The sequence below is a fragment of the Vibrio sp. QJM3NY_15 genome (genome assembly GCF_057785995.1).
Map to the genome: position 1 here is coordinate 2883111 of NZ_CM173517.1, position 115343 is coordinate 2998453.

Here is a 115343-nt window from a genome sequence, read left to right on the forward strand (position 1 = left end):
TGTCTCTTTGCCGCCGCGTAGGATGCTTGCGTTACCTGTTTTCAAACACAGAGCCGCAATATCGATAGTTACGTTCGGACGCGCTTCATAGATAACACCCACCACGCCAAGTGGTACACGACGACGAGACAATGACATACCGTTTTCCAGTACCTTGCTGTCAATCTCGCTGCCGACTGGATCATTCAGGCTAATCACGTTACGTACATCGTTAGCGATACCCGTTAGACGCTCTTCGTTCAGCAGTAGGCGATCAAGCAGTGCGTCGGTCAGACCGGCTTCACGACCAAGTTCTATATCTTTTGCGTTCGCTTCTAAAATCGTTGCTGCGTTTGCTTCTAACTCATCAGCGATGAGCGCCAATGCCTTGTTCTTTTGCGCCGTTGATGCGGTCGCTAGGTGGAAAGCAGCGTCTTTTGCTGCAATACCCATGTTAGTTAAATCCACGTTTAACTCTCCCTAAATTCTGTCTGTCTTTGGATGTAACAAGGCGATTCGCCTTATCATCACGAGCTATTCTTGGATTACAACCAGGTCGTCACGGTGAATGACTTCTGACCCGTAATCGTAGCCAAGAATGTCGCCAATATCTTTACTGTGCTTGCCTGCTATTTTTGCTAGGTCTTGGCTTGAATAACTGGCGATACCACGCGCCACTACCTTGCCTTTACTGTCTGTGACTTGAGTAACTTCACCACGAGAGAATTCGCCTTTAACTCGAACAACTCCTTTTGCCAACAAGCTGCTGCCTTTGGTGTTAACAGCATTGACTGCACCATCATCGACCACGATGTCACCAGCTGAAGCTGGGCCCGCTAAAATCCAGCGTTTACGGTTTTCAAGCGCTTCCGCTAAAGGCAAGAAACGCGTGCCTTGTGGGTTATCACTCAATGAGTCAAACACCACATTTTCAGCACTGCCTGCTGCAATGATCACTTCAATACCCGCACGACGAGCAATATCAGCTGCCTGCAGTTTTGTCGCCATGCCGCCGGTACCTAACGTAGTACCACTGCCGCCTGCGATCTTACGCAGTGTGTCATCAATGGTTTTTACTTCTTTTATGAGTTCAGCGTTTGGATCTTTGCGAGGGTCAGCCGTAAACAGGCCTTTTTGGTCGGTTAATAGCAAAAGCTTATCAGCGCCGCATAAAATACCAACCAGTGCCGACAAGTTATCGTTGTCGCCCACTTTAATTTCGTTGGTGGCTACTGCGTCGTTTTCGTTTACTACAGGAATAATATCATGTTCAACGAGTGCGTTGATCGTGTCACGTGCATTAAGAAAACGCTCGCGATCATCGAGATCAGCACGAGTCAGTAGCATCTGGCCAATTTTAAGGCCATAGATAGCAAACAAAGACTCCCAAACTTGAATCAACTGACTTTGCCCAACTGCCGCAAGCAACTGTTTGCTCGCCATCGAGTTGGGAAGTGCGGGGTAACCAAGGTGCTCACGTCCGGCTGCAATTGCACCAGACGAAACCATAACCACAGAGTGGCCTTGTTTTTTTAATTCAGCACATTGACGAACCAGCTCAACCATGTGAGCGCGGTCTAATGCCAATGTTCCACCAGTTAAGACACTGGTACCCAGTTTAACAACGACAGTTTTACTCTGTGTTGTTGTCCCGCTTTGATGATTTGTTGTCATGAAGTCTTTTATGAATAAAACAAATAAGAGGTGATGTTTTAGCAATCAACAAGAGAATTCACAAGTAGAAAAGGTGCGAAATCGCACCTTTTTGCTTTATAGAGAAGAGTAACCTTTAAAATCAGACGAATTCGACAGACTCTTCGTCTAACTGAACGCCGATTTCAAATTTCTTTTGAAGTTCGTCAACCAGCTTTTGGTGAAAGGCTTCTTGAGTTCGAGAGACCTCAGCGACCGCCTTTTTAGGTAATGGCAAAGGATCCCAGTTACCATCAATGTTGTATTTACCCGTGTTGTACTTCGCCGAAAATCCTTCTTCCGACTTATCCAACTCTAACCACCACCCCCAGAACTCGCGCTCTTCTGGTGACTTTTTATCGTTCACACACACAGACAAGCAATCAAAGATATAGTGGCCTTCTTCTGATTGCGGCTCCCTCAAATACGGACCAATGGCCTTTAAAACGTTTAACAAGCGATAATGTGTCGGTTGCTGTGTCACTTCTGACATATTGAATCTCCATTTTCAATGTTAAGAATGACTCTACTCAGACTGCAATACGTAGAAAACATGCAGTTGGATTTTATAAATTTTCTCTGAGTATCAGGTACTTACTTTGTACACTTTTCATGCTTAACTAATTTAGGAGAAATGTCATCTAAATAATTCATCCTCAAGCCACTTTATCGCTAATTCGAGGGATTGCTCATACCCCTGTGTAATTGATTTAGTTTTGATTTTCTTCGCTTTGCCGTAATCACTGTAAATAGCAACCAGTTGATTATCCAAATGCGGTGAAACAGGGTCACCTTCCAAAGCCAATGCCAAAATAGGAACACTGGTTTTACTGTTAGCCAGCAAGCCTTGAACCTTCAATGACCAAGCCATCAGTTGCCCAGAAAGGCTATTGATATCCACCGCTCCTTTGCCAAGGCGAGAAGCCAACACATCCAAATGCATCTTGGGCATCTGCTTGAGTTTGTCTGCATGAACAAAGATATCGTGGATCGGAGCGCCAAGAGAGATACAGGCTTTGAGTTTGTGCTGCTCAAGGAAGGATAACCTCACCATCGCGTTACCACCGAATCGGAAACCAAACAGACCGACTTTATGATGGTCCACCCATGGGATATTAGGCAGTTCATTCAACACGGCTTGATGCAGGCAAGAAGAGTCTTCGGTTAGTGGCCAGTGCGAACTGTGCCCTATCGACGGCATATCAATCGTTAGCATCGCAATGTTTTTCGGTGCTAGGTAATCTCTAAACAAACGCCACATGTCAGTTTGCAAGCTATCTAAACCCGCACTCACGATCACGACAGGTTGTGGTTTGTCTGTTTTGGTTAGATGTAAGTTCGCCTTAATCTTTTTGTTTTGATACGGCACTTCGATTTGTTTGACGATCAATTTGGTGTGTTTGATCGCTTCAGAATACGCCGCGTTCGCTAATACCTGCGCCTGAGCAGCAAGGTTGTCATTCTTTAGGTGTGGGTAACCCGCAATACTGAAACACAACGATGCTGAAAACAGCTCTTCAGCCATCTCTTCACCGTTCTTCTCATTAGAACGATTCTGATGCTGCATACCGAGCTTGGTCCATTCGTATGCCCAGTTACCACTGCGGTAGCCCATCACGGTATCTAACCACTCATCGGTGGTACGAGAATTATCGGATGAGGCAATGCGTGCTAATACCGCTTCTTGCTCTATCGGGTTTACGCCTTGCCATACCCACTGAAGACGTCTTAGGTTTCGATACCAAGATGAGTTCTGCTCTTCACGCTTTTTATCCAACAGTTCTTCTGAACTTGGCATATAACGCGTGAGCATTGAGGTCTCTTTAGCCTGCTTGTGCTTTACAAACAAGGTTTCCGAAAGGTTCGAGCTCGTTTCTTCTGATTCAGACATTGGGACACTTAATAAGAAATGGTTGTTACTAATCATATAAAAAAAAATGACCCTATAAAGGGTCATTTCTCAAAAAACTAAGTTTACACTTATTTTGACTTGCGATTTACCGGCTCAACGAAGCTTAGGCTAGTATCCCAAGGTTGCTCAATCCATGTGTCTTGAGCGATATCAACGATGTATTCGTCTAACAAATCTGCGCCAGATGGTTTTGCACATACAGCGATCAATTTCGCTTTAGGGTACATTTCGCGAAGCTTGCGTGCAGTGTCACCACTATCAACAAGGTCTTCAACGATTAGGAAACCTTCGCCGTCACCTTCAGGAGCTTTAACGACTGTCATATCACGTTGGTGATCGTGGTCGTAGCTAGAAATACAAATCGTATCTACGTGACGAATACCTAGTTCACGAGCCAAGATTGCACCAGGAACCAAACCACCACGGCTTACTGCCCAGATACCTTTCCACTGTTCTGCTGGCATTTGCTTTTCAGCTAGTTGACGGCAGTAAGTCTGCATGTTGTCCCAAGTGATAACGAATTTGTTGCTCATAGTATAAAACCTAATAATTTTGTCATGTTATTAGAGGCTATGCCTTACATAGCCTCTTCAGCGATTAAGCAGAAATCTAGACGATTAAGCGAAAATGTATTTAAGAATAAAGATAACCGACATTACCCACACAGCAGGTGAAACGTCGCGACCTTTACCACTTAGCAGCTTAATTGCAGCGTAAGCGATGAAACCTAGTGAGATACCCTCAGCGATAGAGTACGTCAGCGGCATAAGCAGACATGTTACCACGACTGGTGCAGCTTCCGTAAGATCACGCCAATCAATGCCAACTAGGCCAGACATCATCAGAATTGCTACATAGAAAAGTGCACCTGATGTTGCGTAAGCCGGAATCATACCTGCAAGTGGCGAGAAGAAAAGAGCCAGTAGGAATAAGATGCCAACTACAACCGCGGTTAGACCTGTACGACCGCCTTCAGCAACACCCGCAACACTCTCAACGTAAGATGTCGTATTTGATGTACCTAGCAGTGCACCGATAGACGTTGCTGTTGAGTCAGCAAGCAGTGCCTTGTTTAGACGAGGCAGTTTACCGTCTTCTTTGATTAGGTTTGCTTTCGTTGCAACACCAACCAGAGTACCCGCTGTATCGAACAAATCGACGAACAAGAATGCGAATACGACTGAAATCATACCAATTTCAAATACAGCAGAGAAATCAAGCTGCATGAATGTCGGAGCTAGGCTTGGTGGTGTCGACATGATGCCGCCGTACTGAACGTCACCAATTGCAATGCCGATAGCCGTGATTGCTAGAATCGCAATCATTACCGCACCTTTCACACCGCGATGAACAAGAGCAATAGTCAGGAAGAAACCAAGCGCACCTAACATTGGCGCAATCGCAGTGATATCGCCAAGTGAAACCTTAGTCGCTGGGTTAGAAACAACGATGCCTGCATTGCTAAGCGCGATAAACGCAAGGAAAAGGCCGATACCCGCAGAGATACCAACACGCAGAGACATAGGGATCGAGTTGATAATCCATTCACGGATCTTAAAGATACTTAAGAAGATGAAGATTACGCCTGATACGAAAACCGCTGCCAAAGCAACTTGCCACGTATAACCCATACCCATTACAACAGCGTAGGTAAAGAATGCGTTCAGACCCATGCCTGGAGCTTGCGCGATTGGGTAGTTAGCAACAAAACCCATGATGAAACAGCCAATAGCGGCCGCTAAACAGGTTGCTACAAATACAGCGCCATGGTCCATACCAGCATCAGCTAGAATCATTGGGTTTACAAAAATGATGTAAGCCATTGTTAGGAAGGTTGTTAGACCTGCGATGATTTCAGTGCGCACATTGGTGCCATTTTCACTGAGTTTGAATAGCTTTTCGAACATTATCGAATCCTATAAGGGTAAAAAGTAAACGGTTGCGTAATCGATTGGCTGTGGATTATAAAGTTATCAAATAACAAATTCCAGATAGAATTAAGGCTCTAATCGATATTTATCAGAATGCCGTATGAAACAAAGCGATTAAAAACGAAGACTGGAATGAAAAATAGTCATTAAAAACAATAAATTAAGCAAGATAAATACGATGAGATTACTTGGCTATTTTTTAAACCATCAGTTATTTTCATTGAGAATGTAGCCATCAAATTCTCAATTTAAACCCACAAGAGATGTGTATTTTTCAACAGGATCAGTAATAAGGCGCAAATTGATATTTTAGCGTTTAAAAAACAACCGCTGAGAATGGTAGAAAAAGTGGTGAATTGACGCGGTAGGGAAAAAGTAGCAGGCAAAAAAAACGCCACTCAATACTGAGTGGCGGTAGAATCTGTCAACCAAAAGGGTTGTAAAAGAATTCCAATATATAGGGGTGAACAAAACTGTTCGAGTTACATGCTTGTGGTATTAGTAACCAAAGCTTGTAGGGTATGCAAAGTTGCTAGTGTAAACAGAGCTGTTAAGCCAGAACATTGCAGATGGTAAACCTTTCATAACTATCACCTTAATAAATCAATAAAAAACGAATTTGATTTCTCGGTTCCTTGGAGGCGATAAAACGGACTCATCCTTTGAGCATTTACTCTTCACTTCAGAAGTTGGTTATTAATATACCCGAAAGAAAGAAGATTACAAGTATTTTTTGCCATACGTCACACTTTTGACTAATTATGGTTATTTAAGAAACTTTATTTTGTAATTAAATTACAAAACAGACTTAAACAAACGTTTGCTTACACTTTTTATAAGCATCAAAGCGCTTAATAATGATCAGATGGACAAGATCGCTTTCAAAATTTGAGCTATTTGAAGTTTAGAACCGCTACTCGTCAAAACGCTCAAGTGGTATGCTGTTGCCATCAAAACAGACCCATATTTTAGATTTTTATTCTAAGGTTTTACCTATAGAAATCCTAAATATATGGTTACCAAATAAAAAAGGAGTCATCCGTGTCTGAATTCCATTCTGAGATCAGTAAATTATCCCCTGCCCCTATTTGGCAGTTCTTCGATAAGATTTGCTCAATCCCACATCCATCTAAGCATGAGGAAGAGCTAGCTCAATACATTATTGCTTGGGCAACAGAGCAAGGTTTAAATGTACGTCGCGACCCAACGGGTAACGTATTCATTACTAAACCTGCAACGCCAGGCATGGAAAACAAAAAAGGTGTTGTACTACAAGCGCACATCGATATGGTTCCACAAAAGAACGAAGACACGGTTCACGACTTCGCTAAAGATCCTATCCAGCCATATATTGATGGTGAGTGGGTTACAGCAAAAGGCACAACACTGGGTGCTGATAACGGTATGGGTATGGCTTCTTGCCTTGCTGTACTGGCATCAAACGAAATCAAACATGGCCCTATCGAAGTTCTACTAACAGTAGATGAAGAAGCAGGCATGACTGGTGCGTTCGGTCTTGAGGCAGGTTGGTTAGAAGGTGATATCCTTCTTAATACCGATTCAGAGCAAGAAGGCGAAGTGTACATGGGTTGTGCTGGCGGTATCGACGGCGCAATGACATTTGAAATTGCACGTAACGCAATCCCAGCAGATTTCGTAACACGTAAGCTAACGCTAAAAGGCCTAAAAGGCGGTCACTCTGGTTGTGATATCCATACTGGTCGTGCAAACGCGAACAAACTGCTTGCTCGCTTCCTAGCGGGTCACGCAAAAGAGCTAGACCTTCGCATCGTAGAATTCAAAGGTGGTAGCCTTCGTAACGCTATTCCTCGTGAAGGCTTCGTAACGGTTGCGGTTCCAGCAGCAAACCAAGAGAAACTGGCTTCGCTATACAACTACTACACAGAGCTGCTTTCAACAGAGCTAGGTAAAGTAGAAGACAGCATCGTGACTTTCAATGAAGAAGCTTCTGTAGAAATGGGCGCACTTGCGTCAGCAGACCAAGCTCGCTTTATCGCGGCACTTAACGCATGTCCAAACGGCGTGATTCGTATGAGTGACGAGATTGAAGGTGTTGTTGAAACGTCTCTAAACGTAGGTGTTATCACAACAGAAGAGAACTCAATCACAGTGCTTTGCCTGATCCGTTCTCTTATCGATTCAGGTCGTAGCCAAGTAGAAAGCATGCTTCACTCTGTTGCTGAACTAGCAGGCGCTAACATCGCGTTCTCTGGTGCTTATCCAGGTTGGAAACCAGACGCAGATTCAGAAATCATGCATATCTTCCGCGACATGTACGAAGGTATCTACGGTCACAAGCCAAACATCATGGTTATCCATGCTGGTCTTGAATGTGGTCTATTCAAAGAACCTTACCCGAACATGGATATGGTTTCTTTCGGCCCAACCATCAAGTTCCCTCACTCTCCAGATGAGAAAGTGAAGATCGACACGGTTGAGCTATTCTGGAACCAAATGGTTGCGCTACTTGAAGCTATCCCAGAAAAAGCATAATTCGATAAGCTGTGTTTGTTCAATGAATCGTGCTTTTCAATAAATAGTACTTTTCAGTAAACATCGTTTATCCGAGACAAAATAAAACAGGTACTCAATGAGTACCTGTTTTTGTATCTAATCTTTGTAATGACTATTTGTGACTAAAGAAGTAATACCAATCACAGTAAGTAAGTGTTCAGAAATAGCGTAGGAAAAAGGCTTGAGAACAAGGCGTGATTTTCTGATAAGTAGTTATTCTACAATCAAAAATCACAACGCAGTTATCGAGATTTTTAACAAGCTAGGGTGACCAGTTATTTACTACGATTGGTATAACTAAGCGCGTGTAGCCGCGTAGCTCTCTAGCTCATCAATTGAAGTTTGTGCCACAACTGCACCATCGATGAAGTACGTCACCATCTCGCCATCGCGAACACCGATTAACGTCGCACGCTCACCAGATTGGTAAGTAATATCCATTTGGATCGTGTTTTCATCAATCTGTTGCATTTGACCTTTCTCAATCACATCAGCACTCGTAATTGGGCCTACAGGCGCTTCCGTTAGAGACGGATCCAACTGATGGTTGATGTCTAGGTATGTATCAGTCTTTGTATCAAAGATGTGCGGAGAACCAGTTAGTGGGTTGCTACCAGTCCAGAACTCTAGTGAGTTGAATACCAGGTAATCGGCAGCAACTGTTAGGCCGTAAGCAGGCGCTAGTAGCATGTTCAAGCCACCACGTGCGTAACGGTTATCAACAGCCTTAACGTTAAACTTCATTAGGTAACCGGTTACTGCGTTACTACCAACACAGCCAGATAAAGCGACAGAAACCACCGCCAGTGCAACGACTTTTGAAATTGTTTTTTTCATTTTTATCTCGATATATGAATTTGGCCGCCAAAAAATGGCGATGGATAATACCAATCAACCGAGCGAAAAATATCAGAGTTAAATCAATGTATTGTCAGGAAATTCACAATTTAAAACACCCTCTAATTAGCCAAATAAAAAACAGAAACCAATTCAGAAGCCTCTCCATAAAAAACTTTTGTCGTGACCGTAAAGTGATTGATTCGTACTAAAAATCAACGATTGATACATTCCGTGTTAACGAATTATCACTATGTTGAGAACAACCTAAATGGCAAGACTAAAACCTAATCAACCCTTCGAATTACTTGGTTATACTGTTCAGCCAGGGCAACGAATGGAGATTGAACTGCAAGCTGCCCTGCTTTACACGCACTCTCCACTTTCGATCCCGATTGAAATTATTCACGGTCGCCAAGCAGGTCCAACACTGATGGTAAATGCGGCTATCCACGGCGATGAGCTAAACGGTGTTGAGATTGCACGACAACTGACAAACGCGATTGATCCAAAGAAGCTGAAAGGGACATTAATTGTTGTGCCGATCGTTAACGTGTTTGGCTTTATCCATAAATCTCGATACCTACCAGACCGTCGTGATCTAAACCGTTGCTTCCCGGGTAGTGAGAAAGGATCACTGACATCACGCATCGCTCACACCTTCTTCGAAAACGTGGCAAAGCACTGTGATTACATCTTGGATCTACACACGGGTGCGATTCACCGTACTAACTTGCCACAGATCCGTGCAAACCTATCGAACCCTGAAACACTGCGCATCGCAAAAGCATTCGCAACACCAGTGATCATTGATTCTCCATTGCGTGACGGCTCACTACGTAGTGAAGCAGAAAAGTTGGGGATTCCTGTACTAACGTATGAAGGTGGTGAAGCGCTGCGTTTTGATCACCTAGCGATTCGTGCGGGTTACCTTGGCGTGCATCAAGTAATGAAAGAAATCGGCATGCTGCGCCCTAACCGTAAGAAGTTGCCAGAGCCAGTACTGAGTAAATCTACCAGCTGGATCCGTGCTGAGTCAGACGGTATTTTGCGCAACATGGTAAGACTGGGTGAACAAGTTGAAGCAGGACAAACTCTGGCTTACATCAGTTCACCTCTAGGTCACCAAGAAGGCCAAGTGATCACAACTAAAGGCGGTATCGTGATTGGCCAGCAAACGCTGCCTCTAGTGAATGAAGGTGACGCGGTGTTCCACATTGCTTACTTCAAGCAAGATGATGATGAAGTGGGACAGTCTGTTGAGAGTTACATTGAAGAAGTCGCGGAAGATGATTGGTTAACGACTCTGAACAACTAAGTTTGCAGAGTAAGTTAGCGGAATAACGCTCAGAAATGCAAAAGCCCCAATATACTTTTAACTAGAAAGAGAAAAGTTATATTGGGGCTTTTTTCTGCTCTTCTTCAAACAAGAAGAGCATAAATTATTGCGACTTACTCGTCGTCTAGCTCTTCTGCGCGAGCTTTTGCACGTGCTTCACGCGCTTGCTCAGCTTTAAGCTCTTTAGTGTGACGCAATTCATCACGCTCTTTACGTTGCTCTGATTTACGATCGTTACGCTCAGCTTGGTTTGCGATGAAAGATGCTAGTTCTTTCTCAGCCCACTCTTGTGCTAGAGCTTCAGTTTCAAAACCAGATTCACGCTTAGATACTGTTGTGCTGCGAGACGTTACTTGACGAGTAATCTCTGCACACCAACCGTTGCGTTTTTCTGTAATGCGGATATCAAATTTTTTGTTCTTAGACATGTTCTATTTATTCCTAAGGGAGATCATTAAGGGATCGGTCAACTTTGATAACTCCATCTAAGTGAGCATCTTTTAACACCATCCCTTGGTAAGCGCGGTATTAGAGCACAAATCCATGGATATTGCTGCAAATATTTGCAGCGGATCACACTCCATTGCTGCAAATCGTTTGCGGCTCATTTCAATTCTTTCATTAGCCTCTATTCACCAGCAATTTCAGCGCTGTTTTATCGACAGCAATGAAATGAACTATGCTCAAACAGAGAGAAATAAATCGCCTAAAATCTCACATTAATAGGCGTAAGCATCTCACCTACTCCGCCCATAATTAAAATAGCTAAGGAGTTGCTATGGATAGCTTCATCAAAAAATTACCGAAGGTTGAGCTTCATTTACACATAGAAGGCACACTAAACCTGAGTTGATGTTCGAACTCGCCAAGCGCAATAACGTGTCGATTCCCTTTGAGAATCCAGACCAAGTTCGCGAAGCCTATCAATTTCACAACCTGCAATCCTTCCTCGATATCTATTACCAAGGCGCCAACGTGCTGATCCACCAGCAAGATTTCTACGACCTAACTTGGGCTTACCTATTGAAATGCCAGCAAGACAACGTAGTTCATACCGAAATATTTTTTGACCCACAGACTCATACCGAACGTGGGATAGGTTTCGACACAGTTGTTGGCGGTATCACTCAAGCTTTACAGAAAGCAGAACAGGAACTTGGGATAAGCAGCCAACTGATCATGTGCTTTCTGCGCCACCTTGATGAAGACAGCGCGTTCGAGACGCTCAAGCAAGCCCTGCCCTACAAAGATAAAATCATAGCGGTTGGGCTAGATTCATCAGAGCAAGGCAACCCGCCAGAAAAATTTAAACATGTCTTTCAAGAAGCCATCAACCAAGGTTTCCTAACCGTGGCTCATGCAGGAGAAGAAGGCCCAGCACAAAATATTAGTGATGCGTTGAGCTTGTTAGGCATAACCCGAATTGATCATGGCGTTCGCTGTGTTGAAGATGACGACTTGATGGAACAGTTGATAGCAAAGCGCACACCGCTGACCGTATGCCCGCTATCGAATACCAAGCTCAAGGTCTTCGAAACCATGCAACAACACAACATTGTCAAACTGCTGAGGAAAGGGCTGTGCGTCACCATCAATTCCGATGATCCCGCTTACTTTGGTGGTTACATGAATGACAACTTCCTCGCTGTCGCCAATGCTCATCCACTGACGAAAAACGAATTAGCTCAATTCAGCATCAATGCCATTGAAGCGAGCTTCGTTTCCCCTCAGGCTAGACAAGAACTCACCGCGCAAGTCCGCCAATATCTAACAGTGAATGCTTAACAAGCCAATAGATAATACTGAACGAATAGAGAAAGTGCACTTTTCAACACGATCAAAAAAGGGAAGCTCATTGCTTCCCTTTCATTATCTGAAGGCTTAACTCGCAAGCTTAATCAATCCTCTGATTAACCTGGGTGACCATCTACTCGTGGGGTTAATAACATCATGCCAAACTTCCAGATAAACAAACCAAACGCCAACGTCCATAAACCCGCGCTGATGTTGACCATCTCAAATAAGTAAGCAGGGAAGAAAGTGACACCTAAGCTACGAACTAATGCCGCGATAAAGATAGCCGAGAACGCCAACGCCATGCTTGGCCCTTTATAGATAGCACGGCCTGTGTGTCCCATGGTGACACGAGTGATCATCGCAAGAATGAGCCCACTCAAACCGCCAATCGCAAACAGGTGCAGCATGTTATGGCTTGCAAATGGATTATCTAACAACCCTCTTAGCAACAAACTCAAAGGAATACACATATAAGCCGCATGCAGTGACCACACCAAAGGCTCAGACAACGTTGTCCAAGGCTTCCAACGGACAAAGCGCACCAACTGAGTCACACCTGCAAACACCATCAACTCATTGCCCACTTGAGCAAAGGTCAACGGGAAGAAGCTCAGCACAAACAACCCAACCAAAGGCAGGTTCGCTAGCCATTCCAACCAAACCAATGGTTGTGCTTTTTCAAAGTCAAAACGACGGGCCGTGAAGAACGGGATAACTCGTCCACCCATCACGGATAATAGCAAGGTAAACCACCATAACATTGCGTGCCATACTGCAGACGATGGGAATGGAGGCATGCCTTTAATCGTCGCGTAACTAGCAAAGTTGGCGACGATAGCCAATATAAACAGCGGCACAAAAAACAGGTTCTTCCAGCCTTTCGATTTCACGACACGGAAACCAATCTCGTAAGCGGCAAAGATCAAGAACAACGCTTCAACCGATGAGATTAACCACAATGGCGCCGGTGTCCAAAATAGAATACGAGGTGCTAGCCACAAACCAACGAGCGCAGCTAATCGATAATGTTTAGTTCCGTTGACTCCCGTCCACGTTTGCACCGCAGTCAGAACAAAACCAACCACAATCGCCATAGAAAAACCAAACAGCATTTCATGTACGTGCCACCAAAGCGCGGGCACTTTTAACACTTCAGGCTGACCATTTTGGAACATGACAACCCAAGCGACGATAGCAATCACGGCATAGAGGCTGCCTAGAAAGAAGAAAGGTCTAAAACCTAAACGAAGATAAGCTGGAATCGCATCTTCTACGCTTTTATCTGTGATATTTAACAAACTCATTCCTCATTTCAGATAACAAGCCAAATGTGGCTTATATTGAATTGCTACCAATAGCCAAATTCAAGGTGCAGTAATCATCACCGCAATATTGCCTAACACAATGCATGAAACGCGCCAAAGATATAAAACCAATAAAAACAAGCAACAAGGTGTATTTAGAGGTCAAAAAAGTGTCAATTAAACACACCTTAAAAAGTCATTTAGACTCGAGGGTGTGTAAAATAAAAAACTACTGACATTTGATGAAGCCAAACATATAGTAAGACTAGTCTCAAATACAAAAGAACAGACAGGGAACGCGATGTATATTTTTGGTTATGGTAGCTTGATCAACTCCTCTTCTCGTCAACTGACAGGTCAAACAGGACAAGCGATTCCTGCGATAGTGCACGGCCTAGTGCGTCACTGGAGTAAAATCGACGACAGTTATGTTTTGTCACCGTTGATCGTCAATCTTGGTGAGGGACAAGTGAATGGTGTTTTGCTTGAAGTCGATGATGTTGCGTTAGCTGAATTTGATCGTCGTGAGCGTGGTTATCACCGAATTGAGTTAAGAAACGATCAGATAGAGAGCCAAACCGAGTTTAAAGCGGATCAATCGATCTGGGTATACATCAAAGACGAAATCGAAGCGCCTTGTGAAAACAGCCCTATCGTTCAAACCTATGTTGATACTGTCATGGCAGGATGTTTAGAGGTGTCTGAAAGCTTTGCTGCGCACTTTGTGGAACATACACAAGGTTGGCACCATCCATTAGAAAATGATCGCCACCAGCCGAAATACGGCAACCTTGCTGGGGTTTCTGATCACCACCACAGTGTGATTGATGGCTTGATACTGACCGTTCGTAGCTAGTCTTTGAGGGCTTTGGGTATTTTGAAGCTTCGGCAATTTGAAGCTTCGATCATTTGAAGCTTTGCGAGCAGATAAGTCGATGAGCTTATAACGAATAGTCTCACCGATTAATCTAGACAACTTAAACCACTCGAATACCCGCTGGCATCGCACGTTCCGGTGTCAGCAATACACTTTCAGATTCATCATCCGTTTCTGCACATAACAGCATGCATTCAGAAGTGTGGCCTCTCATCTTCGCTTTAGCTAGGTTACACAACACGACAACCTGCTTGCCCATTAACTCTTCCTCGGTGTAGTAAGGGACTAGGCTAGTCACCGTTTGTAGCGTCTTCTCACCGATATCCACTTGCACGATGTACAGCTTGTCTGCGTTTTCATGACGCACAACCTCGATGATCTTACCCACTCGCATTTCTAACTTAGCAAAGTCACCATAAGAGACAGTATCCATTTCTCACTTCCTATATTAATTTATTTTTATCAATTAAATTATTTACTAAAATTAAGTAAAATGTAAATGTTTACACTAGCACTAAGAGCAACAATTACAAGCGGTAAAGATCTCATTACTGGAAGTAAAATGAGAGTTTCATTGCCTTAGTATCATTGTCGGTGTTAAATAGATTCAGCAATATATAGAGGTTAAAAATGGCAACAATTAAAGATGTAGCAAAGGAAGCTGGTGTTTCTGTTGCAACCGTATCTCGAGTAATCAACAAGTCTCCTAAAGCAAGCGCAAGCTCGGTAGAGTCTGTGACTAAAGCGATGGTTAAACTGGGTTACCGCCCTAATGCGAATGCTCGTGCGTTGGTCAGCCAAAGCACCAACACTGTTGGCGTATTAGTCGGTGATATCTCCGACCCCTTTTTCGGCACGCTGGTTAAGGCTGTCGATAATGTCGCTCGTGAGAACGGAAAACATATCCTCGTTGGTAATGGCTCACACGATCGTGAAGAAGAGAGGCAAGCGATCGAGTTGCTGATAAATAGCCGTTGCGATGCCTTGGTGATCCACTCTAAAGGACTCACCGACGAAGAGCTGATTGCCTATGCCAAAGAAGTAAAAGGCTTAGTGCTGATCAATCGTTATATTGCTGAGATTGCCAATCGTTGTATTTTCTTAGACAACAAGAAAGGCGCGTACCTCGCCACTGAATATCTGATTCGTCATGGCCACAAAAACATCGCCTGCATCGCCTCTTCACACAGCATTGAAGATGCCGATGAACGAGTGCAAGGCTATCTAGCAGCACTCTCCGATTACAAAATTGAGTTATCTGATAGCTATATTGAATATTCAGCGCCCACCAGTGATGGTGGCGAATACGCGATGACTAACCTACTAACCAAGTCACTGCCGATCACCGGCCTTGTTGCTTACAACGATTACATGGCAGCAGGCGCACTCTCAGTGCTTGATGAAAACGGTATTCAAGCGCCAGACAAGGTTTCTATTGTTGGTTTTGATGACGGCTTAATTGCTCGCTACGTTCACCCTAAGCTGACGACTATCCGCTACCCTATTCAGATGATGGCAGAAAAAGCCACTCGACTCGCGTTAGTACTGGCTAAAAGTGAAGCTGTTTCCTCTGAGCCAATGATGTTCTCTCCGACTCTGGTTCGTAGAAACTCGGTTGAGAAAGTCGTCTAGCCGCAGAGCTGCCTCTCCTTGCTTTCGCTCGTCTTCTGACCAGCCGTTAGCATCGAATATAGAACACAAAAAAAAGCCCTAACAGAAGCAATTCTGTTAGGGCTTTCTTACCTTACTCTCCCCAACAATAATTCCCTTTGTTAGGCGCCAATTTGGCATAAACCATTTTGAGCTAGAGCAGACTAGTTTGAATAATCCCCCGAAAATTCAAACTGATAACAGGTTCGGTAGCGGTATTCTTGTTCAGGCCTAAGAATACAACTGTCCTGTTTCCACTCTGGATGGTTAGGTGAGTCAGGTAAGAACTGGGTTTCCAATGCAATTCCTGCGTAGTCTTCGTAGCTACCACCATTTCGATTAGGTGTTCCGCCCAACCAATTACCGGTATACAGCTGCATTGCTGGCTTGGTTGAAAAGACTTTCAGAGTGACAAGTGCATCAGGCGAAGTCACTGTAGCCGCACATTGATCGCGTTTACAGTTTTCCGCTAAAAGAAAAGAATGATCATAACCTTTGGCCGCTTTTTGCTGTTCATCACCCAATAAGCGTTCAGAGATCATCATAGGCTGATTGAAATCAAAGCTGGTTGATTTCACCGATTTCAAATTACCTAATGGGATACCCACCTTATTCGTCGGTAGGTATTGCGAGGCATTGATGCTGACAATATGAGACAAACAATCGTGATCGCTGTTTGCGCCAAGTAAATTAAAGTAAGCGTGGTTAGTTAAGTTCACAACCGTTGCTTTATCGGTTGTCGCAAAGTACTCAATAGACACTCGGTTGTCTTCAGTTAACTCGTAACTCACAGACACATTCAGCAACCCAGGGAAACCTTGGTCGCCATCAGCAGACACCAAACTATAAACAACCGACATTGGTGTTTGAGCTGTTAACTGCCAGCGGCGCTTATCAAAGCCATCTGAGCCACCGTGTAAAGTATTACCGGATTGATTCGCATCGAGCTTATAACCCGTGCCATCACATTTAAAACGACCATTGGCAATGCGGTTAGCATAGCGCCCGACCGTCGCACCAAGATAGCTGGCTTGTTTCTGAAAGTTTTCCATTGAATCGACACCCAACAGAACTTCTCGTTGATTTCCCTTTACGGGCAGGATACAGCTCAACCAAGTCGCGCCAATATCCATGAATGTTACTTGCATGCCATGCTTGTTGGACAAGGTAACTAACTGAGCAGGTTGACCATCATAGGCTGCCGTTTGTGTCATGGATTGATGCAAGTTCTGCTCTGATGTCATTCTAAATTCCTTCCTAGTGCCAACAAAAAGCCTCTACATTTAAGCAAAGGCTTTACCATTTGGCCTACCATGATCTTTTTACTTGGTAAGCACTATCTTTCAAGCATGAAATATCGAAACAGCTAGATTACTTCAATTAGGCTAGCGCCGTCTTTCGCTTGGCACACATAAATTGATTCTTTTAGGCCGGTCGCTGCTTGGTATTTCTGTTCTACCGTTGTTTTAATTTCATCAACTAAAGCAGGCGGAACTAATGCCACGATACAGCCACCAAAACCGCCGCCAGTCATGCGCACGCCACCTTGGTCACCAATCACGTCTTTGACCATATCAACCAGAGTGTCGACTTCTTTGACTGTGATTTCAAAATCGTCTCGCATTGAAGCGTGAGATTCTGCCATCAACTCGCCCATACGCTTCATATCATGAGTACGTAAAGCTTGAGCCGCTTCAACCGTACGATCATTTTCCGTGATCACGTGACGAGCGCGCTTAGCGACCATTTCATCAAGCTCAGAGACTTTGGCATTGAACTGTTCAATTGTCACATCTCGCAATGCTGGAACACCAAAGATGCGCGCGGCTTCTTCACACTGTTCACGACGCGTGTTGTATTCACTGTCGACCAAACCACGTTTCTTGTTTGAATTGATAATAACCACTGCCATGTCTTCTGGCATAGAAACCGCTTGAGTTTCTAGGCTACGACAGTCCAACAGCATCGCGTGGTTTGCACGACCTTCAGCTGAAATCATTTGATCCATGATGCCGCAGTTACAGCCTACAAATTCGTTTTCCGCTTGCTGACCATTCAACGCAACTTCAGCTTGGCTGATCTCTAGGTTATAAAGCACCTTAAATGTCTGACCGATGACCACTTCTAGTGCCGCAGAAGAACTTAAACCCGCACCTTGAGGCACGTTGCCAGTTACAGATATGTCTGCACCTTTAAACTCAAAGCCACGACCCATTAGGCATTTCACAACACCACGAATGTAGTTCGCCCACATCTTGTCTTGTTGGAACATGATCTCTTGAGTGATATCGAATTCGTCTACTGCATTATCGTAGTCGACAGACACAACACGAACGATGTTGTCGTCACGCTTAGCCGCTGCAACTACCGTTTGGTAGTTAATGGCACACGGTAGAACAAAACCATCGTTGTAGTCAGTGTGCTCACCAATCAGGTTCACACGACCCGGAGCTTGAACGATGTGAGTCGCTCGGTAACCAAGGACTTGCTCAAAAGATGCTTTCACGTTTTGGATTAGATCAGACATAAGTAAACTCTCTGCTTAAACTCTTTAATCAATTGGTTATGGCCCCTTTACGGCACCACTTTAATTCTTTTAGATCCCCTATCTCGCTCGTCTCTCACGGTAGGGAATGACAACATCAGCGACTAAACTTTTAAGCTTCTAAGCTCTTAAACTTATGGGCTTCTCATCTGCCGTCATTCCAGAATCGAGGGACGAGATATCAGGAATCTCGCTCGTTATCTACGAAGCAACGTATTACTGCTCTTTGTAGTGAACGTCACTCAAATCACGAAGACGTTGCGCAGCTTGCTCTGCGGTTAAGTCACGTTGAGATTCAGCCAGCATTTCATAGCCCACCATGAACTTACGAACCGATGCGCTGCGCAGTAGCGGTGGGTAGAACAAAGCGTGCAGTTGCCAATGATCGATGTCGGTGCCTTCTTCGAAGAACGGCGCATAGTGCCAACCCATCGAGTATGGGAATGAACATTGGAACAAGTTGTCGTAGCGGCTGGTCAGCTTCTTGATCGCAAGTGCCAAGTCATCGCGTTGCTCGTCAGTCAGTTCACTCATACGGCGAATGTGTGTTTTTGGCAGCAACATGGTTTCGAATGGCCACGCAGCCCAGTAAGGCACTACAGCAATCCAATGTTCAGTTTCAACCACTGTGCGAGAGCCGTCTTTCATTTCAGCTTCAACGTAATCGACTAACAAATTCGAACCTTGCTGGTCGAAGTACTCTTTCAGTAGCTTTTCTTTACGTTCAATCTCGTTGGGTAAAAAACTGTTCGCCCAGATTTGACCGTGTGGATGAGGCTGGGAACAGCCCATAGTCTCGCCTTTGTTTTCGAAGGCTTGAACCCATAAGTAATCTTTACCCAGCTCTTCAATTTGCTCGTTCCAGGTATCAATCACACCACGGATTTTATTGACCGGTAACTCTGGCAGCGTTTTGCTGTGGTCCGGAGAGAAACAGATAACACGGCTCAACCCGCGAACACCTTGAGTCTTGAATAGAGGGTTTTCAGACTCTGGAGCGTCAGGTGAATCAGGCATCAACGCCGCGAAATCGTTACTGAATACGTAAGTGCCGTCGTAATCTGGGTTTTCGTCACCCGAGATACGTGTATTAGTTGGGCACAAGAAACACTCTTTCTCATACGCTGGAAGCTGCGCAGTCGATGGCTTTTCATCTTGGCCGCTCCACGGACGTTTTGCGCGGTGCGGTGATACCAAGATCCACTGACCCGTTAATGGGTTATAACGACGATGCGGGTGGTCTACTGGGTTAAATTCAACTTTTGACATGTTTAGATTGCTCTCAAATTTTGTGTCTTGGTCAATTCACCAAGATGAATAATTCTTCTACAAGGAGATTCCCTATCACGCTCGTTCCTCGCTGTAGGGAATGACGTTCAAAGCTTCTTTTTCAGAGCTTCATATTTCAACGCAACGGTTACAAAGCCATTCATTGATTACCTTTAGCTCTTTCGTCATTCCAGAATCGAGGGACGAGATATCTGGAATCTCTTTTTCTCATATCTGCATTCCCCAAAGAAATTGGAGTTGCAGCTAGGCAGCAAGATTTCCAATATCCATGAGCATAGATCTTCTATGTGATTGGAATTGGTAAGCGCAGCTAACAACGCTGCGGCTTCAATTACGAAGGGGAATAGCCGTTCGGGTTATTCGACTGCCAATTCCACGTATCCGCCGTCATCTCCATCACGTTGCGAGTCGCTTTCCAGCCTAACTCGCGCTCTGCTTTTTCAGTGCTTGCCCAACATTCGGCAATATCACCAGCGCGGCGTGGACAAAGTTCATAAGGGACAGGCTTACCTGATGCTTGAGCGAAGGCTTCAACCATCTCAAGTACACTAGAACCTTTACCTGTGCCTAGGTTATAAATATGTAAGCCAGCCTTCTCGCCCACCGCTTTTAGTGCTGCAACGTGGCCGTCTGCTAAGTCCATTACATGAATATAGTCACGAACACCTGTGCCATCGACTGTTGGGTAATCGTTTCCAAACACAGCCAATTTTTCACGGCGACCAACGGCTACTTGAGCAATAAACGGCATTAAATTATTTGGGATACCTTGTGGGTCTTCACCCATGGTGCCTGATGGATGTGCGCCAACAGGGTTAAAGTAGCGCAGTAACGTCACGCTCCAGTCGTTTTCAGCGTTGAACAAATCACTCAAACACTCTTCCACCATGTATTTGCTGCGGCCATAAGGGTTGGTTGTCGCGCCTGTTGGTGAAGTTTCGGTAATTGGCACTACTTCTGGGTCACCGTAAACCGTTGCCGAAGAACTAAATACGACACTTTTCACACCCGCTTTCTTCATGCTTCGAGCTAACACCAACGAACCATTTACGTTGTTATCGTAGTACTCCAAAGGCTTAGTCACCGACTCCCCTACCGCTTTCAGGCCAGCAAAGTGAATCACGGCTTGGATATCGTTTTCTGAAAATACGCTATCTAGAAAAGATTGATCACGAATGTCCCCAAGATAAAACGTTGGTCGCTTTCCGGTTAACAATTCGATTCGTTCTAGCACCAGCTCTTTACTGTTGCAAAGGTTATCAACGATGATTGGCTCCATACCTGCCTGTATCATTTGAATGCATGTATGACTTCCGATGTAACCCATGCCGCCCGTAACCAGTACTTTCACAATCAACCTCTCTTTGTCATCATTCGTGGCTTAATTCGACCTGATATTCAGCTCAATAACGCCCTATACCAGAAATAGTAGCAGCCATTTTGACTATAATTCTGTGATCAAAACCACGAAGTGTAAACGTTTACACTAACTTTCCACACTGTTACTGAACATGGCATGGAGATAATCTATGCTCGATAACATCTAATACATTGAATTTTAATAAGATAATTATTGATAACTAGATTTGAGACATCGTAGAGGAGTTGAACATTTATTTTACTAAAAGTTAATGCAATGACGTCTAGTTTGATTACAATAGGTCTGTAGAATAAAGAGGTGCATTGCTTTTTTACTAAAGATGTATTTTCAAAGCAACGCAATGTTCCAATAACAGGAAGTGAGTATGGCAACGTTAAAAGATATCGCGACTGAAGCAAATGTTTCACTGGCTACAGTTTCACGGGTTCTCAATGAAGATCCTACATTAAGCGTCAAGGAAGAGACCAAAAGGCGTATCTTTGAAATTGCCGAGAAGTTGGAGTACAAAACCAGCAGCTCACGAAAAACCGTTAGCAGTAAAAAACAAAATCATCACTTCCTTGCCTTGTATAACTACAAGCAAGAAGCTGAAGTTAACGACCCTTACTACCTATCCATCCGCCATGGTATTGAAACTCAATGCGAAAAAATGGAAGTTGGACTAACTAATTGTTATGAAAGCAAAATACAGGTTAGCTCTAGCAACATTACCGGTGTTTTATTAGTCGGCCGAATGACACAAGAAGTTATCGAGCAAGCGAAAAAGCTGACCGATAATATTTGCTACGTCGACTTTACGGATCACTCAGAACCTTATGACTCTGTCGATATCGATCTTGCTCGTATCAGCAAAGAGATCACCAACTTCTTCATTAACCAAGGTTATCAACGCATTGGTTTCATTGGTGGGCAAGACGACATCAATACTTCAGACATTCGAGAAGTGGCTTTTGCTGAATACGGTGGCCTTAAAAACGTAGTCAGTGAGCAAGATATCTATCGCGGTGACTTCTCTAGCTCATCGGGCTACGACCTAGCGAAGAAAATGCTAGAGAGCGAGAATTACCCGAAAGCCCTGTTTATTGCATCAGATTCCATCGCTATTGGCGTTTTACGAGCGATTCATGAGCACGGTTTGCGCATTCCTGAAGACATTGCTCTGATCAGTGTAAATGACATCCCAACCGCTAAGTTTACCTTCCCGTCTTTATCAACGGTTCGTATCCATTCTGAACTGATGGGAATTCAAGGTGTTAACCTGCTGATAGAGAAAGCGCGCGACGGAAGAACCATCCCACTTAGAGTCTATGTCCCAAGTAAACTCAAGCTGCGCGACACAACAAAATAATCATATAAATCAAATATATAAAACAAGGTCACCTTTATTGAGGGTGGCCTTTTTTATGTCTTTCATATACGCCAACATACGCATATCTCCCTTCTGAAATACTCACCTAAATCACCAAATGACATTCTTTTAAGTGGATCACACACCATTGTAAAAAGCCCATAAAAAACGTGATGGAGTTAAAGTAAAACGTTTTCACTAATTTCATTTAGTAAAACTTTTACTAATAATTACCTCAGTCCAAAAATACTCGTATTCACTACGACCCAATTACGCATAAGAACGTCGGTCAGCAAATTGCATTTAGGCCGAGAGAGAGGCAACGTGAACAACTGGGAAAACTTCCTGAACTTACATGAGAACCGTATGGCACCGCGTGCATACTTCTTCTCATACGCATCAGAAAAGAATGCAAAAACGTTTCAGCGTGAACTTAGCAGCCACTTCCAACTATTGAGTGGCCAATGGAATTTCAGCTATTTCACTAATCCATTATTGGTTCCTGAAGAGTTCTACTCTCAAGAAATGAAAGACTGGGGCCACATTACGGTTCCAAACATGTGGCAAATGGAAGGCCACGGCGATCTTCAATACACAGATGAAGGTTTCCCATTCCCAATTGATGTGCCTTTCGTACCATCAGACAACCCAACCGGCGCATACCAACGCTCTTTCTTCCTAGGCGAAAGCTGGGACGAGAAACAAACCATCATCAAATTTGATGGTGTAGAGACTTACTTCGAAGTTTACGTAAACGGCGAGTACGTGGGTTTCAGCAAAGGCAGCCGCCTAACCGCTGAATTCGATATCTCTAGCCACGTAAAAGCTGGCAACAACCTACTTTCTATTCGCGTGATGCAATGGGCCGACTCAACCTACATTGAAGACCAAGACATGTGGTGGACGGGCGGTATCTTCCGTGATGTTTACCTAGTAGGTAAAGAACAACTGCACGTTCAAGACGTTACCGTTCGCACTGACTTCGACGACGCTTACCAAAGCGCTACCCTGTCGTGCAAAGTGGAGCTAGAAAACCTAGCAGCAGCAACAAACGCAACCCTTGAGTACGCATTGCTTGATGGCGGCCAAGTTATCTCGCAAGGCTCAGTAGATAACCTAGCCGTTCCTAATAGATTGACTGACGGCAATGCGAATACTCAATTCTCTATTGATGTGGTTAACCCAGTTCAATGGAACGCTGAAAACCCTTACCTGTACCAACTGTTGCTTACGCTGAAAGACGCTGACGGCAAGGTGCTGGAAGTGATTCCACAACGCGTTGGTTTCCGTGATATTAAAGTTCGCGATGGTCTGTTCTACATCAACAACAAGTACGTGATGCTGCACGGTGTAAACCGCCACGACAACGACCACCTGAAAGGTCGTGCTGTCGGCATGGATCGCGTAGAGAAAGACTTGGTACTGATGAAGCAGCACAACATCAACTCAGTACGTACAGCGCACTACCCGAACGACCCACGCTTCTACGAACTGTGTGATATCTACGGCCTATTCGTGATGGGTGAAACCGATGTTGAAACACACGGTTTTGCTAACGTTGGCGATCTAAGCCGCATCACTAACGATGCTGCATGGGAAGCGGTGTTTGTTGAGCGTATCGAACGTCACATTCACGCTCAAAAGAACCACCCTTCTATCATCATGTGGTCGCTAGGTAACGAATCTGGCTACGGTTGCAACATCCGCTCTATGTACGATGCTGCAAAAGCGATTGATGACACGCGTCTGGTTCACTATGAAGAAGACCGTGATGCTGAAGTGGTCGACATCATTTCAACCATGTACTCACGCGCTCAACTGATGAATGCCTTCGGTGAATTCCCACACGAAAAGCCGCGCATCATCTGCGAATACGCACACGCAATGGGGAACGGCCCGGGCGGTTTAACCGAGTACCAAAACGTGTTCTACAAGCACGATGCGATTCAAGGTCACTATGTTTGGGAATGGTGTGATCACGGTATTCTGGCACGTGATGAAGCAGGCACAGAGTTCTACAAGTACGGTGGTGACTACGGTGACTACCCGAACAACTACAACTTCTGCATGGACGGTTTGATCTACCCAGACCAAACACCAGGCCCAGGCTTGAAAGAGTACAAACAAGTGATTGCCCCAGTGAAGCTTCGCGATTTCGATGCACAAACGGGCACCTTCACTGTCGATAACAAACTTTGGTTCTCAAACATTGATGACTACACCATCACTGCGGAAATCCGCGCTGAAGGTGAAACCATTGCTGTGCAACATATCAAGGTTGAAGAGCTGGCTGAAAACTCTAGCCGCGAACTGACACTTAACCTGCCACAGCTTGATGAGCGTGAAGTGTTTGTGAACTTTACTGTTCGCAAAGATTCTCGTACTTCATATAGCGAAGCGAACCACGATATCGCGGTTTACCAATTCCAAGTGAAAGAGAACACTGCACAGCTTGACGCCTTCACCAACAACAATGCAACGGCACTGAGTGTTGAAGAATCTCGCCTCGCTTATGTAATCAAAGGCCACAACTTTGCACTGAACTTCTCGAAAGTGAACGGCAAGCTGACGTCATGGTTAGTCAATGGCGAAGAACTGATTAAGTCTGAGCCTAAACTGAACTTCTTCAAGCCAATGATCGATAACCATAAACAAGAGCACGATGGTTACTGGGAGCCTGCGCATCTACAAATTATGCAAGAGCACTTCCGCACGCTAAACGTGGAAGAGAACAACGGCAAGATTGAGATCACCACCACCAGCATCGTTGCTCCACCGGTATTCGATTTCGGCATGCGTTGTGAATACCGCTACCAAATCAGTGCCGAAGGCCAACTGAACGTTGAACTGAGCGGTGAACGCTACGGTGATTACCCTCACGTGATTCCAGTGATTGGTTTCGACATGGGTATCAACGGTGACTTCGACCAAGTTCAATACTACGGCCGTGGCCCAGAAGAGAACTACCAAGACAGCAAGCAAGCAAACATGATTGATGTGTACCAATCAACCGTGGCTGACATGTTCGAGAACTACCCGTTCCCACAAAACAACGGCAACCGCCAACACGTTCGTTGGGCTGCGCTTTCAAGCCGCGCGGGTAATGGTATTGCAGTAAAGCCACAGCAAGAAATCAACTTCAGCGCATGGTTCTACACCAACCAAAACCTGCACCAAGCACAACACACCATTGAGCTAGAGAAGAGCGGTTACATCACGCTAAACCTAGACCACCAAGTGATGGGCTTAGGCTCGAACTCTTGGGGCAGCGAAGTGCTCGACTCTTACCGAGTTTACATGGACGAGTTCCGCTACGGCTTAACTCTGGTTCCATTCCAAGCAGGCGATTGCGATGCGCAGCACCTAATCAATCACAACTTTGGTAATGAGTTTTTCACGGCGAACGCACCGAAAGCTCAACCACAACAGAACGAGGCATAAGCGATGATCGTTTTAGACAACCTAGAGCAATTTAAAGTCGTTTACCGCGACGGTCGTAAATGGCAACGCTGTGTAGAAGCAATTGAAAACATCGGCAACATCAAAGATGGCGTGATGTATTCAATTGGTGACTCACTGGCTTACATGATTGAAGACGGCGTGGCTCGTAACACCGAAAGCTTTACTGGCAATCGTCGTTACTTCGACGTGCATTACTACCTAGAAGGTCGTGAAACCGTCGAGTTCGCAGCCAAGTCAGAGCTAGAGCAAATCCAAGCTTACAGCGATGAGACTGACCGTGAACACCTAATGGGTAACGGTGAAACTCGTGAACTCATTGAAGGCCAAGTGGCGATATTTGATAACAGCAAAGCTTACCGATTCCATGGTGATCATCGAGTTCGAAAAGTGGTGCTGAAAGTAACTATCGAAGACGGTTACTTCCTTAATAAGTAAGTAACTGAAAGCTAAACAAACGAAAGCAACAACAAGATCTATTCACAGTGTGTACTGAGGCTTGCCGTTCAAGGCTCAGTCACACTGCATAACGCCTTTACGCTTCTTCCCTACAAGGAAGCTTAAAGAAATAACGACTATAATTACGTGACCCTTGGAGGACACTATGTCTGAATCTGTACGCGGTAAGTTAGGTAAATTTGCCTTGCTCTCCATGACATTTGCAGCGGTATTTAACGTTCGCAACATTGTAAATAACAACATCGAATTGGGATTGAGTTCAGCCCCTATCTTTTTGCTTGCCACTCTTATTTACTTCATTCCATTCGTGTTCATTATTGCTGAATTCGTATCAGCAAATAAAAATTCTGAGTCAGGCATGTACGACTGGCTTAAACAACCTTTGGGCTCAAAAGCGGCCTACTTAGGTTCATTCCTCTATTGGTTCGTTAACCTATTCTGGTTTGTATCACTGCTGCCTAACGTTATCGCATACGCATCTTACGCAATGCTTGGCTACGAGTACGCCTTCTCTCCGATTGTGACATCGGCAATCTCAATTGGTCTATTTGCGGCGGCAACGCACATCTCGACTAAAGGCGCGAGCTGGTTAGGTAAGATTGCAGAGATCGTGGCATACGGCGTATTTGCACTGTTCGCGGTTTACGTTATCGGCGCACTAATGGCATTAGGTGGTAACCATGAGCCAGTAGAACCAATCACACTAGAAGCAATGACGCCAACCATCAACTGGGCAACACTAGGTATTATGTGTTGGATCTTCCAAGCAGCCGGTGGTGCAGAAACCGCAGCCGCTTACCTAAACGATGTTAAAGGTGGTCATAAGTCTTTCATCAAGGTGATAATCAGCGCGGGTATCGCTATCGGTATCATGTATGCAGTCGGTTCTCTATTAGTGAACGTATTCGTTGCACGTGATGAACTCACTTATGCTGGCGGCATGGTTGAAATATTCACTGGTATGGCGAACTACTTCGACATTTCACAGTCTCTAACAGGTCGCTTCGTCGGTATCATCCTGTTCGTCGCTATGTTCGGTTCGATGATGATGTGGACAGCAGCTCCAGTAAAAATTCACTTCTCTGAAATCCCTAAAGGTGTTTACGGTGAGAAGACGACTGAGCTAAACGAACATGGCGTGCCAGTACGCGCAGCATGGTGGCAGTTTGCGTTCGTATTCCTAATGCTCGTTATAAACGGCTTCGGTTCTGAGTCTGTACAAGACATGATGAACACAGCGATTAACCTAACAGCAGGTACGGCAATGTTACCGCCTATCTTCATCATGGTGGCGTACTTTGTATTCCGCTTGAAGCATGACGATACGCCACGTGACTTCCGCATGGGTACTCGAGTTCAAGGTATGGCTGTTGTATCTGTACTTATCGGTATCTTCGTTGTGAGCATGACAGCGTCAGCATTCCCGACGGGTGTAGACCTAATGCAAGCGTTCTTCGTCAACGTATTTATGACGGCAGTGTTCTCAGCTATCGCTTGGTGGTGGATCTCTCGCTTTGAAAAGAAGCAAGCAGGTAAAGACGCGAAGTTAGAAGCCGCAAAGCAATCGTAATCCAAAATTAACACCTCTAATTGAAAAGCGCCTTATGGCGCTTTTTTTGTTTTAAATCAGAAGATTAAATACCAATAAACAAGAATAAAAACGTCATTCCGTCAAGGTTTCACTTCACGAAAAACGCTAGTTAAATCGTAATAAAACCCGAACAAAAACAAAGGTAAAATATTAACTAAATTTATTTACTCGATATCACATATTTGATCAATTCCGATTAACTTCCCGCCGCTTAATCTTTAATCTTCTTGCTGAAGAAATAGAAAAGCTCATAGAACAATAAACGACACAAAGCCCCTACAAGCCTGTTACATCGTCGTACATGAGAAAGCCAATTTCTTCGATGAACGCCTTGATGTTGCATTTGAAATTCAAGTAATAAATTTACTGAAATTGAAAAGATAAACGCCAAGGAATTCGTTCGTAAATCAATACAAAAATAATAAATGAGCCAAACCTGACTTCATGAAGCGGGTGTTTGCCAAACCAACATAACAATAAAAACACGGCCTAGATTTCCCTCTCTAGGACCTAGTAATAACGATCATCAACGTGATTCACCGGAGAACATCATGTCCGATAATAAACGCAGTACGATAGGCAAGTTTGCCCTACTGTCTATGACCTTCGCGGCGGTATACAGCTTCAATAACATCATAAACAACAACATCGAGATTGGCCTTTCCTCAGCTCCGATGTTCTTTTTAGCAACCATCTTTTACTTTGTGCCCTTTTGTTTGATCGTGGCTGAGTTTGTATCATTGAATAAAGACTCTGAGGCGGGTGTTTATTCTTGGGTTAAAAGCTCTCTAGGCGGTCGCTGGGCATTTATTTCAGCTTACACCTACTGGTTTGTTAACCTATTCTTCTTCACCTCTTTGCTGCCTAGAATCATCGCTTACGCGTCGTATGCGTTCTTAGGATTCGAATACATATTTACGCCGATAACCACGGCGATCTTGAGCACCATTCTATTTGCGGTTGCTACACACATTTCAAACAACGGCGCGAAGCTACTTGGCCCAATCACCTCACTAACATCATCACTGATGTTGTTGCTGACTCTGTCTTACATCCTGCTTTCAGGCGGTGCTTTGATCGGTGGTATCGAGCCAGCTGACCCAATCACCATTGAAGCGATGACACCAAGCTTTAACTGGGCATTCCTTGGGGTAATCACCTGGATCTTCATGGCGGCTGGCGGTGCTGAATCGGTTGCGGTTTACGTCAACGACATCAAAGGCGGACACAAGTCTTTCGTTAAAGTGATCATCATTGCCGGTATCTTTATCGGTGCGCTTTACTCGGTTGGCTCTGTGCTTGCGAACGTATTCGTTGCTCGCGAAGAACTTAAGTTTACTGGTGGTTCGGTGCAGGTATTCGAAGGGCTAGCAAGACACTTTGGATTGTCTGAAATACTGATGAATCGTTTTGTGGGCGTGGTTTCATTCACTGCGATGTTGGGTTCCCTACTGATGTGGACAGCGACTCCGGTTAAGATTTTCTTCTCTGAAATCCCTAAAGGTATCTTCGGTGAGAAAACCGTCGCACTCAACAAACAAGGCGTGCCAGAGCGTGCGGCTTGGGTTCAATTCTTCATTGTGATTCCACTGATGTTCATCCCAACGTTGGCCTCTGACACAGTACAAGACCTAATGAGCACCATCATCAACATGACAGCAGCAGCCTCTATGTTGCCGCCACTGTTCATCATGATCGCTTACCTTCACTTGCGTGTAAAACTCGACCATCTCCCACGTGATTTCCGCATGGGCTCACGCCGAGTGGGTATCACAGCGGTGTCGATTCTTATCGCTATCTTTACGGTGGGTTTCTTTGCATCAACCTTCCCGACTGGCGCAGACATCATGACCATCATCTTCTACAACGTGGGTGGGATTGTGATCTTCCTTGGCTACGCATGGTGGAAATACGGTCAATACGAGAAAAGCTTATCTCCGGAAGAGAAGAAACTAGAAGCAAAGCCGGAAACTGCTAACGCCTAGTGTTCTCCTTACCTTGGTCTTAATCTTGATTTGAACTCTCTTAGGCACTCACTATTTGGCGAGTGCCTTTTATTCGCTTCCCTTTTTTCTTATCGCTGCGCCTTACATCCTATTTACCGAGTTACTCCTTTCATCAAAATTAGATTCACAACACAAATATATACCTCGCCTGATATTTGTTTATAAATTCAACTAAAACCCAAAATAAATTAAAGGTAAACTTTTACTAAAAATAGATCACACTTTTAAGCTTATTTAATTTTAAACACAAAAATAATCATTAGTATTGGTTTTGCGATCGTAAGTGACCTGACCATATACGCCTTGAAGAGCACCCCATATTAGAAGTCAGAACTGCTTACGAAGCTTCATTTATAACCCCGACACAGAAGTGAACAAAATGAAAAGTAGTTTTACTAAAAAGACTCTTATTACAAGTTGTATTCTTGCTGCCCTTACGGCTAATGCGCACGCTGATGAAACCGCGGCTAACCACGGCGACACTCAGCCCCCTAAAACAGAATCAGAAACGCTGTTTAACTTTTACGGTGAGCTTGGCCTTGGTGGTCATGTGGCACTCGAAGGTGATGATAAAGGTCGCTACGCAGACGGCACTTACATTGAAGCGGGTTTAGCTATCGAGCACGGTAATTGGTTTGGTCTTGCTTATATGGAAGGCTGGACGGTACAAGCCGATGACGAAGGTAACGCTTGGGCGACTGGCCACGGCTGGGGCGGCTTCGAAGGTGGTTTTAACCGCTTTTACGCTGGCTACCGCACCGACGAAAAAACAGAATTTATTGTCGGTCGTATGGACTCGTCACTAGATGACGTCCAATGGTGGGGTGACCCTACGGTTGAATACGGCTATGCGATCTCAAACACGCGAGACGTACATCTTGGTGTGAAGATTCAAAACCTAGAAGGCAAACTTCGCTACAGTGTTTCATTCGCGCCAGAGTCTGACTTCTCTGAAGACGATGCTCTCGTTCACTTCGGTAAATACGACAGCTTCGCCGACCAATGGAAAGATAAGAACGCCATGGTCAATGGCTACCTCCAATACGATCTAACTGACGACCTAACCCTAATGGGTGGCGGTGAAGTTCGTAACAACGATGGTGGTGAACTTCTACTATTAGGTGCTGAATACAAGAACTTCGCCACTCGTGTTTGGCATGATACCGATAAAGGCAACCAAGAATCTTTCGGTAGCGAATCAGGTATTCAAACCAGTGCGTGGTACGAAGCCGCACAAGGGGTTTACCTATCAGCAGCCTACAACTACGCAAACTTTGACGGTGACAATGGCGACAAAGAGATCACCTCTTACATCAATGCTGGCGTTTGGTACGAATACGGAAACGGCGCATTTGCGACTGCTTTCGACAGCCGCTTTGGCGTAGGCAGCGACACTGAAATCGGCGACGCGCAAGTGTTCGCAATGCAATACTTCTACTGGTAATAACAGGAACTCATCATGAAACTGAATAAATCATTCGCAGCTCTCGCTATTGGCGCAGCACTTGTTGTTACTGGCTGTACATCAAACTCCATCTCTGGCTCAAGTTCTGATGTAGAGCAACTGCAAGCAAACGAATTTAAGAACGTTATCGACCGCACTGGCTCGCCAGAATACATGCGAGATTACGACTTCGATGACCACCAGCGCTTCAACCCATTCTTCGACTTAGGTGCATGGCACGGTCACTTGCTGCCAGACACAGCTGAAGGCATGGGCGGCTTCCCAGGAACGGCACTGCTTACTGAAGAATACATTAACTTCATGGCAGATAACTTTGACCGCCTAAGCGTGTTCAAAGATGGCAAAAAAGTCGCATTTACGATGGAAGCTTACAGCCTACCGGGCGCATTGGTTCAGACACTAAAATCTGACGATGTAACGGTAGAAATGACGATGCGTTTTGCTTCAAACCGTACCTCTCTGCTAGAAACCAAAATCACTACCGACTCCCCAGTAGAACTGGTGTGGGATGGTGAACTGCTAGAAAAGACCCATGCGAAAGAAGGCGTGGCACAAACCGACAAAACAATCGCTGAAACTTACCCTGAGTATGACCGTCAAATCGTCGCAACCGACGATGGCCTGAAAGTCACCTTTGGTAAAGTGCGTTCAACTTGGGATCTGCTGACTTCAGGTGAGTCTGAGTACCAAGTTCACAAATCGATTCCAACGCAAACTAAAGTGGATGGCCTAACGTTTACTTCAACGGCAAACATTGAAGCATCGACAACTATCTACACCACATACTCACATGTTCTAACGGCAGAAGAAGCGCAAGCAGAACAGCCTGAAATCAAAAAGATCATGGCAAACCCTACCGACTTCTTAGCGGCATCAGCAGAACGTTGGGAAGGCTATCTTGAGATGGGTTTAACCAACCCGAACGCGACACCAGAACAAGAACGTGTTGCTGTTAAAGCGATGGAAACCCTAAACGGTAACTGGCGTGGCGCTGCAGGTGCGATGGAGTTTGATTCAGTGACACCATCAGTGACCGCACGTTGGTTCTCGGGCAACCAAACTTGGCCGTGGGACACATGGAAACAAGCCTACGCAATGGCTCACTTCAACCCAGACGTAGCGAAAGACAACATCCGCGCGATGTTCGCTTACCAAATTCAGGCTGACGACGCCGTTCGCCCTTGGGATGAAGGCTACGTGCCAGACCTACTTGCTTACAACCTAAGCCCAGAACGTGGCGGCGACGGTGGTAACTGGAATGAACGTAATACCAAACCAAGCCTAGCGGCATGGGCAGTAATGGAAGTCTACAAGACCACCAGCGATGAAGCTTGGCTCGAAGAGATGTATCCAAAGCTCGTGGCTTACCACGATTGGTGGCTACGCAACCGTGACAACAACGGCAACGGTGTACCTGAATATGGCGCAGCACGCGACAAAGCACACAACACACCTGAAGGTGAAATGTACTTCACTGTGGTTCGTGGCGACAAACATGAAACCGTCGTAGGCCAAGCAGCACTGGATAAAGTTGTGGCTGAAGGTAACTACGATTACATCGAAAGCCCAGCTCAAACAGCCGCATCTTGGGAATCAGGTCGTGACGATGCAGCCGCATTCGGTTTCATCGATAAAGATCAGCTAGATGCGTATGTCGCGAACGGCGGCAAGCGCAGCGATTGGGATGTTGAGTTCGCTCAAAACCGCGCTGAAGATGGCACGCTACTGGGCTACTCACTACTGCAAGAATCTGTCGACCAAGCAAGCTACATGTATAGCGACAACAAATACCTAGCAGAAATGGCTGACATTCTTGGTAAAGACGCAGAAGCGAAAGAGTTCCGTGAAAAAGCTGAACATCTGTCGAACTACATCAACACCTGTATGTTCGACGAAGGCACTAACTTCTTCTACGACATTCGCATTGAAGACAAACCACTAGCGAATGGCTGTGCAGGCAAACCAATTGTAGAGCGTGGTAAAGGCCCTGAAGGTTGGTCGCCATTGTTCAATGCTGCTGCCACGCAAGCTAATGCTGATGCAGTTGTCTCGGTAATGAAAGATACAGAAGAGTTTAATACCTACGTTCCACTAGGTACTGCGGCGCTTTCTAGCCCGGCGTTTGGACCAGATATTTACTGGCGTGGACGCGTTTGGGTAGACCAGTTCTACTTCGGTCTAAAAGGCATGGACAGCTACGGCTACCGTGACGATGCGATTGAAATGGCAGGGGCATTCTTTGACCACGCCGATGGATTAGTGCAAGACGGTCCTATCCGTGAGAACTACAATCCACTAACCGGCGAACAACAAGGTGCACCAAACTTCTCTTGGAGTGCTGCTCACCTATACATGCTTTACAACGATTTCTTTACTGACGCAGAATAAATCGAACCTATACCTGTCTTCTGGAATTAAATGAAAAGATAACCTCATAAATTTCAGGCTTTGGCACTCAGTATCTCGCTGAGTGCCTTTTTTACACCTGAAGCCAAATAAGCTAACAAACAAGCACTTAGACTATTTGGCCTACTATGATCCTTTTACTTTATTCGCTGCACGTTAGCCTATATCACCACAATGAAAACGCACCTGATAATGGTAATGCTCTTCCAATAATTTGAATTCATCATGTACGCTTGGCGTCCAAGAATCATCCCCACCAACTCCCATGTGAAAACCATCGATGTACACAAACAATTGCTCTTGCTCAACTAAATCACAGGTGTGTTTCGCCTGCTGCAATTGCTGCTGACCAAATCGACTGACAGAAAAGTGGAAGTTTCCTTTAAGTTCAAACCCACCAATATTTGCCTCACGAACATCACAACGTAAGCCGCTGTCTGACGGGAAAATATAAGGAGTATGCATTTGTTCAATACTCTGCTGATGTAACCCAACATGTGCCGAAAGCTTTCTATCAGAATAATTTTCATGAGGCCCGCGACCGAACCATCTCACGTTATCAGGGATGTTTTTCAATGCGAATGTTAATCCCACTCGTGGTAAAGACGGCAAGCCTTTCGCCGCTTGCACATCCACATCTAGCTTAACCTCACCATCAACAAATAATTGGTATTGCCAAGTCGACAACAAACGAACTTGCCCTTCAACTAAGTGAGCAATTCTTGCCGTCACTGAGACTGAGTTTTGCTGGGTGAAGTGGGAAAATTCAATACACTCAGGGGTAAGCGAATCGAGCCCCATTGCCTGCCAGCGTGCTATCCATGAATTGGGGTCCACTCGATTTGCTTCACTGACACCGATGTCGTTATCGAGAGGTGCTCGATAGAAGTTATCTTTTAAGCCACTGGTTAACTGTTCAACCCCATTCACTAGCCAACGGTCTAAAGCCCCCGTTAACACATCAAACTCAACTTGATAATCATCGCCAATCACAGACAATCGCTTCTCCGTTTCACTGACTTTAGGAGGGTGCGTCGAGACATTCACATCAAGCACAAGTTGCGGCAATGTGGGTAAGCTAAGTTGTTCAATGGCCGTTACATGTCCTTTTTCAGCCCATCGTGTCGCTGTATTCAGCACCACTTCTAGGTTTAAGTAATTAAGGCTATTTGGTTGGCAAACAACGTTGGCTCCATCAAGCTCAAGCAATACGCTCGATTGCGACTTCACAAGTAATTCGACGCTTCCATTACTCTGAATAACGCCATTTTGCGTGATGTTCCAATTCAGCGTTTCGATAAGCTCGGCATCAAACAAATACTCACTGGTTATTTCGATCACCAATGGTGATGCAGAAACCAACTTGAACTGATAAAACTGCTGCGCTTTTTTTACTTCATGTAAGGTTGGATGAACCGTGCGGTCAGGGAAAACCAATCCATTAATACAGAATTGGCGGTCGTTAATCTCATCGCCGAAATCACCGCCATATCCCCAATATTTCTGTCCGTTCGTATCGGTTTTGGTAATCCCCTGATCGACCCAATCCCAGATAAAGCCACCTTGCAGCCTTGGGTTATCACGAAAGGCTTGCCAGTATTTATCAAAGCTACCTAAGCTATTACCCATCGCATGAGCATATTCACACAAGATCAACGGACGCTGTTCGTTAGGCAGAGCAATGGCTTTACGAATACCCACTCTAGGAGTGACTTCAGGTTGGCTCTCGACCACAGGTAGATCCCAGTCAACACGTGCGTACATCGGGCACAAGATATCAGTCGCTGCAGTATCGGCACCGCCGCCTTCATACTGAACAGGTCGGGTTGGATCGGCTTGTTTCACCCATTGATACATCGCATGGTGATTACGCCCAATACCTGATTCATTACCTAACGACCAAATGATTACGCTGGCGTGGTTTTTGTCTCGCTCAACCAGTCGAGTTATACGGCGCATATAAGCATTTAGCCATGAAGCATCATTTGAGAGTCGGCACATAGGAAACTGGCCATGAGTTTCAACATTGGCCTCGTCAACCAAATACAAACCGTATTCGTCACACAGCTCATACCATAATGGGTGATTGGGATAGTGAGCCGTTCTTACTGCATTGAAGTTGTTCTGTTTCAGTAATTTGATGTCTTGAATCATACCTTCACGCGTCATGGTATGACCCAGCTCAGGATGATATTCATGTCGATTAACACCGCGGATCAACAGAGGTTTACCGTTAATTTGCAGTAAGCCACTACTTATCTCGACAGCTCTAAAACCGACATCATAAGCCTCACAATCAATGAGCTCATCTTGTTGATTGAGCAGCGACACCACACAGCGATATAAGTAAGGTGACTCGGCACTCCACTTGTTCGGATTCAGCACTGAAATGCTGTGTTCAGCCATTTCAGACCAAGGCCCTTTCTCATCGACAATTCGCTCACCTAAGCCAACGATTTGAGGCTCAGATATGAGTTGCCCCTGCACATCAAACAGCTCGACTTTAACTCGGTTTATTTGTTGATCTTGGTTAGCTTGGTTATCTTGAGCTGATGAATTTGGTTTCGATATTTGTGTCGACACCTTCAAACACGCATCTCGATAGCAAGCGTCCAGTTGAGTTTCAACCCGAACATCCTCAATGGCGACCTTAGGTTTTCTCAATATGGTAACATCGCGGAAGATACCACTCAGCCACCACATATCCTGATCTTCAAGATAAGAACCATCGGACCAACGCAGCACCATCACCGCTAAGGTGTTGTCTCCCGCCTGAAGGTAATCAGACACATCAAATTCAGCCGGCAATCGGCTATCTTGCGAATACCCAACCCACTTGCCGTTACACCACAAATGGAACGCTGAGTTAACGCCATCAAAGGTAAGCCTATGGGTGTCCAAAAGCGCCTGTTCGGTGCAATTAAAACGCGTTCGGTAGAGACCGGTTGGATTGTCGGTTGGTACAAAAGGCGGTTTGTCATCGAATGGGTATTTCACATTGGTGTATATCGGTTTATCAAAACCCTGCATCTGCCAATTGCTTGGTACTTCTATTTTCTCCCACAGTGAATCATCGAAATGTTCAGACACCGACTCTTCCGACACTAATTCAGGCGCATCGAACAACTGAAATTTCCACTCCCCATTAAGGGAGACCTTGTGTAGTGAATGTTTAGTGAGTGCTTGTATGAGCGAACTGTAAGCATTGAGAGGGCCGTGAGCCTCAATGACATTGTGGTGAGTTATATGTTGGTTTTCCCATTCACGGGCAGAGATGACTTGAGAGAAAGTTCTCATGGAGTGTTCCTTACGATAAACCGTTCAAAGTGAATCATTGCAAGTAGTACTTAGTGTTGAGTGCTGAGTGCTGAGTGCTGAGTGCTGAGTACTTAAAGCGCGCTTAGGACACAACAAACGCCAACGAAATAACACCAGCAATGACAAACTTAGAAAAAGTAGAAGCCGCAGCGAGAACCGCTGCGGCGAATAACACATTACTTAAAGGCGCGCTTACTCACCTTATCGAGTTTCTTCAAGATTTTTTCGATTCGATCAGGGTGAACCATAAACTCTTGGAAGCCCTTCATGCCTTCTTTAGCCATAGCAGGATCGGTATCGCGGTCATAGAACTGGGCCGTACCATCAGTAGAAGCCAACATTGCTACGCCTTTGTCTAAGAATGGATCAGACTTCGCCTTGGCTTTATTGTTAGTTGGGATCTGTAGCAGCATCTCATTGATCAGCTGTTGATTTTCCGCACGCGCAACAAACTCTAGGAACTTACGCGCATCTTCCTTATTTTTCGCTTTAAAAGGAATGTGTAACGTATCCATTGGCGCATCTTCTGACATCGGAACACTTGGATCGATCACAGGGAATTGGAAGAAGTCCATCTTGCCATCTAATTCAGCCGGGAAGTTTGGCGTAATGAAGTTCCCCATGAGGTACATCGCCGCTTTGCCGTTATATAAGAATGGCTGAGCTTCTTGCCAAGAATAAGAGGCGTGATTTTCTAGATAGTAACCAGGCTCAACAAGCTCAGCCCAGTTCGCAAATGTTTTCTTCACTCGCTCGTCAGAGTAAGGCACCTTGCCTTCCATCAACTGAATGTGGAAATCCAAGCCGTTGGTACGCATGTTGATGTAATCGAACCAGCCTGCGGCAGTCCACAAGTACTTAGTACCAATCGCAAACGGTGCCACACCATTTTCTTTAAGCGTTGCCGATGCCGACTTCAAATCTTCCCATGTTTTCGGCTCAGCAATTCCATACTGCTCAAAGATGTCTTTACGGTAGTAGATACCCCATTGGTAATACGTGTATGGCACACCAAATTGCTTGCCTTGCACTGTCATCGCAGGAGCCGCAGCCGCAAAGTCTTGCTTCATGTTGTTGTCAGTCCAAATATCACTCACATCTTCGAACAGGCCACGGTCAACAAAGGCTTTCATTCGGTTACCCGCATACCAAAAAACCACGTCCGGCGGCGAAGTGACCAACCAATTACGAATCGTTGTTTTGTACGACTCGTGATCGTACAAGTTGTACTTCACCGTAATATCTGGGTTTTCTTTTTCAAAGCGATTGATGATCTCACCCCACGCTTCTTTTGGCGCTGGATCGGAAGCATCAGAGTTGATGACTAAGGTTCCTGCAAACGCTGTTGTAGAAACGGAGGCAGCAAGCACTGCCGTAGCAGCGATATGTTTCACGTATTTCATATTAAGGTCCTTGTTATAGAGCTAAGCTCACTAAGTCCAATTTTTATTGTTTTGTCTCGTAGGGTTGTTCGTGTTTTAGTTTCTCTTCAATGATTCATCCATTCGGGATGCCGGTAGCAATAACGACTAAAGCCGTCGCTATTGCTAGATTCGTGTATCTATTCTTATCTCGTTATTTACCCTTTGGTCGCACCTAATGTCAGGCCAGCAATAAAATGTTTTTGCATGGTGAAGAACAACACTACCGGTGGAATGGCAGCCACGACCGCTCCGGCAGACATAAACTGCCAAGACGCCAACCACTGGCCTTGCAGTGAACTAAGCCCCGCAGTTACAGGGCGAACGTCATCACTCTGCACCAATACCAACGCCCAGAAGAAATCGTTCCAAATAAAGGTAAACACCAATACGGCTAACGCCGCTAAAGCAGGGCGAACCAGAGGGAGTACGACATGCCAGAATATTTTCCATTCACTCACCCCTTCAACACGTGCCGCTTCAATTAACGCATCGGGAATGCCAACGATAAAGTTACGCATGAAGAGGGTACAAAAGCCTGCTTGAAAAGCGATATGGAAGAAAATCAGCGCCCAATGGGTATCGTACAAACCGAGTCCAATAGTTAAATCACGCACTGGAATCATCAAAATTTGGAACGGAACAAAGTTGCCAGCGATAAACATCGCAAAGATCCAAACGTTGGCTTTGAAGTTGTATTTCGCCAAGGCATACCCGGCCAAAGTAGAAAGAGCGACAGCCCCTGCGACTGCTGGCAATGTAATGATTAAACTATTGATTAAGTACTGCCCCATTGATGTCGAGGTAAAAACTTGAGTGTAGTTCTCAATGAACTGAATCTCGCTCGGCCAGCCCCAATAATTACCTTTGTTGATGTCATCCATCGAACGAATCGACGTCATCATCACGGCGATAAGCGGTAACAACCACATCACGATCGAGATAGGTAACGCGACTCGGTAACTGATATTAGTAAAGCGACCGGCTTTTTGAATTGGTTGCGGAAACATTATTTTTCACTCCTTAACATGCGCCACAAGAAGTAAGCGATATAGATATCCATAATCAGAAACAGCACCACTGAAACCGCCGCACCGTAACCCATTCGATAGTTAAAAATAGACTCTTCATACATTTGATACGCCAGTACCGTCGAGCTTCCCCAAGGTCCACCAGCCGTCATGGTTGCCACTAAATCGAAAGAACGAAGGGCACCAATTACGGTCACGACCACAGCAATAAACGTCGCAGGTCTTAATTGAGGAAGCACCACATACCAGAGCATGCGCCACTTCTTCGCGCCATCCAGTCGCGCCGCTTCTAATTGCTCTGGGTCGAGGTTATTCAACCCCGTGAGATACAAGATCATGCAGTAAGAGATTTGTGGCCATAGACCAGCGGCAATGATTCCGTAGGTCACATAGTCTTCGTCAGCGAGTATTGATATGGGCTCAAAACCGAACGCACCTAATACCATATTGAAAAGGCCAAATGAGGGGTCATAGAACCAGGAGAACACTAGACCAACCACGACTTGAGAGATGACAAAGGGGAAGAAAAATAAGGATTTAACGACACGAATGCCTTTCACTTGTTGGTTTAAGAAAAGGGCAATCGCCAAGCCACAAGGTGGCGCGAGCATAAAGAAGAGCAACCAAAGGAAGTTATTCGTTAACGATGTGTAGAATGCATCGGAATCAAACAATTCACGATAGTTCTCAAGCCCTACCCACTCTTTCTCACCTAGCCCGTCCCACTCAAAGAAACTGAGCCAAATGCTGTCCAAGATCGGATAAACAACATAGAGAGAAAAGATGGCGATAGCCGGTGCCAAGAACAACCAAGGCGATACCTTAGAACTAATACGTCTTTTCTTTTTAGTCGATGGGATGCGATTTTCTGGGTATATCGTTTTCACAGATTGCTCCATTTCCCGAAATTCCTTGTCTTCAAAGCTTCATTTACTATTTGATAAATTTCCACCTAGATTTCTAAATTTAATCTAGCAACTCAGCATTTATGGTGATTACGTTCAAATATTAGGCTTATTGATAATATTACGCACAGTTATGTTTGAATTTTGTAAACGTTTCCACAAAAATCGGTATGATTTGTAAAATTTATATGACCCCGATCAATAATTCATTCGAGGCATCTAACAAATTTCTGATGAAAGCGTATGTTTTAAAGGCAAAGTGATGTAGTCCAACGAAGCAAGGAGAGAACATGGCTGATATCAGCTTAAAACAGGTCATCAAACGATATGGTGATGTTCAAACGATCCATGGTGTTGATCTTGAAATAAGTAACGGCGAATTCGTAGTATTCGTTGGACCGTCTGGTTGCGGTAAATCAACCCTCTTACGCTTGGTTGCTGGCTTGGAAGAGATTACTGAAGGTGAGATCCATATTGGCGATGATCTGGTTAACGATGTCGATCCTGCCGAACGTGGTGTCGCGATGGTATTCCAGTCCTACGCCCTTTATCCGCATATGACGGTTGAAGAAAACATGGGCTTTGGCCTGAAAATGAACGGTGTAGCTAAAGAAGTCGTCGAGAAACAAGTCACCAGTGCCGCGAAAACGCTTCAACTAGATCCTTTGTTAAAACGTAAACCTAAAGAGCTGTCAGGTGGACAACGTCAGCGTGTTGCTATTGGTCGAGCGATTGTTCGTAACCCAAGAGTATTCTTGTTCGACGAACCTTTATCTAACTTAGATGCTGAACTTCGTGTCGATATGCGCTTACAAATCGCAAAATTGCACCAAGATCTGCAAAATACCATGATTTACGTAACACACGATCAAGTTGAAGCAATGACACTTGCAGACAAAATCGTGGTACTGAGAGATGGTCGAGTTGAGCAAGTGGGTTCACCTCTCGAACTGTATCATTCCCCTCAAAATGAATTTGTGGCAGGCTTTATTGGCTCTCCAAAAATGAACTTCTTGCCGTGTGTGGTCAATAACACCTCTGACACTCATGCCCAACTTACCGTCAATGGCCTCAGTAAAATTACTCTGCCACTACCAAGTGATGGCCTGACCGAAGGGCAAAAGCTTACTCTAGGCATTCGACCAGAACATTTAGAGATCAACGGCGAATCTGATATCACGATTGAGTTCCAAAGCGAGGTCGTAGAAAGGCTTGGCAACAGCACTTATATGTTTGGTCAATCTTGTGGTGTCGATAGCTTCAAGGTTCATCTACCCGGCGATCAGGAAGTCACCCGCTATCAATCGCTCAATTTAAATTTCTCATCAAAAGATTGCCATCTGTTTGATGTTGAAGGTCAGCGAATTAACTAAGTCGTTAAAAACGGTAAAGCTAGATATCGCTAGCTTTACCGTTATTTCAAACCCGCTTTTCATATCATTCCATACAGCCGCAATCCTCGCCCCCCCCCCTTGTTCCTTAATTTATGAAACTGCTTTTAAAATTTCATAACTCGTCCCTAAATGTTGTCTTCTGAAGACTTATTCGAAATTAATTTATCCTTCAGAGTCTTCCGGACATTAATTTGATAGTCGTTTACGCAATAATGGCTAAACTATAGTGTCGCCTACCCCTTTTTTGAGAAAACCTAAATGCCTAATGCTGATTCCACCCTAAATAAACGCATGGGAATCGTTGCGCTCACCTGGCCAATTTTTATCGAAGTTCTTCTAAGAACTGCACTCAACACCAGCGATGTATTCATGTTATCGGGATACTCAGACAAAGCCGTGTCTGCCGTTGGTGTTATCTCTCAGATATCCTTTTTTCTGATCATCGTATCAACCATGGTCAGCAGTGGTACAGGCATCCTAATTGCTCAATACAACGGCGCATCTCGTACTCAAGATAGCGCTCATGTGGGTGTTGCGAGCATTATCTTAGCCATTATTACGGGCGTATTACTCAGTATTATTGCGGTTCTTGGCGCTGAGTATTTTATCCCGCTCTATCAGCTTGAAGCTCAAGTTGAACAGTACGCTCAAGAGTACCTGTTCATCAGTGGCGCACTCACCTTTAATGTCACGATAGGCGTAGTACTCACCACCATTCTACGTAGCCATGGTTATTCAAAATCGCCGATGGTGATCAATTTGATTGCTGGTGTTATCAACGTATTCGGTAACTATTGCGCACTCTATCAGCCTTTTGGACTGCCTGTTTACGGCGTGCAAGGAGTGGCTACCGCAACTGTGATTAGCCAATTAATCGGCATGTTTATCTTGATTGGTGTGGTAAGAAGTAAAGGCATTGATCTGCCGATGAAGCAGTTCAAATCTGTACCGAAAGCTATCTATCAAAAGATCATCAAGATTGGTTCTATGAATGCAGGAGAAGTGCTCTCTTACAACATGGCTCAGATCAGCATTACCTTCTTTGTGGTACAGATGGGAACATCTTCACTGGCTGCGTTTACTTACGCACAAAATATCGCACGTCTCTCTTTTGCCTTTGCCTTAGCCATCGGTCAGGGTAGCCAAATCCAAACCGGATACTACATCGGCAAGGGTTGGATAGATGAGATAGCCAATCGTGTACAACGCTATTTTGTAGTTGGCTTCATCGCCTCTATCAGCATTACCTGCGTGGTCTATATTTTCCGATTCGAGATTTTGGACTTATTCACTCAAGATCCAGAGATCATCGCACTCACCGCAGCACTGATTGCAGGCTCTATCCTGTTAGAAGCTGGTCGCGTATTTAATTTGATTTTCATCTCTTGCTTGAAAGCTGCAGGCGATATTAAGTTCCCGATCAAAATGGGCATTCTCAGCATGTGGGGCATTGGGGTTGCTATGAGCTATTTGCTTGGCGTGCATTGGGGTTATGGCGTATTAGGCGCGTGGATGGCGATCGCGATGGATGAATGGTTCCGCGGAATCATTATGGCGTATCGTTGGAGAACAAAAAAATGGACTCGTTTTTCTTTGTAAGTAGTAAGTAGTAAGTAGTAAGTAGTAAGTAGTAAGTAGTAAGTAGTAAGTAGTAAGTAGTAAGTAGTAAGTAGTAAGTAGTAAGTAGCCAAACAATAACCAACTATAAAAACAATATGTTAGGCATCTCATTCATTACGATTGAGATGCCTTTTTAGTTATTGGCCTACTATGATCCTTTTACTTAGCAAGCTCATTCTAAAAGAACGAATGGCAGGCTCTGTGAAGGTTATGCGGCAGCTTCAAGTGATTTCTTGCGCTTTGCCAACCGTGCTGCGATTCCGAACAACATCACAATGCCACACACACCGTACACTTGCATGATAGTTGGATCATCAGATACAAAACCGACATCAGAGAACATCACGTAAGCACCTAATACCATGTAGAGAATGATAGCCGAAGCTTCGAAACGGAATGCCCAAGGCGTAACATCAATGTTTTCATTCACAGGCATCACATAATCATCTTCACGTGGCATAAAGTAGCCAATGATGAACATCAGCGCTGTACATACAACAAACAGAATCGCCAATTGGTGTAAGAAGTGGATTGGCGTTTTGAACACTAATTGCATTGCGGCGTATGAGCTTACAAACACCACCAACGCAACTTTAGCCGCCACAGCAGGTACACGTTTAGAGACATAACCAACAAACACAATCGTAAAAATTGGCACGCTGAAGAAGCCCGCTACCATCTGTAGGTATTGAAACAGGCCTTCAGGCGCATACATGATGAACGGTGCAATACACACAGAGATAATCGCGATCACAACGCCAAAGATACGGCCTTTACCCACCAGCTCTTCATCCGTTTTACCTTGGCCAAACAAAGGCTTGTAGACATTCAATGCAAACAGAGTGGTCGAGCTGTTAAGCACGCCGTTGAAAGTACTTAGGATGGCACCAAACATAACCGCGACGAAGAAACCGACTAATGGTTTAGGCAATACTTCGTTTACCAAGCGCGTGTACATGGTGTCTGGGTTACCAGCATCTGCACCAAACATGTGGAATGCAATGATGCCAGGAATGATTAGGAACAACGGAGAGATAACCTTAATTGCACCCGCAAGGATTACCCCTTTCTGACCTTCTTTTAAGTTCTTAGCACCCAACGCGCGTTGGATGATTGATTGGTCCGTACCCCAGTAGTAAAGGTTCACAAGTAAAAGACCGGTAAACAAGGTTGAGAACGGCAGTGGATCGGTCTCTGTTCCGACCGATTGCAACTTCTCAGGAGCTGCGTACAACAGCGTATCTAAGCCAGCCCCAAAACTGCCCTCCCCTAATGCCATCAAGCCAAAAACAGGGATCATCAAGCCGCCAATAATAAGACCCACACCATTAATAGTATCGGCAATCACGACCGCTTTGAGTCCACCATAAATCGCATAAAAGAAACCAAGTAGACCGATCGTCGCTGAAATTAGGGCTATAGAGCTGAATTCTGAAATATTAAGCAGAGCTTGAACATCAAAGATCTCACCGAGAACAACGGCACCGGCATAAAGTGTGGTTGGCAAAATATTGATGACGTACTGGCATAAGAAAAGCAAGGTGACGAACTTCTTCACCGACATGTCATAACGGCTCTCTAAGAAGTCTGGAATCGTCGTGATCCCTTGCTTGAGGTAACGTGGTACCAGCATCAGAGCAATGATCACTAAGGTGACACCAGACGCCACTTCCCAACCCATGACACTCATGTTGTGGGTATAAGCTTGTGCACTCATGCCAACAAAGCTAGTCGCGCTCAAGTTGGTTAAAATTAGGGAGCTGGCAATCAAACCACCAGTTAAGCTTCTTCCACCAAGAAAGAAACCGTCTTGTGAGGTGTTCTTGTCATTTTTAACTTTGTTGTAGGTAAACGCGACAACAAAACCAGTAAATAACAAGAATGACAGCAGAACTGTAATAGACATTTTGTTTTCCTTAAGTTTAGTTATTGCGGCAGCAATTCCTCGCTGCCGATTATATTTTTATATTTAGAATTTTATGTAGGGGTACTCAGAGTTAGCGCTTCATATCTTTTTCAGATGAACAATCAAGGCTGACTCTGGGTCTAAAATCGGTAAGGTCAATCCAATTTCCTTGAGATTATCGCCACTCAGGGTTAACGTTTTGTCGAGCCATTGGGGGCGTTGTTTCATCAACTGGAAACTGGTTTTTGGCATGTCCACTAACTTCACTTGATACATCGCGTTGTCTTCCACGCAGCTAATACGAAGTGGCGAAGGCAGAGCATATTCAGGCATCGCTAATTGGCACACGGTGATCAGCATTTCATCGTCATTTTCAACGCCATAAATGTTCTGATTTTTGTCCGAAGGATCCATTCGGAAACTACGGCCAGAATGCAAAACATGACGAAATTGCTTATGCAGTGAAATGTAATGTGAGAATGCTTGTTTCTCTTCAGGTGACTCTTTAACAGGGTCAAGCTCAACCCCCATATGCCCCATGAGTGCGGTTACACCGCGCATATTGATGCTGTGACGACGGTTGGTTGAGTGGCATTCTGCTGGGCCGATGTGCGCCCCCATCACTTCTGGTGGGAAGAAGTAACTCATGCCTTTCTGAATGGCTTGGCGTTCTAAGGCATCATTACAATCTGATGCCCAGAAACGATGGGTTCGTTTTAGAATTTCAAAATCGATACGACCACCACCCGAAGAGCAAGATTCAATCTCGACTTCTGGGTGCGCTCGATTTAACTCATCAACAAGACGGTATAGCGCTTTAGTCTGACCATGCACCGCAGCTTTACCTTGATGCCCAGGTTGAACCAACTCTCGGTTCATGTCCCACTTAAGGTAAGTGATGTTGTATCGAGTCAAAAGCGCATTGAGGCGTTCATACAAATAGTTAAAACACGCTTCATTTTGTAGGTCTAACACGTACTGCCAACGACCAGATGGTTGATGATACCCTTGTAAACCAAGCACCCAATCCGGATGGTTTCGATAAAGATTAGAATCTTGACTTACCATCTCAGGCTCAACCCAAAGGCCAAACTCCATACCCTGTTGGTTTACATGTTCAATCACAGGTTCTAAGCCATTTGGATATTTCACCTCATCCAAATACCAGTCGCCCAGTGCGGTACGTTCACCATCACGACCCACAAACCAACCATCATCAATAATGAAACGTTCAACGCCCATCACGCCCGCTTCCGTTGCCATCTTCATGATGTAGTCAGGCTTGTGTTCAAAATAGATCCCTTCCCATGTATTCAAGTGAACAGGACGAGGTTTATCGGTTGGGAATTGAATAATGTTGTCGCGAACAAATTGTTGAAAGCGTTGCGCGATGCCATTTAAACCTGAGTTGCTGTAACAGCCGAACAGCCAAGGTGTTTGGTAGCTTGCTTGAGATTCCAGAATGGATTCGCCTGCAAGCAACAACTCACCAGCTTGAACAAAGCGGCGACCATCACTGCGAACATCGGCGCGCATTTGGTGGTTACCGCTCCAGCCCAAATGAAATCCCCATACCAAACCATGTTGATCTGAGAACCCTTGAGTCCCTGCAAACATCCCCGGGAAATTCTCGTGAGATGTGCGACCACGACGGTTTTCTTGCATGAAACCACCGTGTTCAAAGCGTTGGCGTTGCGTTTGAAACTCATGACACCAACGGCCATGGAACGTCATAAGCTCGTTAGCATGATTCGGCAATGGCAGCGTTGAAGAAAGCTTGTTCAAGTAATATTTTTTGTCGCCTTTATTGGTGACAGTCACACGCTTTTGGACAACGTCAGATTCGAAATCCAGCTTAATCTCTACCTTAAGATCCAGTTGAGCAACCTTGTCTTCAAGGAAAAAACTCACTTCTTGATCTTGAGCATCGTAACGAACGGTCTTAAAGACAGGAGCCCAATCACGCCCTTCTCTGTGACCTTCAATGCCTGGAGCGTTAAAGTGTCCACTGCCTAACTCAGGGCAAAGAGAAAGTGGCACATCCACATCAAGTCGAGCTTGAGAAATCGGTCTTTCTGTCGAAAGCAGAAGATCTTCATCAATACTTGCGATCTTTGCCCCCCAATGCAAAACCTCTGGAACACGTCCTGATTTAATGATCAAACTATGATTTTTACTCTTTAAGTGAATAAATTCGTTCATTACTAATCTCTATTGTTTTCGTAAACATAATATAGAAATAATAGTGAACTCATCACGCCAGATTAGTATCCAATATCGATAAAACCGTGATGTAAATTGGCTTTAATATTCAAAAAATTTGCACAAGATCAACTGTTTCCGGAAACATTTTTAATGTTTTAAAAGACATTTATTTGAGAGTAAGCAGAGTTTAGTTTGGTAAATTTCGGTAGGCTTATCTCACTCTAAATATTCGATGAGCAGAGCGATGAGTATCACCTTTAAAGACGTAGCAAAACTGGCAGGGGTATCTACCCAGACAGTATCTCGAGTAACCAATGGCTCACAAGACGTCGCGGAATCCACCCGCAACAAGGTTAACGCCGCCATAAAGCAACTGGGTTATGTACCCAATAAAGGTGCTCAAATGCTCAGCCGAGCCAAGTCCACCAGCGTTGGTTTAGTCACTCTCGATATGGCACTGCATGGCGCAGCAATGATCGCAAATGGCGTGCGAATGCAGGCTCATGATATGAGTTATGGCGTTGCTTTCTCTGTCGTTGCCGAGCCCAATCTCGCGAATACCCGTGAGGCCATTCGTGAACTGATGGCTCAACAAGTCGACAGCATTATTCTGAACGTGCCTTTAAAGAGTGCCGATGCAGAATTGTTAGTGGAACAATATCAGCACCTCAATCTTATCTTCATTGATGTCCCTTCTAACAGCCAAGTGAACTATGTTTGCGGTGATCATGCGGAAGGAGCAAAACTGGCGGCTCAACATCTACTTGAGAGCGGACGAACGGACTTCCTGTTGATCACTGGTCCGAACGAATCCAGCGCCTCAAAGATTCGTCACCAAAGTTGGTTAGCCACGTTATCAGATGCAGAGAGTAAGGTGCAGTATCAATATCAAGGAAACTGGCAAGCAGAAAGTGGTTATCTTGGCGTTCGAGAAGCTGTCGCTAAACAAGCCGTATTTGATGCCGTGCTAGTGGCAAGTGATCAGATGGCATTGGGGGCTTTACGTGCACTGCAAGAACTGCAGATACCTGTCCCTGATAAGGTTGCGGTCGTCGGCTTTGATGGCATCGAGGACAGTGCGTTTTTTAATCCACCATTGACCACCATCAAACAAGACTTCACCACGATTGGTCGACAAGCTGTGATACTTGCAGAGAAGCTCAACGCCAACTCACAAGATACTTTACTACAACAACATATCGAAACGGCATTACTCCCAAGAGAAAGCAGCCAACCTAATGTGACGGCTCACTATGAAAAACAAGAGATCGAGCAATTGCTAAAAAGGATTAAGACCCTTTTGCCAGAATCGAGATAAAAGAAAAAGCGCTAGGGGGAGCTAGCGCTTTAAGACCAACTAAGTCCGTTTAGCCTGGTAGTTTTTTAAGCTATATCATGAGGATATAACCAATTTTTTTACTTAGGTAAATCAAAAAGCCTATTCTTTACGACTGCTTTGAGTCGTAAATTAAGTATAGTCGGGTTATGAAAAATGGAAGGCTTTATTTCGTTTATTTTTACCTTAGACACAAGGTTGAAAAGTAGAAAACCAGCTCAAATGAACTAACCTTTAATCATGATAGGAAATCTTGATGAAGGGCTATATGGATTCAGAGACGACCACCGCCAAACCCGCTCCTCAAAAAGAACAATCAAACTTGTTATCGTCTTTACTTCATGAATTCAGAAGAAACAAACTGATTCTGTATTATGTTGCATTTACGACACCGTTAACGTTAGTTGTTAATTATTTCGTGCCTCATGAAGTTCGATACAACATATATACCTACTTAGAGATCTTAGCCACGGTCTGTTACGTCACCTTTATTTTATGGGCGACATACTACTACTGCCATTTATTGTTCAATCGAGAAAAAAGACCCACTAAACAATTCATCAATAAAATTAAAACTCTGTTGTTTCCAGTATCAAAGCCGATCTACTTTATTTTATTAATGCTCGTCTTAAACATCTCATTCTCTAGCTATACCTTCTTAAAATCAGTCATTCCTTATCTCAATCCATATTTTTTAGATCTCGATTTTTACCATTTAGATAAATGGTTGCACTTTGGCATTTCACCTTGGGAAATCACCCACTTTTTTTTACCGAATTCAATAGCTTCACTCGCCATCAACATCTTGTACAACTTGTGGTTTTTTATCATGTGGGGAATGCTGCTTTATTTTGTCATTTACCGTAAAGATGACCAACTTCGCAACCAGTTTTTACTCACATTCTTAAGTTCATGGTTTATCATTGGGAACATAATGGCGACCCTTCTGTCATCAGCAGGCCCTGTTTTTATTAGTCACTTCAATGACCAAGATTTGTATCTTCCTTTGATGCAAAGATTAAACATGCAGAGCGCAGAACTCACTGAGCGTGGCTTTATGTCTTTGTGGGCACTCAGTACTCAAGATGCGCTTTGGGCAAGCTACGTTGGAGGAGTTGGGGATATAGGGACTGGCATCTCAGCCATGCCCAGCATGCATGTAACCATATCCGTTCTGATTGCAATGACATCATTCAAATTGAATAAAAAACTCGGTTACATAGCTTGGATTTACGCCTTCTTTATTCAGGTTGGCTCGGTACATTTGGCATGGCATTACGCTGTTGATGGTTATGTGGGTGCAATACTGGTTGTAGCTCTCTGGCACTTGATCGGTTACTTACTCCGAAGGAACACGCCTTCAATCACTCAGCCGCAATGACAATCTCAACCGCTTGAGAAATCACTTTTCTCAAGTGAGTATTCTTGTCGTCTAATTGCTTTCCCTTACGATAAACAAGCTGTATATCAAAATCAGGGACGTCTATTGGCGGGGTGACAGCTATCAGTGAACTGTCTATATTAGGGGCGTTTCTAGCGACTAGCTTAGGCACAATACACAATAGCTTTCTTCCACTTATCAATCGTTTTACGGTTAAGAAGTTACTCGATGCGATTGCCACTTTTCTGGTGTAGCCCAACTCAGACAATTTAGTATCAACTGTCGTTTTTAAGGCACCACTAGGAGACACTAAGGCGTGCTCCACAGAGACAAATGATTCCAGTGACATAGGCAACTCAATATCCAAAACGGATGCATCAAGCAAACAAACATGCTGCTCGGTGTAGAGAAGTTCTGTGTCATACAATTTAGGCACTTCACCAAAACTGCCTATCGCAATGTCTAGCTTAGCCTCTTCAAATACCTGCTGGTAATTGGTTCGATTAACGTTAAGAAATGCAACTTGAGAGTTTGGCGAAGCTTGTTTAATAAAATCGAAGATCATTGGGCCAAACATCTGTTCCGCGTAATCGGTAAGTCCGATCTTCCAACTGCCTTTATAACTATCAACATCAAACCTTTTGGACAACAGAACTTCAGATTGAATAGTATTAAGCAATGCATCAACGGTGCTTGATAATTCAATGGCTCGATCGGTCGCTTCCATCTTGCTACCAACTCGTTCAAATAAAGGATCATCAAACAGCTTTCTCAGTCTTTGTAAGCTATGACTCATCGCTGATTGGCTGACATAACAACGTTCAGCTGCCTTGCTTACACTGTTTGTTTTATATAGAGATTGCAGTGCAATCAATAAGTTAAGGTCAACTCCTTTCCAGTTAAAATCAGCCACAAATCAATCCCATATTATTCATAGTTATAATTAAAACAATTAATTTGAATCATAGTTCAACTCCGCCTAAATTACGCTAAACATTTATCTGGAATCGATCATGCTTTCAATTTTTAAAACCTTTTTCTGGCTTGGCTGGATTAGCTTTGGTGGACCAGCGGCACATATTGGCTACTTCCGCAAAACCTTTGTTGAGAAACTGAATTGGTTATCCGACGAAGAGTACGGGCAAATTGTCGCCCTAAGTCAATTTCTGCCGGGTCCAGGCTCAAGTCAGGTTGGCTTCGCGGTTGGTTACAAAAAAGGTGGCTTAACCGGTGCGATTGCCGCATTTGTAGGCTTCACCTCTCCTTCTGTCATCCTAATGTTGATATTGGCCTTAGCGAGCAACCAGTTGTTGGAAGCACCGCTTTTCATTTCAATCATCCACGGACTTAAGCTACTCGCGGTCGTGGTTGTAGCTGACGCCACTTTCGGCATGTACAAAAACTTTTGCCAATCAAAGATAGCAACAGCACTGTGTGTGATCACCGCGATTGTTCTACTTTTGATTCCTGGGATCTGGCCTCAAGTCTTAGTGCTCCTATTTGCAGCAATCATTGGCAGCAAATTTTTAACCTCACAAGACTTAAAAACAACGCCTTCGACACATAAGATATCCATAACGCCGCTTGTTATTTTTGTAGCACTATTGGTTGGTTTACCTCTGTTCAGTGCATATTCTCAAGGCATCGAAGTGTTTGGTTTGTTCTACCAAGCAGGCAGTTTGGTATTCGGTGGCGGTCACGTGGTTCTTCCGCTACTACAGAATGGTATTGGCGACCAACTGTCTCAAGATGCTTTCTTAACAGGCTATGCTGCTGCGCAAGCGGTTCCTGGCCCGATGTTTACATTAGCGACTTACCTCGGTTATGTGTTAATGCCATCGGCACCGATTACAGGTGCACTGCTCGCAACAATTGCGGTGTTCTTACCGGGCTTCTTATTGCTACTGGGTGTACTGAAGAACTGGCAGGCAATTGCGAGTAAACCTTTGGTGGCTGGTGCTCTTACCGGTGTGAATGCAGCTGTTGTTGGTCTATTACTTGCAGCTCTATACCAACCCATCTTCACAAGCGCAGTGAGCAGCGGCATAGACTTCGCTCTGATCATTGTTGGCGTGTGGTTATTGAAAACAATGAAGATGCCGATTGTAGGTTTAGTTGGTACCTTTATCGCAGCCGGTGCGATGCTTAACTATTTATAATTAAGTACTTAGATACCCAACTTTAGATACAAAACTGAGTGACAAATATTAGCCCCTGATAAGGACACTCATCAGGGGCTAATTCATTTGTGCTATTTACCATAAGGAGAGTAACTTTTCATAGAACAGCACTATATTGGTGTGCTCGCCTTCATTTCTCTCACCTCGGCTAAGGCTCGACTTAGGTTTTCATTGGCGATTTTGTAATACGAAGGTTTTTTGTCGATGGCTTGTTGAAGGTAAGGAATTGCTTCATCAGGTCGACCTTGAATAATTAAAAAGTAACCGACATTATTCAGAGCTTCCGGCGCATCCATATGACGCATAAACACATTTATGGCTTTTTTCACATCACCGGATGCCAAATAGATAAGTGCAAGGTTGTTTTGAGCCTTCTCATTATTAGGTTCGATCTCTAAAGCAGAACGCGTGTATTGGTACGCTTCTTTGTAGTTGCCGTACATGTAATGGGAGTAACCCATGTTCAGTAGAGCCTTCACTGAAGTTTTATCGATAGTGAGAGACTTTTTAAAATATTCTTGGGCTATCTGATGTTTACCTTCTACATCTTCCAAGACTCCGATTCCCATGTAAGCCAACGCAGGAGACATACTATCAACCTTCAAACCCGCTACTTCACTTTGACTTAACGCTTGGTAGTTTTTAATCGTTTCACTGCTTTTCAAGCGAACTTGGTCGGCATTGATCGCTTTAAAGAAGTAGCTTCGACCTTCGTCTGTACGGCGCTGCTTAGTATATAAAACACCTAACTGCTCTAATACTTCAGTATGCGCAGGGTTAAAATCTAATGCCGCCAAATACGCTTTTTCAGCGAGTGCGTAATTACCTCTCGATGAGTGAATTCGACCGATCGTAAATAGCGTTTTATCGTGAAACTCTTGTTCAGGAAAAGACAGAGATCGGATGTACTCATAAAGAGCTAAATCGATGTTGTTATCTCTAAGAGCGACATCACCACGCATGATTGCTTCTTTTTCACTGACCGGCGGATCGTCACTGGTTAAGGTGTCAATTGGCTTCCCCGAATACAATTCGGCATCAAACTGATTTGTAGGCTCATCAGAAGAAGCGCAACCGAGAATTACTAACGGCAGTAAAAGTAAAACCATTCTATTCATTCGCATCATAAACTCGCTCCTGGAGATGTCAGTGCATCCATTACAATCATCATTCCGGGGCCAAGAGCAACGATAAAGAAGCAAGGCCAAATGAACAACAACATGGGAAATAGCATTTTTGTGGGGATTTTCGCTGCAATTTCTTCCGCAGCTTGTTGGCGTTTGTCTCGAAAATCTTCAGTATAGTCACGCAAGGTTTGAGCTAAACTGCCCCCCATTCTTGAAGCATGCGAGAGCAAAGAAACAAGCCCTTCCAATTCACGAAGCCCCGTTCGTTCAACGAGTTGACTCAAAGCATCAGGCATGGTGACACCTGCTTGTATTTTGGCAAATACCGTATCAAGTTCATCGGCAAGTTCGGGTTGTGAAATGTATAACTCATTAGCGACACGCCCTAGTGCGGCATTAAAACCAAGACCTGATTCAGTACACACCACTAAAAGGTCTAAAGCATCAGGAACCCCATTTCTGATTTTTCTCTGCCTCTCTTTTTGCATTTTACTCAATATAAAATTAGGTAAGAATGTGCCGACAAAAATACACGTCACAATCAGCAAATTGTTATAACTATCACCTATGTCTAAATAAAACACTGTGAATGCACAAACAAACCCTATCAAAGTTGAAAGCACTTTGAAGGCATAAAATACAGAAAGTGCGCTTTTTTCATGGTACCCAGCATGCATTAACTTTTCTGAATACGTTTCGTTGTCCTTTTTGTTCCCTCGCCCAATGAATGGCGTCAACGACTCCAAGGTGTTAGTGAAGTCGTAAGGTTTGCGACTACTCGAGTGACTGCTTCCTGAAATTTGCTTTAGTTTTTTATCCAACGGGGAATGAGTACCAACAAAAATAAAGCCAAGGGTAAGAGTCAGTAACATAGTGGTCAGCAAAATCATTCCGTACAGCAGAGTTTGACTGCTGATACCGAACTCAGAGAGTGTTTGTTTCCATACTTCTAAATCAAAGAATTCCATAATCTATATCTCGATATTTATAATTTTTCTTATCCACAATGCCCCAATCGCCAACAAAATCACGCCGACACTGACCATAGATATACCTCTAGGATCGCTGTACAAAGGCTCGATGTATTCAGGGTTTACGAATTTAAGACCGAAAAATAGGGCGAAAGGAGAAAGCGTCAGTATCCAAGCAGAAAGTCGACTCTCAGCGGATAGAGTTTTGATCTTTCTTTCTAGCTTAAAGCGGGCTCTTAATACTTCAGATACTTTTTGTAGATTCTCAGAGAGATTCCCCCCCGTTTCTTTCTGCAACATGACCGCACTTGAGAAAGCCAGCATCGATACCGTCGGTACTCTTTCTGTCATTTGTAAAATAGCGAGCCTTAAGTCGTAACCATAGTTCAGTAAGTTATAGGTATTCTTAAACTCAACCCCAATAGGCTCTGGCATCTCTTCGCCAACCTCATTGAAAGACTGAACTAATGGTTGGCCGGCTTGTAAGGCCCTCCTGATAATATCCAAGGCCTCTGGTAGCTGTTCTTCAAAGCGTGCCATTCTGTAAGTCACTCGGTTTTGTACAAACAGATAAGCGATGACCCAAACAAAGACAAAAGCGGCAACACAAATGAACCACACCTGATTGAAAACCAAAGCAATCAAAGCCAATAACGTTCCGCACAAAAATACGATTAATAAGAAGCGGCTTAATGTGAGCTTGAGACCTGCTAACTCAAGCATGCGCTTTAGATCGGCAAAGAAAGGAATAACGATCAACTTCCGATCGAGTGGTGATAACTCTTTGTTGTAATGTTCTTTTAAGAGAGACAAGCTCTCTTCATCAATATTTCTTTGCGTCTCTTTTAAGCGACGAGATAACTCTTTGTGCTTGGCTTTTTTACCGGCAGCTGGCAATAACAAGGCTTGTGAAATAAACAACACTGCGACAAACAATAGGGCCAACGATACAGTTACGTTATCCATAATCGACTCCTCAACTATGTGATTCGGTAAAGAGCTCAAACGGCAAGTCAAGACCACGCTTAACTAACTGGTCGTGAGACTGAGGAACCACACCGGTTGCAGTGTAATAACCTAAGATATTGCCATTCTCGTCTATACCTTGACGCTGGAAGTGGAAGATCTCAGACATAGTGATAACCTCTCCTTCCATCCCGTTGATCTCTTGGATACTGACCATCCGACGCTTACCGTCTTCTTGTCTCTCCATTTGAACCACTAAATGAATAGCAGAAGCAATTTGCGCTCTGAGATTTTTCGTTGAAATATTCCACCCCGCCATCGAGAACATATTCTCAACACGGCTTAGAGCATCACGAGGTGTATTCGCGTGAATCGTGGCAAGTGAACCATCATGACCAGTGTTCATTGCCGCTAACATATCGACAGCTTCGCTACCACGCACCTCCCCGACCACAATACGGTCAGGCCGCATACGCAAAGTGTTTTTTACCAGCTCTCGCTGACTGATCTCGCCTTTACCCTCAAGGTTTGCTGGCCGTGTTTCTAAACGAATCACGTGTGGCTGTTGCAGTTGTAACTCTGCGGAATCTTCTATGGTAATAATCCGTTTATCTCTAGGAATAAACCCAGAAAAAATATTCAACGTCGTCGTTTTCCCTGAACCTGTACCACCAGAAATAAGGATATTGAGCTCACCCTTTACTGCAGCTTCAATGAACTTTGCCATTTGTGGAGAGGCTGACTTGTATTCCAGAAGATTATCCATGGTTAGGCTGTCTACCGAAAAACGTCGTATCGAAACGGAAGGGCCATCTAAGGCCAAAGGGGGAATAATGGCATTTACTCGTGAACCATCAACTAATCGAGCATCCACCATCGGAGACGCTTCATCAATCCGGCGTCCAACCTGACTAACGATACGATCAATAATGTTTCTTAAGTGACGATCATCTAAAAACGTATACGGTGTTTTTTCTAATTTGCCTCGGCGTTCGACATAAACACTTTTAGGTCCGTTGACCAAAATATCGGACACCGTTTTATCGGCTAATAATGGTTCAAGTGGACCAAGGCCGAATACTTCATCTTCAATTTGTTTGATGACTCGCTTACGCCCCTCAGCACTTAATGCGTGGCTTTGGTCATCCGCCATTAACTGAACGATCGCTTCATGAAGGTCTACTTTGGCGCGCTCTTTATCCAAACTAGAAAGTAGCCCCAAATCTAATGTTTCAAGTAGCTGTTTATGAAAGTAGTGTTTAATCGACAATTCTTGCTCTAAGACTTTTTTCGCCTCATTCACCGACTTCTCTTGCTCTTCACTCGCCTCTAAACTCTTAGCTTCATGAGATACGTTAGCTACTTTCTGAATGAGGGGCGATACAACGCCGTCTTCCTCTTGGGAAAACTGTTCTACTTTCTTTTCAAACTCCGGATTAATATTTTTTCGTTTAAAGAACATAACGATCCCTCATATATGCTGTAACAAACGTGTTATGAAAATATTTTTTTAAGCCAACCTTTCTCTTCTTGTTCTGGAGGAGAAAGGATATGGGACAAATCAATAATCGACCGTGTAATCGAGCTCTTTTTCTTCGATTCAACCAACGGCAAACCTAAATTGGCGCTCTCAAGAGCCACCTTAAAATCATTAGGCATTAAATGGATGTCATGCTTTCCAACGGTTTGTTCTATGTCTGTTAGCTTGATGGTTTGTCGCTTTTCATAACGATTCACAATGATCTCGATTGAGTCCTGCTGCAACCCGTACTCAAACTTGAGCGTTCGAATTAATCGATTACTATTTTTAACCGAAACCAAGGTTTGTTGAGCAACAAGTAACACCTTAGTCGCAGGAGAGATAGCCGATGCGAAGATATGATCCAACCCTCGAGAAAAATCGATAATAATGTAGCGATAGAAGCGACGTAATACGGGCAGTAACTTCCCGATTTTCTGAGCATGTTCATAATCATCTGCGTTATTTTCATGCTTGAAACTTAAAACGTGTAACCCTGATGTGTGCTTATTCACCAAGCTACTCAAAGACATCTCATCCAAATCATTGGAGCTATCGATGGCATCAGAAATACTGTAGGTAGGCGTGATATTCAAATACTCAGGAATAACACCAAACTGGAGGTCAATATCGAGCAACAGCACCTCATTCGGGTGGTAACTTGCTATTTCTACGGCTGTATTGAGCGCTAAGGTTGTCGCCCCCATACCACCTTTAGTGTTGATAAATAAGAACACTTCTCCGTAGCTCGAGTTTTCGATTTTCTCTGCCGCTGTTTTCTTTAGTAAGGGGAGAAGACCAGAAATCGATATATCGTGAGACAAAAAATCCGAAGCACCGAGTCTTAGCGCTATTTTTAATGACCCATTGTCACTTTCATCACCAAACACAACCAAAGATAAATCATGCTCTTCTAACTGCAGATTGTAGCTTTGCAAATCCACCATTTTCTGAGCCCAGCCACCGCTTGCTTCAACAAAGATTAAATCTGGGGCATCAATATTTTTCACATACTCTTCAGTCATACCTAACAAAGAAAAAGACTCAATATGCACGTTTCGACAACGTTTCAATTGCTGTCTCATATGAGCATGAAAATTCTCATTGTTATAAATCAGCCATACATTCAAGTTAGTTTTAAGGCGAATCGCATCGTCTTCATTAGGTAAAATATCAATTGCTTCGCCCATGCTACTCACCCTGTATTTGTTTCGGACATCTTGTCCTAGTATTTGAATTCGCTCTTATCACACCTAAGTTCTCAGACGGTAAAATTGTCTCAAATGCAGGTGCAGCCAAAAAACCATTCGTTCCTAAAAAGCTTAGGTTACTGATCAGTTGAATGCCATAACCTGTCGCTCTTGCTCGTACAAACTTAATCGCACTCAGGTTTGCTTCCAGATCAGAAGTAATCTCAGCGCCTGCAGCATCCAAATACGCAACCTCCAAATTACTATCACTAAAGCCTAATATGGGTATATCTTCGACAACAACCCCTGCAATATTATCGCGATCCAACACGTAACAAACGGTGGCTAACCTTGCTGCTTTTCTTGTCGCTTCGTTCACTATTTGCAGGGAAAATACATAAGCCCCCAAGGCGACAATCAAAAAAATCAGCAAGAATATCAACCAAGAAACAATCGTAAACTCAATGATGGCTAAACCGTTTTGTTTCTTGATTAACTTCATCAGAAAACCCTCATCACGGACGATACGCTCAAAGGAACCGATAAACTTTCCGATGAAAATGGGATAGATAAAAAGTGCGGAACATAGTTGTAATTAACCGTTACTCGCACGTAACTATCGCCAGAAGGAGGGGTAATTGTCACATCGGAAGTGACAAGGCTCGAGAGTATTGCAGTACCGACTGTATTCTTCCCATAAACCACTATGTTTTGGATTTCTGCAGTAGGCGCTACTGTTCCACCTTGTGTTCCATAAACCTCAGTAACCGCATAGCGGGCCCCATTTTGAACAGATTTGGAGATGATGTTGTAGTGGATTAAAATGTTTCCCAGCTCAAGAACCAACACCAAGAAAAACAGTAACACCGGTGTCGCAATCATCATTTCAATCGCAGCAAAACCTTGCTGTTTTTTGAATTTACTATTCATAACTTACGACCCCTCTCCATCAGGATCCTTATACAACACAATCGTATATGGACCTTCAGTGGATGACTCTGAGCCACTAGAGCCACCAGCGACACTGCAAGAGTGTATAAATTCACCAAACACAGCAGGCGTGCCAGAATTGTTTGTTGGCGCTTTTTGCAATAAGAAGAAACACCCTATTTTCTCTACAGTAAAAGTGGTTACTCCACCACTTTTCCCTGAACAGTCGACCATAGGGATTGGGAGGATACGTCGCCATGCAGTACCACCGGAAACGCAACCTGAACCGTTATTTGCAATGCATGCGTTTGTAGCGGCCTCATATTGCGCATAGGTATAAGAACCATCAAAGTCTATATCGCCCGTTTTACTGTCTATCGTAATTTTAGAACTAGGTTCTGTTGTTACGTAATCGGAAGGATAATCTGAACTCGCCAATCCTCCACCGTAATCACCAAAACGAGTGTTCAACCCTTGACCTGTGGGGCCAACCGTTCCTCCGGGCTTAGTTGTGACATCATCGCCAATCGCAACTGAGTAATCATAGTATCCAGCCAAAGCTTCTCTAACTGTGCTCCCTCCAGATCCAAAGTCCAGCAAGTGGTAGTTACCATTCCCCATCTGAGACAGCTTTTTGTCCCCGACTTTAAGCGCCTGAACACTACCGACTTCATAACCAAATACGTTGGTAATTTCCGCGCCAGTAGTATCGTGATAGCCATCTTCATTTACATCATTATCTGAGGTTCCATCACCAATACACACTCCAATCGGTACAATGTTGTTTACGACTTGTTGGCCAGAACTTGGCCCTGCAACAGCGGTTGCAGATACGCTTTTGGCCAAGCCAAACATCTGAATAAAGAATTCATCCATATCCAATGAACTGACATTGACTCGCACATAAACATCATCGTCAGCACCGAACGTTGCCACTCCAACAAAGTCTTGTGGATCATTCGAATACTCTACGGTTACTACAGCAGTCGAAAAATCAAATTCATGATTGCCAGAAGATCCCGCCATTGCATTTAATGTTGATGTAACTTCTGTTGATACCGCAGTTTGATCTTTGCTGTTATCTAAAATCGTCGCTGCTGCTAAAGCCGCGGAGTCAACCACATTCTGCAGGCGAGTTTTATTTACTAGCATATGATTTATATCCACCGCTAAGGCAGATACGGCTAGGAAAACTAACAGCGCAATGGTCACAAATATGACCACCAACCCGCCCTGTCTTTTAGGTGTTCTTGATACTTGATACAACATAAAGTACCTCCAAACTAATTAAAGCTCTTTAAAACCTGGCTGCTACTTCCGGAGAGTTCTTCATCACCTTTACCCACATACTTATCGTACCCAGCTTGCATACGCTCCCCGGTACCATCAGGTAAAACCTGCAAGTTCTCTTGAGTCGCATTAGGGTTGTACGTTTGTTCTGCTTGCAGCTTAGCAACCGACTGACCCAAAGGTGCGTCATTCGCGCAACCCGCTAATAGAATGACGAGAAAGACCATCATTGTTCTAATCATATCTATCTCCTTATAAATCATGACCAAATGAACCTTCACTGCCACCATCAGTTGGCGCGATTCCTTTGTCTGAATTTGTATTGCTGCTGTCTTCAGAATCAGAATCAGAAGGCTCAGCAATGTAAGCACTTCTACCTAATAAGTAATATTCCAGGTCATTAGGATCTACAAAGGCATCAGTTGGCAGCGTGATTTTACTTCTATCCACCGGTTTGGCGAGTCGAGGTGTGACAAGAATAACAAGCTCGGTTTCACCCGATATGTATTCCTGACTATTGAAAAGCTGACCTAAAATCGGCACATCACCAATACCCGGCATTTTGTTACTGACATCTCGTACATTCTCACTCAACAACCCTGCAATACCGATAGTTTGGCCATCAGCAAGCTCAAGCGTAGAAGATGCACTTCGACGTGTGATTGGTGGGATAAAATAAGTCGCATTCGTCGAACCAGGATCGATAGTCAATGAACTGCTGTTAGCTATCTCACTCACATCAACCGCTAGGTTAAGATTGATTTTTTTATCGCTGAGTACGGTAGGTATGAATTTCAACCCGACACCGTATTCCTTGTACTCAATGGTAATTCCATCATCGTCGGGAACAGGAATAGGAAACTCACCACCCGCTAGAAACTCAGCTTTTGAGCCACTCAATGCGGTTAAGTTTGGCTCAGCTAATACCTTAGCCACGCCGTTTTGCTTCGCGACATCAAGAGCAAAAGTAAACAAGGTATTACTATCGATGAAAGAACCTAAAATCCCGTAATCGGTAGAGGTTGGGATATCGAAAATTGGCGTTGCGCCCAATACACCAGCAGGGACTGATGAAGCGCCCCACGAAAAGTTAGAACCACTGGTTTGGAAGAAATGGAAGTTAGCATCGAACTTTCTCACTAAGCTTCGCTGAACCTCGGCGACCGTCACTTCAAGCATAACTTGTTGTGCGCCACCAATAGACATCAAGTTGATCACACCCGTTGCGGCTGCTTGCTCACTACCACTCTCTTTAGCATCATCCGCTGCTTGTCCTGCCGCATAAGTTTCGGCAATTCGCATCGCTACATTCATTTTTTGTTGATTACTGATTTGCCCACTTAACAGCAAACGGTTTTGCGCACTATGAACCTCAATCGTCTCATCTGGAAGAAACTCGTATAGCTTTGACTTTAAGCTATTAAGATCATGGGTAACTTCGATGTTAATCGACTCAATCAACTGACCTCGCGAATCCCAAGCCATCAAATTTGTCGCCCCTAATTTTTTACCAATTAAGAACAACTCATTAGATTTCAAAATCACAATATCTAAGACTTCAGGATCACCAAGAGAAACCTTCGCCGCTTTTCCCGACAGCACCACATGCGTAGATTTGTGATGTGGAACCGTGACCGTTTTTCCCGTCTGCAGAGCAGCAACACTGGCTGCCGAAAAACAAATCAGGCTAAAAACACACGCTAATAATATTTTCATATCTCACCTCAATCCTTGACGCGCACACTAGATGTTTCTGTACCTTTGATAATGGTGACACTTGGTCTAGGCACATATCGACGAACCACTTTTTTCTCTACTTCATGTGGATTTCTCAAGGTCAGCTGAATACTACCTTTGCTTTTAGCCGTGAGGAGTTTCTCAGCCTCTTTTGGCGTCATCTCAAGTGTTACCGCACGAACGATAATCGGACTGTTCTCTTTCGTTTTAGCCGTTTGGTCTACAGCCAAAACCTTAATGTCTTTTAATACCGTTTGAGTCGCTGCAGAATTTTTTCCGTAAGAAACAGTATTGAGAATATCAACCTTATTCCCCGGTAATAAGAAACCAGCCACACCAATAACATCATCAACACGTATCGTTACTGCACGTTTATTTTCAGGAATAAGAGCAGCAAGTGTTGACCCTTCTCCTGGCACAGTAAAACGTAACTTATGAAGTACCTCTCCGGCATAAATGGTATTGGCGACTACTTTGCCGAGCAGTTCTGTTTTATCCGAATAGTTGTTTTCATTGATCCAATCAACTTCCATCAACTTGGTTGTTAAATATTGCTCTTCAATTATGGTTCCAGCTTCAATTTCTTGAGATGCCACTACAACCGGATGACGCTCAACTTGCTCGACTTCAATCGTCGGTTGAACTTGATTGTCCATCCATTGTTTAGCGAAAAATACAGCGGCTAAACCGAATACTACGGACAGTAAAAACAGTAGGAAAACTTGACTCTTATTCATTATTCTCTTCCTCGTGTCCATCAGAGGTAAAATAGACTTTCCATGCCATGGCTAGAATGTCGAATGTGATAACGGGTGGGAGTTGCTCAAACGAAAGAATGTCTTTGCTAATACCAACAAGGTCTTTCGGTAAACAAGGGAAAAGCGGTACTTTGTGCAGCGTATGCATTTGAGACAAACGCTCAAAGAAACCATCTTGCAGCTCTATCTCTTTATCAACAGTTACGCTCACCCACAGAGCTTCATAATCTTGCTGATTCAGAGGCTTGAATTCTATTTTGTAGCCCAAGCGACGTAGAAAGGCAGGGTCACTGATCTTTTCAGGATTCAAATTGGTAGAAAATGCGAGCGTTAAAACGAATGGCATGGTGATCTGTTGCCCATTCGGTAATGACAGGTGATCAAAGAAGTATTCCATTGGTACGATCCAGCGGTTGAGCAAAGCATCCACCGGCATGGGTTGGCGTCCCAGATCATCAATAACAAAAATGCCGTTATTAGCCATCATTTGTAAAGGTGCTAACCAAACGCGATTGTGCTCGGAGTGATTTACCTCAAGCATATCCATGGTGAGCTCTCCACCCACTTGGATATTAGGACGTTCACAATTGAGCCATCGCTTATCGTATTGATCTCGGAGTGAAACAGTTTGCTCACTACCATTACGATCTAACGGGGTATGATGTTGCGCTGAAAAAACCTTAATAACATTTCCTAACGCATAAACGGCATAGGGGATAAAAACTGAAGTATGAAGCGCATTTACGATACGAGACGCAACAAAAGTCTTACCTGTACCAGCGTGCCCATACAACAACAGCGCCCTACCCGAGTTTATTGCCGGCCCTAACACGGAGATCATTTTTTGTACGCCGTAAACATCACTCAATGCAGCTTCCACATCAGGGCGAGTAACAAGCTCTGCCCTTAAATCTTGTTGCTCTACAATTTCAGTATATTGTTTGAGAGAAACAGGAACTGGACCTAAATAAGCATCTCGTTTGAACGCAAGGTCGGCCTCTTCTAAGCCTTTTTCTGACAAGGAATAACGCACATGACTATGAGAAGACGACTCCAAAGACAAAGTAGAAGTAGGTTGGAATACTTCGATAAGGGATTTATTTCTGAGTACCGCAAGTCCGTTTTCAACAATATGTGTCACTACACACAAATAGTTAGAAAGTTCCAGCACATCAGATTTAGGGTAAGCGGATAAGTGCTTGAGCAACAAGTTTTCAACAACAACCTCAGGAACACCAAGCATTTCAATGGAAGTCGGAACCACAGGAGCTGATATTTGAGGCTTTAAATTGCTCGGGGAAGGTATCCCTCTCATATCCATATGTCCTCTCCAACACATCGACTAGTGAATTAGTTTGATCTATGTAAAATAACTGTACATCGCTAAACCTATTACAACTGAAGGAGCAAATGGCATGGTTACTTTATTTGAGTAACGAGAATGCACAACAGGTTCACCTTTAATATCAGGTGATATCCCGCTAACTAGCATTATTTTTTCTTCAAAGTATCGTCTAACTGTCATCTCACTATTATTGGCTCGATTATAAAGTAAATATAATGTTCCTATTATTCCGGCAGCGATGAGTATGTAATAAGACACATCAAGTAATGAGCCCCACCCAATATACAACCCAATAACACCTAATAATTTCACATCCCCTGCAGACATGGCCCTCAGAAAATACAAAATCAAACCTGAACAGAAAAGAACTAGAGCACCTATTAATGACGCAGCTAATGCATCTAAAGAAAACCCACTATTTAACACTGATAAAAAATATAAAAACAAAAATAAAATCAGTATCTTATTTGGTATACGATGTTTCTCAACATCGTATACCGAAACAATAATAAGCAACGCCCAAAAAACCAAAGATTCACTTATCATTAATTTAGATACCCGCTACAATCGAAAGAAACTTACTGATTAGAGCAGTTGCTATTCCAGAAAATATTAACCAAGCGAGAATGACAAGTGAAGCTGCTCCAATGACATATTCCACCACAGTTAATCCTTTCTGGCGTCCCACTCTTTTAAAGTTCATTTTGGTAAACTCTTATGAGGTACTAATTTGATCAACGATTGTACTTAGTTTCGTTGATAGCGCAGTACCAATACCAGTAAATATTGTCGTTAACCCCAATACGAGCATAGCAGCACCAATTACGTATTCAATGACAGTAAGACCTTCTTCATCATTCATGAATTCTTTACAATTTTTCAAAAACTTACTCATGAGAATCTCTCCTTGATTTAGGTAACAGGTTTTGTTTACCTGTAAACTAAATCTAGAGCTGAACAATATATTCGGTTAGGATTTTCTTGCTATTTACTTGCACTTTTTTGTGGTACTTCTAATCTATTTAATAAATACCATTTTCACATTAATTCCTTACTGTTTATTTTGATATGACACAGGTTCAATACCAATGGAAATAATAACACCACTACTTTCTGATATAGACAGTGATTTCAACTCAATTATTACCAATAAAATTAGTCATTACTTCCCTATTGAGAACTATAAACAAGATATATCTATAATCAGTAACTTAGATGTAAGGTTAGTATTCTATATATTGAATCGAACGGATGAACTTCAACTACTTACAATGGCACTGTCTATTTGTGAAAACCTAAACAAGCGAATAGTCATTATTTGTTCAGGTAAGATACCTAATATCGTGCGAAATCATAAGAATATATTCTTTGTTATCGAAACGAGCAGTAATCATCTGACCAGTAAGTTCGAAGAACTACAGCGTAAAACACAACACATCTTCGAGCCTCACTTTGATCTAGACCGAGATACGAACAACAATAATCAACTACCTGCAAAGTTGTTTACCTCTGAAGTCGTTAACTTTGTTATGGACAACATCAACAAAGAAATCAGAGAAACCGAGATCGCGGAAAAGTGCCATTGTTCAACAACCTACTTTTCTAAGAAGTTTCATCTACACTTTGGGGTAAGCTTTAGAGACTTTGTGTGCGATAAACGAATCCTATTGGCCAAAAAGTTAATCGAAGCCGATACCGAATCAAAAATAGCTGTTATTTCTTACCAATGTGGATACAAGGATGTGTCGTATTTTTCAAGAATCTTTAAGAAAAGGACCGGAGTAACACCCGCAAGTTACAGACGTGCCTGCACGGATAACAGAAAACGCTAATTTTACTCCCTAAAAGAAAAAATCATGGTACATTTAACATGATTTTAACAAAAATAACTTAGCGAAAAACATGGAGTTAGACAATGATTCAGCCTAACGAGTTTAGCCAAGAAAAAGCAACAGCTCTCCCTACACCCAATGACATGATTTTAAAATGGGCAGAAGAACGCCCAGATGAAGTCTATTTAAAACAAATCATTAACCGCCAATTTGTTGAATTCACTTATAAAGAAGTGGCCGACAAAGCACTAAAACTGGCGTCAGCATTAGAAGGACTCGGAGCCCAACCCGGCGATCGAGTCGCTCTCGTTTCAAAAAACTGTGCAGAGTGGTTTATCTGTGATCTTGCCATGATGTTAGGAGATTTTGTCAGCGTCCCAATCTTCCCAACAGCGGGAGCAGACACCATTCAGTACTGTATTGAACACAGTGAAAGTAAGATCGTAATTGCAGGTAAGCTTGATGATCCTGCAGCGACACAAAAAGTACTCGATGATAATCCGAGCTTAGTTAGTATCTCGTTACCCTACGATACTGCGGCGAAGTGCCAACATACTTTTGAGCAGCTCATAGAGACACATGAACCATCCACTAAACGACCTCAGCATCACGATGATAAGCTAATGTCGCTTGTGTATACATCGGGTACATCTGGGTTACCTAAAGGCGCAATGCTCACGTATGGTGCCTTTACATGGTCAGTTCAGAGATTAATCGATCACATTGGGATCCAACCCGGCGACCGTCTATTTTCTTACCTGCCGCTTGCCCATATCACCGAACGAGTGTACATCTTTGGTTCGTCCGTAATGGGCGGAGTGGTCACTGCTTTCCCTGAATCTTTAGACACGTTTATTGACGATGTAAAAATGCACCGTCCAACTTTGTTTATTTCAGTTCCTCGTTTATGGACTCTATTCCAACAGCGAATCCAAGATAAGCTTCCACAGAAAAAACTGAACTTCTTACTTAAAATTCCATTTGTGAATAACATAATTAAGAAGAAACTGGCTGATGGTCTGGGTTTAGACCAAGCTCGCGTTCTTGGTTGTGGTTCAGCGCCAGTATCACCGGCTTTACTCGCATGGTATGAAAGCGTTGGTTTACACATCACCGAGGCATGGGGAATGACAGAGTCTTTCGCCTACAGCACGCTCAACTATCCATTTAGAGCAGACAAAATTGGTAGTGTTGGTAATGCTGGCCCGGGTATCGAGCTCAAAATAGCTGAAGACGAAGAGATTTTGGTTCGAGGTAAAGGGCTATTCTCTGGCTACTACAAAAATGATATTGCAACTCAAGAGTCTTTTGATTCAGAGGGTTGGCTACATACGGGTGATATTGGTGATATTGACAGCGAAGGCTATTTAACGATTCGTGGACGTAAGAAAGATACCTTTAAAACCGCTAAAGGTAAGTTTGTTGCTCCCGTTCCAATCGAGAACAAACTCTTTGAATACAGCCGCGTAGAAATGATGTGTTTGATAGGCTTAGGCTTACCAGGCCCTATCCTGCTTGTTGTACCCCATGACTTCCCTAACTTTGATCGCGCTCGTTATGAGAAAACGACCAAGCGTGTTATCGAGAAGATGAACGAACAACTCGCCTCACACGAGAAGATCAAAGGCGTATTAATGATTAAGGAACCGTGGAGCATTGAGAATGGCGTGTTAACACCAACGCTTAAGATAAAGCGACATATCCTTGAGCAGAAATATCACGAAGTCGGCCATAACTGGCCAAAAGATAAATTGGTGGTTTGGGAAGAGTAATCAACGACAAAAATACACATAGCATTGAGAGGGGGCCAAAAGCTCCCTCTTTTATTTTTCTAATCTCTCGATTAAGCTCCCTTTAACCTATCAATATGCAAAAGTGCTAAACCAGAAAGACGTTACAAAGTTAAACGGATAATCACATCCAACATCTCGTCGAAGCAAGGGCCTAATGCTTCCTCATCGATGGCATGGCAATACACACCTTCTAGTTGGGCAGGGTCATAATCCGCACTTAAATCTGGGTCATCCAAAAGCGCACTAGAATTTGCCATTCGTAACAGTAAGTCTTCTCCAAACTCACTATCAGGTCCGGTTGCCGATGTTAATGATGAACCTAACCCCAAGGTAAAGACATAAATATCTTCTCCTCTTGCAGCCTCAGCAATGTCTTCCACTAAATTACGTGCCACACGATTCACTCTGGTATAAAGATCATTTGCCGAATGACTATCAGGGTCATATTGTGCTACCGGCCGCACCGTATGAGTCGGATTTAAAATATTGAACTCGGTTGCGCTTGAATCATGAGTGGTATAGTAATCGGGCATCTCGCTAATATGGTCATCAATATCACGCCCCTCATAACCTCCACTTAACGTCGTTGCAATCGAGTCATGTCTCCAAAGCCCTCGAGGTGTACCACTGCTGCCATCACTCGATCGAATAGCTCCCGTATGCGAATCACCGTCCTCAAAGTCAAACGTTGTCGCAAAGGTATTTGGCGCTCCATCGGTGAAGAATACGATCACTTTCAAGTTAGCGGGATCGGTAACCGTTCTAAGCTCATTTAAAGCTCGATAGATGCCCTCTGATGCATTGGTATATTGTGCATTAGACGTACTACCAAAATTAAAGCTGTCTATTTCAGATTTGATAGTACTTCGGCTATGGCCACGAGTTGCATTAAACCCCACTGGAACCTCAGCTCCGAAAGCAAATTTAACCAATGAAATTCGGTCAAACCCTTCATGGAAATTTTCAACGAATGACTTAGACCTATCAATAACGTCTTGAGTCACATCACCTATGCTGCCAAGCCTCAAGGAAGTTGTGTTATCAATCACTAACACTAGATCGACAGGGCGACGAATAGATTGTGCTGACACGCCAGGGTTAAATGTGTCTAACCCTATTAAAGGTAAAAAGATTGTCGGCACTTGTGCCGTAGCTGAAATATCAATCGAGATATTACCGAATGAATCATAGGAGAAATTGACTGCGCCCAAGCTAGGTGTTGCAGAATAAAAGTCGGCAGGGATATTTGCTGTAAAATATTTTTGAGCAGCGGCACGCCCTGCATCTTCGCCATTGGCGACCGCTCTTGCAGCGGCAATACTGGCGGCATCGACTGCTGCAAATAATTTCGACTTAACGATATAAGCACGTCCAGCATCAACAGAAAGCCCGACAACTAACAGAATAAAAGGCAGTGCGATGACTGACATCAAAGCCACTAACCCACGACTGTAACGATATTTGATTGGGGTTCCCTTATCCATTTTAACCTCCCTTACATATATGTTGTGTCGCTCAGAATATATTCCTCATCGAATACTCGACTAAAAATCGGCGAATAGTCATAGAATACTTCTACGCTGTACACGATCTCCCCATCATCAAGCGCAACGGCTAAATTATTAATGAGTGGAGGATCATCTGCATCCACATCAGAACACTCTCCATCATTTGCCCAATTACTGCAGCTCGACCAAATAGCACTATTTTTACTTAACCCGTGTTGGTTCCATCGGTATTGGCTTTTAATGTAGGGAGAAGCATCTTCTTGCCCAACCACCTCGGTAATGTAAATGACGCCGTCTTGCGTCAAATCCAATGTTCCCGATGTCGTGGCGATGATGTCCATCACTTCTTGGGGGGTGTCAGTATTACTCCGAGAAATAATGTTTCCACCTTCTCGGCTGATACTAATAATGATGTGGTTGGCTTGAATGAGGTGCGTGATATCGACAGCAGCAACAATAAGCAACATAAACAATGGTGCTATTAACGTCATTTCGATTGCCGCAAACCCTTTCTCAGCGGTTTTTTTTATCTGTAAAGGAAACATCCTGTCCCTCCTTAAAAAGCTTCGTTTTTCATTGCCGCGCTAACGGTAAATTTAAACTTCCCGTCATCAAGCAAAACATACATATAAGGATTTACAGATGGCCACTCGCAATCAAGATGAATAGAAATAATGTCTCCAGAGCCACCAAAGCCAGTGACTGCGTTGCCATAGACATCTTCAACACGTATATTTTGGACATCCATCACTTTGTCGAGCAAGCCACTCGAGGATTGAGAAATTTTTTCTAATATTGCCGCCTCGCGACTACTTGATGCGTCAGGATCCAGATCAGAACGACCTGTGATGGCATATCTTGCGCCCTCTCTTGCCGAATGTTGCATGGTCAATTTAACAAACCCATAAATACCAAGATCGACAACCGTTAAGAAAAGCGCAAAAAACAGGCTCACCACAACCGTAAACTCGATAATAGCGATGCCTTTCATTTTTGATTTTAAACTGCTTCGGAAACAGCTACGCTCCGAAACTCTTAAAATAGATTTCATACAGCCCCCACCCTCTCGTCTTTCTATTCACCTTATCTAGCCTAATAGAAAACCTCAGGAGATATAGAAAAACTGAACACTACATATATAGAACTGACAAATGAGTTACACAAGCACCATTCAAATAATCAATTTCAATACTATTAATACGGAGGTGGATTCAAACGGTTTTTTATTTAATTTAATTTAATTCAATTGCTTATATAAAATTAAAGAGTCTAATAATACATAGTAATTTAATTTTCATTTATTAATCCCCAAAATAACTGTCTGTTTTATATCCATTAGACAAAGAAAGGAAAAAAACATTACGACGCTTGTTTCTATATAAATCAGAGTTGCAGTCTCAAAAATAAGACAACGTGAATTGAAAACTAAGCATTTAGTTTAGTAGGAATAGGATGTTATAAGTACTCGATGATTAATGGGTAAAGTCAGGCTGGATTAAGCGAGTACAAATGAATATTGTAGCTGTGAGATAGAACCAGCGAGACTAGCCTTCACGCTAATGGATACATAAGTCATAATTATAAATATTTAGTATAATCAGTTGCATCGCTGTTCTCATATTCTAACCCTATGTCTTCTTTCACTCGACGACTCAGCTGTTCCGCACATAAAACCTTATTCTGTTTCGCCTTAACTTTACCTACTCTTATCTTCTTATTTTTAAATAACTTAGCACCATAAAATCTCGTCCAACTGATTAATACTTCCATAATTACTCTCTTGTATTTGCCATCGTTCTGTCGTTATTATGAAAACAACTTGTTCGATAAGCGAACAACCATTTCTAACAAGAACTATAAGAAGACGTTATGGATAATAGACTACGCCACCTTTCCGGACTTCGTTACTTCGAAGTCGCAGCTCGCTTGAGTAGCTACAGCAAGGCAGCAGAAGAGCTCTTTGTTAGCCAAGCTGCTGTCAGCCAAAAGATCCGTCAGTTAGAGGAACAACTAGAGTGCAAGCTGTTCATCAGGAAAGGGCGTGAAATGGCATTAACTCAAGAGGGGCGGACTCTCTTCCAACATGTGTCAGATGGATTTAAAGAGCTTGTTGTCGGATTGAATAAGATCCAGTCTGAACCCTTGCAAGGCGTTATCGTTGTTCGAAGCCCTCCCTCTTTTGCATCGCGTTGGTTGCTGCCGAGGCTTTGGAAATTCTCAGTCAAGCACCCTGAGATACCAATCAAGATCCTTACAGGGTGTGACACACCAAATCTAAAACATGGTGAAATTGATGTCGCTATTCGACAAGGGGAAGATCTGTGTGTTGAGCAAGGTTTAGCACTTGAAGTACTGTTCAACGAACCTCTGTACCCCTTTTGCTCACCCGATCTCGCCAGTTCTTTGAAATTCACATCACCAGAACAACTACTAAAGTGTTGGTTGATTCAATTTGAGGGTGGCCTTTTCCCTTGGGAGGAATGGTTCAGACAAGCGAACATTCCAATGCAAGACACCGCAGTTCAATGGATGGAGGTGGGAACCTTTGATATGGGGTTAACGACAGTGATGGCGGGCCATGGGGTTTGCCTGGCAACAGATAGCTTAGCTGGAGACTTTATAGAACGCGGCCTGCTTGTTAAACCGTTTAATATTGGGATGACACCTGGCGTTCAAGTTAACTTATGTTTTGATCCTAGCTCACCGAGAAAAGAGCGTATTGCGGCGTTTACTGAATGGCTGCATGAAGAAGTTTCTGATATCTCAAAGATCTAGCATTGGTTTTGGCGTAACTCCTCCTAAAAAGAAAGAGTTACGTCTGATCATCTTAATCATTCCCAAAATGCTTTTCTCACCTCTTCATTAGCCTGGCCTCGGGTAATACCAACATCTTCAAGCAAATGATCCGACAGTTCAGCTAGGTGCTTTCTCGTTCTACGGTTCTGAAGATACAGTCTAAATTTAGAATAGAATTTCTTAACTGACAGTGATGAAAAGAATGCTTGATGACTATTTTTTCCCGCAGTTATTGTATTCATAACCTTTCTCCTATTGATTATCTGCTTTGTTATGGTCAATAATCGACCAACGACACACTCGCGACAAACGATAGATATTGGCATTCAGTTAAGGAAAACTAATGTGAGAGAACGCACCCCACCATTCCAAGGGATCTACTATTTTTATACTGCGGCTGAAACTGGCAGTTTTAAGCTCGCAGCAGAAAAGCTATTTGTCACGGCGGCTGCCGTCAGCCAACAAATTCGCCAACTTGAAGAGTGGTTAGGTGCAGACTTGTTTATTCGTCAGCACCGAAAAATAGTACTCACTCATGAAGGTGAAGTGCTTTACCTGCAAGCTAAGAAAGGCTTTGCCCACATTCAAGATGGTGTGAGGCGAATTAACCAAGACCCAAATCCCACTCAACTGTCTATTTCGACCGTGCCATCATTTGCCCAACACTGGTTGGTACCTAGAATTGGTGACTTTCGCGATCGTCACCCAGATCTATCCATGTTGATTGAACCGACCAACAAGCTCGTGACGTTTGAAGATTCTAATGTCGATGTCTGCGTTCGATATGGTCATGGTAATTATCCAAACATTGAATCGCGTTGGTTAATGGACGAAGTGGTTTACCCTGTCTGCCACCCTATCTACCAAGAGAAGCATGGTATTTATGGCATCGACGATCTACACAAAGCTGAGCTAATTGAAGACCGCTGGCCTGATATGGATTGGAATCTATGGTTAGATGTTGTTGGAGCAAAGGCAGGACGTTCATCACTGCAATTTGATGGTTCGCATTTTGTTTTAGAAGGGGCGTTATCCGTTCAAGGTGTCGCACTGGTTAAGCACAGCTTGGTTTATCGGTATTTACAGGAAAAGAAGCTGGTACGGATAGGTAATATCGCACTTAAGCCCAAATACAACTATTTCCTATGTGCGCCAGCGGGATACTTTCATCGTGAGAAAATCAAACGCTTTGAAGCTTGGATGCAAAGTCAGGTTCAGTTGTTTGGAAATAAAGGTCGAGAAGAACTTTCTATTATCGAGACAGATTACGAGCTTAAATGGTCTGATAATTCATAAAGCGAAACTGATATACTGAGCTCAAATAAATGGCGAGAACATCTCATGACACAAGAAAATAACCCACTTCACGGTATCACATTGCAGAAGCTACTGACTGAATTGGTTGAGCATTACGGTTGGGAAGAGTTGAGTTACATGGTGAACATCAACTGTTTCAAAAAAGACCCAAGCATTAAATCTAGCTTAAAGTTTTTGCGTAAAACAGACTGGGCTCGTACTAAAGTAGAGCAGATTTACATTGATTTGAAACGCTAGTCCCTCTCTTTTTCGCTCTATCTAAATTTGTCCCGTATCTGCTTAATACGGGACCATATCACCGTATCAATCTCGCATCTCGCATCTCGCATCTCGCATCTCGCATCTCGCATCTCGCATCTCGCATCTCGCATCTCGCAGTATGTTACAAGTAACAAAAAGCCCCGCAAGCTTTCACTTGCGGGGCTTTTTTAGTTAATTTAGAAAAGGGCTAATTACTTACCAGCTTCTTTTTCTGCTTTAACTTTAGCGATTACTTCTTCTGCCACGTTCATTGGACATGGAGAGTACTGTGCGAATTCCATAGAGAATTGGCCACGGCCTGAAGTAATTGTACGTAGGTGACCGATGTAACCAAACATTTCTGAAAGTGGTACGTCAGCTTTAATACGAACGCCAGTTACGCCAGCTTGTTGATCTTTGATCATGCCACGACGACGGTTAAGGTCACCGATAACATCACCAACGTGATCTTCTGGAGTAAATACGTCAACGTTCATGATTGGCTCAAGAAGTTGCGCGCCAGCTTTAGGCATAGATTGACGGAATGCACCTTTCGCTGCGATTTCAAATGCGATTGCAGATGAATCGACTGCGTGGAAACCACCATCGTAAAGTTCAACTTCAACGTCTAGCGTAGGGAAGCCAGCTAGTACGCCGTTTTCCATCATGCCAGCAAAGCCTTTCTCAACAGCAGGCCAGAATTCTTTAGGTACGTTACCGCCAACAACTTTTGAAGAGAACGTAAAGCCAGAACCAGGTTCGCCAGGCTTGATACGGTAATCGATCTTACCGAATTGACCAGAACCACCAGACTGTTTCTTATGCGTGTAGCTATCTTCAATTGCTTGAGTGATAGTTTCACGGTAAGCAACTTGAGGAGCACCAACTGTTAGGTCAACGCCGTAAGTACGCTTAAGGATATCTACCTTGATGTCTAGGTGAAGCTCACCCATACCTTTCAGGATAGTTTCGCCAGTTTCTTCGTCAGTTTCAACTTGGAAAGATGGATCTTCTGCAACCATTTTACCGATCGCGATACCCATTTTCTCAGAACCGCCTTTATCTTTTGGAGATACAGCGATAGAGATTACTGGAGTTGGGAAAACCATTGGCTCAAGCGTTACTTGATCTTTAGGATCACATAGAGTGTGACCTGTTTGCACGTTCTTCATACCAACGATCGCAATGATGTCACCAGCTTGTGCGCTAGTTAGTTCGTTACGGTCATCAGCTTGCATCTCAACCATACGGCCAACACGCTCAGTTTTACCTGTGAATGAGTTAAGAATCGTGTCGCCTTTGTTCAATTTACCAGAGTAAATACGAACGAAAGTTAGAGCACCGAAACGGTCATCCATGATTTTGAATGCAAGAGCTTTAAACGTTTCTTCAGTAGAAACGATAGCGTGCTTACCAGTTTCTTCACCGTTCTCATCCATTAGAGGTTGAGGATCAACTTCAGTTGGAGAAGGTAGGTAATCTACAACAGCGTCAAGAATGATTTGAACACCCTTGTTCTTGAATGCAGAACCACAGTAAGTTGGGAAGAACGCTAGGTCACGAGTACCTTTACGGATACAACGCTTGATGTCTTCGATAGAAGGCTCTTCACCTTCCATGTAAGCTTCCATTAGGTCATCGTCTTGCTCTACAGCAGTTTCGATTAGCTCTTCACGGTATTGCTCTACGTCGTCTACCATGTCCGCAGGAACATCTAGGATTTCGTAGTTTTCAGGAAGACCAGTGTCATCCCAAACGTATGCTTTACGGCTTAGAAGGTCTACAACACCCACGAATTCATCTTCGCGGCCGATTGGTAGAACCATAACTAGAGGAGTTGCGCCTAGAACGTTTTTAACTTGGTCAACAACGTTGTAGAAATCTGCACCCATACGGTCTAGTTTGTTAACGAAGATCAGACGAGATACTTCTGATTCGTTAGCGTAGCGCCAGTTAGTTTCTGATTGTGGTTCAACACCACCAGAACCACAGAATACACCGATACCGCCATCAAGTACTTTAAGAGAACGGTATACTTCAACTGTGAAGTCAACGTGTCCAGGAGTATCGATAACGTTTAGACGGTGACCGTTCCAGAAACAGCTTACAGCTGCTGATTGGATAGTAATTCCGCGCTCAGCTTCCTGTTCCATGAAGTCAGTAGTTGATTCGCCATCATGTACTTCACCAGTCTTGTGGATCTGACCAGTTAGCTTAAGGATACGCTCAGTGGTAGTTGTTTTACCCGCATCAACGTGCGCGAAAATACCAATGTTTCTGTATTTCGATAAATCTGCCATTGTCTTACTCTGTTAATAGGATATAAAATGCGCGCAGAGTATATCACAATCTGTGAGGACTGATAGCTTTGCATGCATTTGGGACTAAAAAACTTTGCCTTTTCGTAACAAAAACGAAAAGGCAATCTGTAGAAACAATCTAAATGATTGTTAGGTTTAGTGCTAACCTAAAGCGCAATTAGCGTTCAAGTTAGACTGATTTTCTGCTGTATAGAGTAGCTGAAGTGAGCTCAATTACAACTCATCAAAAGCATTAATTGCCTCTGATAATTTTTTGACCCCGTGGATCTGCATTCCAGGAATGCCGCCTTTAGGCATGTTCGCAGCAGGCACTATCGCCCTCTTAAAACCATGCTTAAACGCTTCATTCAAACGCTCTTGTCCACTTGGTACTGGTCGAATCTCACCCGCAAGGCCTACTTCACCAAACACAACCACATCTTTCGGTAGTGCTCGGTCTCTAAAGCTAGAAAGTAATGCCATCACTAATGCTAGATCTGCGCTAGTTTCGGTTACTTTAACACCACCAACGACATTCACAAACACATCTTGGTCAGCCATTTGTAAGCCGCCATGTTTATGCAGCACTGCTAATAACAATGACAGTCGATTTTGCTCAAGACCAACCGCGACACGACGCGGGTTTGCCAGCTGCGAATAGTCCACCAGCGCTTGGATTTCAACAAGAAGTGGACGCGTCCCTTCCCAAACCACCATCACTGAACTGCCTGAGGTTTCTTCTTCACCGCGAGACAAGAAAATAGCCGATGGGTTGCTGACTTCTTTTAGTCCTTGGCCTGTCATCGCAAACACACCAAGCTCATTCACGGCACCAAAACGGTTCTTGTGACTGCGTAGCGTTCTAAAACGGCTATCCGTTCCACCATCTAACAGCACCGAGCAGTCAATAATGTGTTCAAGTACTTTTGGTCCAGCTAAGGTACCGTCTTTAGTTACGTGTCCTACTAGGAACACGGCAACGTTGTTCTGTTTCGCATAGCGCGTTAATGCGGTTGCCGATTCGCGTACCTGAGCAACACTGCCTGGCGATGATTGAACATCAGCGACATGCATTACTTGGATCGAGTCGATAACCATGATCTTAGGTTGCTCCTTCTCAGCAACCTGACAGATTTTATCGACGTTGGTTTCAGAGAGCATTTTTAAGTGCTCTTTTGGTAAGCCCAATCGAGAGGCACGCATCGCTACCTGCTGTAAGGATTCTTCCCCAGTGACATAGAGAGTCGGTAATTGCGAAGAAAGCTGACACATGGTCTGCAGTAACAGGGTTGATTTACCTGCACCGGGATTACCACCGATCAGAATTGCAGCGCCAGGAACGACACCGCCACCAAGTACACGGTCGAGCTCTTTGAAGCCGCTACTAAAGCGAGGGACTTCTTGCAGGTCAATCTCAGAAAGTGTTTGAACCGAAGATTCTGTTGTGCCACCCGCGTAACCACCACTGAGTCGTTCATTACGCGCAACTTGAGGTGAAGCCGCTAGCCTAACTTCTGTAATCGTGTTCCAAGCACCACATGCATTGCACTGTCCCTGCCAACGTGGAAAGTCAGCACCACAGTCATTACACACATAAGCTCGTTTTGCCTTAGCCATAAAACCTCAATAATTTACTCAGTTACACAATGATGTTGTCAATTTGTGACTTATTTGACCGTACGGGTGAAAATAAAAGTTGCAGTCATACCACTTATACTTAAAGATCGATTTAAACTAGTCGATAACATAAACGTACCGTCCATTCTAACAAGAAAAGTATGCAGCAATCTGAAATTCTATCTGTAGCAGAGCGACTCATCCCAGCCTATCACGCTGAGGATTTCGACTTCCTTCTTTCTCAAATGACAGAAGGTGAATCCCCGTCTCTGAAATTGCTCGTTAAAATGGAACTGAATCGTATCATGGCTCCGTGTACAAAGAGCATTGATTTACGCGGACGTATTGATAATGAGTGCCGTCAGTTTACGCTCGATGGACGTAAACACTGGCTTGATGACATTGCATTAAATGCGTATCAACGTGGTACCAAAAAATTTAAAGGCTATACCGAAGGTACGTGGGAGTTAGTCATGACCCCGCGAACTCAGCCGCTTCGTAATATTGTTAAAACGTCTTTCCAAGACAACAACGACATCACCAGTGCGAATAGCCCTTATGAAGCCGAAGCTATCAACCTAGGTTATGACCTAAAGCGCCAAGAAAACAGACTCAAGATCAGTTCTCAAGTTGAGATCACCACATCTAAAGGCCAAAGCCTACACGGTGTGACAGTCGACATTTCTCCTTCGGGTGCCAAATTCAAAGTACCAAGTGCCTTTAGATATAACCTTGGCGAAATCATCGAAGTAAAATTCACAGAGCTTGTTGAGAAGTCTTTGGAAACAGACAGCAACGACATCGTGGAATTTCGAGTGCTGGGCATTGACGAGTCTTACGAAAATAATGCCGTTAAGTTCCTGAGAACGATCAAGATTAGCGATTCAAGCCTCGTTGCTCGCTTGCTTGATGAATCTTTGAATAGCTCTAGCAAGAAAACCAGTCACGAGAATCAAGACCGTTTTATTCGAACTCGCACTCGAGGCATCGAACATACCTATCTCAAGCACACCTGCAACCTTCCGCTGTTCTTCAGTGGTAGCGAACTTAAACTGGCATTGCTAACCGATAACAACCATCCATTATGGCAATACTGGCACGATGAGCGAAACCAGCAAGCGTTAGGGACTCTATTTAACGAGCAACGAATGAATCTGCTTGCTAAACCTGGCGTTAAAGGCACAAGTAACGTCATCTATTCGTTTACTCATGAACATCAAAATAAAACCTTGTTCTATTCGATGATGCTACCTGAGGCCTCACGTGAGCAAAGACAGTTGTTTTGGCACATCGGTGGTAAACGTACCAGCTGGAAAGCGTTTAAGTTCTCGGTATTCGAACTATCGGATACCGAAAGACAAGCCTTAGCCAAGCACTCGGATACGCTGGCTCAAAGCTCAGCACAACTGACGCATTGTGGAATCTTGCAAGAGATTGGCGATCACGAAAGCGCGGCTGACTATCTATTGAGTGAAAAACCGCGCATTCCAAGCAGTGAACTGAACCGCTTCCGTCACCCGCGTTCTGTAGTAGGCAATATTCAGAGTATCTACTTTGACTCTCAAACTCGCCGTAAAGAACCGAGATACCAATTCAAATCGCCGTTGCAACTGACCTCTCAAGACGGAGCGGCTGCAAATGGAAACACCTTAGACATTTCTAAACGTGGTCTTAGCGTTACCCTTGAACACCCAATGGTTTTGAAGATTAATGACCCTGTGTTGGTGAACTTCAATGAGCTGCAACTCTATGACAAAAAGCTACCGCTCAGTACGGTTCCTTATCATGTTATTCGAGTGAGCCCCAACGGTCGTAATGTGCAATTGGTTATCGCTGAAAACGCCAAAACAATGCGTACCATCGCATTTTTAAATGGCCTGATTGATCAAAACCAAAGCAAGTTGGTTAAGAAACAAGAGATATTGCCAACCCACTCGCTCCTTGAATCTCTGCATAATATTCTGTTGAGCAAGATGGTCAGTAACCCAATATTCATTGATAAACCAAGCTCAACACTACGTTGTAAGATTATTGGTGTGAACTTCCCGCTGAACAAGCATCTAGCGCTGCTCGCTAAGCTTGGTCACAATCAAAAGTTTTCACTGGAACCGATTTTCAAAGGCCACTCTAATTCGCTATTGGCGGAGCCACTGAAAAAGATTCAAGGTGCCGAGCCTAAGCATCATGATGTGTACATTGCTGCGGTTAAGTTTGGTGACAAGATCCAATCCGTACATACTAAATTGGTCAAAGATTTCGCGTCTGCCAAAGAACGCATCTTATTCATTAAGAAGGCACAGCACTTAGGTGATGTGTATGTATTGCGAGTGACGACAGCGCCAATCTTCAATCCTTTGACCAGCTTGTTTCAGTCCGACTTAGAAGAGTTGTCTCGAATCAGTATGCATCAAGCGAAAAAGCTAGAGAACGAAATTACCGCTTTTATCGGCTACGGCGAGATAGAAGATATTACCGATGAAGTGTTGATTCGATTAGAGCTGACTCGCTAATCCAAGCCTCTGGACTATCGACCTAAGTCATCCATGTTTCAGAGACAAAAATAAAAAAGCAGGCTCATCGCCTGCTTTTTTGTGTCCGTTGTAAATGCGCTCTTGTTTCGCGCTTAACGAATATGACTAAGGCTTCGCTTGCCAGCTGATTTTTTGCTGCTTAGCTAATACGCCAGACAAGATACACAGCACGCCGCCTAAACCCGCGTAACGCACAGCGGTTTGAGCTTGTTGCTCTACTTTAGGTTTCGCATGATAGGCAATGCCTAAACCCGCAGATCGCATCATCACCAAATCATTGGCACCATCACCTACTGCAACGGTGTTGTGCAGTTCCAGCTCATACTCTTCAGCAAGTTCTACCAAGATATCCGCTTTGGTCTGCGCCGAAACAACATCACCTAACACTTCGCCTGTCAGTTTGCCGTTAACGATTTCGAGAGTATTTGACTGAGCATGGTCAAGCTCAAGCGTATCTTTTAAGTAATCAGAGAAGTATGTGAAACCACCAGACGCAATCGCCGTTTTCCAACCTAGCTTATTCAGTGTGTTCACGAGTTCTACTAAGTCAGGCATGAAAGGCAGTGACTGACGAACTTGTTCTAAGATAGCTTCATCAGCACCTTTAAGTGCACCGACTCGCTGGCGTAAGCTCTGTTCAAAGTCGAGTTCACCTTGCATCGCTCGCTCCGTGATCTCAGAGACTAATTCTCCAACACCCGCTAGCTTTGCTATTTCATCAATACATTCAATTTGAATTGCTGTGGAATCCATATCCATCACAATCAAACCTGGCTTAGATAAGTCTGGGACCTCGCTAAGGCAAGCATAATCAAGCTTTAAGGCCTGTAGGATTTCTTCGTGTGCTGGGGTTAAATTTCCAGACATCAGCGCCACTTCATAATGCCCAACTTTCCACGTATCAAGAATGGTGTTGTAAGTGCCTGTGAAAAAGTCGATGTCATCAAAAGATTGAGGAGACAAGTACTCGCCGAATACAATCCAGTTGGCTTTGGCTTTAGCGAGTTGAGAAGCGAAACGAGTCTCGGGGAGTCGAGTTAATAATGTTGTATGCCTTTTAATCGGCAGATATTTCTGAGCGTCCATGTGTATGATTCCTAATTAACTATGCTAAACGTTAACCTATTGCAATTTGAAAACGCAAGTCTCAATATGTCTTAATCATAACATTTGTTTATTTCAGGCTTCGTGAAACATGAATGAATCATTGTTCTCAATACGTAACGCTTTACGAATGCTAGCCCTCATTTTGCTGGCTACTATGTTCGTTGTAACGATTAAAAATACGGTCGTGATCAGTAAAGGTAACGAGAAAATCCAAGCAAAGCAGCTAGAGACGCTGACTAAATTACTTATCTCGCAGGCCTCGCTTTCGGCCAGCAAAGCGATCACCCAACAAGATCAAGAACGACTGCTTGAACTGACTAATCAGCTTTCTCAAGATCGACTGGTATTCGATACCACCATCTATGATGCAGAGGGGATTCGACTGGCTTCGAGCGAAAAAGCACTCTCGGTACGCGAAGTTCTGGGCTTAGACACGCCACTTTCAACAGCAAGTATCGGCAGGCAGCAATTAGTTGAACCTATCTACTCGCCAGAAAAAACGATCATCGGCTTTATTCGAGTGACTTTTGAAACAGGAAAAATGACGGCGATTTCTGATCACCATTACCGTAAGAGCGATCGTTACATGATCGGCATGGTCTTGATGGGGTTTGTCAGTGGTGTGCTGTTCGTCATGCTCATTCGTAGAAGAAAAACCAAGTCTGGTGAGAACTTACTGCTTAAGAATGCAAACTCATAAGCTCTGTCATAGAGCCTTGGACCTTGGGCTTTTGACCTTGGAATCATGAAATAAAAACCTCGGATTAGGCAACATGATTTATTTCGATTGAAATCACATAGTCTTCAGAATCCAAGAAATAATGCTCAGTAATAAATCATTACCAATAAAAAGCCCCGACGCTCAGGCAGCGACGGGGCTTTTTGTTATCTGTTAGCTTATCAAGCTATAGCAAAATAATTATTCTTGATCGCCAAGCAGCACTGAGTCGAGTGCAATAATCATCATGTCATTGAAGGTCGTTTGACGTTCATCTGATGTGGTTTGCTCACCGGTTTTGATGTGATCAGAAACAGTACAAATCGTCAGAGCTTTTGCGCCGTATTCAGCACACACACCGTAGATACCTGCGGCCTCCATCTCAACGCCAACAATGCCGTACTTGTCCATCACTTCGAACATCTCTGGATCTGGCGTGTAGAACAGCTCAGCCGAGAACAGGTTGCCGACTTTTACATCGACACCGCGAGCTTTGGCTGCATCTTCTGCCGCGCGCACCATTTTGTAATCTGCGATAGCCGCGAAGTCATGACCTTTAAAGCGAATGCGGTTCACTTTAGAGTCAGTACATGCGCCCATGCCGATCACTACATCACGCACTTTGATATCTTCGCTCACTGCACCACAACTGCCGACACGAATGATCTTCTTTACACCAAAATCTTTGATCAGCTCAGTCGCGTAAATAGAACAAGATGGAATGCCCATACCATGTCCCATTACCGAAACCTTACGACCTTTGTAAGTGCCGGTGTAACCAAACATATTACGAACATCACACACCTGAACCACTTCTTCTAAGAAGGTTTCAGCAATGTATTTAGCACGTAGTGGATCGCCTGGCATTAGAACTACGTCAGCGAAATCACCCATTTCAGCATTAATATGTGGAGTAGCCATTGAAAATATCCTTAATCTCAAAACAAAAAAGAAGAGAGAGGTTTCCCTCTCTCTAGCTAACTATTATAAAAAGCTTGTACCGTATCCCATTGGCGATGTGCCAAAGTATGACGCTAAGCTTTGACCGATATCAGCGAAGGTATCGCGACGGCCTAGAGAGCCTGCAGGAACCTTGTTACCGTAAACAATCACTGGGATATGCTCACGAGTATGGTCTGAACCCGGCCATGTTGGGTCACAACCGTGATCTGCCGTTAGGATAAGCACGTCATCTTCTTTCATCATATCGATGATTTCATTGATGCGACCATCGAAGTACTCTAGCGCCGCTGCGTAACCGGCAACATCACGGCGGTGGCCGTATGCTGAGTCGAAATCAACGAAGTTAGTGAACACGATAGTGTTGTCGCCCGCTTCAGTGATCGCTTCTTTGGTTGCTTCAAATAGCGCAGGGATACCTGTTGCTTTGGTTTTCTGAGTGATACCACAACCCGCGTAGATATCAGAGATCTTACCGATTGAGTGAACGTTGCCGCCCTTCTCATCAACCAGCTTCTGAAGAATAGTTGCCGCTGGCGGCTCCACAGAAAGATCGCGACGGTTACCAGTACGTTCGAATTGACCTTTACCAGCACCAATAAACGGACGAGCGATAACACGACCAATGTTGTAGTCAGCTAGCTCTTCACGAGCAATCTGACAAAGGTCTAATAGGTTTTGTAGGCCGAATGTCTCTTCGTGACAAGCGATCTGGAAAACAGAGTCAGCAGAAGTGTAGAAGATTGGCAGGCCAGTCTTCATGTGTTCTTCACCTAGATTGTCTAGGATTTCTGTACCCGATGAGTGGCAGTTACCTAAGAAGTCTGATAAACCAGCACGCTCAAGGATTCGGTCAGTCAGTTCTTTTGGAAAGCTGTTCTCTTTGTCGGTGAAGTAGCCCCAGTCAAACAGTACAGGAACACCTGCGATTTCCCAGTGACCTGATGGCGTGTCTTTACCAGAAGACAGCTCAGCAGCGTGACCGTAAGCGCCAATGATCTCTGCGTCTGCATCCATACCAGGAGCAAAACGACCTGTAGACTCTTTGTGAGCCATTGCTAAGCCTAGCTTAGACAGGTTTGGCAGCGTTAGTGGACCTTTACGATCCGCGTTGTCTGCAAGACCTTGATCACAATGGTCAGCAATGTGACCCATTGTATCCGAACCTACATCGCCGAATGTGTCAGCATCCGCTGTTTCACCGATACCGAATGAATCTAAAACTAAAATAAATGCTCTTTTCATTTTCTTCACCAACTTATTGCTCTTTGCACCAGAACTCTGTTTATCGGTATACACGAGGTATACCGATACCTGTTATTTACACGTCTTCAGAACGAATCTGACGGTAAACGTCTGGCGTTGCTGTATATTCTCCGCCCACAGTGATTGCATTTTGTAATGCCGTCGCAGCTTCTTGCCACTGTTGTTCATTGCGAGCATGAATCATTGCTAATGGTTTATCGTCACTTGCTACTTCGCCAAGGCGAATGAAGCTATCAAAACCGACTGCGTAATCAATGCTGTCTGTTGCTACGCGGCGACCACCGCCCATACCAACGACAGCCATACCAATTGCACGCGTATCCATCGCTGATACTACACCGCTTTCAAGTGCGTACACTGGTTTAACAATTTCTGCTTTTTCTAGGTAGTTATCGTAGTTCGTTACGAAATCTGCTGGACCACCAAGGCCCGCTACCATCTTACCGAAGCACTCTGCTGCTTTACCGTTATCCAGTACAGCCATCAGTTTTTCACGCGCTTCATCTGAATCTTTTGCTAGGTTACCCAACACCAACATTTCCGCACACGACGCTAGCGTGATTTCCAACAAACGTGGATTACGGTATTCGCCAGTTAGGAATTGAACCGCTTCACGTACTTCGACTACATTACCCGCTGAAGAAGCCAGAACTTGGTTCATGTCCGTTAGGATTGCTGTTGTTTTAGTGCCAGCACCGTTTGCTACTGCAACGATAGATTTCGCTAGTTCTTCAGAGGCTTCATACGTTGGCATGAATGCGCCTGAACCGACTTTTACGTCCATCACTAGAGAATCAAGGCCAGCAGCCAGTTTCTTAGAGAGGATTGAAGCGGTGATTAGCGAGATGTTATCGACTGTTGCTGTGATATCACGAGTCGCGTAAACGCGCTTATCAGCCGGTGCTAGATCGCCCGTTTGGCCGATGATCGCCACGCCAGCTTCTTTGGTTACTGCACCAAACACATCGTTGGTGGGTGTAATGTTGTAACCAGGGATAGATTCTAGCTTGTCTAGCGTACCGCCAGTGTGGCCTAAACCACGACCAGAGATCATTGGAACGAAACCGCCACATGCTGCCACCATAGGGCCAAGCATCAGAGAAGTTACGTCACCAACACCACCAGTAGAGTGTTTATCAACGATTGGGCCATCAAAATTCATGTGGCTCCAGTCAATCACCATGCCTGAATCACGCATTGCACATGTTAGTGCGATACGTTCTGGCATCGTCATTTCATTAAAAAAGATAGCCATTGCGAATGCTGCAATTTGGCCTTCAGAAACCGTGTTTTTAGCAACACCTTGGATGAAGAAGTTAATTTCTTCTGTGGTCAGTACTTCGTTATCACGTTTTCTGCGAATAATTTCTTGAGGTAGATACATTAGTGCCTCCCAAACTCTGAGCGAGTATGGTTGTAGGATAAAGAGGTAATATGGAGTGACTTAACGCCACTCCATCAAACAGACTTGTTATTTTCAATACTCTAAATATTTGGCGTTGCAGCTAGGCGACCAGTGAGTTCATTCCTATGAGCATAGAAGCTCTATGTGATTAGGACGGCCGGCGAACCGGTGAACTTACGCAGTCAACAACGCTGCGGCGTCAAATATGACGAGTAAATTAGTATGCTGCTGGATCTGCAGTCTGGTCTGTCACTTCTAATGTATTAAGAAGGTTAGTCAGTAGGCTTGAAGCACCAAAACGGTAGTGCATGTTGTCTGCCCACTCAGCGCCTAGTAGCTCATCAGCCATTGCTAGGTAAGCTTGAGCATCTTCAGCAGTGCGAACGCCACCAGCAGGTTTGAAACCAACTGTTTTAGCAACGCCCATGTCACGAATAACTTCAAGCATCATGCGTGCGAACTCAGGAGTCGCGTTTACTGGCACTTTACCTGTTGAAGTTTTGATGAAGTCTGCACCTGCTTCGATACAGATTTGAGAAGCTTTCTTGATCAGTGCTTCTTCTTTCAGTTCACCAGTTTCGATGATCACTTTAAGCGTAATGTCACCACAAGCTGCTTTACACTGTTTAACTAGCTCAAAGCCAACTTCTTCGTTGCCAGCAATAAGAGCACGGTATGGGAATACTACGTCAACTTCGTCTGCGCCGTACGCTACCGCTGCTTTTGTTTCTGCAACAGCAATTTCGATGTCGTCATTACCATGAGGGAAGTTAGTTACAGTCGCAATGCGTACTTCTGGAGTACCTTGCTCACGCAACGCTTTCTTAGCAGCTGGGATAAAGCGAGGGTAAATACAGATTGCAGCGGTGTTGCCAACTGCAGTCTTCGCGTCATGACAAAGCGCCACTACTTTCTCAGTAGTATCGTCGTCATTTAGCGTCGTTAGGTCCATAAGTTTAAGTGCACGTAGAGCTGCTGCTTTTAAATCGCTCATTTCTATCTCCGATCAATATATTCAAATAGTTAACTACTTCGCCACCCATCCAGTATAGATGGATAATTAAAAATGCTCAGTAGCCACAAATGAACGGACTTGGTTCCCTGAAGACTTGATAACTTTCGCTACCAATTGCAATCCTTGTCACCGCACAGTACCAGTTTGGTCTATGGCACAACAAATCAGTCATGTTGTGTCTAACATCTATAGCGTATCGCTAAGTTTGGCTTAATCCCAGAAGAATAACCTTTAGATAAATCCAAGCGGTTACTTTCTTGCCAACAGAGACATCCTATCCCTTAAGCTTATACATTATAGGTATCCATCAATAAATTGTAGTGCTCCTTAGAACGCAAACGGTTTGTATCTCAAAAAAACATTCTAGACCCATTTTCGACTCCGAGCATATGTTCATGCTCTTGCAAAAATCATGGGGCCTAAAAACAAAAAAGCCCCGCAGCAATTTCTTGCTACGGGGCGATATTATTATGGCGTCTATATATCGATTTCTAACTAATTAGAAAGACAGGAAGAAGCCAGCAATTGTTGCTGCCATCAGGTTAGATAGAGTACCAGCAATAACCGCTTTAACACCCATACGAGCGATGTCGTGGCGACGGCTTGGTGCAATACCACCTAGGCCACCTAGAAGAATCGCAATTGAAGAAAGGTTTGCGAAACCACATAGAGCGAACGAGATAATTGCTTGAGTCTTAACAGACATTACTTGGCCAGTTGCTTCAACGATTTGAGCGTTCTCACCGATGTATGGTACGAAGTTTAGGTATGCAACGAATTCGTTAACAACTGTCTTCTGACCAATGAAAGAACCAGCGATAGTTGCTTCTTCCCATGGAACACCAATGATGAATGCTAGCGGTGCGAAGATCCAACCTAGAAGAAGTTCTAGAGTTAGGTGTTCCATACCGAACCAACCACCGATGCCACCAAGGATACCGTTGATTAGAGCAATTAGACCGATGAATGCTAGTAGCATTGCACCAACGTTAAGTGCTAGTTGTAGACCAACTGATGCGCCACCTGCTGCTGCGTCGATAACGTTAGCTGGTTTGTCATCGCCACCGTCCATTTCGTCAGCGATGTTATCGTCTGGCGTATCTGTTTCAGGCTTGATGATTTTAGCGAATAGTAGACCACCAGGTGCTGCCATGAATGACGCTGCAACTAGGTACTCTAGAGGTACACCCATAGATGCGTAACCTGCTAGTACACCACCAGCTACAGAAGCCAAACCACCACACATTACTGCGAATAGTTCAGAGTTAGTCATTTTAGGAACAAAAGGACGAACAACTAGAGGTGCTTCTGTTTGACCAACGAAAATGTTTGCTGCTGCAGACATAGACTCGGCGCGAGAAGTACCTAGAGCTTTCTGAAGACCACCACCAAGAACTTTGATTACAATTTGCATTACACCAATGTAGTAAAGTACAGAGATAAGTGCAGAGAAGAAAATCAGAGTTGGTAGTACTTGGAAAGCAAAGATGAAACCGATACCGTCAACAGAGAAGTTAACTAGGCTGCCGAATAGGAAACCAGTACCGTCTTTACCGTAGTCGATCACGTTTGCTACACCAGCAGAGAAACCTGCAAGTAGATCACGACCCCAAGGGATGTAAAGTACGAATGCACCAAGTGCGAATTGGATAGCGAAAGCGCCACCCACTGTTCTTAGATTAATAGCTTTGCGGTTGTCAGATAGTAGTACTGCGATTGCAATCAGTGCAACCATTCCGACGAGGCTCATAAACAGGCTCATAGTTTATGACTTCCTTATTAGTTATTTATTGGCGTGTTACAAAATGGGGCTATAAAGCGGAGGCAATTATACTCATGCGACCACTAATAAAGTAATGCCATCCTCACACTTTCGTACAAGATTCATGTACCATTCACACACAAATGTGAGCCAAATCACAAGCTCAATGCAATTTACGCAAACGATAAACAAAAACCCTCGATTTTATTCACATATACCGAATGCACGATGGCTATTTTGCCATATTTGCGCTGCAACCGATTGCTTCGGTTCATTTCTAAGCAAAATAAGTTCATTTAATATCGTAACTAAATATTTGGAATGATTAACATTTCCTTGGTTTCCGTACACAGGCATGTCGGGAGCATCCGTTTCCAACACCAAGCATTCAAGGGGCAATTTAGCGATGGTTGTGCGCGTTTTTTGCGCTCTTGGGTAAGTTATCGTTCCACCGACGCCAATATAGAAACCGAGCTTGATCCACGCCAAAGCCTGCTGCTCACTCCCCGAAAAGCCGTGAATCACGCCACCCAAAGTGAATTTGTGCTGCTTTATTAGCTCAATAAGTCGGTTATAAGACTTCCTTTCATGGATGATTAAGGGCAGTTCAAATGCCTTCGCGAGTTCCATTTGTTGGATGAAAAAACGCTCTTGCTTTTCTCTATCTACATCAACAAAAAAGTCGAGTCCGCACTCTCCTATCGCAACACATTGACTGTTTTTTGATGAGAGTAATTGGCGAAGTTCCGAAAATTGCTCATCCTCCGCTTGCTCTAAAAAGTAAGGATGAAAGCCTAATGCGTAGTGGACATTGGGGTAAGATTGAGCGATTTCATCAAGCTTCCTCCAGTTACTCTGGCCAATAGAAGGAATCAGCAGCTTCTCGACATGTGCTTGTTTCGCCTCTTTAAGGTAGCCATCAATACTTTGAACAGGTGCAAAACCTTGCTCAAACGCCTCAAAATCCGCATGGCAATGAGTATCAAAAAGCGGAAAGTCACTTATTTGCAGTGTCATCTTCCCTACTCTCTGTTTGTTGTCCTTGAGGATCACGGCGATAAGCCACGCAGCTGCGCTTATTTTCAGGCGTTAAGCCAAGCTCTTCGCACCACTTATCGTATTTCTTAATCCAAGCTTTTATCCAACTGAACATACTTACCTCAAGTCTTGCCTCAACATTCAAAAAATAACACATAAAACAAAGCATCAAAACTACACATACAAATTACACCAAAGCTCAAAATACAACCTAAAAACCTTAAAAGCATAAATTACATTTATGTATTAACACTAGCTGGCTATATTGTTGAAAATCTCACCACAGCGAATAATAAACGCACTTGCCAAGGAGGCATTGATAGCAAGACGCTCCATTCAATTACGAGATCCTACTTTATGAAAGCATCACTCTTAGCCATTTCAATTTCTAGCGTATTAGCAGCACCTGTTTTTGCTTCTGCACCTCAAGTTGACGTAGAACTAGCAAACCAACAAACACTTCAACTTATTGGCGGGCAGATGAACTATATCGATGCTTCTGTTCAGTATAAATTAAACGAACAATATGCCAATGCTACTCCAGGCACGACAGCTACAGTCGATGACGTAACTTACGAAAAACAATCTAACGGTACTTGGGCTGCAGTTGGTGCGGCTTCTGCTGCATTGGTTGCAGGGTTGCTTTCAAGTAGTTCGAGTACGTCTTCTGGTACTGACGAAGCTATTCCTTCATTACCTGTATACATAACCCCAAACAATGACCTCCCTGAATACGGCGAAGGTGATTGGGGGCAAAATGCAGTAGCAGTTATTGGCGACCAAGTTATCGTTAACGGCGAAACGGTCGGCACAATTTCTAAAGTAAGCAACGGTTATGTCATTACTGGTAATGATGGGCAAGTAATGTCTGGCATTCAAATGGGTGGCACTGAGTACTACGTTATCAGTAATGGTGGTGAGCTCTCTCTAGTTCATATCGCTGAAAACGGCATGGCTCAAATAATTTCTGGTGACCGTGTGGTCGATGCCATTAAAAGTGCTGACTTAGGTTGGGGCAAACCAGGCACACCAGACAATGACCTCCCTGAATACGGTGAAGGTGATTGGGGGCAAAATGCAGTAGCAGTTATTGGCGACCAAGTTATCGTTAACGGCGAAACGGTCGGCACAATTTCTAAAGTAAGCAACGGTTATGTCATTACTGGTAATGATGGGCAAGTAATGTCTGGCATTCAAATGGGTGGCACTGAGTACTACGTTATCAGTAATGGTGGTGAGCTCTCTCTAGTTCATATCGCTGAAAACGGCATGGCTCAAATAATTTCTGGTGACCGTGTGGTCGATGCCATTAAAAGTGCTGACTTAGGTTGGGGCAAACCAGGCACACCAGACAATGACCTCCCTGAATACGGTGAAGGTGATTGGGGGCAAAATGCAGTAGCAGTTATTGGCGACCAAGTTATCGTTAACGGCGAAACGGTCGGCACAATTTCTAAAGTAAGCAACGGTTATGTCATTACTGGTAATGATGGGCAAGTAATGTCTGGCATTCAAATGGGTGGCACTGAGTACTACGTTATCAGTAATGGTGGTGAGCTCTCTCTAGTTCATATCGCTGAAAACGGCATGGCTCAAATAATTTCTGGTGACCGTGTGGTCGATGCCATTAAAAGTGCTGACTTAGGTTGGGGCAAACCAGGCACACCAGACAATGACCTCCCTGAATACGGTGAAGGTGATTGGGGGCAAAATGCAGTAGCAGTTATTGGCGACCAAGTTATCGTTAACGGCGAAACGGTCGGCACAATTTCTAAAGTAAGCAACGGTTATGTCATTACTGGTAATGATGGGCAAGTAATGTCTGGCATTCAAATGGGTGGCACTGAGTACTACGTTATCAGTAATGGTGGTGAGCTCTCTCTAGTTCATATCGCTGAAAACGGCATGGCTCAAATAATTTCTGGTGACCGTGTGGTCGATGCCATTAAAAGTGCTGACTTAGGTTGGGGCAAACCAGGCACACCAGACAATGACCTCCCTGAATACGGTGAAGGTGATTGGGGGCAAAATGCAGTAGCAGTTATTGGCGACCAAGTTATCGTTAACGGCGAAACGGTCGGCACAATTTCTAAAGTAAGCAACGGTTATGTCATTACTGGTAATGATGGGCAAGTAATGTCTGGCATTCAAATGGGTGGCACTGAGTACTACGTTATCAGTAATGGTGGTGAGCTCTCTCTAGTTCATATCGCTGAAAACGGCATGGCTCAAATAATTTCTGGTGACCGTGTGGTCGATGCCATTAAAAGTGCTGACTTAGGTTGGGGCAAACCAGGCACACCAGACAATGACCTCCCTGAATACGGTGAAGGTGATTGGGGGCAAAATGCAGTAGCAGTTATTGGCGACCAAGTTATCGTTAACGGCGAAACGGTCGGCACAATTTCTAAAGTAAGCAACGGTTATGTCATTACTGGTAATGATGGGCAAGTAATGTCTGGCATTCAAATGGGTGGCACTGAGTACTACGTTATCAGTAATGGTGGTGAGCTCTCTCTAGTTCATATCGCTGAAAACGGCATGGCTCAAATAATTTCTGGTGACCGTGTGGTCGATGCCATTAAAAGTGCTGACTTAGGTTGGGGCAAACCAGGCACACCAGACAATGACCTCCCTGAATACGGTGAAGGTGATTGGGGGCAAAATGCAGTAGCAGTTATTGGCGACCAAGTTATCGTTAACGGCGAAACGGTCGGCACAATTTCTAAAGTAAGCAACGGTTATGTCATTACTGGTAATGATGGGCAAGTAATGTCTGGCATTCAAATGGGTGGCACTGAGTACTACGTTATCAGTAATGGTGGTGAGCTCTCTCTAGTTCATATCGCTGAAAACGGCATGGCTCAAATAATTTCTGGTGACCGTGTGGTCGATACCATTAAAAGTGCTGACTTAGGTTGGGGCAAACCAGGCCAAAGCCCTAACCCAACCGTTTCAGTTGCTCTAGCCGGTGAACATATAGAGGTCACGGTTAATGGAAAATCTCGTACAACTGAGTATACAGCTGAAAGAGTTGGAGATAGCGTCAACATTCTAGATCGCGAAGGTAATATTGTAGGCATCGGGTACATTAATACCGACAACGAAACACTTGAATTCCGCAACGGTATTGTTGTAAACGACCGAGGTGATGTGACACTTCCTCCTGCGGTTAAAAACAACGTAAAGGACAAAGTTCAATCTATCGCCCCTGCTAAGCTACAGAAAGCGAAGTCAGCAATTCAACAACGTTTACGCGGCTAAAATTCAACCTGAGTTGAACCCGCTCACCCGATAATAGTGAACGCTATTATCGGGTGTTTTTACTCACTAGCTAAGGAAAGCGATTCGGAACTAAAATATGAAACGCCTTCTATTAATACTTGCTTCCACTTTTCCTTTTCATTCATCTGCAAATGACACCCTTGTTGAATCTATTGAGCGTTTTACCGATATCTTTGGTATTAGCTTTTCCAAAGTCGATGATTCCACAGTAGCAACGCTCGATGCTAACTATAGAATGACGGATGACTTTCGCGTCTTTGGCGATATTGATACCGACTTAAACTGGGAAGTTGGAGTCGGCTATTCATTCTGGCAGGGGAGTACTTACTATACCGAAAATACATTTAAAGCGAGTGAAAACAAACTCACCACAGGGATCTTTGCGGCTAAATTACTGCATGAAGATTGGACGCTGATCGGTGATATTAATTACAACTACAAATTCGAACAAGAGCAATGCTATGACTTCCGCAACCTAATCTGTACTCCATCAGACTCTATAGAATACAGTGCAGGCTTAATGTGGAGCCCTGTAAAATATGCTGATCTCTTGCTTAAATACAACCAAGAGATTGGGGTAAAGAATAACGAGTACTATCTAGATATCCCAGCGACTGGAAATAGAATCAGCCAATCAGATAAAACAAATCTCCAGTATTATGAGCTGGTCACTTTTATTAACATTAAATATCTAAAGCCCTCTATAACGTACTCATACTTCCCAGAAAACACTGATAAAAACTATGTGGAATTCGGTCTAGCCTTCGATTTCTAGCTATTTAATAACTGTTTGAGCTCATCTCTCAGCTCTTGATGTTGCCCATTAGTTTGATACTTCTTGTGATAGAAAAATTCGAATTCCACCGGGCGCATCGCAAATGGAGGTTCATGAATTTGTAAACCGATGGTTTTAGCCAAATGGATCATGCTAACCGGAACCGCAGCAATGTAGTCAGTTCCTTTTACCGCTAAGATCAAGTTAGTTAGATTTCGAACTTCAATTGCCACATCACGTGTGAAGCTCTTTTCGGAAAGAAAGTCGACTATTTGAGTATCTTGTCGAAGTAACTTCAAGGTTACATGCCGTGCTTCAAGAAACTCATCCATCGAAATCTTCTCACCAAATTTACTGTTCTCAGGATCACTCATAAGAAGCAATCGATCAGTAGTTGCAAATTCAGACGCTAAACTTGACTGTTTAGGTAAACCAGTATCGACCACTAAATCTACTCGGTTGAGTCGAATATCCTCGATAACATTCTCTACAGAAATTGGAGATTCAACCAGCTGAACACCATTGAGCATGGGCATTTTGTGGAGCAGATTCGCAGGCATATAAACCGTAAAATCACGTTTTCTTGATACAGCCCCTTCCATCAACTCTAAAGCATCAGATAATTGACCAGCCAGTTTGTGAGCCATTGAAGTTGGTTCTATAGAACGCCCAACTCTTACGAACAACGCATAACCTACGACCGCTTCAAACCTCTTGATTGCAGCACTAACCGCAGGTTGAGTTAACTCTAACGATTCAGCAGCTTTGGTTATCGATCTTTGTTGATATACAGAGAGAAATGGCTTTACTAAATTGAGATCAAACACGCTTTACTCCATCAAAACGGTGTACCCTTAGTGTAACAAAAAAGCCGAATGCTAGAAGCAATTCGGCTTTAATATTATCCAACAATGTTATCTAGAGCTGACGCGATTAGTGCTCGCGCGTCGCTCGGAACTGAACTTCTGGGAAACGTTCAGAAGCTAGGTTCAAATTCACCATGGTTGGTGCAATGTAAGACAGGTTATCACCACCATCTAACGCTAGGTTAGCTTGGCTCTTACGTTTGAACTCTTCTAGTTTCTTAGCGTCATCACATTCAACCCAACGAGCTGTTGCAACGTTCACACCTTCGTAAATCGCTTCAACGTTGTATTCCGCTTTCAAGCGCGCTACAACCACATCAAACTGAAGTACACCAACTGCACCAACGATCAGATCGTTATTTTGCAAAGGACGGAATACTTGAACCGCGCCCTCTTCAGAAAGCTGAACTAAGCCTTTTAGAAGTTGCTTTTGCTTCAGTGGATCGCGCAAACGAATACGACGGAATAGCTCAGGCGCAAAGTTAGGAATACCAGCAAACTTCAAGCTTTCGCCTTGAGTAAAGGTATCGCCAATCTGGATTGTGCCGTGGTTATGCAGACCAATGATGTCACCAGCGTATGCTTTTTCAGCACGCGCACGGTCACCCGCCATGAAGGTTACCGCATCTGAGATACTCACGTTCTTACCAGTACGAACATGGTTCATCTTCATACCTTGGTCGTAAGTACCCGATACGATACGCATGAATGCGATACGGTCACGGTGTTTTGGATCCATGTTTGCTTGGATCTTAAAGACGAAACCAGAGAACTTTTCTTCAGTAGCTTCAACATCACGCTCATTCGCTTGACGCGTTTGAGGTGCTGGAGCCCATCGAGTTAGGCCGTCAAGCATATGGTCAACACCGAAGTTACCCAATGCAGTACCGAAGTAAACTGGAGTCAACTCGCCAGCAAGGAACAGTTCGTGATCAAACTCAGGACATGCGCCAATAACCAATTCAAGCTCTTCACGAACGCTGCTCGCCAGATCTTCGCCAACAGCTTCGTCTAGCTCAGGGTTATCTAGACCTTTGATGATACGAACTTCTTGGATCTCATGGCCGTGGCCAGATTCATACAAGATCGTTTCATCACGGTGAATGTGGTAAACGCCTTTAAACTCTTTACCACAACCGATAGGCCAAGAGATTGGAGCACAAGCCATACCTAGCTCGCTTTCCACTTCATCTAGCACTTCCATTGGGTCACGAACATCACGGTCAAGTTTGTTCATAAACGTTACGATTGGTGTATCACGTAAACGCGTTACTTCCATCAGTTTACGAGTACGATCCTCGACACCTTTAGCAGCATCGATAACCATCAAACAAGAGTCAACCGCAGTTAGTGTACGGTACGTATCTTCCGAGAAATCTTCGTGTCCAGGAGTATCGAGTAGGTTTACTAGGCAATCGTTGTATGGGAATTGCATTACCGACGTAGTTACCGAGATACCACGTTCTTTTTCCATCTCCATCCAGTCAGATTTAGCATGCTGGTTAGAGCCACGGCCTTTTACGGTACCCGCTTTTTGAATCGCGTTTCCGAATAAAAGAACTTTTTCAGTAATCGTGGTTTTACCCGCATCCGGGTGAGAGATAATTGCAAACGTTCTACGTTTGCTCACTTCTTGTTGGAAAGACATAGTCGCCCTTTGCTGATCTAAAGCGTAAAAAGGGCAAGTAGATAATACTTGCCCTTGAATTCTGTGTGCGGATTATACAGAAAGCGTGTCACTTTCTAAAGGGTCAGTTTACACCCTATTTTGTGGCTAATTCTGTGGTTAGTTATTTAGTCGGCTAAAAACGTAACATGACTAGCTAAAAGACAGGAAAATATAGCTCATAATGATCGCATCTTCGTTGCCTTGCTTGGTTGGGTAATAGTTACGACGACGGTCAACTTCATTAAAGCCAGCCTTCTCGTAAAGATTAAACGCATTCACATTACTTTCGCGAACTTCCAGCCAAGCACTCTCAGCATCAGCTTGTTCACACATATCGAGAAAGTGCTCAACCAAAGCTTTGCCGTAACCTTTACCTTGCTGCTTAGGGTCAACCGCTATCGTCAGCAAAGTCACTTCACCGACAATGTTCTGAGCATAGAAATAGCCGACAACCTCTCCATCCACCTCTAAAACACGGTGACAGCCTCCACGGCTATTAAGATCACGGATCATGTTTTCAGACCAAGGATGAGAATGCGCGGTCTGCTCAATCTGCCAAATAGCGTCGAGGTGTTGTTCTGAAGTGGGTAATAATTGATTAGTCATAAGCACAAATTTGTTGCCATAAGTCGCGGCGATGTTGGTTATTACCGTTAATGTCAGACAGTAATGGAGATTGAAGTGTTTTTGCCTTCAGTTCATGGGCAGAGTCACAACCAGCAAACCATACCCATTCAACCGAACCTAAATCCACAGCAGACAAGTGTTGCGGTTGAAGGTGTAAAGCTTGAGATAAGTCGAGCTTGATACTTTTAAGTACGCGTTCAAACATCACGGCGAGTTCTTCCTGAGGTTTTTCAGGCGAAACCAATAGTAACTTGCAGTCGCTCGATAGCGGAATCAATTCAGATTCGTAGCCAGCCAAGCGCTCTGGATGACTAAGCTCCCATTGGCTAATGCCCATCTCTTGTAGGTATTGTGCGTGTGTTTGTGACATATCTAGCGGTGTAACCTTAGGTTTATTGGTCTTGTTAGAGCGAACTGAAAATAAGCTCATTGGGGCTGATACTAACAAAAAATAAAGGAGCATCAAGCTCCTTTATTTAGACTAAATCAGTTTGCATCACATTGCTTAGTGAATAAGGCCTATAAGTCGTTAAACTCAGGGCTATAAGCAACCTTACCCGAATGGCCAGCAAGTACGCCGTCGACTAACTCGATAGCTTGGAAGGCACCTTCAGGTACATCCCAAATGCAGCTAAAGCCAAACTCACTTGCGGCTTTAAAACCAAAACGACCGTAGTAAGCAGGATCACCGAGCACAACACAGGCTGGGTATCCAAAATCAACCAAAGTAGAGAAAGCTTCTTCAACCAAAGATTTTGCGATGCCTTGGTTTCTGCACTCTGCTTTTACCGCTAAAGGAGCCAGGCCTTGCCAGTTGTGGTCTTCGCCATCAAGCGTCACAGGGCTAAACATCAGGTGACCAACCACCTCACCGTCATCTGAACAAGCCACCAGCGACAAGGTTAAATGACTATTCTCACGTAAGCTCATAACCAAATTAGCTTCTGCATCCGTTTCAAAAACAGATTTCAATAAACGATCAATGACAAGTATATCTGCCGGTGCTTCAGTTCGAATAAGCATTCATTACCTCACTTTGTGTATCTGGGGATTGTACTCCCTTCTGCACAAAATCAGCTAATTGATTTAACAAAGTTTTCATAGGAGTCGGCAATAAGTCCAAATCTACGCTATCCATCAAGTTTTTGACCTCTAAACCGAGCTCAGTATCCCCCTCAATCGACAGTCGACGCTGGAAGAAAAGCGTATCTGGGTCTTCTTTACGCCCTGCAATAAGCACAAGATCATTAAGGTTACCGCTAAAGCTTACATCTTCAGAAACCTCTTTATCAGCTACAACTAGTTGCTCATTTTGGTAGCTAATACACCAACTTAATCCCATATCCTTGATCGAAACTTTAAGCCACTTATCTTCAAGGAACTCAAAGTCACCGTCTTCTAGAGCTTCTTTGAATACACTTTTCAGCGCTTCCAACAAGGCTCTTTTTTGTACTGTTTTAGGCAATAACTGGACTGGAGATCGCAAAATTGATGCGGCATTTTGAACTAGTTGAGTGCGAATCTTGTTTATCACGTGACTTATCCGTAACTTTGTCAATAATATGGAATGCATCATAAATGATGTTAAAAACTCAGTTACTGTTATGTATCAAATTTACTCCTCTTTGATACTCGACCTTTAATATCCTGAAAATCACAGTTATAGTAACTCAGGTAATGAGAATTACAGCGAATCGCTGCGCTCACAGGTAGATACCAATAATTACACACAAGTAATAAGTATTTATCTATAGTGAATATTCAAGCTCTTGGAGAATTGGTAGTACTTTGATGCCTCCCCAGCAACTACAACATTGGTTTACTCAGTTAACTGCGAACAGTCCGTTCTTTTTTGCAGTTCTTGATGCTCAACATAATTACCTTATGGTTAATGAGCGTTACTGTGATATTGCTGGTTTAACTCAAACTGAGCTTACAGGCATGAATGATCGCCAAACCTTAGGCGAGCAATTCTATCAACACCTAAAGCCTTATTATGAGCGCGCATTCAATGGTGAAGCGATTGAAGCTGAAGTCACTCTCAACGAGACTGACCTCGATACTAGCCTTCATTTCAGTCTTGCTCCCCTCACTAGCGGCAACAAAACCGATTACATCGTCTTTCACGCCTTTGACACCTCAGAAAATCAAGTCCTCGTTCGCTCCCTAGAAGAATCTGAAGCGAAGTTCCACAAGCTATCTCAACTGCTGCCAGACGGGCTGCTTTTGGTTGAGAACGACTATATTTTGTCATCTAACCCTGCTGCAGCAAGATTACTTGGTTTCAACTCACCATCAGAGTTGCTAGGTGAAGAACTGGGCCGTCTGTTTATCGATGAACAAACCAAAACTGTCTTTAACAATAGGCTAAGTTCTATTATTTCCGAGTCGGGTTTGGTTTGTTTAACAGGGGCTCGATGTGGCTTTGAACGTAAAGTTCAACTTCATATCGATTCGACCGCAGTGCTAGGAAACAGTACACAATTAGTACTTATCCAAGATGCACAAGAAACAGCAAAGCAGTTTACTCCGGCAAACAGTGAAGATGCCTATATTGATGCGCTCACCAAACTCTACAATCGAGTAGGATTTACCAAGCGCCTTGAGCAATTCATTCACAACAATACACCCGTTGTGATGCTCTACTTAGACATTGATAACTTCAAAAATATCAATGACTCTCTGGGTCACCACATCGGTGATAAAGTCATCAAAGAAGTTGCATCTCGTCTTAAACGCCTACTCCCTCGTCAAGCGGTAGTTGGGCACCTTGGCGGAGACGAGTTTGGTATCATCCTGCCAGAGCCAGAACATCAACGAACACCTGAAGCCTTATCTGAAAAGATCATCGCTCTGATCAATCAACCCTTCGATCTTCACCATTTCAGTAAACGCTTAGCTTGTTCTATTGGCAGCGTTAGCTTTCCTCAAGATGGTACAGACGCACGTATCCTGCTGCAAAATGCTGATACCGCAATGTATGAAGCCAAAGATCGTGGTCGTAATCGCCTGATTAAGTTCAACGAACAGATGAACAAAGAAGCGCGTATGCGACTGTGGCTTGAGATAGAGCTGCAAAAAGCACTGCAACAAAATGGACTCGAGGTTTGGTATCAGCCGAAAGTAAATGCCCGTGATTTCACCATCAACGGCGCAGAAGCTCTGGTTCGTTGGAAGCACCCAGTTGAAGGCTACATCAGCCCTGCCGCATTCATCCCAGTAGCGGAACGTGCAGGTCTTATCGAACAGCTTGGTCGTGTGGTAATGCGTGAAGTATTTGCGACGGTTAAGCGTTGGAAGATGCAAGGTATCCTGCCTGGGCGAGTGGCGATCAACTTGTCTCCAGAACAGTTTGGTAACCCAAAGCTGATTGATTACGTTGAAAAGCTACTCCGTTCAACAGAGCTTGACCCAAGCGCGATTACTTTTGAGCTGACAGAAAGTGCTGTGATGAGTGACAGCGAACATACGCTACAAATGCTCAACGCTATCAAGAAATTAGGATTCGCCTTGTCCATCGATGACTTTGGTACAGGCTATTCATCGCTGTCTTACCTAGCTCGCTTCCCTATTGATGAGCTCAAGATTGACCGTGCATTTATCTCTGATATCGACACTCTGCCGAAACAAATTACAGTAATCGAAAACATCATCAACCTTGGTAAATCTCTCGATTTAACGGTGGTTGCAGAAGGTGTCGAAACCAGTGAGCAAGCGACGCTTCTATCAAACCTCAACTGTAGCTCCATTCAAGGTTTCCACTTCTATCGTCCTCAACCAAAACAAGACGTCGAAGAGCTGTTCGCACAAAACCGCCGTCATAAGAACTAATTAGACGATTCGAATACGTCATCCTCTGAAAGCTTAACCAACACATAAAACGGCTACTCGTCAGTACCTCAAACGGAGTAAAAGCAGATTTATCCATCTAAACCTGCCTTACATCAATTCCGTCATTCATAATTCTTCATAAAATGCTCGCTTCAATTTCATTCTACTGGTAGTGAGCAAATGGAACTCTTATGCCCAGCGGGTAACTTACCTGCTTTGAAAACCGCCATTGATTGCGGTGCGGATGCTGTCTATATCGGATTCAAAGACGATACCAATGCCCGACACTTTGCAGGCCTAAACTTTGCGGGTAAAAAGCTCGATCGCGCCGTGCAATACGTGCATGACCGCAACAAGAAAATTCACGTTGCCTTAAATACTTTTGCTCACCCAAATGGCTTCGAACGTTGGACCAATGCCGTAGACAACGCGGCAGCACTGGGTGTTGATGCGCTGATCATCGCGGATATTGCGGTTCTTGAATACGCAGCAAATAAATACCCAGATCTAGAACTGCACCTATCAGTACAAGCTTCTGCGACCAATGCAGCTGCGATCGATTTCTACCACAAGAACTTCAATGTAAAGCGTGTGGTATTGCCACGCGTATTGTCGATTCATCAGGTCAAACAGCTTTCTCGTAACATCACCTCTGACGTTGACCTTGAAGTATTCGCTTTTGGTAGTTTGTGTATTATGGCTGAAGGTCGTTGCTACCTCTCTTCATACATGACCGGCGAATCCCCTAACACGGTAGGCGCTTGTTCTCCGGCGAAGTATGTACGCTGGCAAGAAACAGAAACAGGCCTAGAGTCGCGCTTGAATGAAATCTTGATTGATAAGTACGTAGCAGGCGAAAACGCAGGCTACCCTACACTGTGTAAAGGTCGCTTTGAAGCGGACATCGATGGTGAACGCAAGCGCTACCATGCACTTGAAGAGCCAACTAGCCTTAATACGCTATCCATGTTGCCAGAGCTATTTGCAGCAAATGTTGCTTCTGTAAAGATTGAAGGCCGCCAACGCAGCCCAGCTTATGTAGAACAAGTGACTCGTACGTGGCGTGCGGCCATTGATCGCTACTTAGCGAATCCAGAACAATACCAAGTAGAACAAGCTTGGAATGCGACACTAGCGAACGTATCTGAAGGCACACAAACCACTCTTGGTGCTTACCACCGCAAATGGCAATAGCGCCAAATGGAGAACTCAATGAAATACGCATTAGGCCCTCTACTTTACTTTTGGCCAAAACAGGACGTTGAAAGCTTCTATGAGCAAGCAAAGTCTAGCTCTGCCGACATCATCTACCTTGGTGAAGCCGTGTGTTCAAAGCGTCGTGAGATGAAAGCCAAACACTGGATGGACATTGCCAAAGAGCTGTCTGCTTCAGGTAAGCAAGTGGTGCTATCGACGATGGCGTTATTGGAAGCGCCAAGCGAAGTCAACATCATGAAGAAGTACATTGATAACGGTGACTTCGCGATTGAAGCCAACGACGTATCGGCAATTCAATTAGCCAGCGAAAGCAAAGTACCGTTCGTGGTTGGCCCTGCGGTTAACACCTACAATGCACGCACTCTGAACCTGTTTTTGAAGCAAGGTATGACGCGCTGGTGTATGCCTGTTGAGCTTTCTCGTGAATGGCTGAGCAACGTCATGACACAATGCGAAGAGCTTAATATTCGTAATAAGTTCGAAGTCGAAGTGTTTAGCCATGGCTACTTACCGCTTGCTTACTCAGCACGCTGCTTTACCGCTCGCGCTGAAAACAAAGCCAAAGACGATTGCGAAACCTGCTGCATCAAGTACCCAACAGGTCTCCAAGTCGATAGCCAAGAAGGTCAGTCGGTTTTTAACCTTAACGGTATCCAAACCCAATCGGGTTACTGCTACAACCTAGTCAATGACCTGCCGAGCATGCATGACTTAGTCGACGTGGTTCGTTTGAGCCCGCTAGGTATCGATACCTTCTCTGAGCTCAACAACTTCAGAGCCAATGAGCATGGTCAAAAGCCAATGACCATTGAAAGCCGTCAATGCAACGGATACTGGCACCAACTTGCAGGTTTAGAAGTTAAGAACATCTAACTCCTCTCGTTGAATCAATCAGTAACAGAGACAAAAAAGGTCTAGCATTCGCTAGACCTTTTATCATTCAGTTCAATAAAAACGACCTACGCCGTCGCTGTTTCCAGCGGCGCAGCATCGAGCTTCTTTACATCTTTGTAGAGCATGATCATAACAACTACGCTTAACGCGATATTGGACAATGGATACGCTATCCAGATCCCCGGCACACCGTACAACTTAGGCATAATGTACAAGAAAGGTAATTGGATAAGCATGTTACCTATCGTCACAAACATCGCCTTACTGCCCTTGTTCACCGCTTGATAGTAAGCACCCGCTACCACTAAGAAGCCATCAAGCGCCAATGCAAACATGTGTAGTCGAATACCCAACACTGTGTACTCAACTAGCTGAGGTTCATCCGAGTTAAAGACGGAAACAAACTCACGTGGGAACGCGTTCAGCAACAACACAAACGCCACACCAATCAAGACAGAGCTCACCATCGCAATCTTCAGTAACTTACGAATATTCGCTTGATTGCGAGCACCATGGTTGTAACTCACTAAAGGCTGCATACCATTTGCGATGCCTTCCGCTGTGAGGTAATAAACCGTCACGATATAGCCCAAAATCGCGTAAGCACCAATCATCAACTGGTCGCCATATTGAGAGAACAAGGCATTGTGCAGCGCCACCATCATCGAACCATACGCATACATAAAGAAGCTTGATGTACCGATAGCGAAGATTTCAGGAATTACCGATAACTTCAATCTCAGTTCATTCCAACGTAAACGCAAGTTTGCTCGACGTGAAAAGAAGTAAGCCAGACCCAGACCTGTTACCACAAACTGAGCCATTGCAGTTGCCAATGCAGCCCCCTTCAACTCCCAACCAAACTGAGCGATAAACAGGTAATCCAATACAATATTGATCACCGCACCAACAATCATCAGTATGGTGGCTAAGTTTGGACTGTCATCGTTACGCAGTAAAAATGGCATCGCAATAGAGCCCAAGGTAAAAACACTTGCGCCAATTAGGATATGTAAGTATTGCAGGCCAAGCTCATACACTCGACCTTCCGCGCCCTGCCAAAGCAGAAAGTTATCAGCAAACAGAAATAACAATCCAGAGACAATTGGCGTTATCGCCAACAGCAAGGTTAGACCCGTTGCTAAGATCTGCTTAGCGCCTTTGGTGTCTTTTTCACCTTGGCGAATCGAGACAAGGGCACCCGTACCCACGCCCACCAGCATACCAATGCCGAGAATCGACCCAATAACAGGCCACGCGACGTTAATACCCGCAAGTCCATCAGCACCTACATAACGGCCGATAAAGATGCCATCTACCACTTGGTAAAGGCCGTTCACCAACATAGCCGCTACGGTAGGAATTGTGTATCGCCAGAATTGACGACTAATTGAGTTACTCATTTCTTACTCTACTTTCTTTCATCTATTGAGCCGCACTAAAATGAGATACGACTCTGAAAATTAGTTAACAAGGCTAACTAAATATTTAAACTAATTACTTCAACGCTTTATCTAACAGTTGATTCAACAGTTGGGATTCTTGCTCAGATAAACGGCTCTCAAGCGTTTGTGCCATCACCTGATAAATCTTGCTCTCTTCTTGCAAACCAATTTCAGCTTTCTTAGTTAAAATGACCAATTTAGATCGTGCATCCTCAAGCGAGGCTTGGCGCTCTACGAGTCCTTTTCTTTCTAGCCTTTGAACCATAGTCGTGGCAGAAGGTTTTGTCACCTGCATCTCAATAGCAAGGTCTGTTAGCCGAATAGGCTCTGGTGAAGCTTGAATGACCTTCAAATAATCGTACTCATTGAAGCTCAATTGGCAGATAGGATCTTCATTCACTTGAGTGCGCCATATCTTAGAAGCAAAGCGTTCAATTTTTTCTAGATTCTGATCCAGCATAGATTTCCAACCACAGAATTTACATTTAGTTAGCAAGGCTAACTATTTTAATGTTGTTTGATTTTAAAGCAACCAAAAACTAAACAACGCGCATAAAAAAACCGCTGACTGGCAGCGGTTTTTAATATTCTTACTTTCTTACTATGTCACTTACTTAGCGTTAGCTTCTTCTTCGGCAGCGGCCAACTTAGCTTGCGCTAAATGTTCAGCCTTAAGCGTACTAAAAATACGGCTTAACTCTAAGAAAGAGTAACGGTGTTCTACGTATTCATACACGTTAAAAGAAACCGCTAATTTGTACAAAGAGATAGCATTCGCGTAATCACCATTCATGTGGTGACGCTTAGCAAGGTAGAAGTACGTTTCAGTCAGGCGTTGAGCTAGGAGCGTGTTGTCGCGAGTCCCCGTTAGGATAGCTTTGAACGCCTGCTCTTCCGTAATATCGTCAAGCATGATCGCAACTAATACCCAGCCCCACTGCTCATCACGACTCTCGTAACGCTTTTGTAAATCAAGCTTCGCTTGTTCTGGCGTGAGTTCATGCTGAATGATGTAAAGCCACAGAGCGCGGAACGGATCGCTAGGATCATCGGCGTAGTGCTTCATCATCTCTTCATTGGCTAAGTCATAGCGCTCGCCATAGTAGAGTGCGATAGAACGATTTCGTTCTGCATATGAGTTTGCAGGATCAAGCTCTAACGTAGAATCAAAAGATTCATAAGCGGCATCAAACTCCCCTACTTGCGTAAAGTAAACACCCAAAAGGTTGAAGATATCAGGTTGAGCGGGGTTCAATGAAAGAGACTGATTGAAGTCAAGACGTGCTAAATCACGCAGGCCAACGCTGTCGTAGTAGTTACCACGCTCGAACAACATTTTAGCTCGAACTTCATCGTTCAAGTCTGGGCGTTGTAATAACTGACTAAGGCGCGCTATTTGCACTTCTTGCTGAACACTTGGTTGAAGCGGCACAGCCATTGGTGGATAAACCCAACGTGAGGTGTTATCTGATGTTGTCGCACAACCAGTTAGTACAAGCAGTAAACACATACTCGCGGTTTGAAACCATTTCACAAATAATTACTCCTGTTATGACCGCAATAAAAAAGGGGAGCGATATGCTCCCCTTTATAACATGCTTTTTTACCAATGGGTTAGAAATCACTAAAAAGCGATAGTCCCATTAATAGGCTAAGAATTACTCAGCAGCAGGTGCTTCGCCTTCAGCTGGCGTTTCAACTGCTTCTTTCATGCTTAGACGTACACGGCCTTGACGGTCAATTTCAAGAACCTTAACAGGAACTTCTTGACCTTCAGTTAGGTAGTCAGACACTTTCTCAACACGCTTGTCTGCGATTTGAGAGATGTGTACTAGACCATCTTTACCTGGAAGGATAGTAACGAATGCACCGAAGTCAGCTAGACGAGCAACTTTACCTTGGTAAATGCGGCCAACTTCAACTTCAGCAGTGATCTCTTCGATACGGCGGATAGCTTCTTTAGCAGCTGCGCCTTCAGTAGCAGCAATCTTGATTGTGCCATCGTCTTCGATTTCGATTGTAGTACCCGTTTCTTCACAAAGAGCACGGATAACTGCGCCGCCTTTACCGATAACATCTTTGATCTTATCAGAGCTGATTTTCATTGTGTGGATACGTGGAGCGAATTCAGAGATATCTTCACGAGCACCAGAGATAGCTTCATCCATTACAGAAAGGATGTGCTTACGTGCACCTTGCGCTTGGTTAAGTGCAATTTGCATGATCTCTTTAGTGATACCTTCGATCTTGATGTCCATTTGAAGAGCAGTGATACCAGCGTTAGTACCTGCTACTTTAAAGTCCATGTCACCTAGGTGATCTTCGTCGCCAAGGATGTCAGAAAGAACAACGAAATCGTCGCCTTCTTTAACAAGACCCATTGCGATACCCGCAACAGAAGCTTTGATTGGAACACCAGCATCCATAAGTGCTAGAGATGTACCACATACAGAAGCCATTGAAGAAGAACCGTTAGATTCTGTGATTTCCGATACAACACGAACTGTGTATGGGAATTCGTCAACAGAAGGCATTACTGCTTGGATACCACGTTTAGCAAGCTTACCGTGACCAATTTCACGACGCTTAGGAGAACCAACGAAACCAGTCTCACCTACACAGTATGGAGGGAAGTTGTAGTGTAGAAGGAAGTTGTCTTTCTTCTCACCCATTAGGCTGTCGATGATTTGTGCATCACGTTGTGTACCAAGCGTTGCAGTAACAAGTGCTTGAGTTTCACCACGAGTGAATAGAGAAGAACCGTGTGTACGTGGAAGAACACCAGTACGTACGTCTAGCGCACGAACCATGTCTTTTTCACGGCCATCGATACGTGGGTTGCCAGCAATGATGCGGCTACGTACTACATTTTTCTCTAGAGAACCAAGCATGCCGCGGATTTCGCGCTCATCTAGGTTTTCGTCTTGTGCAATTAGAGCTTCAACAGTGTCGTTCTTGATTGCGCCAACTTGCTCGTAACGAGCCATTTTCTCAGTGATCTGGTACGCGTCAGATAGACGAGTTTCAGCTTGCTCAGCAACCTTAGCTTTAAGCTCAGTGTTAACTGCTGGCGCTTCCCAGTTCCAAGATGGAGTTGCAACTTCAGCTGCAAATTCGTTGATCGCTTTGATTACAACTTGTTGTTGATCGTGACCGTAAACAACAGCTGAAAGCATTTCTTCTTCAGATAGGTTATCTGCTTCAGATTCAACCATTAGTACTGCGCCTTCTGTACCAGACACAACTAGGTCTAGTTTAGAGTTTTCAAGCTCAGTATTTGATGGGTTAAGAACAAGTTCGCCGTCGATGTGACCAACACGTGCAGCACCGATAGGACCATTGAATGGCGCACCAGAGATAGCAAGCGCAGCAGACGTTGCGATCATAGTGATCATGTCTGGGTTTACGTCAGGGTTGATAGAAACAACCGTAGCGATAACTTGAACTTCGTTTTTAAACGCACTTGGGAAAAGTGGACGAATTGGACGGTCAATCAGACGAGCTGTTAGCGTTTCGCCTTCAGAAGGACGACCTTCACGCTTGAAGAAACCACCAGGGATTTTACCCGCAGCGTATGTACGCTCTTGGTAGTTAACTGTTAGAGGGAAGAAATCTTGGCCTGCAACAGCTTCTTTCTTAGCAACAACAGAAACGAATACTGATGTATCGTCCATAGTCGCCATTACAGCAGCAGTAGCTTGACGTGCCATTACGCCCGTTTCTAGAGTAACGGTGTGGTTACCGTACTGGAACGATTTTACAACTGGTTTTTCAAACATTGTATATCCTTAGCTCTAAAGTCATGACTTTAGATTAAGTGAAGATTGACTCAAGATATTACCAATCGCGACTAGTGAAAAGAGACTTGGGAATGATGCTTCTTTGTATGAGTTCATACGCCGAATTAAGACCAAATCCGCCTTTGAATAGTCGCGACCTATTGGCCGACATCTGTGACTGTAACGTCTTGAGAGGTTGATTGCCCAGCGTCGAAAACGCATAGGCGGGCGTAGTATAAACTATTTTTATTAGGAGAGATATTTCCTATCAGAAAAAGCCAGATGATATTCTGTGCATCCGGCCAAACATTTTCTTACAGGCACAAAAAAAGGAGCATAAATGCTCCTTTTCTTCAAACTGTCTTTGCAGACATCGCTATTAGCGACGTAGGCCTAGACGCTTGATTAGGTCTTGGTAACGAGTAAGGTTTTTGCCTTTCAAGTAATCAAGAAGCTTACGACGGCTAGAAACCATACGTAATAGACCACGACGGCTGTGGTGATCGTGTTTGTGCGCTTTGAAGTGACCTTGTAGGTGGTTGATAGAAGCAGTAAGTAGTGCTACTTGTACTTCTGGTGAACCTGTGTCGCCTTCAGATTGTGCGTATTCTGCAACGATTGCTGCTTTAGTTTCTGCATTCAGAGACATAAATCTCTCCTGATAAGAGTAAGTTTATATTTGTAGCAGCCAATCTCTGATTCAGCCGCTACGCGAGCCGAGGATTATAGGGAAGTTTACGAGTTGGTGCAATAACAATCGAACTGATGAAAAACGAAAAAAGCGAGCCATTAAAATTAAGGGCTCGCTTTCTAATTTATTTACTCGTATTTCACGACTCAGCGCTAAGATCCGATTCTGTGTAAGCGCTACGCTTGTGGCTCTTCATCTCTGAAAACAACTAAACGCTTCGGTGCAACTCGGCCATCTTCGCCAATCTGAGCAACGCCAACAAACAGCTTCTCTTCACCGCTTGTCATGCGAACAGTACCTTCAGTAGGAGCGCCTGCGACTTGAACGGGCATACCGTGCTGAACAAGGTCAGTCAGTTCCGCATTCAAATTAACTTCAGGTAAGTCTTCTACAGCCGTGTCCATTGGCATTAGCAATGGATCAAGCAACTCTTTAGGTGCAATTTCTTGCGCTTGTGCTTGCTCTAGAATTTCGTTCAGCTGTTCCAAGGTAACCATGCGTTCATACGGGTACTTTGCAACACCAGTACGACGAAGCATTGTCACATGAGCACCACAACCTAGCATTTCACCAAGATCATCGGTGATCGTACGGATGTAAGTCCCTTTAGAACAATGCACTTCCATCTCAACTTCATCGCCTTCAAAGCGAAGTAGCTCAATAGAATATACAGTGATCTTGCGAGACTCACGAGGCACCTCGATACCTGCACGTGCGTATTCATACAAAGGCTTACCTTGATACTTCAATGCTGAGAACATTGATGGAATCTGGTCGGTTTCACCTTTGAAGCTTGCAATGCAGCGTTCAAGTTGCTCTTGAGTCACGTTGATTTCACGCGTTTCAACCACTTCACCATCAGAATCTGAAGTGTTGGTACGCTCACCAAGCTTAGCGATAACAACGTAGCGCTTATCAGAATCTAATAGAAACTGAGAAAACTTCGTTGCTTCACCAAGACAAATTGGCAGCATGCCAGTCGCAAGAGGATCCAGAGCACCGGTGTGCCCTGCTTTCTCTGCAAAGTAAATGCGTTTTACTTTTTGCAGTGCATCATTAGATGAAATACCTGTCGGCTTATCTAACAGAATTACCCCGTTTATAGGGCGACCTTTACGACGGCGAGCCATTACTCTTCGTCCTTAGACTGAGTATCCTCAGTACGGCCTGCTTCTTCTTGCTTACGCTTGTCGTCGTTCAATACTTCGCTAACTAGGTTAGACATACGCATGCCTTCAACCAAAGTGTTGTCGTAAGTAAAGCGAACTTCAGGCGTTAGACGGTGACGAATACGCTTACCAAGAGCCATACGAACTGGCACTTCATGCTCTTTAAGAGCAGCAAGACATGATTCAGGTGTTTGCTCACCGATACATAGGAAAGTCACGAACACTTTTGCGTAAGCAAGGTCACGAGACACTTCTACATCTGAAATAGTTACCATACCAATGCGTGAGTCACGAACTTCACGTTGTAGGATAAGTGCTAGCTCTTTTTGAAGCTGCTGAGACACACGTTGTGTGCGGCTAAATTCTTTTGACATTTTCTTTTCTCACTTAGAAAGATGGGGGGCTTGGTAATTACCAGCCCCCCATGGTGTATTCAACAACCGATTACTTATTACCTTTACTAGTAATGTTAGTAACCTTAGTCAATATGTCGAGTCGTACAGACTGATTAGTCTAGAGTACGTTTAACTTCAACAATTTCGAATACTTCGATCTGGTCACCAACGCGAACGTCGTTGTAGTTCTTAACGCCGATACCACACTCGTAACCATTTTTAACTTCTTGAACGTCATCTTTAAAGCGACGAAGTGACTCTAGTTCACCTTCGTAGATAACAACGTTTTCGCGAAGTACGCGGATTGGGTTGCTACGCTTAATAGTACCTTCAGTAACGATACAACCAGCGATTGCACCAAGTTTAGGCGACTTAAATACGTCACGAACTTGAGCAAGACCAATGATCTCTTGACGGAATTCAGGAGCAAGCATACCGCCCATTGCCTGTTTAACTTCGTCGATCAGTTGGTAAATGATTGAGTAGTAACGTAGATCTAGGTTTTCATTCTGAACAGTACCACGCGCAGTTGCGTCAGCACGTACATTGAAACCAAGGATGATAGCGTTAGAAGCTGCTGCAAGCGTTGCATCAGTTTCAGTAATACCACCAACACCAGAACCTACGATGTTCACTTTAACTTCGTCAGTTGACAGTTTCAGTAGAGAGTCAGCAATCGCTTCTACAGAACCTTGAACGTCAGCTTTAAGTACAACGTTAAGTTCAGCAACTTCACCAGCCGTCATGTTCGCGAACATGTTCTCTAGTTTCGCTTTTTGTTGGCGAGCTAGTTTAACATCACGGAATTTACCTTGACGGTAGTTTGCAACTTCACGCGCTTTACGCTCATCACGTACAACCGTTGCTTCATCACCTGAAGCAGGAACGCCTGAAAGACCTAGAATTTCTACAGGGATAGATGGACCTGCAGTTTCGATGTCTTTACCGTTTTCATCACGCATTGCACGAACACGGCCGTACTCTTGACCACAAAGAACGATGTCGCCTTTGTTTAGAGTACCAGACTGTACTAGTACTGTTGCAACTGGACCACGACCTTTATCAAGACGAGATTCAACAACAACACCAGATGCCATGCCTTCTTTAACCGCTGTAAGCTCAAGAACTTCAGACTGAAGAAGGATAGCTTCTAGAAGACCATCGATGTTTGTACCCTGTTTTGCAGAGATGTGAACGAAGATGTTCTCACCGCCCCATTCTTCAGGGATAACGTCGTATTGAGCTAGCTCATTCTTAACGTTGTCTGGGTTTGCACCCTCTTTGTCGATCTTGTTCACAGCAACAATCAGAGGAACGCCTGCCGCTTTCGCGTGCTGGATTGCTTCGATTGTTTGTGGCATTACGCCATCGTCTGCTGCAACTACAAGTACAACGATATCTGTCGCTTGAGCACCACGAGCACGCATAGCAGTAAACGCCGCGTGTCCTGGAGTATCAAGGAACGTGATCATGCCGTTGTCAGTATCTACGTGGTAAGCACCAATGTGCTGCGTGATACCGCCAGCTTCGCCAGAAGCAACGTGTGCTTTACGAATGTAATCAAGTGTAGAAGTTTTACCGTGGTCAACGTGACCCATGATAGTAACAACAGGAGCACGACCTTCTGCGATAGCATCGCTATCACGGTCAGCTAGCACTGCTTCTTCTAATTCGTTTTCTTTGCGAAGGATAACCTTGTGGCCCATTTCTTCAGCAACAAGTTGTGCTGTTTCTTGGTCGATCACTTGGTTGATAGTCGCCATAGCGCCCATCTTCATCATCACTTTGATAACTTCAGTTGCTTTAACTGACATTTTGCTAGCCAGTTCAGAAACAACGATAGTTTCGCCGATAGCAACATCAGATTTAGCAACAGTTGCTGACTTATCGAAGCCTTGTTGCATTGAAGTTGGTTTAGCTAGCTTACCTTTACCGCCACGACCACGTTGGTTACGACCACCACGGTTGTTGCCAGGTTGAGCTGCTGGAGCAGGTTTCTTCTTGCGACGACGAGGAGCTTTCTCATCTTTTTTATCAGCCGCATCTTCTGCTTCACGAGCATAAGTAGAAGTAGTCACATGGTAATCCGCAGATTTCTCTTGCTCTTTCTTCTTCTTCTCTTCTTCAGACCAACGTTCTTGGTTTTCTTCTGCTAACTTACGAGCTTCTTCAACAAGCTTAGCTGCTTCAGCTTCTGCTTTACGAGTTGCTTCTTGCTCTTGACGAGCTTTTAGTTCATCCGCTTCTTTTTTCGCTTGTGCGTTAGCGTCTGCATTTTTTGAATTCATGTCTTTTTTAGCCTTATCAGCTTGTGCGCGTTGAGCCTTCTCTTCAGCATCACGTTTTGCATCCGCTTCACGTGTTACTTTTGCTTCGGCTTCGCGCTGTGCTTTCTCTGCAGCATCACGTTTCGCTTGCTCTTCAGCATCGCGTTGTGCTTTCTCTTCCGCTTCACGATTAGCTGCATCCTCAGCCTCACGTTTCGCTTCATCTTCAATAGCGCTGCGCTTCACGTAAGTACGTTTTTTACGTACCTCTACTTGAACATCCTTACTCTTACCGCCTCCAGCGGCAACACTTAGCGTGCTGCGGGTCTTGCGTTGAAGAGTTAAACGAGTCGGTTCTGTTTCACCTGAAGTATCGCCGTGCTCCTTTTTAAGGTGCGTTAGCAATGTTTGCTTCTCTGAATCAGTCACTTGATCCGACCCTGCTTTCTTCATGCCTGCATCAGCAAGTTGTTCAATTAAGCGGTCAACTGGCGTACCAATCTCTTCACTCAGTGCTTTAACTGTTAATTGTGTCATACCGCTCTCTCTCCTTGCTGAATTATTCTTCGTCGCCGAACCAACAGATGTTACGCGCAGCCATAATCAGCTCGCCCGCACGTTCTGCAGTTAGGTCTTCGATGCCTTCTAGTTCATCAACGCCTTGGTCAGCTAGGTCTTCCAATGTAGCAACGCCTTTTGCAGCTAGCTTGTAAGCCATTTCACGCTCAAGACCTTCAAGTGCAAGTAGGTCTTCAGCAGGCTCAACACCATCGAAAGTTTCTTCTTTCGCTAGCGCTAGAGTAGTCAGTGCATCTTTTGCGCGGTTACGTAGTTCTTCGACGATACCTTCGTCTAGACCGTCCACTTCAAGAAGCTCGTTTACAGGAACGTATGCTACTTCTTCAAGCGTAGAGAAACCTTCTTCAACAAGCATTTGAGCAAAGTCTTCTTCGATGTCTAGGTGCTTCATGAAGTTTTCAATTGAAGCAACAGCTTCTTCTTGGTGCTTCTTCTGAAGATCTTCAACAGTCATTACGTTCAGTTCCCAACCCGTTAGTTGAGATGCTAGACGTACGTTTTGACCGCTACGACCGATAGCTTGCGCTAGGTTGTCAGCTTCAACCGCGATGTCCATTGAATGTGTATCTTCATCAACGATGATAGATGCCACATCAGCAGGAGCCATTGCGTTGATTACGAATTGCGCCGGGTTATCGTCCCAAAGCACGATATCGATACGCTCACCGCCAAGGTCGTTAGAAACAGCTTGTACACGTGCACCACGCATACCAACACACGCACCAACAGGGTCAATACGTTTGTCGTTTGTTTTAACAGCGATTTTAGCACGAGAACCAGCGTCACGTGCAGCACCTTTAAGTTCAATTAGCTCTTCGCCAATCTCAGGCACTTCAACGCGGAATAGTTCAGCTAGCATTTCAGGCTTAGAGCGAGTAATGAACAACTGGAAGCCGCGAGCTTCTGGCTTAACTGCGTATAGAAGACCACGAACACGGTCACCTGGACGGAAGTTTTCACGAGGAAGCTGGTCATCACGAAGGATTACCGCTTCAGCGTTGCTACCTAGGTCTAGGATAATAGTGTCACGGTTTACTTTCTTAACAACACCAGTAACTAGCTCACCTTCGTTATCGATGAACTGCTCAACGATTTGAGCACGTTCAGCTTCACGTACTTTCTGTACGATAACTTGCTTAGCCGTTTGAGTCGTAATACGGTCAAACGTTACTGATTCGATGTCATCTTCAATGAAACCGCCAAGTTCGATCTCTGGGTCATCGTACTTCGCAGCTTCAATAGAGATTTCTTTTGTTGGGAATTCAACTTCCTCAACAGCTTCCCAACGGCGGAAAGTTTCGAAATTACCCGTTTTACGGTCAATTTCAACACGAACTTCGATTTCTAGTTCGCTTTTCTTTTTTGTTGCCGTTGCAAGCGCGATTTCAAGCGCTTCAAAAATACGCTCACGAGGAACTGCTTTCTCATTAGAAACAGCTTCTACTACCGCCAAAATTTCTTTGTTCATTAATCTAGCCTCTTAAGCTCATCTCTCTAGGAGAACTAAAATTTAGGGATCAGGTTAGCTTTCGCAATATTGCTCAGGACGAATTCTTCTTCTTGTCCTTCAACCAATACTTTTACTGTCTCGCCTTCAATAGATTGGATATCACCTTTCCATTTACGACGGTTGCCGACAGCCATTTTCAAAACGATGCTTACCTCGTGACCAATAAATTGTTGGTAATGCTCTGCTTTGAACAGTGGTCTCTCTAAACCTGGTGAAGAAACTTCAAGGTTATAAGCCACTGAAATTGGATCTTCAACGTCCATTACGGCACTTACTTGGTGACTAACTTCAGAGCAATCGTCTACATTGATACCATTTGGTGAATCGATGTAAATACGTAGCGTTGAGTGCTCACCAGCACGAATAAATTCTAATCCAACTAACTCATAACCTGATGCTGCTACTGGAGCGTCAAGCATTTCAGTAAGTTGTCTTTCTAAACCAGTCATTTAACCACTCCAGAAACAAAAAAAGGGCTCAAAGCCCAATTTAAATTCCAAGCAAACATTATCTAAATTGCATTTACAAATGCTTAGATAACAAAAAACCCCGTATAAGCCGGGGTTTTTGTTGCTGGACCCTTATATGTTAAGTGTCATCATATTTGATATTACACTTAACTCACAGTGAGGTTCACACTGTGCAAACTTGCTACCAATACATGCTATATAATAGCATTGAAATTGGTTGCGGGAGCCGGATTTGAACCGACGACCTTCGGGTTATGAGCCCGACGAGCTACCAAACTGCTCCATCCCGCGTCCGACTTGTGAGCATTATACGCCCAACAAGATGTTTTACAAGT

At 44.1% G+C, this 115343-nt stretch carries 95 protein-coding genes, 1 tRNA gene and 1 pseudogene (1 of these 97 only partly in view); 29 read left to right on the forward strand and 68 right to left on the reverse strand.

The genetic code is table 11. The annotated features are described in order from the left end of the window. The 7 genes from AC3CKG_RS12840 to vcdP all read right to left on the reverse strand — a co-directional run. A protein-coding gene (locus AC3CKG_RS12840) for a glutamate-5-semialdehyde dehydrogenase (protein ID WP_488528434.1) crosses the window boundary here: on the reverse strand, positions 1-447 show its start. Its footprint begins 804 nt before the window's first position; 447 of the gene's 1251 nt are visible here — the first part of the coding sequence; it begins with the start codon at positions 445-447; the stop codon falls past the left edge of the window. Positions 448-513: 66 nt separating this feature from the next. Next, a complete protein-coding gene (gene proB / locus AC3CKG_RS12845) occupies positions 514-1698 on the reverse strand; it encodes a glutamate 5-kinase (protein ID WP_192852256.1) in 1185 nt (394 codons plus the stop codon). A 76-nt stretch (positions 1699-1774) separates the two neighbouring features. Then, entirely contained in the window at positions 1775-2164 is a 390-nt protein-coding gene (gene crl, locus AC3CKG_RS12850; RefSeq protein ID WP_017091097.1) for a sigma factor-binding protein Crl, read from the reverse strand. A 144-nt stretch (positions 2165-2308) separates the two neighbouring features. Continuing rightward, positions 2309-3562 carry an esterase FrsA gene (frsA, locus tag AC3CKG_RS12855; RefSeq protein ID WP_026012376.1) on the reverse strand — a complete coding sequence of 418 codons (1254 nt, stop codon included), beginning with the start codon at positions 3560-3562 and terminating at the stop codon, positions 2309-2311. A gap of 89 nt (positions 3563-3651) precedes the next feature. Further along, positions 3652-4116 (reverse strand): xanthine phosphoribosyltransferase, encoded by a 465-nt coding sequence (gene gpt, locus AC3CKG_RS12860; protein WP_017084190.1) that lies wholly within the window; start codon positions 4114-4116, stop codon positions 3652-3654. Between the two features lie 84 nt (positions 4117-4200). Beyond that, on the reverse strand, positions 4201-5490 hold the full coding sequence (locus tag AC3CKG_RS12865) for an NCS2 family permease (protein ID WP_017106261.1): 1290 nt from the start codon (positions 5488-5490) through the stop codon (positions 4201-4203). A gap of 522 nt (positions 5491-6012) precedes the next feature. After that, positions 6013-6099, reverse strand: a complete 87-nt coding sequence (gene vcdP, locus AC3CKG_RS12870; protein ID WP_016767614.1) for a small protein VcdP — start codon at positions 6097-6099, stop codon at positions 6013-6015. 456 nt (positions 6100-6555) lie between these two features. Here vcdP and AC3CKG_RS12875 point away from each other — a divergent pair, with 456 nt between their 5' ends. Next, complete coding sequence (locus AC3CKG_RS12875) at positions 6556-8028, forward strand: aminoacyl-histidine dipeptidase (protein WP_102361916.1); 1473 nt, start codon at positions 6556-6558, stop codon at positions 8026-8028. A 318-nt stretch (positions 8029-8346) separates the two neighbouring features. Here the strand turns inward: AC3CKG_RS12875 and AC3CKG_RS12880 are convergent, their stop codons facing one another. Beyond that, positions 8347-8886: a DUF3332 family protein gene (locus AC3CKG_RS12880; protein WP_488528435.1), complete on the reverse strand. Its 540-nt coding sequence runs from the start codon at positions 8884-8886 to the stop codon at positions 8347-8349. 271 nt (positions 8887-9157) lie between these two features. On the opposite strand from AC3CKG_RS12880, the gene AC3CKG_RS12885 reads away from it, so the two are divergent. Continuing rightward, positions 9158-10204, forward strand: a complete 1047-nt coding sequence (locus AC3CKG_RS12885; RefSeq protein WP_102306453.1) for a succinylglutamate desuccinylase/aspartoacylase family protein — start codon at positions 9158-9160, stop codon at positions 10202-10204. A 134-nt stretch (positions 10205-10338) separates the two neighbouring features. Here AC3CKG_RS12885 and AC3CKG_RS12890 read toward each other — a convergent pair whose 3' ends face one another. Continuing rightward, positions 10339-10653, reverse strand: a complete 315-nt coding sequence (locus AC3CKG_RS12890) for a DUF3622 domain-containing protein (protein WP_017106303.1) — start codon at positions 10651-10653, stop codon at positions 10339-10341. Positions 10654-11003: 350 nt separating this feature from the next. Here AC3CKG_RS12890 and AC3CKG_RS12895 point away from each other — a divergent pair. Continuing rightward, positions 11004-12010: pseudogene (locus AC3CKG_RS12895) on the forward strand (adenosine deaminase). A gap of 125 nt (positions 12011-12135) precedes the next feature. Here AC3CKG_RS12895 and AC3CKG_RS12900 read toward each other — a convergent pair. Further along, entirely contained in the window at positions 12136-13320 is a 1185-nt protein-coding gene (locus AC3CKG_RS12900) for an NnrS family protein (RefSeq protein WP_029225831.1), read from the reverse strand. A 307-nt stretch (positions 13321-13627) separates the two neighbouring features. Between AC3CKG_RS12900 and AC3CKG_RS12905 the strand changes: the two genes are divergently transcribed. After that, the gene (locus tag AC3CKG_RS12905; RefSeq protein WP_009847482.1) at positions 13628-14182 is read left to right on the forward strand and encodes a gamma-glutamylcyclotransferase family protein; all 555 of its coding nucleotides are present in this window, start codon (positions 13628-13630) and stop codon (positions 14180-14182) included. A 121-nt stretch (positions 14183-14303) separates the two neighbouring features. On the opposite strand, the gene AC3CKG_RS12910 is transcribed toward AC3CKG_RS12905, so the two are convergent. Then, a complete protein-coding gene (locus AC3CKG_RS12910) occupies positions 14304-14636 on the reverse strand; it encodes a tRNA-binding protein (protein ID WP_017110426.1) in 333 nt (110 codons plus the stop codon). A 197-nt stretch (positions 14637-14833) separates the two neighbouring features. Here AC3CKG_RS12910 and AC3CKG_RS12915 point away from each other — a divergent pair, with 197 nt between their 5' ends. Beyond that, complete coding sequence (locus AC3CKG_RS12915; RefSeq protein WP_065110878.1) at positions 14834-15835, forward strand: substrate-binding domain-containing protein; 1002 nt, start codon at positions 14834-14836, stop codon at positions 15833-15835. A 182-nt stretch (positions 15836-16017) separates the two neighbouring features. Here AC3CKG_RS12915 and galM read toward each other — a convergent pair whose 3' ends face one another. The 4 genes from galM to galE form a co-directional block, all read right to left on the reverse strand. Further along, positions 16018-17097 (reverse strand): galactose-1-epimerase, encoded by a 1080-nt coding sequence (gene galM, locus AC3CKG_RS12920; protein ID WP_102544084.1) that lies wholly within the window; start codon positions 17095-17097, stop codon positions 16018-16020. A 122-nt stretch (positions 17098-17219) separates the two neighbouring features. Next, positions 17220-18380, reverse strand: coding sequence for a galactokinase (gene galK, locus AC3CKG_RS12925; RefSeq protein WP_488528436.1), 1161 nt, complete (start codon positions 18378-18380; stop codon positions 17220-17222). 234 nt (positions 18381-18614) lie between these two features. Next, positions 18615-19667, reverse strand: a complete 1053-nt coding sequence (locus AC3CKG_RS12930) for a UDP-glucose--hexose-1-phosphate uridylyltransferase (protein WP_099165274.1) — start codon at positions 19665-19667, stop codon at positions 18615-18617. Positions 19668-20019: 352 nt separating this feature from the next. Beyond that, positions 20020-21039 (reverse strand): UDP-glucose 4-epimerase GalE, encoded by a 1020-nt coding sequence (gene galE, locus AC3CKG_RS12935; protein ID WP_488528437.1) that lies wholly within the window; start codon positions 21037-21039, stop codon positions 20020-20022. A gap of 394 nt (positions 21040-21433) precedes the next feature. Here galE and ebgR point away from each other — a divergent pair, with 394 nt between their 5' ends. The 7 genes from ebgR to ygjK all read left to right on the forward strand — a co-directional run bounded on the left by ebgR (position 21434) and on the right by ygjK (position 33785). Next, entirely contained in the window at positions 21434-22417 is a 984-nt protein-coding gene (gene ebgR / locus AC3CKG_RS12940; protein WP_488528438.1) for a transcriptional regulator EbgR, read from the forward strand. Positions 22418-22741: 324 nt separating this feature from the next. Beyond that, positions 22742-25858, forward strand: coding sequence for a beta-galactosidase subunit alpha (gene ebgA / locus AC3CKG_RS12945; RefSeq protein WP_488528439.1), 3117 nt, complete (start codon positions 22742-22744; stop codon positions 25856-25858). Positions 25859-25861: 3 nt separating this feature from the next. After that, complete coding sequence (locus AC3CKG_RS12950; RefSeq protein WP_065110871.1) at positions 25862-26314, forward strand: beta-galactosidase subunit beta; 453 nt, start codon at positions 25862-25864, stop codon at positions 26312-26314. A gap of 166 nt (positions 26315-26480) precedes the next feature. Then, positions 26481-27905 carry an amino acid permease gene (locus AC3CKG_RS12955; protein ID WP_017110435.1) on the forward strand — a complete coding sequence of 475 codons (1425 nt, stop codon included), beginning with the start codon at positions 26481-26483 and terminating at the stop codon, positions 27903-27905. A gap of 572 nt (positions 27906-28477) precedes the next feature. Then, positions 28478-29911 carry an amino acid permease gene (locus AC3CKG_RS12960; protein ID WP_017110436.1) on the forward strand — a complete coding sequence of 478 codons (1434 nt, stop codon included), beginning with the start codon at positions 28478-28480 and terminating at the stop codon, positions 29909-29911. Positions 29912-30311: 400 nt separating this feature from the next. After that, positions 30312-31376, forward strand: coding sequence for a protein YgjJ (ygjJ, locus tag AC3CKG_RS12965; RefSeq protein WP_488528440.1), 1065 nt, complete (start codon positions 30312-30314; stop codon positions 31374-31376). Positions 31377-31391: 15 nt separating this feature from the next. Then, positions 31392-33785, forward strand: coding sequence for an alpha-glucosidase (ygjK, locus tag AC3CKG_RS12970; protein WP_488528441.1), 2394 nt, complete (start codon positions 31392-31394; stop codon positions 33783-33785). A 174-nt stretch (positions 33786-33959) separates the two neighbouring features. On the opposite strand, the gene AC3CKG_RS12975 is transcribed toward ygjK, so the two are convergent. The 4 genes from AC3CKG_RS12975 to AC3CKG_RS12990 form a co-directional block, all read right to left on the reverse strand. Further along, positions 33960-37100 (reverse strand): beta-galactosidase, encoded by a 3141-nt coding sequence (locus AC3CKG_RS12975; protein ID WP_488528442.1) that lies wholly within the window; start codon positions 37098-37100, stop codon positions 33960-33962. Positions 37101-37297: 197 nt separating this feature from the next. Then, positions 37298-38524 carry an ABC transporter substrate-binding protein gene (locus AC3CKG_RS12980; RefSeq protein WP_488528443.1) on the reverse strand — a complete coding sequence of 409 codons (1227 nt, stop codon included), beginning with the start codon at positions 38522-38524 and terminating at the stop codon, positions 37298-37300. Between the two features lie 176 nt (positions 38525-38700). Next, complete coding sequence (locus AC3CKG_RS12985; RefSeq protein ID WP_004734435.1) at positions 38701-39552, reverse strand: carbohydrate ABC transporter permease; 852 nt, start codon at positions 39550-39552, stop codon at positions 38701-38703. Further along, a complete protein-coding gene (locus tag AC3CKG_RS12990; RefSeq protein WP_488528444.1) occupies positions 39552-40472 on the reverse strand; it encodes a carbohydrate ABC transporter permease in 921 nt (306 codons plus the stop codon). The genes AC3CKG_RS12985 and AC3CKG_RS12990 overlap by 1 nt, the downstream gene beginning before the upstream one ends. Before the next feature lie 296 nt (positions 40473-40768). Here AC3CKG_RS12990 and AC3CKG_RS12995 point away from each other — a divergent pair, with 296 nt between their 5' ends. Both AC3CKG_RS12995 and AC3CKG_RS13000 read left to right on the forward strand, forming a co-directional pair. Beyond that, positions 40769-41851, forward strand: coding sequence for an ABC transporter ATP-binding protein (locus AC3CKG_RS12995; protein WP_488528445.1), 1083 nt, complete (start codon positions 40769-40771; stop codon positions 41849-41851). 279 nt (positions 41852-42130) lie between these two features. Further along, positions 42131-43471 carry an MATE family efflux transporter gene (locus AC3CKG_RS13000; protein ID WP_065110863.1) on the forward strand — a complete coding sequence of 447 codons (1341 nt, stop codon included), beginning with the start codon at positions 42131-42133 and terminating at the stop codon, positions 43469-43471. Between the two features lie 229 nt (positions 43472-43700). Here AC3CKG_RS13000 and AC3CKG_RS13005 read toward each other — a convergent pair whose 3' ends face one another. Together AC3CKG_RS13005 and AC3CKG_RS13010 are read right to left on the reverse strand one after the other, a co-directional pair. Continuing rightward, positions 43701-45398, reverse strand: a complete 1698-nt coding sequence (locus AC3CKG_RS13005; protein WP_488528446.1) for a solute:sodium symporter family transporter — start codon at positions 45396-45398, stop codon at positions 43701-43703. A 99-nt stretch (positions 45399-45497) separates the two neighbouring features. Then, on the reverse strand, positions 45498-47600 hold the full coding sequence (locus tag AC3CKG_RS13010; protein ID WP_488528447.1) for an alpha-galactosidase: 2103 nt from the start codon (positions 47598-47600) through the stop codon (positions 45498-45500). A 247-nt stretch (positions 47601-47847) separates the two neighbouring features. On the opposite strand from AC3CKG_RS13010, the gene AC3CKG_RS13015 reads away from it, so the two are divergent. Together AC3CKG_RS13015 and AC3CKG_RS13020 are read left to right on the forward strand one after the other, a co-directional pair. After that, on the forward strand, positions 47848-48921 hold the full coding sequence (locus tag AC3CKG_RS13015) for a LacI family DNA-binding transcriptional regulator (RefSeq protein ID WP_488528448.1): 1074 nt from the start codon (positions 47848-47850) through the stop codon (positions 48919-48921). 274 nt (positions 48922-49195) lie between these two features. After that, positions 49196-50320 carry a phosphatase PAP2 family protein gene (locus AC3CKG_RS13020; protein WP_017110447.1) on the forward strand — a complete coding sequence of 375 codons (1125 nt, stop codon included), beginning with the start codon at positions 49196-49198 and terminating at the stop codon, positions 50318-50320. Here the strand turns inward: AC3CKG_RS13020 and AC3CKG_RS13025 are convergent. Next, entirely contained in the window at positions 50304-51233 is a 930-nt protein-coding gene (locus AC3CKG_RS13025; protein WP_017110448.1) for a LysR family transcriptional regulator, read from the reverse strand. The two genes, AC3CKG_RS13020 and AC3CKG_RS13025, sit on opposite strands and share 17 nt — an antisense overlap. 100 nt (positions 51234-51333) lie before the next feature. Between AC3CKG_RS13025 and chrA the strand changes: the two genes are divergently transcribed. After that, positions 51334-52479, forward strand: a complete 1146-nt coding sequence (gene chrA / locus AC3CKG_RS13030; RefSeq protein ID WP_488528449.1) for a chromate efflux transporter — start codon at positions 51334-51336, stop codon at positions 52477-52479. A gap of 131 nt (positions 52480-52610) precedes the next feature. Here the strand turns inward: chrA and AC3CKG_RS13035 are convergent, their stop codons facing one another. The 14 genes from AC3CKG_RS13035 to AC3CKG_RS13100 all read right to left on the reverse strand — a co-directional run bounded on the left by AC3CKG_RS13035 (position 52611) and on the right by AC3CKG_RS13100 (position 65228). Continuing rightward, entirely contained in the window at positions 52611-53627 is a 1017-nt protein-coding gene (locus AC3CKG_RS13035) for a tetratricopeptide repeat protein (RefSeq protein ID WP_102544098.1), read from the reverse strand. Next, the gene (locus AC3CKG_RS13040; protein WP_488528450.1) at positions 53624-54595 is read right to left on the reverse strand and encodes a type II secretion system F family protein; all 972 of its coding nucleotides are present in this window, start codon (positions 54593-54595) and stop codon (positions 53624-53626) included. The genes AC3CKG_RS13035 and AC3CKG_RS13040 overlap by 4 nt, the downstream gene beginning before the upstream one ends. Positions 54596-54598: 3 nt before the next feature. Beyond that, complete coding sequence (locus tag AC3CKG_RS13045; protein ID WP_017110451.1) at positions 54599-55564, reverse strand: type II secretion system F family protein; 966 nt, start codon at positions 55562-55564, stop codon at positions 54599-54601. A gap of 10 nt (positions 55565-55574) precedes the next feature. Continuing rightward, entirely contained in the window at positions 55575-57026 is a 1452-nt protein-coding gene (locus AC3CKG_RS13050) for a TadA family conjugal transfer-associated ATPase (protein ID WP_065676105.1), read from the reverse strand. Positions 57027-57058: 32 nt separating this feature from the next. Further along, a complete protein-coding gene (locus AC3CKG_RS13055; RefSeq protein ID WP_017076273.1) occupies positions 57059-58273 on the reverse strand; it encodes an AAA family ATPase in 1215 nt (404 codons plus the stop codon). 1 nt (position 58274) lies between these two features. After that, the gene (locus AC3CKG_RS13060) at positions 58275-58775 is read right to left on the reverse strand and encodes a TadE family protein (protein ID WP_017076274.1); all 501 of its coding nucleotides are present in this window, start codon (positions 58773-58775) and stop codon (positions 58275-58277) included. Next, positions 58775-59203, reverse strand: a complete 429-nt coding sequence (locus AC3CKG_RS13065) for a TadE/TadG family type IV pilus assembly protein (protein ID WP_065110856.1) — start codon at positions 59201-59203, stop codon at positions 58775-58777. The genes AC3CKG_RS13060 and AC3CKG_RS13065 overlap by 1 nt, the downstream gene beginning before the upstream one ends. 3 nt (positions 59204-59206) lie before the next feature. Beyond that, positions 59207-60472, reverse strand: a complete 1266-nt coding sequence (locus AC3CKG_RS13070; RefSeq protein ID WP_488528451.1) for a pilus assembly protein TadG-related protein — start codon at positions 60470-60472, stop codon at positions 59207-59209. A gap of 14 nt (positions 60473-60486) precedes the next feature. Next, the gene (locus tag AC3CKG_RS13075; protein WP_029225220.1) at positions 60487-60756 is read right to left on the reverse strand and encodes a hypothetical protein; all 270 of its coding nucleotides are present in this window, start codon (positions 60754-60756) and stop codon (positions 60487-60489) included. Next, on the reverse strand, positions 60746-62209 hold the full coding sequence (locus AC3CKG_RS13080; protein WP_488528452.1) for a type II and III secretion system protein family protein: 1464 nt from the start codon (positions 62207-62209) through the stop codon (positions 60746-60748). Before AC3CKG_RS13080 ends, AC3CKG_RS13075 begins: the two co-directional genes overlap by 11 nt. A gap of 8 nt (positions 62210-62217) precedes the next feature. Further along, positions 62218-62967, reverse strand: a complete 750-nt coding sequence (gene cpaB, locus AC3CKG_RS13085) for a Flp pilus assembly protein CpaB (RefSeq protein ID WP_017076279.1) — start codon at positions 62965-62967, stop codon at positions 62218-62220. After that, on the reverse strand, positions 62960-64309 hold the full coding sequence (locus AC3CKG_RS13090) for a P-loop NTPase family protein (RefSeq protein WP_102361898.1): 1350 nt from the start codon (positions 64307-64309) through the stop codon (positions 62960-62962). The genes cpaB and AC3CKG_RS13090 overlap by 8 nt, the downstream gene beginning before the upstream one ends. Before the next feature lie 39 nt (positions 64310-64348). Beyond that, a complete protein-coding gene (locus AC3CKG_RS13095; RefSeq protein WP_488528453.1) occupies positions 64349-64879 on the reverse strand; it encodes an A24 family peptidase in 531 nt (176 codons plus the stop codon). A gap of 169 nt (positions 64880-65048) precedes the next feature. Continuing rightward, positions 65049-65228, reverse strand: coding sequence for a Flp family type IVb pilin (locus tag AC3CKG_RS13100; protein ID WP_017088257.1), 180 nt, complete (start codon positions 65226-65228; stop codon positions 65049-65051). 193 nt (positions 65229-65421) lie between these two features. Here AC3CKG_RS13100 and AC3CKG_RS13105 point away from each other — a divergent pair, with 193 nt between their 5' ends. Continuing rightward, positions 65422-66165 (forward strand): helix-turn-helix domain-containing protein, encoded by a 744-nt coding sequence (locus AC3CKG_RS13105; protein ID WP_065103026.1) that lies wholly within the window; start codon positions 65422-65424, stop codon positions 66163-66165. Positions 66166-66248: 83 nt separating this feature from the next. Further along, positions 66249-67937, forward strand: coding sequence for an AMP-binding protein (locus tag AC3CKG_RS13110; protein ID WP_076668192.1), 1689 nt, complete (start codon positions 66249-66251; stop codon positions 67935-67937). Between the two features lie 122 nt (positions 67938-68059). Here AC3CKG_RS13110 and AC3CKG_RS13115 read toward each other — a convergent pair whose 3' ends face one another. From AC3CKG_RS13115 to AC3CKG_RS13130, 4 genes are all read right to left on the reverse strand, one after another. Continuing rightward, positions 68060-69442 carry a vWA domain-containing protein gene (locus AC3CKG_RS13115; RefSeq protein ID WP_017108787.1) on the reverse strand — a complete coding sequence of 461 codons (1383 nt, stop codon included), beginning with the start codon at positions 69440-69442 and terminating at the stop codon, positions 68060-68062. Positions 69443-69453: 11 nt separating this feature from the next. Beyond that, complete coding sequence (locus AC3CKG_RS13120; protein WP_076668188.1) at positions 69454-70011, reverse strand: TadE/TadG family type IV pilus assembly protein; 558 nt, start codon at positions 70009-70011, stop codon at positions 69454-69456. An 11-nt stretch (positions 70012-70022) separates the two neighbouring features. Next, positions 70023-70517, reverse strand: a complete 495-nt coding sequence (locus AC3CKG_RS13125) for a TadE family protein (RefSeq protein WP_102578442.1) — start codon at positions 70515-70517, stop codon at positions 70023-70025. 527 nt (positions 70518-71044) lie between these two features. Then, positions 71045-71236 (reverse strand): hypothetical protein, encoded by a 192-nt coding sequence (locus AC3CKG_RS13130; protein ID WP_488528454.1) that lies wholly within the window; start codon positions 71234-71236, stop codon positions 71045-71047. Between the two features lie 99 nt (positions 71237-71335). Here AC3CKG_RS13130 and AC3CKG_RS13135 point away from each other — a divergent pair, with 99 nt between their 5' ends. Next, positions 71336-72241 carry a LysR substrate-binding domain-containing protein gene (locus tag AC3CKG_RS13135; protein WP_488528455.1) on the forward strand — a complete coding sequence of 302 codons (906 nt, stop codon included), beginning with the start codon at positions 71336-71338 and terminating at the stop codon, positions 72239-72241. Positions 72242-72297: 56 nt separating this feature from the next. On the opposite strand, the gene AC3CKG_RS13140 is transcribed toward AC3CKG_RS13135, so the two are convergent. Then, complete coding sequence (locus tag AC3CKG_RS13140; protein WP_488528456.1) at positions 72298-72504, reverse strand: DUF1127 domain-containing protein; 207 nt, start codon at positions 72502-72504, stop codon at positions 72298-72300. Positions 72505-72607: 103 nt separating this feature from the next. Here AC3CKG_RS13140 and AC3CKG_RS13145 point away from each other — a divergent pair, with 103 nt between their 5' ends. After that, entirely contained in the window at positions 72608-73558 is a 951-nt protein-coding gene (locus tag AC3CKG_RS13145; protein WP_488528457.1) for a LysR substrate-binding domain-containing protein, read from the forward strand. Positions 73559-73603: 45 nt separating this feature from the next. Next, positions 73604-73816, forward strand: a complete 213-nt coding sequence (locus AC3CKG_RS13150; protein ID WP_017106559.1) for a VF530 family protein — start codon at positions 73604-73606, stop codon at positions 73814-73816. Between the two features lie 215 nt (positions 73817-74031). Here AC3CKG_RS13150 and fusA read toward each other — a convergent pair whose 3' ends face one another. Further along, positions 74032-76119 carry an elongation factor G gene (gene fusA / locus AC3CKG_RS13155; protein WP_017106964.1) on the reverse strand — a complete coding sequence of 696 codons (2088 nt, stop codon included), beginning with the start codon at positions 76117-76119 and terminating at the stop codon, positions 74032-74034. Positions 76120-76353: 234 nt separating this feature from the next. After that, positions 76354-77736: a DNA repair protein RadA gene (gene radA, locus AC3CKG_RS13160; protein ID WP_017106963.1), complete on the reverse strand. Its 1383-nt coding sequence runs from the start codon at positions 77734-77736 to the stop codon at positions 76354-76356. A 161-nt stretch (positions 77737-77897) separates the two neighbouring features. On the opposite strand from radA, the gene AC3CKG_RS13165 reads away from it, so the two are divergent. Then, positions 77898-80246: a PilZ domain-containing protein gene (locus AC3CKG_RS13165; protein ID WP_488528458.1), complete on the forward strand. Its 2349-nt coding sequence runs from the start codon at positions 77898-77900 to the stop codon at positions 80244-80246. 126 nt (positions 80247-80372) lie between these two features. On the opposite strand, the gene serB is transcribed toward AC3CKG_RS13165, so the two are convergent. Beyond that, a complete protein-coding gene (gene serB, locus AC3CKG_RS13170) occupies positions 80373-81353 on the reverse strand; it encodes a phosphoserine phosphatase (RefSeq protein ID WP_017108778.1) in 981 nt (326 codons plus the stop codon). A 109-nt stretch (positions 81354-81462) separates the two neighbouring features. Here serB and AC3CKG_RS13175 point away from each other — a divergent pair, with 109 nt between their 5' ends. After that, positions 81463-82074, forward strand: a complete 612-nt coding sequence (locus tag AC3CKG_RS13175) for a YtjB family periplasmic protein (protein ID WP_017108777.1) — start codon at positions 81463-81465, stop codon at positions 82072-82074. A gap of 219 nt (positions 82075-82293) precedes the next feature. Here the strand turns inward: AC3CKG_RS13175 and deoD are convergent, their stop codons facing one another. The 7 genes from deoD to AC3CKG_RS13210 form a co-directional block, all read right to left on the reverse strand. Beyond that, a complete protein-coding gene (gene deoD, locus AC3CKG_RS13180; RefSeq protein WP_010436206.1) occupies positions 82294-83013 on the reverse strand; it encodes a purine-nucleoside phosphorylase in 720 nt (239 codons plus the stop codon). A gap of 63 nt (positions 83014-83076) precedes the next feature. Next, positions 83077-84297: a phosphopentomutase gene (locus tag AC3CKG_RS13185; RefSeq protein WP_029223260.1), complete on the reverse strand. Its 1221-nt coding sequence runs from the start codon at positions 84295-84297 to the stop codon at positions 83077-83079. Positions 84298-84373: 76 nt separating this feature from the next. Next, entirely contained in the window at positions 84374-85702 is a 1329-nt protein-coding gene (gene deoA, locus AC3CKG_RS13190; protein WP_488528459.1) for a thymidine phosphorylase, read from the reverse strand. Positions 85703-85940: 238 nt separating this feature from the next. Then, positions 85941-86717: a deoxyribose-phosphate aldolase gene (gene deoC, locus AC3CKG_RS13195; RefSeq protein WP_004734477.1), complete on the reverse strand. Its 777-nt coding sequence runs from the start codon at positions 86715-86717 to the stop codon at positions 85941-85943. Between the two features lie 520 nt (positions 86718-87237). Further along, positions 87238-88500, reverse strand: coding sequence for a NupC/NupG family nucleoside CNT transporter (locus AC3CKG_RS13200; RefSeq protein ID WP_017108773.1), 1263 nt, complete (start codon positions 88498-88500; stop codon positions 87238-87240). Between the two features lie 204 nt (positions 88501-88704). Further along, positions 88705-89517, reverse strand: coding sequence for a TatD family hydrolase (locus AC3CKG_RS13205; protein ID WP_488528460.1), 813 nt, complete (start codon positions 89515-89517; stop codon positions 88705-88707). Continuing rightward, positions 89498-89653, reverse strand: coding sequence for a DUF5363 family protein (locus tag AC3CKG_RS13210; protein WP_017106954.1), 156 nt, complete (start codon positions 89651-89653; stop codon positions 89498-89500). Before AC3CKG_RS13210 ends, AC3CKG_RS13205 begins: the two co-directional genes overlap by 20 nt. Before the next feature lie 242 nt (positions 89654-89895). Between AC3CKG_RS13210 and AC3CKG_RS13215 the strand changes: the two genes are divergently transcribed. Together AC3CKG_RS13215 and AC3CKG_RS13220 are read left to right on the forward strand one after the other, a co-directional pair. Then, positions 89896-92802, forward strand: coding sequence for a hypothetical protein (locus AC3CKG_RS13215; protein WP_488528461.1), 2907 nt, complete (start codon positions 89896-89898; stop codon positions 92800-92802). Positions 92803-92899: 97 nt separating this feature from the next. Further along, on the forward strand, positions 92900-93598 hold the full coding sequence (locus tag AC3CKG_RS13220) for a hypothetical protein (RefSeq protein WP_102485280.1): 699 nt from the start codon (positions 92900-92902) through the stop codon (positions 93596-93598). Here AC3CKG_RS13220 and AC3CKG_RS13225 read toward each other — a convergent pair. The 6 genes from AC3CKG_RS13225 to ubiT form a co-directional block, all read right to left on the reverse strand. Further along, complete coding sequence (locus tag AC3CKG_RS13225) at positions 93595-94425, reverse strand: LysR family transcriptional regulator (protein WP_281053388.1); 831 nt, start codon at positions 94423-94425, stop codon at positions 93595-93597. The genes AC3CKG_RS13220 and AC3CKG_RS13225 overlap by 4 nt on opposite strands. Positions 94426-94531: 106 nt before the next feature. Then, a complete protein-coding gene (prfC, locus tag AC3CKG_RS13230; RefSeq protein ID WP_012604694.1) occupies positions 94532-96112 on the reverse strand; it encodes a peptide chain release factor 3 in 1581 nt (526 codons plus the stop codon). 171 nt (positions 96113-96283) lie between these two features. After that, positions 96284-96739, reverse strand: coding sequence for a ribosomal protein S18-alanine N-acetyltransferase (gene rimI, locus AC3CKG_RS13235; RefSeq protein ID WP_488528462.1), 456 nt, complete (start codon positions 96737-96739; stop codon positions 96284-96286). Beyond that, a complete protein-coding gene (locus tag AC3CKG_RS13240; RefSeq protein ID WP_281053619.1) occupies positions 96732-97130 on the reverse strand; it encodes a DNA polymerase III subunit psi in 399 nt (132 codons plus the stop codon). Before AC3CKG_RS13240 ends, rimI begins: the two co-directional genes overlap by 8 nt. A 149-nt stretch (positions 97131-97279) precedes the next feature. Then, positions 97280-97783 carry a GNAT family N-acetyltransferase gene (locus AC3CKG_RS13245; protein WP_488528463.1) on the reverse strand — a complete coding sequence of 168 codons (504 nt, stop codon included), beginning with the start codon at positions 97781-97783 and terminating at the stop codon, positions 97280-97282. Beyond that, a complete protein-coding gene (gene ubiT, locus AC3CKG_RS13250; protein ID WP_065103009.1) occupies positions 97767-98294 on the reverse strand; it encodes a ubiquinone anaerobic biosynthesis accessory factor UbiT in 528 nt (175 codons plus the stop codon). Before ubiT ends, AC3CKG_RS13245 begins: the two co-directional genes overlap by 17 nt. Positions 98295-98551: 257 nt before the next feature. On the opposite strand from ubiT, the gene AC3CKG_RS13255 reads away from it, so the two are divergent. The 3 genes from AC3CKG_RS13255 to AC3CKG_RS13265 all read left to right on the forward strand — a co-directional run bounded on the left by AC3CKG_RS13255 (position 98552) and on the right by AC3CKG_RS13265 (position 102682). Next, complete coding sequence (locus AC3CKG_RS13255; protein WP_102326203.1) at positions 98552-100591, forward strand: bifunctional diguanylate cyclase/phosphodiesterase; 2040 nt, start codon at positions 98552-98554, stop codon at positions 100589-100591. Positions 100592-100771: 180 nt separating this feature from the next. Continuing rightward, complete coding sequence (gene ubiU / locus AC3CKG_RS13260; protein ID WP_016784927.1) at positions 100772-101785, forward strand: ubiquinone anaerobic biosynthesis protein UbiU; 1014 nt, start codon at positions 100772-100774, stop codon at positions 101783-101785. A gap of 18 nt (positions 101786-101803) precedes the next feature. Beyond that, positions 101804-102682 carry a U32 family peptidase gene (locus tag AC3CKG_RS13265; RefSeq protein ID WP_065103007.1) on the forward strand — a complete coding sequence of 293 codons (879 nt, stop codon included), beginning with the start codon at positions 101804-101806 and terminating at the stop codon, positions 102680-102682. A gap of 86 nt (positions 102683-102768) precedes the next feature. On the opposite strand, the gene AC3CKG_RS13270 is transcribed toward AC3CKG_RS13265, so the two are convergent. The 11 genes from AC3CKG_RS13270 to AC3CKG_RS13320 all read right to left on the reverse strand — a co-directional run bounded on the left by AC3CKG_RS13270 (position 102769) and on the right by AC3CKG_RS13320 (position 115299). Next, positions 102769-104106 carry an MATE family efflux transporter gene (locus AC3CKG_RS13270; RefSeq protein WP_017108763.1) on the reverse strand — a complete coding sequence of 446 codons (1338 nt, stop codon included), beginning with the start codon at positions 104104-104106 and terminating at the stop codon, positions 102769-102771. Between the two features lie 94 nt (positions 104107-104200). Further along, a complete protein-coding gene (locus AC3CKG_RS13275) occupies positions 104201-104608 on the reverse strand; it encodes a MarR family winged helix-turn-helix transcriptional regulator (protein WP_029223253.1) in 408 nt (135 codons plus the stop codon). A 150-nt stretch (positions 104609-104758) separates the two neighbouring features. Then, positions 104759-105682, reverse strand: a complete 924-nt coding sequence (gene nlpI / locus AC3CKG_RS13280; RefSeq protein WP_017106944.1) for a lipoprotein NlpI — start codon at positions 105680-105682, stop codon at positions 104759-104761. 124 nt (positions 105683-105806) lie between these two features. Next, a complete protein-coding gene (pnp, locus tag AC3CKG_RS13285; protein ID WP_009847538.1) occupies positions 105807-107927 on the reverse strand; it encodes a polyribonucleotide nucleotidyltransferase in 2121 nt (706 codons plus the stop codon). A 379-nt stretch (positions 107928-108306) separates the two neighbouring features. Then, positions 108307-108576: a 30S ribosomal protein S15 gene (gene rpsO, locus AC3CKG_RS13290; protein ID WP_004734493.1), complete on the reverse strand. Its 270-nt coding sequence runs from the start codon at positions 108574-108576 to the stop codon at positions 108307-108309. Between the two features lie 218 nt (positions 108577-108794). Then, on the reverse strand, positions 108795-109748 hold the full coding sequence (truB, locus tag AC3CKG_RS13295) for a tRNA pseudouridine(55) synthase TruB (RefSeq protein ID WP_076672203.1): 954 nt from the start codon (positions 109746-109748) through the stop codon (positions 108795-108797). Then, positions 109748-110161: a 30S ribosome-binding factor RbfA gene (gene rbfA / locus AC3CKG_RS13300; RefSeq protein WP_017106942.1), complete on the reverse strand. Its 414-nt coding sequence runs from the start codon at positions 110159-110161 to the stop codon at positions 109748-109750. Before rbfA ends, truB begins: the two co-directional genes overlap by 1 nt. Positions 110162-110295: 134 nt before the next feature. Continuing rightward, positions 110296-112986 carry a translation initiation factor IF-2 gene (gene infB, locus AC3CKG_RS13305; protein WP_017108758.1) on the reverse strand — a complete coding sequence of 897 codons (2691 nt, stop codon included), beginning with the start codon at positions 112984-112986 and terminating at the stop codon, positions 110296-110298. Positions 112987-113008: 22 nt separating this feature from the next. Then, on the reverse strand, positions 113009-114496 hold the full coding sequence (nusA, locus tag AC3CKG_RS13310) for a transcription termination factor NusA (protein ID WP_065103003.1): 1488 nt from the start codon (positions 114494-114496) through the stop codon (positions 113009-113011). A gap of 35 nt (positions 114497-114531) precedes the next feature. Further along, positions 114532-114987 (reverse strand): ribosome maturation factor RimP, encoded by a 456-nt coding sequence (rimP, locus tag AC3CKG_RS13315; protein WP_004734501.1) that lies wholly within the window; start codon positions 114985-114987, stop codon positions 114532-114534. Between the two features lie 235 nt (positions 114988-115222). Beyond that, positions 115223-115299 (reverse strand) — tRNA-Met (locus AC3CKG_RS13320). Between the last annotated feature and the right edge of the window lie 44 nt (positions 115300-115343).

Coding starts and splice junctions, on each gene's coding strand:
- AC3CKG_RS13185 (WP_029223260.1), bottom strand. CDS start 84,297: ATGAAAAGAGCATTTATTTTAGTTTTAGATTCATTCGGTATCGGTGAA.
- AC3CKG_RS13140 (WP_488528456.1), bottom strand. CDS start 72,504: ATGAATACAATAACTGCGGGAAAAAATAGTCATCAAGCATTCTTTTCA.
- AC3CKG_RS13040 (WP_488528450.1), bottom strand. CDS start 54,595: ATGGAATTCTTTGATTTAGAAGTATGGAAACAAACACTCTCTGAGTTC.
- AC3CKG_RS13060 (WP_017076274.1), bottom strand. CDS start 58,775: ATGAAGTTAATCAAGAAACAAAACGGTTTAGCCATCATTGAGTTTACG.
- AC3CKG_RS12975 (WP_488528442.1), bottom strand. CDS start 37,100: ATGAGAACTTTCTCTCAAGTCATCTCTGCCCGTGAATGGGAAAACCAA.
- galM (WP_102544084.1), bottom strand. CDS start 17,097: ATGACATCAGAGCAGAACTTGCATCAATCCATGACACAAACGGCAGCC.
- AC3CKG_RS13270 (WP_017108763.1), bottom strand. CDS start 104,106: ATGAGTAACTCAATTAGTCGTCAATTCTGGCGATACACAATTCCTACC.
- chrA (WP_488528449.1), top strand. CDS start 51,334: ATGCTTTCAATTTTTAAAACCTTTTTCTGGCTTGGCTGGATTAGCTTT.
- AC3CKG_RS12980 (WP_488528443.1), bottom strand. CDS start 38,524: ATGAAATACGTGAAACATATCGCTGCTACGGCAGTGCTTGCTGCCTCC.
- AC3CKG_RS12930 (WP_099165274.1), bottom strand. CDS start 19,667: ATGTCAAAAGTTGAATTTAACCCAGTAGACCACCCGCATCGTCGTTAT.
- AC3CKG_RS13015 (WP_488528448.1), top strand. CDS start 47,848: ATGAGTATCACCTTTAAAGACGTAGCAAAACTGGCAGGGGTATCTACC.
- AC3CKG_RS12990 (WP_488528444.1), bottom strand. CDS start 40,472: ATGGAGCAATCTGTGAAAACGATATACCCAGAAAATCGCATCCCATCG.
- AC3CKG_RS13045 (WP_017110451.1), bottom strand. CDS start 55,564: ATGGATAACGTAACTGTATCGTTGGCCCTATTGTTTGTCGCAGTGTTG.
- AC3CKG_RS12915 (WP_065110878.1), top strand. CDS start 14,834: ATGGCAACAATTAAAGATGTAGCAAAGGAAGCTGGTGTTTCTGTTGCA.
- AC3CKG_RS13090 (WP_102361898.1), bottom strand. CDS start 64,309: ATGGATATGAGAGGGATACCTTCCCCGAGCAATTTAAAGCCTCAAATA.
- AC3CKG_RS12955 (WP_017110435.1), top strand. CDS start 26,481: ATGTCTGAATCTGTACGCGGTAAGTTAGGTAAATTTGCCTTGCTCTCC.
- crl (WP_017091097.1), bottom strand. CDS start 2,164: ATGTCAGAAGTGACACAGCAACCGACACATTATCGCTTGTTAAACGTT.
- AC3CKG_RS13130 (WP_488528454.1), bottom strand. CDS start 71,236: ATGGAAGTATTAATCAGTTGGACGAGATTTTATGGTGCTAAGTTATTT.
- AC3CKG_RS13200 (WP_017108773.1), bottom strand. CDS start 88,500: ATGAGCCTGTTTATGAGCCTCGTCGGAATGGTTGCACTGATTGCAATC.
- prfC (WP_012604694.1), bottom strand. CDS start 96,112: ATGTCTTTCCAACAAGAAGTGAGCAAACGTAGAACGTTTGCAATTATC.
- AC3CKG_RS13055 (WP_017076273.1), bottom strand. CDS start 58,273: ATGGGCGAAGCAATTGATATTTTACCTAATGAAGACGATGCGATTCGC.
- deoD (WP_010436206.1), bottom strand. CDS start 83,013: ATGGCTACTCCACATATTAATGCTGAAATGGGTGATTTCGCTGACGTA.
- AC3CKG_RS13265 (WP_065103007.1), top strand. CDS start 101,804: ATGAAATACGCATTAGGCCCTCTACTTTACTTTTGGCCAAAACAGGAC.
- AC3CKG_RS12885 (WP_102306453.1), top strand. CDS start 9,158: ATGGCAAGACTAAAACCTAATCAACCCTTCGAATTACTTGGTTATACT.
- AC3CKG_RS13245 (WP_488528463.1), bottom strand. CDS start 97,783: ATGCTTATTCGAACTGAAGCACCGGCAGATATACTTGTCATTGATCGT.
- AC3CKG_RS13075 (WP_029225220.1), bottom strand. CDS start 60,756: ATGATTTATAAGGAGATAGATATGATTAGAACAATGATGGTCTTTCTC.
- AC3CKG_RS12910 (WP_017110426.1), bottom strand. CDS start 14,636: ATGGATACTGTCTCTTATGGTGACTTTGCTAAGTTAGAAATGCGAGTG.
- AC3CKG_RS12905 (WP_009847482.1), top strand. CDS start 13,628: ATGTATATTTTTGGTTATGGTAGCTTGATCAACTCCTCTTCTCGTCAA.
- AC3CKG_RS13275 (WP_029223253.1), bottom strand. CDS start 104,608: ATGCTGGATCAGAATCTAGAAAAAATTGAACGCTTTGCTTCTAAGATA.
- AC3CKG_RS13205 (WP_488528460.1), bottom strand. CDS start 89,517: ATGACACTGCAAATAAGTGACTTTCCGCTTTTTGATACTCATTGCCAT.
- AC3CKG_RS13110 (WP_076668192.1), top strand. CDS start 66,249: ATGATTCAGCCTAACGAGTTTAGCCAAGAAAAAGCAACAGCTCTCCCT.
- AC3CKG_RS13255 (WP_102326203.1), top strand. CDS start 98,552: ATGCCTCCCCAGCAACTACAACATTGGTTTACTCAGTTAACTGCGAAC.
- AC3CKG_RS13080 (WP_488528452.1), bottom strand. CDS start 62,209: ATGAAAATATTATTAGCGTGTGTTTTTAGCCTGATTTGTTTTTCGGCA.
- vcdP (WP_016767614.1), bottom strand. CDS start 6,099: ATGAAAGGTTTACCATCTGCAATGTTCTGGCTTAACAGCTCTGTTTAC.
- serB (WP_017108778.1), bottom strand. CDS start 81,353: ATGGACGCTCAGAAATATCTGCCGATTAAAAGGCATACAACATTATTA.
- AC3CKG_RS13095 (WP_488528453.1), bottom strand. CDS start 64,879: ATGATAAGTGAATCTTTGGTTTTTTGGGCGTTGCTTATTATTGTTTCG.
- AC3CKG_RS12985 (WP_004734435.1), bottom strand. CDS start 39,552: ATGTTTCCGCAACCAATTCAAAAAGCCGGTCGCTTTACTAATATCAGT.
- rimP (WP_004734501.1), bottom strand. CDS start 114,987: ATGACTGGTTTAGAAAGACAACTTACTGAAATGCTTGACGCTCCAGTA.
- AC3CKG_RS13000 (WP_065110863.1), top strand. CDS start 42,131: ATGCCTAATGCTGATTCCACCCTAAATAAACGCATGGGAATCGTTGCG.
- AC3CKG_RS12865 (WP_017106261.1), bottom strand. CDS start 5,490: ATGTTCGAAAAGCTATTCAAACTCAGTGAAAATGGCACCAATGTGCGC.
- AC3CKG_RS13215 (WP_488528461.1), top strand. CDS start 89,896: ATGAAAGCATCACTCTTAGCCATTTCAATTTCTAGCGTATTAGCAGCA.
- galK (WP_488528436.1), bottom strand. CDS start 18,380: ATGTCTGATCTAATCCAAAACGTGAAAGCATCTTTTGAGCAAGTCCTT.
- AC3CKG_RS13120 (WP_076668188.1), bottom strand. CDS start 70,011: ATGTTTCCTTTACAGATAAAAAAAACCGCTGAGAAAGGGTTTGCGGCA.
- AC3CKG_RS12880 (WP_488528435.1), bottom strand. CDS start 8,886: ATGAAAAAAACAATTTCAAAAGTCGTTGCACTGGCGGTGGTTTCTGTC.
- ubiU (WP_016784927.1), top strand. CDS start 100,772: ATGGAACTCTTATGCCCAGCGGGTAACTTACCTGCTTTGAAAACCGCC.
- AC3CKG_RS13035 (WP_102544098.1), bottom strand. CDS start 53,627: ATGATGCGAATGAATAGAATGGTTTTACTTTTACTGCCGTTAGTAATT.
- AC3CKG_RS13010 (WP_488528447.1), bottom strand. CDS start 47,600: ATGAACGAATTTATTCACTTAAAGAGTAAAAATCATAGTTTGATCATT.
- AC3CKG_RS13220 (WP_102485280.1), top strand. CDS start 92,900: ATGAAACGCCTTCTATTAATACTTGCTTCCACTTTTCCTTTTCATTCA.
- rbfA (WP_017106942.1), bottom strand. CDS start 110,161: ATGTCAAAAGAATTTAGCCGCACACAACGTGTGTCTCAGCAGCTTCAA.
- AC3CKG_RS13150 (WP_017106559.1), top strand. CDS start 73,604: ATGACACAAGAAAATAACCCACTTCACGGTATCACATTGCAGAAGCTA.
- AC3CKG_RS13125 (WP_102578442.1), bottom strand. CDS start 70,517: ATGAAATCTATTTTAAGAGTTTCGGAGCGTAGCTGTTTCCGAAGCAGT.
- AC3CKG_RS13065 (WP_065110856.1), bottom strand. CDS start 59,203: ATGAATAGTAAATTCAAAAAACAGCAAGGTTTTGCTGCGATTGAAATG.
- deoC (WP_004734477.1), bottom strand. CDS start 86,717: ATGAGCGATTTAAAAGCAGCAGCTCTACGTGCACTTAAACTTATGGAC.
- pnp (WP_009847538.1), bottom strand. CDS start 107,927: ATGTTTGAAAAACCAGTTGTAAAATCGTTCCAGTACGGTAACCACACC.
- rimI (WP_488528462.1), bottom strand. CDS start 96,739: ATGACTAATCAATTATTACCCACTTCAGAACAACACCTCGACGCTATT.
- AC3CKG_RS12890 (WP_017106303.1), bottom strand. CDS start 10,653: ATGTCTAAGAACAAAAAATTTGATATCCGCATTACAGAAAAACGCAAC.
- AC3CKG_RS13105 (WP_065103026.1), top strand. CDS start 65,422: ATGGAAATAATAACACCACTACTTTCTGATATAGACAGTGATTTCAAC.
- fusA (WP_017106964.1), bottom strand. CDS start 76,119: ATGGCAGATTTATCGAAATACAGAAACATTGGTATTTTCGCGCACGTT.
- AC3CKG_RS12950 (WP_065110871.1), top strand. CDS start 25,862: ATGATCGTTTTAGACAACCTAGAGCAATTTAAAGTCGTTTACCGCGAC.
- AC3CKG_RS13070 (WP_488528451.1), bottom strand. CDS start 60,472: ATGTTGTATCAAGTATCAAGAACACCTAAAAGACAGGGCGGGTTGGTG.
- truB (WP_076672203.1), bottom strand. CDS start 109,748: ATGGCTCGCCGTCGTAAAGGTCGCCCTATAAACGGGGTAATTCTGTTA.
- AC3CKG_RS13175 (WP_017108777.1), top strand. CDS start 81,463: ATGAATGAATCATTGTTCTCAATACGTAACGCTTTACGAATGCTAGCC.
- AC3CKG_RS13115 (WP_017108787.1), bottom strand. CDS start 69,442: ATGGATAAGGGAACCCCAATCAAATATCGTTACAGTCGTGGGTTAGTG.
- nusA (WP_065103003.1), bottom strand. CDS start 114,496: ATGAACAAAGAAATTTTGGCGGTAGTAGAAGCTGTTTCTAATGAGAAA.
- AC3CKG_RS13135 (WP_488528455.1), top strand. CDS start 71,336: ATGGATAATAGACTACGCCACCTTTCCGGACTTCGTTACTTCGAAGTC.
- AC3CKG_RS13100 (WP_017088257.1), bottom strand. CDS start 65,228: ATGAGTAAGTTTTTGAAAAATTGTAAAGAATTCATGAATGATGAAGAA.
- AC3CKG_RS12960 (WP_017110436.1), top strand. CDS start 28,478: ATGTCCGATAATAAACGCAGTACGATAGGCAAGTTTGCCCTACTGTCT.
- gpt (WP_017084190.1), bottom strand. CDS start 4,116: ATGAGCAACAAATTCGTTATCACTTGGGACAACATGCAGACTTACTGC.
- AC3CKG_RS13240 (WP_281053619.1), bottom strand. CDS start 97,130: ATGTCACAAACACACGCACAATACCTACAAGAGATGGGCATTAGCCAA.
- AC3CKG_RS12995 (WP_488528445.1), top strand. CDS start 40,769: ATGGCTGATATCAGCTTAAAACAGGTCATCAAACGATATGGTGATGTT.
- ygjJ (WP_488528440.1), top strand. CDS start 30,312: ATGAAAAGTAGTTTTACTAAAAAGACTCTTATTACAAGTTGTATTCTT.
- ygjK (WP_488528441.1), top strand. CDS start 31,392: ATGAAACTGAATAAATCATTCGCAGCTCTCGCTATTGGCGCAGCACTT.
- cpaB (WP_017076279.1), bottom strand. CDS start 62,967: ATGAATAAGAGTCAAGTTTTCCTACTGTTTTTACTGTCCGTAGTATTC.
- AC3CKG_RS13005 (WP_488528446.1), bottom strand. CDS start 45,398: ATGTCTATTACAGTTCTGCTGTCATTCTTGTTATTTACTGGTTTTGTT.
- AC3CKG_RS13165 (WP_488528458.1), top strand. CDS start 77,898: ATGCAGCAATCTGAAATTCTATCTGTAGCAGAGCGACTCATCCCAGCC.
- frsA (WP_026012376.1), bottom strand. CDS start 3,562: ATGTCTGAATCAGAAGAAACGAGCTCGAACCTTTCGGAAACCTTGTTT.
- AC3CKG_RS13050 (WP_065676105.1), bottom strand. CDS start 57,026: ATGTTCTTTAAACGAAAAAATATTAATCCGGAGTTTGAAAAGAAAGTA.
- infB (WP_017108758.1), bottom strand. CDS start 112,986: ATGACACAATTAACAGTTAAAGCACTGAGTGAAGAGATTGGTACGCCA.
- radA (WP_017106963.1), bottom strand. CDS start 77,736: ATGGCTAAGGCAAAACGAGCTTATGTGTGTAATGACTGTGGTGCTGAC.
- AC3CKG_RS13210 (WP_017106954.1), bottom strand. CDS start 89,653: ATGTTCAGTTGGATAAAAGCTTGGATTAAGAAATACGATAAGTGGTGC.
- rpsO (WP_004734493.1), bottom strand. CDS start 108,576: ATGTCTCTGAATGCAGAAACTAAAGCAGCAATCGTTGCAGAATACGCA.
- ebgR (WP_488528438.1), top strand. CDS start 21,434: ATGGCAACGTTAAAAGATATCGCGACTGAAGCAAATGTTTCACTGGCT.
- AC3CKG_RS13020 (WP_017110447.1), top strand. CDS start 49,196: ATGAAGGGCTATATGGATTCAGAGACGACCACCGCCAAACCCGCTCCT.
- deoA (WP_488528459.1), bottom strand. CDS start 85,702: ATGTATCTACCTCAAGAAATTATTCGCAGAAAACGTGATAACGAAGTA.